We start from the raw sequence: 115343 nt of genomic DNA on the forward strand, positions 1-115343 counted from the left end.
ACTGAATCACTTGCACTAATGCTATCGCTGACGCTCGCCGAAGTACTCGCACTGATACTGTCGCTAACACTTACTGAATCACTTGCACTAATGCTATCACTAACGCTTGCCGAATCACTTGCACTAATACTATCGCTGACACTGGCCGAATCACTTGCACTAATACTATCGCTCACACTCGCTGAAGTACTTGCACTAATACTATCGCTCACACTTGCTGAATCACTTGCACTAATACTATCGCTGACACTGGCCGAATCGCTTGCACTAATACTGTCACTAACACTTGCTGAATCGCTCGCACTAATGCTGTCACTAACGCTGGCTGAATCACTTGCACTGATGCTATCGCTGACACTGGCTGAAGTACTTGCACTAATGCTGTCGCTGACACTGGCTGAGTTGCTCGCACTAATGCTGTCACTAACACTGGCGGAAGTACTTGCACTAATGCTATCACTAACGCTTGCGGAATCGCTCGCACTGATGCTATCGCTCACGCTTGCTGAGTTGCTTGCACTGATACTATCGCTCACGCTTGTGGAAGTACTTGTACTAATACTATCGCTGACACTTACAGAATCGCTTGCACTAATACTATCGCTGACACTGGCCGAATCGCTTGCACTGATACTGTCGCTGACACTTGCGGAATCGCTTGCACTAATGCTGTCACTAACACTGGCGGAAGTACTTGCACTAATGCTGTCGCTAACACTGGCGGAAGTACTTGCACTAATACTATCGCTCACACTTACGGAATCGCTCGCACTGATGCTATCGCTCACGCTTGTGGAAGTACTTGCACTAATGCTATCGCTCACACTTACAGAATCGCTTGCGCTGATGCTATCGCTCACGCTTGCTGAGTTGCTTGCACTAACGCTTGTTGAAGTACTTGCACTGATACTGTCGCTCACGCTTGTGGAAGTACTTGTACTAATACTATCACTGACACTTGCGGAATCGCTTGCACTAATACTATCGCTGATACTTGCTGAATCACTTGCACTAATGCTATCACTAACGCTTGCTAAAGTACTTGCACTGATGCTATCGCTCACGCTTGCTGAATTGCTCGCACTAATACTATCACTAACGCTGGCTGAAGTACTTGCACTAATACTATCGCTAACACTTACGGAATCGCTTGCACTAATACTATCGCTAACACTGGTGGAAGTACTTGCACTAATACTATCGCTCACACTCGCTGAAGTACTTGCACTAATACTGTCGCTCACACTTACAGAATCGCTCGCACTAATGCTGTCACTAACACTTGCGGAAGTACTTGCACTAATGCTGTCGCTAACACTGGCCGAAGTACTTGCACTAATACTATCGCTCACACTGATGCTATCGCTCACGCTTGCTGAGTTGCTTGCACTGATACTATCGCTCACACTTGTGGAAGTACTTGTACTAATACTATCGCTGACACTTACAGAATCGCTTGCACTAATGCTATCACTAACACTTGCAGAAGTACTTGCACTAATGCTATCGCTCACACTTACAGAATCGCTTGCGCTGATGCTATCGCTCACGCTTGCTGAGTTGCTTGCACTAACGCTTGTTGAAGTACTTGCACTGATACTGTCGCTCACGCTTGTGGAAGTACTTGTACTAATACTATCACTGACACTCGCTGATTCGCTTGCCGATTCGCTTACACTGATACTATCACTTACGCTTGCTGACTCACTTGCCGATTCGCTTACACTGATACTATCAATTACGCTTGCTGACTCGCTTGCCGATTCGCTTACACTAATACTATCACTTACGCTTGCTGACTCGCTTGCCGATTCGCTTACACTAATACTATCACTTACGCTTGCTGACTCGCTTGCCGATTCGCTTACACTAATACTATCACTTACGCTTGCTGACTCGCTTGCCGATTCGCTTACACTAATACTATCACTTACGCTTGCTGACTCACTTGCCGATTCGCTTACACTAATACTATCACTTACGCTTGCTGACTCACTTACCGATTCGCTTACACTAATGCTATCACTCACGCTTGCTGACTCGCTTGCCGATTCGCTTACACTAATACTATCACTTACGCTTGCTGACTCGCTTGCCGATTCGCTTACACTAATGCTATCACTTACGCTTGCTGACTCGCTTGCCGATTCGCTTACACTAATACTATCACTTACGCTTGCTGACTCACTTGCCGATTCGCTTACACTAATACTATCACTTACGCTTGCTGACTCACTTGCCGACTCGCTTACACTAATGCTATCACTTACGCTTGCTGACTCGCTTGCCGATTCGCTTACACTAATGCTATCACTTACGCTTGCTGACTCGCTTGCCGATTCGCTTACACTAATGCTATCACTCACGTTTGCTGACTCGCTTGCCGATTCGCTTACACTAATGCTATCACTCACGCTTGCTGACTCGCTTGCCGATTCGCTTACACTAATACTATCACTTACGCTTGCTGACTCACTTGCCGATTCGCTTACACTAATGCTATCACTCACGCTTGCTGACTCGCTTGCCGATTCGCTTACACTAATACTATCACTTACGCTTGCTGACTCGCTTGCCGATTCGCTTACACTAATGCTATCACTTACGCTTGCTGACTCGCTTGCCGATTCGCTTACACTAATACTATCACTGACGCTTGCTGACTCACTTGCCGATTCGCTTACACTAATACTATCACTTACGCTTGCTGACTCACTTGCCGACTCGCTTACACTAATGCTATCACTTACGCTTGCTGACTCGCTTGCTGACTCGCTTGCCGATTCGCTTACACTAATGCTATCACTTACGCTTGCTGACTCGCTTGCCGATTCGCTTACACTAATGCTATCACTCACGCTTGCTGACTCGCTTGCACTAATGCTTCCACTCTCGCTTGCTGAGGTACTCACGCTGATACTATCACTTACGCTTGCTGAGGTACTCACACTGATACTATCACTGACGCTTGCTGACTCGCTTGCCGATTCGCTTACACTAATGCTATCACTTACGCTTGCACTAATGCTTCCACTCTCGCTTGCTGAGGTACTCACGCTGATACTATCACTTACGCTTGCTGAGGTACTCACACTAATACTATCACTTACGCTTGCTGACTCACTTGCCGACTCGCTTACACTAATGCTATCACTTACGCTTGCTGACTCGCTTGCTGACTCGCTTGCCGATTCGCTTACACTAATGCTATCACTTACGCTTGCTGACTCGCTTGCCGATTCGCTTACACTAATGCTATCACTCACGCTTGCTGACTCGCTTGCACTAATGCTTCCACTCTCGCTTGCTGAGGTACTCACGCTGATACTATCACTTACGCTTGCTGAGGTACTCACACTGATACTATCACTGACGCTTGCTGACTCGCTTGCCGATTCGCTTACACTAATGCTATCACTTACGCTTGCACTAATGCTTCCACTCTCGCTTGCTGAGGTACTCACGCTGATACTATCACTTACGCTTGCTGAGGTACTCACACTGATACTATCACTGACGCTTGCTGACTCGCTTGCCGATTCGCTTACACTAATGCTATCACTTACGCTTGCACTAATGCTTCCGCTCTCGCTTGCTGAGGTACTCACACTGATACTATCACTCACGCTTGCTGACTCGCTTGCCGATTCGCTTACACTAATGCTATCACTTACGCTTGCTGACTCGCTTGCCGATTCGCTTACACTAATGCTATCACTCACGCTTGCTGACTCGCTTGCCGATTCGCTTACACTAATACTATCACTTACGCTTGCTGACTCGCTTGCCGATTCGCTTACACTAATGCTATCACTCACGCTTGCTGACTCGCTTGCCGATTCGCTTACACTAATACTATCACTTACGCTTGCTGACTCGCTTGCCGATTCGCTTACACTAATACTATCACTGACGCTTGCTGAATTACTTGCCGATTCGCTTACACTGATACTATCACTGACGCTTGCTGACTCACTTGCCGATTCGCTTACACTAATACTATCACTCACGCTTGCTGATTCGCTTGCACTAATACTTCCGCTCTCGCTTGCTGAGGTACTCACACTGATACTATCACTTACGCTCGCTGAATTACTTGCACTAATGCTATCACTGACACTCGCTGAATTACTTGCACTAATACTATCTCTAACACTTGCTGAGGTACTTGCACTGATACTGTCACTTACGCTCACCGAGGTACTTGCACTAATACTATCTCTCGCACTCGCTGAATTACTTGTACTAATGCTTCCACTCACACTCGCCGAATTGCTTGCACTGATACTAGCTGACGCAGAGTTCCTTGCACTCAAACTTGTACTTGTTGATGCAGATTGACTTGCAGATTGACTTGCACTAATACTAGCTGAATTTCTGGCACTAACACTATCCCTCAATGATACTGATGTACTTGTACTTTCTCTATAGCTTGCACTTTCACTTAAACTATCTCGATAACTTTGTGATAGGCTTTGGCTTTGACTTCTGCTTTCTGATGCCTTTCTACTTTCTGATGTGCTCGCCCTCTGAGACTCACTTTGACTTTGGCTTTGCCTTTCACTATTGATTCTATTGCTCGTTGATTGACTTATGCTCGTAGATACCTGTGGTGTACCACCTGTAACTTGGGCTAAAGAATTTAAAGTTGCTGTATAAATAGAATCCAAACCTCTCGAACTTGCCTGACTATAGTCAGGAGAATTTGTTCCTACTGTTTCGAGAACATGAACATAATTCCTTATATTACTAGGAGAGGCTAGAGAACCATCACCTGCAATACTTCCAAAGACAGTTCCTGCCGTGACATCTGTTTCATACCACCCCCATCTATTGGTCTGTGGGAGTATCTCAACAACAACATCAATTCTTGCACCAAGATTTAAAATTTTCTGTGCCTCTGGTTTAGCCTTTTCATAGATCTTCCCCTGATCTACCTCTGCCACCTTTAATGGTGCTTTACCTGTCAACAATAGCACTGATTTATTAGCTGCTGCATTTGTCTGGTTGCTCAATATCCTATTTGCTTCTGCCAAAGCATCTGGAAGTGCTGTTCTTCCTGTTACATCTTTTACTTCTTGTCCAGCATACAATTCATTATGAGGTGTTCCACCAGAGGCATGCGGGTTAGCTAATAATTGGTCAATTTCTCTAATGGCATCGGCCTTCTTTTTCTTTTCAAAATAAGACTTCGTTCCACTCTGATCTCCAGCACGCGTAGTTTTTTTATTATATCCAACTAAAGACACGACTACATTGTCATTATTAATTTTATTCAAATAATTTTTTATCTGCTTCAAATAATAATCATCTGTAAATGTCTTATATCTCTGTTTGTGATTTGTCTGTCCAGTATAATAGCCATATTCATTAGTATCTTCCACTAAAATAACAACTTCTGCTGATGTATCTACAGAATTCGCCTCTCTTAGCATCAAGGTATTCAGCAATCCATTTTGTGTTGGAACAGCTCTTAGTTGTGCATCAAGCCCTAAAAACATAGCATTTACATTATCGAGATTATTATCAAGTGAAAATACTACGCTGTCAAATTCAGATGTAGAAGCAGTAGCTATTTCTGACCCACTCTCTGAACCAGCACTAGAAAGACTTCCTGATACGCTTCCTGAAATACTTTCCGAAACAGAAGTGCTTTCTGAACCCAAATTCAATTCTGACCTTGTCCCACTCAATGATGAAGATCCCATTTCAGAATTATTATCACTACTGCTACCGTTGTTGCTATTTGGATCAGAGATGCTTTCACTATCAGAAATCATCTCTGACTGTGCATCCTCAGAGTCTGATTCTGATGTAGAACTTGCTCCAGTATTAGACACGGGTACAACTAATGAATCACTCGCCACATTTTCAAGGGCACTTGAAAGATTTTCATTTAATGACTCAATAGTCTCCGAGCGAACAACTGCTGCTGTGCTTGCACTCTGTGAATTTTCTTGTGAAACGGACTCACTGCTACTTAAAGAAATCGGTACTTGCTCTGATAAGCTGTGACTTGCTGATACACTTGCTTCTGCTAGTGCACTTCGCCTTTGACTCTCAGTGTTTTCGCTATTGACCTGTAAATGCATAGATGGTGTCATACTCTCAGAACCAATGCGTTCACTGACACTCATGCTTATACTGTGCATCGTGCTTTCGCTCTCACTTGTGCCCCCACTGCCTGTACTTGATGTACTTGCCGTGTTGGTTCCCTCTCCTGACATTCCTGACATCTGTAGATCAGATGTTGAATTCTGTGCCTGATTCAAAATTTGACTTGATATCTGTGTCAATAAATTTTCTTCATCGCCTGTGCTTTCACTACCTTGTGCTAATGTAGATATACTTTGATCGGCAATGTCTTCATTTCCTTCATTGGTCTCATCATCTGATATAACAAATCGACGAACACGCCTTAATACCTGCTGTATATCCATGGAATTGGAATCTTGTGCACTCTCACTAGAGGTAGAAAAATTACTACCAATATTTGAAGATATTGCAGATGTAGTGGAAGTACTTTGACTAGTACTGCCTGAATTTGTAATATTCTGGCTTGCACTGCTCTGGCTCATACTATTGCTTGTGGCACTCTGACTCATACTGCTCTGGCTATGGGAATTTACACTGGTAGCATCACTTGCATTTTCATTCCCACCCGTTGCCACTGACACACTACTTATATTTTCACTTTCCTGAGAAATTCCACTTGTTTGACTTGTACTTGTTTGACTTGTACTTGTTTGATACTCACTCGTTTGACTTGCACTTGCCTGAGTCGTACTGCCCTGACTTTCATTTACTTGACTTGTACTCTCATATGTATTTTTTTCTGACATAGAAACCCCTCTGACAGAGCTTTCGCTGTCAGTTCTGTCACTATGTCCCGTTCTCTCTGAACTCTCTGCACTAATGGTACTTTCCATTGTCTGCGTTCTTGCAACATCAGACAACTCTTCTCTTGCAGATGTTGTCCCCACCTCGCTTGTATGTGCCGCAACATTTTCAGATCCTCGTTCACTTGTCGCACCCGTTACTCTCTCAGAAATTCTTTCAGAAGCTCTCTCTGAGGCTCGTTCAGAACTTCTCTCACTCATTTTTTCCGAAGTTCTTTCACTGGCCTTTTCCGAAATTTTTTCACTGGCTCTTTCGCTTGCTCGCTCACTATCTCTTTCTCGCTCGCTTGCTCTTTCTTCATTTCTTCTTGTCTCAGACTCTACAGATCGAATAATTACAGATTCACTGTTGACGATATTTTCCTCTGTTGTCAACACTCGCTCTTCCTCTGTACCACCTGCAGCCAATACATCATTTTGTGCCAACGCAGCTCCACCCATCACTGTTCCAATAGCTGCAAAGCCTTTGAGTAAAGCCTTTTGTTGACTTTTCTTGCTCCGCCTTTTCCTTTTCTTATCACTCATCTATTCTCTAACCTCTCTTGTCCCCATTGCTCATCCCACTGCCTATTCTATGTCTATACCACCACTCACTTACAAAATTTATACATTCTCTATTCCTCAAAACGAAGTGCAAATATTGCATCAAGCAATAACTTTTTGGTAAAATACCCATCCTTAATTAAAAAATTAAAATGAAAAATATTTTCTACCATCTCATTATATTGCTGGGGAGTACAAGATTGTACTCGTTGAGAAGCCTCCTCCAAACAATCAACCACAAAACCAAGGTGATTCTTCTCAATTGCCTTGGCAGGAGCAATTCCTCGCTCCACAATAACCGGAATACCTGCAGCCAAGAAATTCCCAAGCTTATAAGGCATCACACAGTAATAATATTCCTTCGCCTTTTCAGAAGACCAGACAAGCCCAAATCCTCCCTGTGACATCTGTGACAACAACCCAAGTTCACTCTGATAACCATTGAGCTGAATATTTTTTCCCGTCACATCTAATTCCTCTCTTGTGTATAGAGAAAGTAATGTATCATATTTCCAATCATCAATGAATGTAAATCGACTTGGTGCACCTGTAAAAATCATTTTCTTTTGAAATTCTGGTTTATTCAAACTTCCAGACACTGGATAGTCAAACATCTTTTGCACCAAATATTTCTTAACCTTCAAACCATGTTCAACTAGCACATCATACATCGTCTGTGATGGAAGAATAATTAAATCGGACATATTATAGATATCAATGGTTCTTCGTAAATTTTCTTCTCCAGATTGAAATAACAATGGAATTACATCATGTACAAACATAATAATTTGAACATCTTTATATGCTCTTATTCTTTGTACTATGCGTTCATCATAGCGAAGAATATTCCAACTTGGAGACTGAATAATCACAATATCTCCAAATTTTAATCCTGCAACAATACCATCAAGCCTTGCAGAAAGCTGTTCATCAGTGTCTACATTGACATCATAGCAAAATAGAGGCATCTCAACAAAACCTAATGTACTTGCTACCTTCATCACATTTTGCTGTGCAATCACATGTGTCCCCATTTGATTGTAAATACTTGTAATATGTACTCTCATTATCTTCCTCCACTATAAACTAATCAAGAGGCGCAATATGCCCGAAACAACAAATGCAATAGCAATAATAACGGCCATAATATAGACACTGCGATTACTTCCCTTTGTCGATACCTCCCGACTCCTTCTTAGATTTTGAATATCAGCCAAGCGTCTTTCTATATCTCTGCCCAGCAAATCTTCTCCAATCCCTTCTATATCTCTCTTTTCTCTTTTCAATATCACTCACCTACTTCTTCTTAACTCTCTAACATTCTAATTCCCTAATATTCTAATTTCTTAACACTCTAATGCCATGTCGTCACTATCACCCAAAAAGTGTCGATATGACTCTGGTGTCTCCACCATTGCATGTTTCTTTTGTAAATCCAAAAAATATCTCATCATTTTCTTCTCTTCCAGCACTGCTTGGATGGCTCTGATCATATCAGCAACATTTTCTAACGAATAAATATTTTCTGGCAAAATCAAATTGCGTCTATGAGCGGTTTGCTGGAAAGCAAAAATCAATTGTTCATGAATAAAGGCCATTTGTAACGCATCTAAAATTTCATTTCCATAATTGATATCTAAATAAATGTCATTTTCTGCCATCAATTTCACACCCTGCTCTGGGGTAATCGCTGGCAAAAGACAAACATTATCATACTTATCCATACTTAATAACTTTGCCGACATTTCCGTCAATGCGGCAATAGTAAATTGCACCTGTGAAAGTTCTTCCACTAATATCGTCAGCTTCTCGATTTCATCCGAATTGGTCAAAATCAATGCCTTCTTCTGGTATTGATTTTCTCTGGCAAAAGTAATAATCATACCCAGCTTTTCAATCTTGTCTGAATCCACACCAAGCTTTAACAGCATATTGTAGGCTTCTAGGGATTGAATTGCAATCTTTTTGGTTCTGCGTTCTGGATGATCCAAAATAGATTGCATATTTCCTGGAATGTTCTGCCCAATTTCTTCCTCCCAGAATAAGATATCTTCTCCTTCAATTCCCATATCGCCCAAGCGATTTGAAACAAAAAATGGATAGGAAAGAGAATTATACAAAATTCGATCCAAAGAAAACGCTCGCTTTTGCAAAAAATAGATTACAAATTCAGGAAGATTGGCAAAAATTCTTGTTTTACCTTCCTCCTCAAGCAAAATATTCCCTGTAATATAATTCTCTGTAATCACTACTTGACCATTTGGTGAAAAATAGGTCTTTATCTGACGTCGTCCGTCTAAACTCCAAACGGTCTGGGCAAAGCGCATACCAAAGCGATTGTAGTGATCAGTCAAGCGCACTCTTTTCTGCCTATCCAACCAATCCACTGCCCGAATCAGGCGGCGATATACTGGTTCAGCATAAAAAATTCTTGCTCGAAGCTCATCATAATCCACCACTTCTCCCTGTGTACCTGTCGATTGAATCTCCCACAAATCAGGAACTTTTAGGCGATTAAAAAATCTTGCCCTCCCACGCAAATTGGGATTTTCAAACCCACAAAACCAACTAAATGGAGAAGTCACCTCCTGTGGGTGAAAGCCGTCAGTCACAATGCTCACTGCTGGCATATCATAGCCTGCTTCTCTCAATGAATACAGAAGCATTTGACTTTGCACTGTATAACTATCTAGTAAAACAATCATTGTTCTGCCTCTTTCTTAAAAACATTTTCTCCACAAGCATCGACCAAAAATCTTCTCCAGGTATCGACTAGTTCTTCTGTCATATATGGCTTAGCAAACATATACGATGCCCTAGAAAATGTTTTGATATCTACCTCGGTAAATAGACGAACCATTGCCTTGGCCAACCCATCGATCATTTCATTATTTCCATCTTCTTGCAATGGAATTAAAAATCCATTAATTTCATTGTGAATAAAGGTTGTATTCCCATAACGAACATCAATGCCAATCATTGGTAGACCTGCACTGATGGCTTCAAGTAAGGTCAATCCAAATCCTTCACTTGTCGATGCTGTGATATAGGCTTCATACTTTGGATAAACGGTAATCAAATCATAATGACCCATCAGACGAATATAGTCCTTTGCCCCATTCTCATCAATCAATTTTTCGAGCTCTATGGCATCTTTTCCGCTGCCATAGATATCCAATGTCAAGTCGGGCACAGATTTTTTTGCCTTCACTGCTGCAGTTACCAACCAATCAATATGTTTTTCTGGAGCAAGTCGAGAAGCCGTCATCAAAGAATATCTCTTTCTTTCTTTTGTTGGCTTTAGCAAAGTATCTACGCTGCCCACGGGAATCGTCACTACTTTTGGATGCATTCTCTGGTACCTCCGAAAATGCTTTTTCAACAGCTTTGTTTGAACCTCTGTGGAACAGATGTAATAGTCAATTTTATCTGCATTGCGAAATGTATATTCATAAAAATTATTCCAAAGAATGTTGTCTCTGGTCGTATTGTTCTCGCTAAAATGCTCGGCATGAACAACAACGGAAACCTTTGCCTTTCCCCGATTGGCCAATGCTCCCCTCGCAATATCTGTCGAACGATCAATAATGAGCATATCACTCTTATCTAGATGCAATTTCTTAAAGAAGTATCCAACAAAGGCCTCTTTTGAGTAGAGCAGCGCATCTCTCATCTTGTAGAGAATATCTTCCCCATCAATGATTTCCTCATACGCTGTGCTGCCATCGGTATTAAACCAACGCCTGAGTCTTAACTTTGCCCGTCCATTTTCTGGAGTAAAATACTCTGTGCAGTATTTGCCATAGGAATAATAGTCTCTTGTGAGCAAACACCCCTGAAAGACATCCTCCACTCTCTGAACAGCCTTTCCGTCCTTTGTCAAATATGCAGTGACAAAGTGCTTTCTATCTTTCTCATTATAGACAATGGTATCATTGATGGTGCTCTTTTCAAATTCACCATCTAACTTCTCTTCTAAGTCCTGTGGCGTAAATGTTGTTTTTGCCACTGAAAAATCAGTAAACCACAAATAGAGCCATATGACATCTTCATCTGCAAATCCAATATTCTTTGTCATATACTCTATATTATCTCGCTCAAAAAAATCAGTAAAAATAAATTTTGTTCGCACACCAAGTTGTGAAAAAATCTTGGATCTATAGGCCTGTGCGTATTCCACACCACTACTTGCCCAACCGATTCCTCGATTTACATTATACACTGTATTCATCCCAACAGTCCCCTTACTTTCAAGTCTCTTTTATGGAAAGTGTAAGACAAGATTTCCACTCTTATCTATCACCAGTTCTCCCAAAAGCAAATTCCTCATCATTCGTATCTTAATTTGCTTTTTCATCTTCAAAAAGGATTGATACGCCTCCACATGATAGTCACTCAATGCATTGTGCTGTGCCACTCTTCGACCACTGAGAGCATCTCTTAGCTGAGATAAGTAATCTGCCTGCTCAATCCATGAATCATCAATGGCACGCAAGGACATATATTGAAAAAATGTCCGCACACTATCATCACTTCCCAATAGTTGCAACTTTCTCTTTAATTGCAATTTCGCCAATTCTAAGAGATAATACTTTATCTGCTTCGCATCTTTTATCCCCTTGGGCAAACCTGCAAAGCGATACAAGATATTTTCCATCACAAATCGACTCACCGCATCTTCCGTCATCGGTTGATGTTCCCTCAAAAAACGATCAATAATTTCGCTCTCCATTTTCAAACAATCTCGAAGGGAGTAGGTCATTTTTGTAATAATCTCATTTCGCTTTTTATAGATATAATTTCTCTGTATCTGTATGGATAGACCAAAGTCCGTTGTCGTCATACGCACAGTCTTTGACTTTTCTTCAGCAATTCGTTGTGCATCTCGAATTGCTCTTCCTATTTTCTTTTTTACACTTTCACTTGCTGGTTGTTCTTTTCGTCGAAATTCCTCAAGCCAAGTAGCTCCATACTCTCGCACGACTTTGTCATCTGGACAGACATAAAAACAAGTTCTGCCAGGATCCCCCTGGCGACCTGACCGCCCTCTGGCCTGTCTTTCTAGGCGAATATTTTCCATAATTCCAATACCTAAAACAACCAAACCTCCAAGCTCTTTTGCCTTGGCATCTAATTGCACATCAATCCCTCTACCTGCAACCGAGGTCGCTACGGTCACACTGCCCGCTCGCCCAGCCTCAGCAATCACCTCTGCCTCTCTAGCGAGGCTATAGGCATTGAGTACATTGTGCGGAATATGCTCCCTAAGTAACACTCGAGAATAGAGTTCTGAAATGGCAATCGAAGGAGTGACCACCAATACAGGCTGCCGTTTCTCATAACACTGTTCTACGCGGCGCACCGACATGGTGATCTGCTCGTGCAAGGACACACATACCACATCTTCCTCGTCCACTCGCAAAATAGGAAAATGGGATGGAATTTTTACTGTTCTGATATTGTATACATCAGCAAATTCCTGTGCATTTTCCATGCATGTTCCTGTCATTCCTGCAAGCTTTGGAAACATATTATAGAAATCTTGGTAGGTAATAATCCCCATCGCACGATAATCATTGGTAATCTCTACTCCTTCTTTTGCCTCAATCGCTTGGTGCTGTCCTGCCCTTAGCTTTGTGCTCTCTAGCACTCGCCCACTTCTCTCCTCCAAAAGACAAACGGCACCATCTTGCACCACATACTCTTGATTTTGCTCAAAGAGTGTATGGGCACGAAGTGCGAGTTGCAAATGTCTGACCAGCTCAAAATGATGTTCATCAAACAGATTGTCAATAGAAAAAAAAGTTCTTGCCTTTTCAATTCCTCGATCTGTAAAATAAACCTGCTGGTCTTCAATGCGATAGTCCATATCTGGGTCAAGACATACGATAAATCTGTCTGCCATATTGTAGAGATTGGACTGGACTTTTGGTGCACCCGATATTACCAATGGCATAGATGCTGCATCTAATAATACCACATCTACTTCATCAATAATAACATAAAAAAACTCTCTTAAGAAACTTTGTTCTTCCGATACAGATAAATTTTGCATGAGATAATCAAAGCCCAATGTACTACTTGTCGTATATACAATATCTGCTGCATAAATTTCTCTTTTTTCCTTTGCCTCAGATTGTTCTCCCTCTACCTCAGCACTGCGCACTCGCACAGTCAAACCCAAAAATTCATACAGTGGACGCAAGAGCTCGGCATCCCTTTGTGCGAGGTAATCATTTTGTGTGACCAAAATGACACTCTTTCCACTCAGTGCTCGGACATAGAGTGGCATCGAGGCACACAATGTTTTTCCTGCACCTGTCATCATCTCTGCAAACATTCCCTTGTAGAGTGCAATCCCTCCAAGGACCTGCTCATCATAGGGAAAAAGCCCTATCGTTCTCTTTGCTGCCTCTCGAACAAGTGCAAAGGCCTCTGGCAAAATGTTCTCCTCTGATTTCCCCCTTCTCAGCATATTCTTAAATACACTTGTCATCTGTGTCAGCTCTTCATCGCTCTTTTCCCTCATCACATCCTGCAGTGCATTGACTTTGTTCAATATTCTATTTAATTGTCGTAGATATCTTGAATTTTTCACTGTCTATACTCATCCATCTTTCTGCAATTTTTTGTGATTTTGGCCCTGCTGTCAACAGCACAAAGGAAAATTCACTGCGATAACGCTTTTTTAACCTCTCCCTCGTCCACTCTTCGATCGAAAAATCTTGATATAGAAGGGCTTCTGGCGGAACAATCAAGAGATTTGCATACTTTTCACAGCGTTCTTTTCTTGGCAATCGAATCATTCGATGCCGAATCTCTGGAATCAAAATATGCACCTTTTCTCCCAATACAGGATTAGCAATCTCCTCAAAAATGGTTGTCTCACAGCCACGCAAAATTTCAAAATGACGAAAAAATAAATCCTTATTGCCATTTCGCACTAGCTGTGCAGAGTAACTGGAATACTCTTTTGGACAAACAAAGCTCTCTTTATCTCCAAAAATAAAATTCCCCACATTCTTTTTAAAGTTATCCATAAATTCAAAACGCAAAATCACCCCATCCAGTGAGGCATTTTCTGGAATCCGAATGCTATAGCGACTCCCCCCACTCAGTAGTGGAAGAGACCTCTCCTGACGCACAGCCTGATAATTGTAGGCATCTTTCCAAGTATGTACAATACTTCCTGGAGCAAGCATTTGATTTTGATAAAAAATACTTCGATCTATATCCTGTGTGACCACTGAGCCATACATCAGACTTTGATTATTCACATGATCCCATTGAACAATATAGATTACTCTTTCCATCTTTGAAACTCCTCTTTGAGAATTCGCTGATATTGTGTAACAAACCAAGTCACCACTGCATTCGTATTATCATTATGTCGGCCAATAATACCCTTTCCATAGACACGAAAATTTTTTCCTGTCCAGTGGCGAAGCATATCGGGATAAGCCATTGCATCATAATCATCCTGTTGCATATAGACTGCGGCAATCTCTGTTTGTGAGAAATCTGCAACATCTAACTCTTTCCAAATCCTTTGATTCAATCGCTTTGCTGCGGATATGGATACCTCTCCCTCCAACTTATATAACAAATCTAAGCTTGTCGGAAAGCCTTCTGGGCGCACGGTCTGCTCATTCATCGCAATGGTTCCGATATTGAGCAGAGGCTTTCCAAGAAAAATAGCCTTCGGTTCAATCTTTCTCCCATAATACACTGCTCCAAACGACCCCATAGAAATCCCAGACATCAGCACTTGAGAGCCATCAAAATGCAGATATTCCATTGCATCTCGAATCACTTTTTCAACATTTTCCTCATACTCTTTTGAGCCTAAGTAAAATGCACCTCCCTCAAGCCTTGGGTCAGAAATCAATAAGAATGGACAGCCCATATTTTTTAGCATCATATAACCTTCAAATCCCTCAGCCATTCGATAACCAGAAAAATAAATATTCAGCGGTGGCTTTAAATCCATTGGATTAAAATAGCTAAGAACCTCTTCCTTGAAAGCATCTTTTGTTGAAACTCCCCCTGCAAAGAATTCCCCCGATCCATTTCGACAAGTTCTCGCATGCAAAACTCCCATACGCAATGTTCCGCTTCCCTTGGCCTGTAAGGAGATATTCACCGTTCCTCCCCTCTCATCTCCACGAAATAACATAGGTTCCTTTGGATTGGTCGCCTCAACCGTCTGCATCACCTCATCTGTGGATCCCAGTCTGAATTTGCGAAAAATAAACTTAACCTCTACAGATCCTTCAGTGATATATTCTGCCCAAAAGGAAAGATCTCGATATTCTTGTGCTGGCATACCAAAGCGCCAAAACATCACTGGTGTGTATTTTTCTCCAAAATTATCTACAATTTCAATGGCATTGTTTCCACGCCACACCGCAATATTTTGATATTTCTTTGCCACTTCAATATGCTTTGTTTCAATACGCAAGCTATCCACTCGGTCAAAGAATCGCCTTGGAATGGAAGTAATAAAAGACTGTAATTCATTGTTTTGCAACGGATAGGCCATCTTTGATTTAAAGAAGTCCATCACCGCAACATTCTTTTGAATGTCAGACAATAGAAATACATTTTCTGTAAAAAACAATGTCCACGCCTCTACCTTCTCAATTAACAGTGAAAGATCCCTTGGTGTTATGAAATCTACAATTGTACATTGTATCTTCTTTACTTCCAAACTTTTCAATTTTTCTTTGGTCAACTGCCCACTCTGTATATAAACCCAGCGTACATTTCGAGGAATAATATAAACTTTGGAGAGATTTTTCATCCCCACCTGTAATACTGTTACTTCTTCCATTTCCTCTTATTTCCTCAATAGCGTTTCTATCTTTTTCACTAAACTTCCTCCAGTATATAAACGAATATCCTCCACCGCATGCACAAGAGCCTGATTCCAATTCGATAGACCATCAAGATAGTAGCAAAGTGTATCAAATAGCTCGTCTATACTGCCTAACAAAAATCCATTTTTCAAGTGACGAACATAGCGAGTTTGACTCAGATTAACTTGCGGAATGCCTGAACTAATTGCTGCAATCTGCAGATACAACTCCGGGCTATCTCGCAAATCGACAAGCAATCGAATGTCTTCTAGATGTTGAATAACATCTTGTTCTGTCAAATAGCGAACAACTTTTACTCGAGCTGGAACAACTTTTTCCTCATCCTGCTGTGCATTTTCTACAATGGGTGAATTTTTCGTTTCCAATGAAAAACTTGTAATATCAAGTTCTTCTAATAACTTCTTTATTTCCTCCTCAATCTTTTCTTGCCTTCCCCAACCTGGTTCACTAAAGGCAATCACCAATTCCGCATCCAAATTTTTCTCCATATATTGCGCAATGATTTTAATAATTTCTCTCTGATTATTTAGCCCCTGTATAGGCAAAAATATTTTCTTTGCGCGTATTCTTTGACTACTTCCCAATTTTAGACGCGTATCAAAGGGTGAAATTTCTTCAATTTTTATAAATCTTTCATTCTCAACAATCTTTTCTTTTAATTCCTTTGTGTCCACAAGCACTAGGGCTGGCGTCTTCTTATATTCCCCTTGAATGGCCATCTTAATTTGATAGATATCCGTTTGCTCCGTATTTCGCTCAGAATAACAAGAAAGTATCGTCACAATGTCCCCTGAGCCTTCCAAAAATAGTCGATTATGAAATGTGCTCGCCGAAAGCACAAGTACTCCACTGCTGCCACATTTTTTCTTTTGTTCCAGAAAATATCTCTCGATGCACTCTCTCACTAAATCTTCCATTTTCTCATATTTTTTTAATCCATCCCGCCCTTTAACGAGCACTGTTCCCTGAACCAGATCATAGGTGCAGGTCTTTCTTCCATAAGTATTGTAAAAAATCTGCTCCACTTCCCGGCCATCTCGATAGATAATCTCCGAAGACAAAAATCCTCGGTCGTCATAGATCTGTCTGCAAACTTTCTCCTTTTGTTCGAAGCGGTCGATCCAGAGCAAATAGGACTCTGGACCAAACTCAATATTGACCACATGCACTCCATCTTGATAACCCATAATCAAAAATTGAGTGTACACCCATTCCATATCTTCCGGCCAATCCAAATCTTCCCACATCAAAAGTCCAGGGGCATAGGAAAATACTCCCTGTATCTGGTCAAATAAAGAATAAATTCGAATTCCCGAAAGTCCCTGTCTATGCAGATAGTAGCGCAAATCAGGAATATAGCAGGACACAACCAAAGTCACCTCTTTTTCTGCGGCACGAAACATCTTAATTTGGCTGACAATGTCATCAAATTCTCGCATACTTCGATTGGCATACCAAACCCACGAATTTCCTCTCCATTTTCCTGTCTTTTGATAATATGAAGGTACAAAATAATACATTAGTCCTCTTTTCTATATCGATCAAATACATTTAACATTTTTACTTCTTCTAATAGCTGCCGAAATACTCCAACCAAAATCATCAATGACATTGGCAATCGAAAGATATCCTGTGGCAAGCCAAGTTGCATAGAGCTTTCAATAAAATTTCTCGCAAGCAATGGCAAACCACTGAGTAGAGCCATCATCAGTCCACTGATAAAACTCAACCGAAAAACTGTGGTCTTTAATGCCTTCTTGGTCTCTGTCCCCGGTCGATATCCTGTCAGATAGTCACCCGATTTTTGTAGTCCCTTGCTCAATTTCTCCGTATCCAGCATCACAAAGGAAAGGCTTATGCTCGTGAACAATAAAACGAACATAAAGCAAAGAATTCCGGCCACTTTTTCCAGATTAAAATACTGTGTCAATCTCAAAATCCACAGATTGTTGGGTGAAACTTTACTTAGCAGTTGTAAAATCATCAATGGCAACACATAAAATGACATACAATACATCAATGGCATTGTTCCCACCGGTTCAAACTTAATGGCGAGATAATCCCTACTGGCATTTTCGTTGTGAATCATCACATGGTTGATCGGATAGCGAACCTCTGCCATCTCTGCACAGAGTGTCCAAAGAATGATGCCCACACAAATCAAAGCGACTCCAAAGACAATCAATACAAAACGCAATGCCCCACTTTCATTCCACCAATATAGAATAAAGCGCCCATAAGTCGAGCGCAAACTATCAATCAAATTGATGAGCACAACAAAGGACATTCCCCCCACACCATATTCCTTATTCTTATAGGAGAGCCAAATGACAAAATTGCTGCCCGCCATCAAGGCAAGTATTGCAAGTACCGGATAAAGATATTCTCCCCCTTGCTCAAACTTCATGCTCTGTATACTAGAAATCGAACTAAAGAGTGCAATTCCCTGTGACAGCCATCCGGCCATCAACTGTGTTCTTCTCTGCGATGTTCTTCTTCCCTCTGGGTCAGCCACGGATTGCAAAATTTGTACCACAATGGAAGCTGTCATCCAAGGCATAATACTGAGCGTAAAGAGCGTCTGCTTTGCTTGAATACCTCCAAGGATATCACCCAAAAAGGTACGAAATCCCATACTCATCTCTCTGGTCTCATGTACTACAAATGGAATAGGAATATTCCTCCCCATAATATAGATCAACATCATCAAAAGCGTCCATAGAATGCGCCTTCTCAAAATCCCTCTCTTCATTCCTTCTTTCTTCCCCCAAGATAGAGCAAATTCTACACTCTATTTTCCCTTATTGTACCATCTTTACGCAAAAAAGTAAAAGAATGGAGCACACCCCACCCTTTTACTTTTTTTATAACTTTTTCTTTCTTATTTATTAATTTTTAGTACCATCTGGTCATTGGCAAGTCATTATTGACACCATTGGTAAATACGATCTGATGCAAATCAATAACACCATTCCAGAAAGTTGCTGCACAGCTGCAAAGATAAAGCTCCCACATTCTGGCAAATTTCTCATCAAACATTGCCACAACCTCATCTCTATGTGCCTGGAAATTTTTATTCCAACAAAGCAGTGTCTTGTTGTAATGTCTGCGTAAACTTTCCACATCCAAAGTATAGTAATTCTGCTCGCTGGCCTCTTGAATAATCTCTCGAAGACTTGGCACTACACCACCTGGGAAGATATACTTCTTAATCCATGCATCACCTGGATATTCCTTCAATGAACTAATAAAGTGTAATACAAAGATACCACCTGGAACAAGTACAGATTTTGCAGCCTTTAAGTACTCACCATAGTTTCCTCTTCCCACATGCTCAAGCATTCCAACACTGACAATGCGGTCAAACATCCTTCCTGTCTTTGGCAAATCTCTGTAATCTAAAAGCTGCACCTCAAGATAATCCTCAAGACCCTCTGCCTTAATTCTCTCCTCAAACTTTGCCTTTTGCTCATGGCTAAGTGTAATTCCCATTCCCTTAACCTTGTACTTCTTTGCGGCCTCAATCAACAAAAATCCCCATCCACAGCCGATATCCAATATGCTCATGCCCTCTTTTAAGTCCATCTTGTCTAAGATGCGATGCACCTTATTGCACTGAGCCTGATAGAGTGTATCTGTCTCATGAGCAAAATATCCACAAGAATAGCTCATCGTCTCGTCAAGCCACAATTTATAAAAATCATTTCCAATATCGTAGTGGGAAGATACTTCCTTTTGCTGATTTTTCTTTGACATCGAGGTAAAGATCAACTTCTTTAACTTATTTTGGTCTGTTGAGAATTTTCCCATCTGTCCAAGAAACATATTGAGCGCCTGATAGAGATCTCCCTGAATTTGAATATCTCCATTCATATAGGCCTCACCCAATGTAATGGATGTACTCGTTAGCATATCGACAACTGAAGGTACCTTATTCACAAGGATCGAAAATGTCGGATCTCCCTCACCAATCTTATGTACATTGCCATTGATAACCATTTCAAATGGATGTGCATCAAATTTTTGCATAAACTTAATAAATTCGTTTTCGATAAGTCCCATCTCTCACTTTCTCCTTTAACTTCTTTCAAATTTTAGTTCTATAATAAAAAAAAGACAATAATGGTAACCTCTCGTCGCTGAGTAGGACATCATTGCCTTCTTTCATATTACTATATTCATTATTTATACCATCTAAGGAAATCCTTAACGGATCGTATTTTATTTTAACAAAAGAATTAAAAAAGTCAATCCCTTAATTCAAAAAAATAGCCAAATTTTTATCCAAGTGCCACATCTAAAATCATCATCACTACAAATCCAATAGAAAAGGCCACTGTCCCCCTATTGGAGTGTTCTCCCTCTGACATCTCAGGAATTAATTCTTCCACAACGACATACATCATTGCACCTGCGGCAAAGCTGAGCATATATGGCATAATCGGAACAACAAATCCTGCCGCAAGCAAGGTGAAAAATCCTGCAATCGGCTCAACAATTCCCGAAAACATTCCCGCCAAAAAAGTCTGACTCTTTTTCATTCCCTCAGCACGAAGTGGCATGGAGACAATGGCTCCCTCAGGAAAGTTTTGAATGGCAATGCCAAGTGCAAGAGCAATGGCCGCCGCCGCAGTGATATTGCTTGTTCCATAGCGCCAACCGGCAAGTACAACACCAACCGCCATTCCCTCAGGAATATTGTGGATGGTCACTGCTAAAATTAACTTCGTTGTTCTCTTTAAACCTGTCTTTGGTCCCTCCTCTACCCTGTCCATATGCATATGTGGTGTAATTTTATCGATCAATAACAGCAATCCCACGCCAACCAAAAATCCAATACTTGCTGGAATAAATGATAATTTTCCCATCGCACTGGACTCTTCCAAAGCAGGAGAAAGTAAACTCCAAAAACTTGCCGCTACCATCACACCGGCAGCAAAGCCTGTTAAAACCTTTTGTAATTTTGGACTGATTTCATTTCTTAACAAAAAGACCATTGCTGCTCCTGCTGTTGTCCCAATAAATGGAATCAGTAGTCCCTGTATAATTGTTCCCATTCTCGTCTCCTTTCTAAGTTTATCATCACAATATAACATATATGAATATAGTTAGCAATACCTTACCAATGTTCTCTTTTCAAATTAATGGTTTTGCCTTATAATAGTATGCACAAATTGATAATAACAGTCAAAATAGAGAGGATATAAAAGAATGCGATTATTGCTATGTGAAGACGAAGAAGATATTCTCTATGCACTTGCCAAGGGATTAAAAAAACTCAACTACTACACTGATACTGCTACGGATGGCGAAGAAGCCCTACATCTATACTACGAGAATACCTATGACCTCATTGTTCTCGATGTAAATATGCCAAAACTGGACGGATTTGAAGTGCTCAAATTGATTCGAGAGGACAATCCAAATCAACGAGTCCTCATTTTATCCGCAAGGAGTTCTCTCGATGATAAAGTGAAAGGACTCAACTTAGGTGCCAACGATTACCTCACAAAGCCATTTCACTTTGCAGAGCTTGAAGCAAGAATTCGTGCTATTTTGCGTACCCCCTATATGCAAAACAGCGATGTCATCCGACTAACATCTTTTGACATCGCCCTCTATATTCAAAAAAAACAAGTATTCAAATCAAATGAAATGATTCCTCTCACCCCAAAAGAATATAGTATCTTTGAATATCTATGTTGTCACAAAAATACCTTTGTCTCAAGTTCTGAATTACTCGAGCACAATGTAGATATGAATGCCAATGATACCTCTCAAGTCATTAAAGTCCATATCGCATCCATCAGGAAAAAATTGGGCTCTGATGTAATCAAAACACATCGTGGAATGGGGTATTCTGTCACTGATTGATTCATTCTATCGATGTAGATATACAGTCAGTGACTGTACTTTTTATGGTCGAAGCTTTTTTGTCAACTGGTCATTTACCATTTTCGTAAAACCAGCCATATCTTTTCCGCCCAAATCCTTAGCCACAACATTTCCCTCCGAATCAACTAACAGTGTTGTTGGAAAAGCTTGAAGTGTCATCACAAAATCCTTTAATTTTCCTTCTGGAATTAAATTTGGATAGGTGACTTTGTTCTTTTCAATAACTTCCTTTACGGCATCAAGATCAGTATCTGCATCCTGTGCCACACCAATGACATTGACTCCCTGATCCTTCATACTCTCATAGAACTTTTGCAGCTCAGGAATTTCAGCCACACAAGGACCACACCAACTTCCCCAGACATTGACAACAGTAAGCTTACTACTTTTAAACACATCATTGGTTAGCTCATCTCCACTAACGGTCTTTGCCTTAAATTCTGTAAATTTTTCACTGCTTTCACTCTGTGTATCTACTGCATCCGTCTTTGATGGATCAGCCTTTGATTGATCAGCCTTTGTACTCGCTGCACTAGCTGTTGTCTCCTGACCTGCCTTTTTTTCACCTGAACAAGCAGTCACTCCTGCAGCTAAAGTAAACACAACTCCTAATAATAATAAATTCTTCTTCATATTCATCATCCTTTCTCTACAATATAATAATATCAATATAGTATTTGACTATATTATTTCTTAACCTATACCAATACATTCCAAACAGATATTAATGGCCTTTTTTAACACAACCAAATGTTCCTTTCGCATAAGTCCTAGGGAAATCATAACAACCGATAGCCCCAAAACAACATAGGGAACAAATTTATTTTTTTCAACTTTTTGTATCAACTCTCTCATCTTTGCCTCCACCAAAGCAAATCACAAACTCTGTAAATATTTTTTCGTGCCTATTCTCTTGACTTCGAGCAATAATTGAAAATCCATGTTCTTCTATAATTTCCCTTGTGATTGCAAGCCCAAGACCACTTCCTCCCAGCTTTTTTGATCTTGATTTATCCACACAATAAAATGGTTCAAAAATTTTTTCCAGATCTTCCGCTACAATGGCCACGCCATAATTTTTTACACTCAATTTATCCTTCTTTAGCACAATTTCCACAAGTTCCCCCTCATTGGAATAGCGCAAAGCATTGTGAATCACATTAGAAATTGCCTGTTTCATCAAAACCTTATCCGCAAGAACACAAAAATCTTGGTTTTCAAAGTAAATACGAACTTGTAATTTCTTTTCTCGAATTCGCTGGTCAAATTCACTCAATATTTCTGCTACTACTTTATACGGAAAAAACTCATCTAATTGCAAAGTTTCTCCACTACTTAGTAATCTTAGTTCCTGAACAATCAAGTTCATTCTCTCAATCTGCCTGTCCACTATGGCGACAAATTCCTTGTAGTCCTCTAAATTTGGCTCTTCTTCAAGACCGAGCACCTCCAAGTTGGTTTTGATTGCTGCCACTGGAGTCTTTAATTCATGTGCGGCATTTTGTGAAAATCGCTTTTGCTTATCATAGGATTCTCGAATATTTTTGAGCATAGAATGAAAGGCATATTGTAAATCTCCAACCTCATCCTGTGTATTTACTAATTGAATTTCTTGATCGTTCTTTTGGATGTCCAAATTCTTCATTGCACTACTCAATTTCTTCAAGGGACTCAATACTCTTCCACTCACCAACCACATAAAAAAAGTTCCTGCCATTGAAACAAAGAGCATAATATAAAAACTTTTGAGTTGAAAGATTTGCTGTGCATGAGCAAAATCAAATTTAATGGCACTATCTTGTCCTACTGGCAAATTGACATCCGATACAATAAAGACCGTGGCCGCATTTTCTATTGTTAAAATAAAAGATAGCACAGATATTCCACAGAGTACAAGACCTGTCAACAAAGTAATCTTGATTCGAATGGACAATTTATTCCACATTTTCCACGCCTCTTCCATCTAATTCACTTTTCTTTTTCTGAAGTCCCGCAAATCCTGCAAAGGAAGTGGTCAATGCCTCGTGTGAACAAGCCGATGTACATGCTCCACACCGTATACACTCCAACGAGTTTGGTGTCTTTCTCACATCAATATCCATCTTACAAGCCCTTTCACAGAGCTTGCATCCCACACATTTTTCATTGTGAAATTCCATCTTATAAAATCCAATTTTATTAAAAAAAGAATACAGTGCTCCCAGCGGACAAATATACTTGCAAAATGGACGATAAGTAAAAATAGAAAGAAGGACAATCACAATCAATATACTCAACTTCCAAAAGAACAATACTCCTATTGTGCTCCTCAATTCCCTATTTTTAATCAGCAAGGGGATGGCTCCCCCCAATGTCCCTGATGGGCAAATAAGTTTACAAAAATAAGGTGCTCCAAGACCAAATGGATTGGTCAAAAGCATGGGAAGTAAGATCACAAATACAATCAATATCAGATACTTTGCATATCTCAGCCCCCGATCTATCTTTCTTGGCACCTTTAATTTTTTGGTCGGTATCTTATACAATAAATCCTGAACAAATCCAAAGGGGCACATCAATCCACATACCAATCTTCCAAACAAAGCACCAATCAAGATAATCAGTCCAAATACATAGTAGGACATACTAAACTTCTTACTTCCGATCACTGCCTGAAGTGAACCAATGGGACAAGATCCAATCGCTCCTGGACAGGAATAGCAATTCAGTCCTGGAACACACACAGTCTTTATCTTGCCAGTAAAAATCTTTCCTGTCCAAAAACCCTTGATATTGGCATTGGTTATCAATGTGCTCACTGCCTGTAAAATATTCTTTTTTCTTTCCTGCTTCTTCGTACTTTGATTTTCAAAATACTTCACCTAACCTCCTCCTTTATTCCTGCCTGTAGTTATCCTTGTCATACTTTATTGCTCTGTATATATACTATATACCACAAAGAAGGTTAAGATAGGGTAAATATTTCAAAAGTCACAAGAATTTTAAAAGTAAATAATACAACAAGGTCCTACAAGCAGTTCATTTATACCACTTGCAAGACCTCATCTCCAAACATCTAAACGAAAACTATTAGTATAGATATTCTACTGTTTAACTTCCTCAAAAGCTGCCTTCAATTCCTTTGAAGCATTTAATAAATCTTGTGGTTTGTCTCCTTTAGACATTCTAAAAAAGTCATCAGCAACTATCCATCCCATAGTTTCTGTCAATGCAGCAGCTGTTGAAGCACTTATAGCTCCCCCAATAGCAGATCCCACACCGGGAAACATTTTTAATGCACTAGTAACAATCTTACGCCCTGTCTCTCTCGCCAAATTAACTCCTAATATAGATTTTGCAACAGACTGCGAAATCTCTACATCAAATACTTTCCCTAATTGTATAACCATCATAATCTGTGCCACTGTTATTGGTATTGTATCTGACATTGGAATAGGGATAGCTCCAGCCGCCGCTGCTGCTGTAGCTGTAGTATGAATCACCTTGGAACATTCTTTTTTCAAATCACTTGACATATTTACCTTACTTTTTGTCATATACAACCTCCCCTTTTCAAAAAACTTTTTTCAAATAGCATTCTCTCTAATTTCCTAAATAAACATCCATCAATAGCTTACTTGCTTTAACTTTTCCTTGATAATCCATCTTCTCAATAAGCTTCATTAGATTTCTATCTGTCATTTGTCGAGCTTTCTCTCTTAAAACTGTACCACAATTAACAAATTTCATTCCTGATGCTCTTTCCACCTCATAGCAAAGCTCTTCTATGCTAAGCTCCCTAAAATTATCTTGTTCTTCCTTCATATTACTAAGCGTTTCATTCAAAAATCCAAAAATACCCTCTAGTAATCCCATATCTTCCTCCAAAATCACTTTCTATTTTCTATACAAAAATTATCTAAATATTACAAACTCTTTCTTAAAAGTACTCCCAATATATAATATTTTTATACTTTTCAAAATTCGCTTCTTTTATTATATATATATATAGTCAATATTTTTTGATTTTTTTTTAAGATTCTTATATAATATTTATTCCTTCCAGTTTTGTAATTAAAAAAGAGCACCACTTCAAAGTGATACTCTCTTCAATTTCAAGATATTCTACATCTTATAGATAACTCACTGTCTCTGAAAGTTCTTTTCTCTTTTCGTGATTGGCCAATGGACCTGCTCCCTCTGCGGCATAGCCAAGATCCATTGCCATTAGAATTTCCTCGTTCTGTGGAAGTTCCAACGCCTTGGCTAACTCATCTGGATCAAGGCAATTGATCCAACAACTGTCCACGCCCTCATCCGCTGCTGCCAAAATCATATGGGTTGCAACAATGCTTGCATCCTCCACACCAGAATCTCGCTTCTCCCCAGGATAGAGATAGACATTGTTCTTATCAAAGGTAACAACAAGAACCGTTGGTGCACCATAGCGACAAGGAGAAACTTGGTCAAATTTGTCCAAAGCTTCAGCACTTTGAAGGACATAGATATGTTGCTCTTGAAGATTTTTTGCTGTTGGTGCGAGGCGTCCTGCATTTAAAATTGCCTCTAACTTTTCCTTTTCTACTTGACGATCGCTATACTTTTTACATGAGTAGCGATTTTTTATGACTTCTCTAAACTCCATAGTGTGCTTCCCTTTCTAAAAATTCCCAAACCGTCGAAATCCATTTTAATTTCAATAATTCCACTAACTCACTAACTCCAAATAGCTCTCATCAACACTGGATAACACTCGTCAAGAACATGCATCATCCGCATCAAAATCTCAACAACTTCTTGTCCCAAGGTATAATCACTGGCCTCAACAGGAAAATCATATTCAACACTAACATCATTGTCATCGTTCATTACAAACTTAAAGTATCGAAACTTTTGATTGCATTGATTGATCACTTTCATAATCTTTGGAATTCTTTCTTCTGCCACATTGTGGAGAATGCCATAGACACGAACAGCCACATCATTGTCATCATCTTGAGAAAATACCTTAATTGTAATTGTAGGACCATTCTCTATACCATAGCCTGCACTGAGAATATTGACATCCTCCATATCCTCGACATTATAGTGCATATTCACCTTGTCCATTTCTTGCATAATGAGTCGTATTGCCTTAAACATCACTGTTCCTCCTTATCTTTGCTTGCACAAACTCTACATCATATCCATTTATATTATACCATATTTTCGTCAAAATAGAAAAAGAAAGCTTAGATTAATCGCTCTCTAAGTAGAGTATTTCTCTTTGTTATAGTCACATTTTTTATTGCATAGCTCAATGCCTTTTTTGTCCCGACCATAACCAAAATCTTCTTTGCCCTTGTAATCCCCGTATAAACAAGATTTCTTTGTAACATAATAAAGTGGCTCATGGTCATTGGCATCACCACAATAGGATACTCTGAGCCCTGAGCCTTATGAATGGTTGTGGCATAGGCGTGGACAAGTTCCTCTAGTTCAGACGCTTCATAGCTTACGACTTTTCCATCAAAGCACACGCTCAATGTCCGATCACTCTCATTCACTGATACAATCGTTCCAATATCTCCATTAAAAACTTCTTTGTCATAATTGTTTTTTATTTGCATCACTTTGTCATCTATGCGAAAAGTATAGCCACTTCGATGTAGGCATGGCTTTGTTACCATTCGTTTTTCTCCCCTGACCACAATTTCTTGCTCAGGCGGATTGAGTGCTTCCTGTAAAGCTAGATTTAAATTTGTTGCTCCCACCACTCCCCTCTGCATAGGTGTAAGTACTTGAATTTGTCTTGGGGCAAGATGATAGTAATTGGGCAATTTTTCACTCACTAATTTTACAATCTGTGGCACAAAGCTTTCTATAGCTTCATTCTCCACGAAGAAAAAATCAGTATTGCCATTGCTGATATCAGGCATCCTTCCCTGATTGATGCGATGTGCATTCATAATAATTCGACTCGTCTGTGCCTGGCGAAAAATCCTTGTCAACCGCACCACCAAAAAGCTTTCCGAGTCAATGATGTCTCGCAATACATTTCCCGCCCCGACACTTGGCAGCTGGTCAATGTCTCCAATCAAAATCAGACGCATTGATGCGGGAATTGCCTTTAATAAGGAATTCATCAAGATCATATCAATCATCGAACATTCATCGACAATCAACACATCTCCCTCCAGTGGATGCTCCTCATTTCTTTGGTAACCATCGGGGGGCTTACATTCCAACAGTCGATGTATGGTCTTTGCTTCAAGTCCTGTGGTCTCTGTCATTCGCTTGGCGGCACGCCCTGTTGGGGCCGCCAAAAGAATCTTTAATCCATACGCTCGATACATCGAAATAATGCCATGCGTCGTCGTTGTCTTTCCCGTTCCTGGTCCTCCTGTCAATACCATCACCTTTGCTATAGCCGCCTGACGAATAGCTAGAGCTTGAATCTCATCATAGTTCATTTTGGCCTTTCTTTCGATAGCAGTGACATCGACCGAAAGTTCAACATTGCCTGTTTTTTTTCGCTCTTTGATTAGCTCTTGATAGAGTCGATCCTTTGCAGGAGAAGAAGCTAACTTCTTTAACTTTCCTGCAACTCCAATTTCTGCATAATAAAATGGTGGAAGATAAATGGCAACCTCCGACTTTTGATCTCTATTTTCTTCCTCACCTTCTTTTCTTTCTTTTCCTTCATCTTGAATCTCAAAATTTTTTTCAAGAATGAGTTCTTTTTTCTGAATCATATCGTCCATCGTCATCATCACGGTCTCTTGAGAAGCCTCTAAAAGTTGACTTGCCCGTTCTACAAGTTGTCCCTTTTTAGCAAAGACATGACCTTCATTTGAAAGATCGGAAAGTGTGTACATCAATCCACTTCGCAATCGCACATAGGATTCCTTCTCAAAGCCTAATTTCATTGCTATCTGGTCTGCAGTCTTAAATCCAATTCCCCAAATATCATCGGCCAATTGATAGGGATTTTTCTTCATCATGGCAATACTTTGATTTCCATAGTGGTGGTATATCTTAGCTGCATAAGAAGTGGACACTTGATGTTCTTGCAAAAAGAGCATAATATTTTTAACCTCTTTTTGCTTTTCCCAAGACTGAGCAATCATCTGCACACGCTTTTTTCCGATTCCCTCAATTTCTTCCAAAACTTCTACATTGGTCTCAATAATATCAAATGTCTTCTCCCCATACTTTTGAACAATCTTTTTGGCAAATTTTGGTCCCACTCCCTTAATCAGTCCAGAACCCAAGTATTTTTCCATGCCATAGACAGTGGCCGGAAGTGTCTCTTCCCAATTTTGTGTGACAAATTGGCGACCATACTTTGCATCTACCTTCCACTCTCCATCACACAAAAGAACCGAACCTACATTGGCATCGATCATATTTCCAATCACAGGAACTAATTCGCTGTAATCCTTCACTCTGCATTTCAAAACGGAGTATCCATTTTCTGGATTTTGATAAGTAATTCGCTCGACCACACAGCGAATTTTTTGCACAAAAATCACCTCCCAATCTTTCTAATAAATCTTTTGACATCCTCCTATATTTTTGTCCTAATTTACAATAAAATAATATTTTACTCTAAATTTTATTATAGAATTGAAATTTACTGCGGTCAAGCTTGTAAATTTATCGCAATTATGCTATTATTTGTGCAACTAATCACAGTAATTATATACAAACTATACAATAGCAAAGGAGGATCTATGAAAAAATCTGATTTTTTTAAACTTGCATTTCTCTATAGGAAAACGAAAGTTTGGAATTTTCTTTGGGATACAGAAATATTTGCCATAAAATTAGACGATGGGCAGATTGGATATGTCAGTATTACAGGAAGAGAGATTGATGACACCTGTACAAAAAGAGAAAACACAGACACCTTATTTTCCATTCTTTCTTCTTATTGCTGAGAGCGAAAGCCATTACCTTCTCCCTATTCCTACAGAATATTTCATCGATCAGGATCCATAAATTATATTACAGGGTGTTGTTGAAGGGTGGAAGGAGGAAAAACTTTGTCCTAAAAAGATTCGATGTCGAGATGAGAGAACCTTTGCTCTTCTCAAAGATTTTTGTGACAAAACAGGGATCAAGATCATTAAATATGATGGCTACATGTCCTCCCTACAAAATGCGGAAGAAAACCTGCTCGATATACAATCTTCAGATATTGATCCAAATTACTTAAAAAACTCGTACAATTAAATCCGATATAGATGATAAGGAGAGAGCACTCAGGTCATTTACCCGAATGCTCTCTCCATTGTGTATATGCAATCTGTCCTCTATCGTTCCAATTTCTTCAACAAAAATTGCTCTTCACTATTGGTAAGCCGTTCGCCCTTTACCATTTTCATCGCTACTTTTCTTTCCTCTTCTTGATGAGTAAAGGTCGGATAAAAGAAGTCTAGATTTTCTAGAATATCCAATATTTCTTGTTCCATTCTTTCATCAAGCTTAAAAATATTCTCTCTCTGGTCACTAATCCATCCCAGAGACAATACACAACAGATCAATGCTTTTTCTGAAAGCACACCTGCTCTGATAACTTTACAAAGCTGTTGGATAATTCTTTCTTCCTTCTGAAATGGCAATATAGGTTCACTCAATCCGTCCTTTTTCAATGCAGCACCGATGGCATAGGCACTGAATTGAATATTACTTTCCTTTCTTTCTAAAGTCTTCCTAACATCATGAAAAAACTCATCCTGCAACCACTGAATCTCTGTCCTTGTCTTCGCATGTGTATCCAGACAGACTTGGCGATACTTCACAATCGAATGTAATGGTGACAACCTGCTCAATTGTTCTGCATTGGCACAGATGCTCATTGCATAAATCGCTTCAATATTTGTATTGACTCTTGGTCCCTTTTCCATAGGAAATCCTGTAATATCTGCACTAATTTGACTCATACACAATCTTGCCAATCTCTTTTTCTCATCATTGCTCCAAAAATCTCCAATCTTCTTTGCAATAACAAAAAGTCTCAATTTGATTACTTCAGAAGTATTGTTCTCAAGTGCATCTAACACTGCTGGAGCAAATTCCTCCTTATTTCCAGCTTTACAGATACTGTCGATACAATTATAGATACGCATATTCATCATGCCATTTTTATCTTGGCCTTGACCGCCCCGAATTTTTTCCAAATTTTGGCAAAGTTGTACAAGATGATTAATCTCTGCCCTTGGCTGTAGGCGACTACCGCTTTGAGCGATCATCCTGCTCTTTTCCTTAGAAAATTCATTGGTTTCAATGGAAATTTCAGCAATGCCAGCCTCAATTTGATTATTTCCATCAACATCCCTGCTGGTCCAAGCCTTCATGGTAATTACCTTATTCTTACTCATATGAATCATAAAGGCCACATAGACACCATTAAAATATCTCTGTTTAAAGACCATATTTCCATTGGCAATCGTTCGATAGGATCCATCTAAATTTCGATTCTTAATTGGAATGGCAATCTTATTCTTCCCCGCTTCTATCCGAAAACCTGACATTACTTGTGAAGTATAGGGAAGCTCTGTTCCTGTAGGAATAATCTCATGGGTTGCCCCATTTTTGACTCCAAGATATAAACTATCATTTAAAATATTACCAGACCAATCAATGAGAATATCGGGAATTTTTCGCTTGTTTGAAGTATTTTTTGCCACCGTTCTATCTTCATCTTGATCTAAAAGACGCATATCATCTTGCATTTCATCATACTTACGCAAATAATAATGATATACTGCAGCTCCCCTGGCTACCGCCTGATCTGGATCCAAAGCTACAATAGGATCAAAACCAAAAAACTCCTTCAATCGATCTGTGACCATATAAAACTTTGACATTCCACCATTGACAATGACGGCATCCACCACCACATCTTCCGTTTCCAATTTATCTGAAGCCTTTTTTAACACATCGAGTATTGGATAAATAATATTTCTTATATTGGAAATATTTTCAAGATTCTTATAATCATCATATTTTAGTTCTGATGCCATAAAAACAGACAAAATATTTTCTACCTCTCCCTGTGTAAATGTGTCGTCATAGGAATAACCAATTCCTCCCATATTTCCACCAATAGAAAATCCTGTCTCTTCCTCTGTGTCATCCCATCCTGAATCATCCCATCCTGAGTCATAGTCATCTTGATTTCCACATCGATCATTAACTTCAAGTTTTAATCCTTCCGCCTGAACTCGAAGAAGAGCCATAATGGTATTTTCTTCCTTTCGAAGTTTTTTGACAACATCAGGATAGCGTTCATATTGTGCTAAGTATCTTTTATACATCGCCTTGGCAATTTCCTCATCAAAATCATCGCCACCAAGCAATGTATAGCGGTTGGTGGCAATTTCATCCACCTTTAATACTTCTTCATTGTCATCTCTGCGTTGAATTTGGTGCATTGTAATATCCAAAGTTCCACCACCAAGATCAAATACAAGCACCCTCTTCTTTTCACTCAAATCTAAAATTCGATCAGAAATCTCCCCATTATGAATTTGGTTAATTAAATCATAAATTACGGCGTTTGGCTCTGATAATAGAATTGGTCTCTCACTGCCATCATTATTCCTTACTTTGATGCCCGCCAATTCTGCTGCATCTCTTGTCGCCTTGCACATAATGGAATCAAAATTTGCAGGCACTGTGATGACCGCATCCTTAATTTCACTTCTACAGACTTTCGATGCCTCCCTGATCAAATGCTTCAATATTCTTGCCGAAATTTCTGCAGGCGTTTTGTCCGGAATATCTTCAGATAAACCCTCCACCTTGGCCTTTCCCATTTGGCTCTTCACTGACTTAGCAACCAAATGTGGACGCAATGGATATTGCATCTTGGCAAAATCACCCACCAGCGGTTCATAATTTTTTTCCTGTCGATAATAGACACAGGACGGGAGTGTAGGCTCCTTTTTCGTTGTCAATTTTGGTCCTGCAGAAACTGCATTGTACATATCCGTTGCTCTAGGAATCTCCAAAACCTTACTGATAATATCTCCATTTGGCTTTTCATTGATGATGGACAACACAGAATTGGTTGTCCCAAGATCAATGCCCACACATAAGCCATCTTGCTCTTGTGCTTTCATTATTTTTCCTCCTTTACTTTTGGTCTCGAAATCTGTAAATCCTTGTCCTTATACACCCATCCCGATGAAATCACCTTGATTTTCTTTTTCTCCTCTGGGCTTTCAAATGGTGAACCATCATAATTGCAATATTCTATATCTGATGCGACCACTTCACGGACAGAATTCACCTTCATTATTGGCTCAATATGACTATCTCGCACAAATTGAATCAACTTTTTCACCATGATGAGTAGACCATTGATTTCAATTGGCAACTCATAATTGCTCTTTCTCAGCCTATCTACCCCCTTGTTAACGACTAAAAGCTCGTCGAGAATGCAACCATATTTTTCTGAATTGAGCTTGGCAAAAAATTCTGCCAATTCCTTTGATTTGCTCTCTTCCAACTGAACATCAAATTCCTTTTGCAAATCTTGAAGCATAGCATCCGTTCTCTCCAAAGTGTTTTCTAATTGAACAACTTTTTTCAGAGCCTGCTCATGTGAAAGTTGTTTCTCTGCCTTCTCTATTTTCTTTTTTCCCTGATGATCCTGCTTATCTTTTTCCTTATCCTTATATAGTGGAAAATCATATACCTCACAGATAGCATCTGCAATATCAAAAAACAAGTACCTTGCAAGCGTATTTCCGAGTGACAGCAGACGCTCCATATCTTCAAATACATCAATCTCTGGATACTTTTCATAAATTATGATATTCGCTACACGTTCTTGAACACGCCTTTTTTCTCCATTAACTGCCGGTTCCTTGCGAATTTTGTCAAACTCTTCAAATGCTTTTTTATCGCCAAGAATTGCTTTTGAAAAGGAAGTGGCTACACGATCAGCCCACTTAAAGATTTCTTTTCGCTCACCTGGAATGCCCATCTTTGCCCCACGAAGGAGCTTGATCACCTCATCCACTGTGATGTCATATCCATAGCTCTCTTCCATACAATCCACAATTTTTCTTGGTCCCATATCAAAATCTTTGCAAATCACAGAAAAAATCTTTCCTTCAGTAAGAATTTCCTCGTTAAGCCTTCCACCCCTCTTTTCCTTTCGAATGATAGCCTCATGAATAATTTCTAATACCTCTTGTACTTTTGAATCCTTCACATTGATCATCTTCTGTATTCCTTTCTTCTATCTTCTCCTCTTACAATTGATAAATCTCATTTTCCTCTGCAAAAGTAAATTGTGTCCTGCACTCCCCGTCTCTCATCATTTCCTGCTCAATGGTCTCGTCAAACACTGATTTTTCCTTATCACAGTGAACCACCATTGCCTGCCTTGGATTGAGTAACTTTAAAAATTCTTTCATTTCTGAAAAGTCCTCGTGCAATGAAAAATTCGCATTCAATAGCTTATATGGCCCTACCCACCTTGTATTCCTATCTGATGTCAAATAGATATGAGCTTCTTTCGGTCTTCCCTTGTTCATATCCATCACTCGATTATATTGATTCAAAATCGGCACAGAAAGTTGTTCCATCTTATGAACAACATTCATTAAAGACTCATCAATATATATCGGTATTCCTGTTCGATTCCAATCATTGAGTTTCTTTAAAAATTCAATTCCCTTACTCAATTGTGGAACTTTACATAGAACCGATTGCCCCGTGTCATTGACCACATGAAGGGCATAGCCAATTTGTTGAAACATACGATCTGATTTTTTTACATAATCGGGATGCTTTGCGTGAAGTCCACATAAAATCACAGTGTCAATATCCATTCCCTTCGGAGGAATGCATTTCTGTGTAAGAACGGTATGATGAATAGAATAATCTCCTGTATATAGAATCTTTTTTCTCCCCACCTCAAACAAAACCATCATGGCCCCTGGAATATGCCCCGCTGGATAAAAAGTCACCCTATACTTTCCAAAATCCAAAGTCTTCATAAAACTTACAGGTGTAATTTTCTCCAAAAGCCCCTTTGTTGCTAGGCGTGTACGCTCATCTTTTTCTCTATTTCCAATAAAGAGCCGATCATAGAGCTGATACTGTGTCAGTGTCTTTGTAATTTCTGTCATATATACATTGGCATAATTTGCTTGATTCATCACCTTCAAAAGATCCCCTACATGATCCATATGAGCATGGGATATAAAAATCTGATTGATCTGCCCCATAGATTGCATAAATGGAGAGGTAAGCAAACAATGAAAATTCGGCTCAAATTCCATCCCCTGATCCACTCCAATCCCTGCATCAAGAAGAATATTGCTGTCGCCAATTTTTAAATAATAACAGCTAGCTCCCACTCTCTGCCCCCCTCCAAGAGGCATAAATATAATTTCTGGTCTCATCCTCCCCTCCTTCTCACTCTCTTCTCACTCTCCATATTTCCAAATGATTCATCCATTTGCTCCTTATATGTACAGTACGCTTTGAACTATAATTTGTCAATATTCGATTATTTACCAAAATATCACCAATTTTTTTTATATTTTGCAATGTTTTATTGAACTTTTTATCAATACGACGGATTCCTAATTTTTTGCTTTATTTTATTCCAATCATACGGTATACTGTTAACCCCTCAAAAATGCAACACATAAAATTTGCCCCTATGTTCTCCATTTTTGCAATTATTGTGTATAAATGACTGAAATCATACGCAAAAAAGCACACTTCCCCTGCCCCATAGAAATTCTTTTTTTGAATCTATGCGGCAGTTCTGTTTCTTGTCTTTTTTTTCTGATATTTATATAAATTATGGCCTATCGCCACGAGTAAAACTTCCAGTTTGACTGAATGAATACCTCTTCGGACAATTCTCTTGTACCAACGGTCGTTTTTCATAATTCTGAAAGTGCCTTCTGCTTGTATCGAACGGTTCATTCGTAATAACGCACCGTGGATACTTTCCAGGTTTTCGATTACTTCCTGATGCATGGAAGTTAGTTCCTGATTGATCTGAACGGTTCGATTCTTATCTGTCTTCTTACATTTCTTTGCATACGGACATCCGCTACAGTCTTCGCATTCATACAGTTCTTCCTTGAGCCTGTACTGATTTCCCCTCACATTTTTTCTGTATAAAAAAACGGAATGCTTTATCGTTAGGACATCTCATGACTCCTTGCTCATCAATTCTGAAATTAACTGCATGAAATGGATCTTCATGATATTTCCGATCCTTAGTTTCCTTTTTAAACATTGGAAATTTCATATACTTTTCAATTCCGTTCTGTTCACAGAAAATATAATTGTTGTATGAGGCATATCCGGCATCTGCCACAGGATATTTGGGATAGAATCCATAAGTTTGTTTGAAGTGCTCCATCAAAGGAACGAAGCAATCCATATCCGAACGATACCGGTTCACGTCAACAACTGTAATATATTCATCTGCTACACCAATCTGTACATTATATGCCGGCAGAAGCTGATCATTGCCCATGTAATCCGTTTTGATACGCATAAAGGTAGCGGAGGTATCTGTTTTAGAGTAACTGTTTCTGTCAGGACCACAGATTTCCATTTTTTGTATGTATTCTTGAAGTTTCTGACAGAAAGTAGTCAAGTGTTCATAATGACGCTGTTCTTTGGATTTTCGCTTTCCGCTTCCGTAAACAAATGTACTGGTATCCAGTTCCCATAAAAGTACCAGCTGCTCAACGATTTCATTCAGATAATCCGGTACATACTCCGGGTTTGTTGTGATCTGCACCCCACTCCATGCGATTTCTGTATTAATTTCCTCAATCTCCGTAGTGATTTTTTCGTAAAGCTTGTAACGGAACTTTTCGGTAGCCTTCTTCCATACCCAGGTATACTTGTTTGCGTTTGCTTCAAACTTGGAGCCGTCGATGTAGAGATGTTGAAGATCTACATACTCCTCGTTAAAGATAGCATGATTGATGTCGTTAAAAATGTTCTCAATCTTATCTTGAAGTATCTCATTGATGAAATATCCAAAGGTTCTGTATGACGGAGTTCAGTGATCCATGAGATACATGAACCTGATATTAACCTTGCAGTTGTCTTCCAGTTTTCTCAGAGAGCAGTAACCGCTAGTCATAAATCCGAAAAGTACTGTTTTTAACATGTTGACCGGATGATATCTGCGTCGTCTGGTTGTGTACTCCGGAATATCCGTCAGATACTTGTTTAAATCGATTCCTCCTATCAATCTGTCAAATGTTAAAACAGGATCCAGCAGATCCAAACAATCTGAAAAAACAGTGGTAAATATCCTTGTTTTGAATTACAATAAGTATTGTGTAAAGTTTTTTCATTGCAAGTTAATTTTACCACAAAAATAGGACCTTTCGCATGATGATATGTACCCAGAATCCTGGACACATGTTATGAACTAAGCGGAACACATGGATGTTATCCTGTACTTTACAGATGGCATCCATTTTGTTTTCCGTTGTATTCTTTCATTGTTGTAATAATTTATGTATTCATCTAGTATGATTCATATTCTTTTTCGTAGCCGTAGTACATTTCATTCTTTAGACGTCCAAAGAATATTTCTATAATGCAATTGTCTATGCAATTGCCACGCCTAGACATTGATTGGATAATTCCTCTGTTTTTTAGTTCTTGACGATAATAGTTATGTTGATATTGCCATCCTTGATCTGAATGAAATATTAATCCTGTAAGTGATTTGAACTTTTTAAACGCCGTCTCTAACATCCTCTTGATTTGATTTAGGTTTGGACTCATCGATAAATCATATGAAATAACTTCATTTGTGTACATGTCAATTATCGGAGATAAGATAACACTTTCCCCATGAAAAGTTAAACTGAGATACATCAGTTGTCCACTTCTGAAGTGGTGCTGTCGCTGTAAAGTCCCTATCTATTATGTTTGGTGCTACTTTGCCTACTTCGCCCTTGAATGAATGATATTTCTCTTTAGGCCTTTTGCCTTGCAATCCAAGTGAATGCATGATACGTTGTACTCTTTTGTGATTAACAATATTTCCACATCTTAAGAGTTCTCTATACACTCTTCTTACACCATATCTGCCTTTATGCTGATCAAATATTTTCTTGATTTCTTCAGTGAGTTCAGCATTTCTAAAGCCTACAGTATCAACTTTACTGATTTCGTAGTAGTAAGTTGATTTAGGCATATTTAAACCTTTTAATAGGTGCTTTAATTGGTATCCTTCTTCTCTGAGTGCTTTGATGATTGCTGCTTTTTCGCCTTGAGTTGCGCAGCCCATCTTTCTTGTCTCAAGGCGATCCTTTTTTTACCACTTCAATCTCAGCTTTCATTGCCGCAATTTCTGCTCTTAGTCTGATTAACTCTTCGCGTTCTGATTCAGTTAAAGGCTTGGGCTCAATCGTTTTCTTTTTCATATCAGGGTTCTTGCTCTTGCGACCTTTCTTTTTATTCACAAGACCATTGTAACCTAATTTTTTGTATTTGCGAACCCACATATATAGCATTCCATCGCTGATACCCGCAGAAATAGCAACTGAATTGTTGGATTGTCCTGCTAATACTTTAGCAACTAATTCATATTTCGCTTCAGGGGTCCACACTTTGTTATTACCTAAGTGCTTTAAAGCGTCTGGTCCATTTTGTTCTTCGATACGAACCCAGTATCGAATCATTTTACGAAATCTTGTTATTTTTATCCCTTCTGGTGTTTCAGGCCAGATTCCTTGTCGATATAACTCGATACACTCTAACTTATACTCATGACTGTAACGCATGAAAAATACCCTCCTTACTGGGTGTCCAGTAAAGAGGGTACATATCATCCGGACAGTTCATCTATATAAAATCCCTTTTCGTCCATCAACCAAAACATCTCTTCATCTCGAGAAACAAAAATATCTGTTGTTTCATCTTCATTATCAATGACAATATATGGATCTTCCCAAAACGTAACACTTTCTTTTATTTTTTCTATAAAAGCATCCTTGCTTTTATCTGTATATAAGATGTAGTCGATACCTGTAATCATTTTTCACCTGCTTATTCTAAACTTGTGACTGTCCCATTATTTAAATACACTAACTTATTACTCTAAACATCAACATTTCATCAATGCCTACTATTTCTATATCGCAACTACCTCTTCCATAAATAGTCACTTCCAGATGATAGAATATCAAACAATGTTTTATATACTGGAGTATTAGTGGTGACTTGCGCTTATATCCATATTTGTTTAGTAATTCTCTAAAACCTATGCATACAAATTTGATTCCGCCATATAATATTTTTATACGACAACTTTTAAAGAAAATATCAAAATCAGAAAAATAACCGCTTAACTGATCTAATTGCAATGTTCTGTCCGAATGCTTCAAATCCCTCTGTATGGCAACAAGTTCTTCATCAATTGCATCCTTATCCAATATATAATGACTCCATTGATATATATCCAGCAGAAATTTTCTCTTATTATCTCTGTACTGTTTGGAAAGTAAGCTCTTTTCATTTTCCCATATTGAATCAAGAATTTTACTTTCTTCTCTACAACCAAGTTTTAAATCCTGTAAGATAAATGCAATATCGATTGCCGAATAAAACAATCCATACATTATTTATCACTCTTCCTTGCATTACAACTGCAGCAAAGAATCTGTAAATTCTCCACAACAGATTTACCGCCATTATTCATAGCAATAATATGGTCTACTTGGAAAGGAACTCTGGATCTGTCTGTAAATCCACAGCAGGCACAACGATAATTACCGACTTCATCAGTATACTTTTTAAAAGTTTCATCTCTTAAATATTTTTCATAATCAGGATCAATCTCACGAATTCTATGGAGCGGTAAATTTTCCAGCTTCTTGACTCCATCAACCATAGTTGGTCCTTCTTTCCAACCATCTATACCTGGATTTGCTAATTTCATCAACTCAATATCAAGCTGCTTTAAAAAATATATTTTTCTGCCAAAGAACAAGCTAAGCATATTGTCGTCACCGGAATTCCATAGCTCATCAATGTATTCAGCCTTTTTACGTACCCCCATATCTTCATCCCAAATATGCCTTGCAATCTTTGATATATCCAGCTTATTTCTATCCACCTCTTCAAATGTATAGAATCTTGGTGCTTCCTCATATTGTGCATAGTATTTTATGATATTTATAACATCTCTGCTCTCATATGGCGGAATCATTTCACCACAGAAGAATGAATCCCTGCACTGTTCCTCCATTTCATCAAGCTGTTCTTTTGTCAGATACTCCTCTGTTACATCAAATGACTTGAACAACGAAGGAAGTGACTCCATAAGATTCTTATAAGCTTCCTGTGTGCTGTCATATACCATTACCTGATGTGAATGGTCTATTCTGTTTTCTTCCAGATAATTAAATGCGTACATTCCTATAGGAATTCTTTTTTCAAAAGCAACTCTTTCCAAATCTATTGTATCTACCGAATTATCAAGTATTCTTGCAAACTCCTCAATCTTTGAGATTGCAATCAGTTGAATATCTCTTTTGATGCACTCGGAATCATCACTATCCTGAAATTCATTATCTCCTGCAAATAAACTTTCCGGATTTACCCATGCAATATGCTCATTCCAATGATCTATAAATGAAACAATATATGCACTTGATTACCACCCGCTGCCATTCCTCGCAATGCTCTACCAACCATCTGTGTCATCAAAATAGATGAAACTGTAGGTCTTGCCAAAAATACTGTTTTTGTCTTTAGTAAATCAACACCCTCAGATATAACTATTATTTTAATACAAAATAACGGTGTACCTTGGTTAGGTCGAAAAGTGGGTGTAAATCTATTTAATGACAGAATTATGAATATCCGTCAAAGCGCGTACTGTTTCAAACATTCCTCTATTTTCATAATACTCTATCGCCTGCTTATACATGCCATTTTCATCCACAATAGTATCTTTGTGTTGATCAAATGATTTATCATACAAATCTTTTATCAACTCATAATCATTGAGTGTTTGTATTTTTTGAACATAAAATTTATGTGTTCTATAGCAATTATCATCTTCCCCATACCCTATCTGTGCATCCTCAATCCTTCTTCCATAAGAATCAACGAAACAAATGTTAAGTAAACTATCTCCAAAATGCTCCATTCCATTTCTCATCACTAATGAAAATACTACTTCATATTTAATAACATAGTATGTTCCCTGAGGATGCGAGTCTGTGTATATATCATTTCTATTGTACTGTTTAAAATCCTTACTGTCGCTTATATTAAATCCCATGTATAATGGTATCGTAATTTAAGACACTTCAAGAGACATTTCTTAATGAATCTGATATACTGTAAACACTACAGAAAGAAGGATTTTTATTATGTCTCGAACAAGAAGAAATTTCTCCGCCAAATTCAAATCAGAATTAGTGATTGAACTGCTCAAAGGAGAAAAAGACTTAAATACAATCGCAACCGAAAACAATATTCAGCCAAATCTTCTCCGCAACTGGAAGAAGGAGTTCCTCGATAAAGCATCCGTGGTTTTTGATGACACACGAGAGGATAATCTGAAAGAAAAACTCGCTTTAGAGCGCAAGGAAAAAGCTGAATATGCGAAAAAAGTTGGCCAGCTCACCATGCAGGTGGATTGGTTGAAAAAAAAATCTGAAGAAACACTTGGACCTGACTACGAGAGTAAATTTAGTCCAAAACCTTTTGAAGACTAAAGAACTTCCAGTTAAAACAGGAGCTGCGCTTCTTGATATCAACCGTACCAGTGTGTATTACAAGGGCACGCCCATATCTCAGGAGGAGTTAGATTGCAAATCGATCATAGATCGATTACACACAGATAACCCGGCCTGGGGAGCACGACAGCTGTCTGCTCAGCTGAAGAAGCGTGGGCATCAGGTTGGCCGCCGGAAAACGCGCCGTTATATGAATGAAATGGGGATGGATCCAATCTATCCAAAAATGAACCTTTCTAAACGTATGCAACAGGCTAAAGTCTGCCCGTATCTGCTACGAAACGCCGTTATCGACCGTCCTAATCAGGCATGGTCAATCGACATTACATACATCCCCATCAAGCACGGATTCCTGTATCTGACCGCTGTGATCGACTGGTACAGCCGCTGTATTGTTGGCTGGGAAGTCGATGATACTCTAGATACCAGAATGGTCATAACTGCGTTAAAAAAGGCGTTTATGGTAGCAAAACCTATTATCCTGAATTCGGATCAGGGCTGTCAGTTTACAAGCAATGAGTACATGAATTTCCTCAAAGAGAACCAGATCCGTCAAAGCATGGATGGTAAAAGCCGCTGGGCTGATAATATCATGATTGAACGATGGTTCCGGAGCTTCAAGTACGAGGAAGCATATCTGACCCAATACAACAATATCCGAGAAGCAAGGAAGGCTATTGGGAAATATGTGCATACATACAACTTTGAACGTTGTCATTCAGCACTCAATAATCAGACACCGGCATCCTGCTATTATCCAATCCTGTTACTGGATGATCATGCAGCCTGAGGGGGGAGTTTCTCCCCTACCCAGTTACATATATCAGTTCATTATAAAATGCTTAGATTTTTGTCTAGACAACTGAACCACTATAATGTAGCCGTTTAAATTACAATATGAAGTGACTTTAAGTTCACGTTTTCTTTCATAATGTTGCTTTATAGTTAAATTCACAAAATATTCACGACTTATATCATTATCAATTACATAGCATGTATCAGCTACATATACATACATTTCAGTAAAATCTTCATTAACACTAAAATTATATTTTACAAATACTTCATTACCAAGCTCAGGTAGTAATTTGTTAAAATCTTTTATATCCTCCGTTAATCTTACCTTGTGTTTATAATTCATTTAATTTAAGTCCTCCAAAAATAACTATTCCATAAATCTCTTTTCGCAGCGTTCTCTAATATCATTGAGCCATTCGCCCTTTTACTTGAAATAATGTGAGCCAGCAACTCCCCACTTAGTATTCGAGAGTTTTGTTGCCAATGCAGAAAGGGATCATACCTTTCCTTCGTACTGAACTTGCTTGTCAACAACAACACATACTTCTCCTGAAAACTCAGATGCAGTATTGTAGAACTCTATCTCTTCACCCTGCTAGATGTTACACATGGAAAATCTGAATGGTGCCTTAATCTCTCTAATAGAAGCCTAAATCATAGCCTTCAGCTCGCTCAAATTTGTATCCTTCTTGGCCATATCTACAAAGAAAACATGTACTTTTGTACCATCCCCACTATCAAAGTGCAGTGGTTCGTGCATCTCTTCTGTCTTAGGGTATAGTACCCATACTTCTGGCACCATATCTCCCTCGGTATACTTTTTAGAATATGCATACATCTGATACATATCACTTGAGCTTATTCCATAGTTTTTACTTCGATCAGGAATAAGGCGTTTCCATTTCGTATCCAATACAACTGTTACATCTCCTCTCCTAATGACAATATCTGGTCGTAGTCTGAAGATGTTTTTTTCTTTTCTTCATGGCCCTCCTGGAATAAGAAATATCCCTTATCCTGAGCAGATACCTTCCAACCATCTGGTGAGAAGATTTTTTTCATCTGTCGCGCCACATAGCTTTCATATACTTTTTCCATCGAAAAAAGTCTTCTTTATTAATCTTATCAAGTGCTTCCATAGCCTTTTTTTGATGCTCATAAGGGCTTCTTATATTTGTTCCGTTCTTAGGTAAAATATCACCGAAAGATTTCACTTCCACAAAAGTTTTTAAATCATTTACAGAGCCTGTTTCCATTCCCATTACCTCCATTATAAATTTATTAATTTAATCTTATTTATATATTAATTGACATACCTATCATACTTTATATATCTGAATTTCTCAACTGTAAACCTATACGTAATATGATATATATCCGGTATGTTTTAACAATGATGCTCCTACTCCGGCATCTCCAAAATATCCTCTATCTCTACTCCCTCACTTAATACAATAGTTTTATTATATCCCTCATCACATAATAAAACTTCCTTTTCATAAGGGAAGTAGCTTCTGAGCCATTTTATAAACTCTGCATAATCATAGAGCCTGTTCTTTGAGTTAAAGTAATTTATCATGAATACACTTCTATCCCTTAGCATCCAAAGTTCAAACTCATACTCATCCTCGTAGTCTTCCCAACAAATATTGTACCGACAGTCCTCATCATCCTTTACCGAAATACCGACTTTAGGAAATCTTTGTTTAATGTCATTATTAAACTATAGTGGTTCAGTTGTCTAGACAAAAATCTAAGCATTTTATAATGAACTGATATATGTAACTGGGTAGGGGAGAAACTCCCCCCTCAGGCTGCATGATCATCCAGTAACAGGATTGGATAATAGCAGGATGCCGGTGTCTGATTATTGAGTGCTGAATGACAACGTTCAAAGTTGTATGTATGCACATATTTCCCAATAGCCTTCCTTGCTTCTCGGATATTGTTGTATTGGGTCAGATATGCTTCCTCGTACTTGAAGCTCCGGAACCATCGTTCAATCATGATATTATCAGCCCAGCGGCTTTTACCATCCATGCTTTGACGGATCTGGTTCTCTTTGAGGAAATTCATGTACTCATTGCTTGTAAACTGACAGCCCTGATCCGAATTCAGGATAATAGGTTTTGCTACCATAAACGCCTTTTTTAACGCAGTTATGACCATTCTGGTATCTAGAGTATCATCGACTTCCCAGCCAACAATACAGCGGCTGTACCAGTCGATCACAGCGGTCAGATACAGGAATCCGTGCTTGATGGGGATGTATGTAATGTCGATTGACCATGCCTGATTAGGACGGTCGATAACGGCGTTTCGTAGCAGATACGGGCAGACTTTAGCCTGTTGCATACGTTTAGAAAGGTTCATTTTTGGATAGATTGGATCCATCCCCATTTCATTCATATAACGGCGCGTTTTCCGGCGGCCAACCTGATGCCCACGCTTCTTCAGCTGAGCAGACAGCTGTCGTGCTCCCCAGGCCGGGTTATCTGTGTGTAATCGATCTATGATCGATTTGCAATCTAACTCCTCCTGAGATATGGGCGTGCCCTTGTAATACACACTGGTACGGTTGATATCAAGAAGCGCAGCTCCTGTTTTAACTGGAAGTTCTTTAGTCTTCAAAAGGTTTTGGACTAAATTTACTCTCGTAGTCAGGTCCAAGTGTTTCTTCAGATTTTTTTTTCAACCAATCCACCTGCATGGTGAGCTGGCCAACTTTTTTCGCATATTCAGCTTTTTCCTTGCGCTCTAAAGCGAGTTTTTCTTTCAGATTATCCTCTCGTGTGTCATCAAAAACCACGGATGCTTTATCGAGGAACTCCTTCTTCCAGTTGCGGAGAAGATTTGGCTGAATATTGTTTTCGGTTGCGATTGTATTTAAGTCTTTTTCTCCTTTGAGCAGTTCAATCACTAATTCTGATTTGAATTTGGCGGAGAAATTTCTTCTTGTTCGAGACATAATAAAAATCCTTCTTTCTGTAGTGTTTACAGTATATCAGATTCATTAAGAAATGTCTCTTGAAGTGTCTTAAATTACGATACCATTATATAGCGCTCGGTATTCTTATATTGGTGCTTCTTATGTTTACAGTTTATATGTATGTAAAACTTGTAATAGCTGTGAGAACAAATACTGAAGTTCCAAATTGGATGTACAAGATTGGACAGGTATTTAAAAGTAAAATCAATATCAATTACGAGGATTTTACAGAACCTGCAGCATTGTGGGATACCAATTTTTTTATCCTTTGTTTTATTTTAGCCAATATTTTTTTCTATTTTGTAATGTATTATCAAACACAAAATTACAATAAAGCATTTTATATATGTGTAGGCTTGCAGGTAGTAGTTGTTTTGATAGCAATGCTATTCTACTTTATAGTAAAACTGATTTTATTTTTTGTATCTCATATATTGGGAATTTACAGGCCACTCTACTCACCGACAAACGCTGTAATGGCAGGTATATTTGTTACTGCACTTGTATATACTCTATGGATGCTTAGAGTGGGACTTCCTGAAAGACCTGTAAATATACAAATAGATAACAGCACTGTGGTTATAGGCAAAACAAAAGCCTCCTCTCTTTTAGCAGACGTCTTTACCTTTTACGGTAAAGATGCAGACAGTGAAATTGTAAATAAACGAAACAGCCAACTTCACTACGGTGAACTTGTAGAGTTGCTTCGTGACGGAAAATCTTATGGATTTATGAGTATTACTCCTACATTTAAAAATTCTGATAAACTCGAAAACTGTACCATAACATATTATGAAATAACGGGTGACAGTGAGGTTTTATCTCAGGTAAAATTTAATGACACAGCTCTATCAGGATTAAGTATTCAAGATTTTGAAGACAGCGATCTGGCTGATATCTTTTCACTAAAGCCTTATAATTATCATCAGTATAAACGCAGTCCTTTGTATACCTTAAAACTGCAAACTGTAGGGTACTCACTGTGGAAAAGTTATAGCATTGAGGCGGATTTTTTTGAAAACAACTCAGTACACCATTATGGTGTCAGGGCACAGCATACTATTTGGGAATAATGGGGGAATAAAATGGGATTTACTGTATTCGCATTAATTTTTGGTCTTTTGGTTTTACTATGCTTTATATTAACAATCTATATGTTTTTTAGGCTGGTAATTGCAGTAGCTGCCGGTAAGGATGTTCCAAAACGGATGTACAATATCGGACAGGGCTTTCAAGGTAGAATACATATAGACTATGATGATATTACCGAATCTGAGGCACTAAAAGCTGCATTATTATTTTTCTTCGTGTATGTTTTAGCAAATATCTCCTGCATAGGCATTATGTTTTACATGACAAATAATTTTACCTTGTCACTTTATAGATGTTTAAGATTTCAGCTTGGACTTGCAGTAATAAGCTTGGTATTTTATCATCTCATTCAGCTTATTTCAGAACTTATAAGCAATCATAAAAATAAAATATTTCGACTCTACTCAGCTTCAAATGCTGTTATAGCCGGACTGTTTATTTCACTTTTTACTCTTACTCTCTTTGTATCTATGATAGGTTTTCCCGAAAAGCCGGTCGTAGTACAAATAGATAAAAGCAATATAATTGTCGGCGAAACAAAGGCATCCACTCTTTTGTCTGACGGCTTTTACTTCTCGGAAAAGTCTGCAGACAGCGAAATAGTAAACAATCGTAATGACCACTTTTATTATGGTGAACTTTTGGAAATATTTCGTGATGATAAATCCTACGGTTTTGTAAGTGTTACTCCTACATTAAAAGATAGCGATAAACTAAAAAACTGTACAATAACTTATTACAGGATTCCGGCAAACAGTGAAGCTTTATCAGAAGTTAAATTTAATAATACCGACCTGTCTAAACTGAGTATAGATGACTTTAGAGAAAGAGATTTGACGGATATTTTTTCACTACATCCGATTGAATATGAAGAAGTAAAGAATGATATTTCATTTACTCTTAAAATTCAGCCATCCGACTATGTTATATGGAAAAGATACAGTGTGGAAGCTGATTTCGATTCACTTTATAAACCTGATAAATATGGTGTAAGAGCACAGCATACAATATGGGAATAGACATAAAAACTGTAGTAGAAGCTATACTTCCGCTACAGTTTTTTAATCCCCAAGTCCAATTCGTTCGAAGATTTCATTAACACATTTAGTGTAGTAAGCTGGGTTGAAGATTTCGTCAATTTCTTCTTGAGTGAGGCGATAGGTTACCTCTGGATCTGCTTCAAGAAGTGGTTTAAAGTCTACTTGATTATCCCATGATTGATCTGTCTTCAGTTGAACAAGGTCGTAAGCTTGCTCATGCGTCATGCCTTTTTCAATCAAAGTCAGCATAGCATGTTGACTAAAGATAAGACCAAATGTAGAGTTCATATTGCGTTTCATGTTTTCCGGGAAGACTGTCAAGTTCTTAACGATATTTCCAAAAAGGTTGAGCATGTAGTCAATCAAGATGGTTGTATCTGGTGTGATGATCCGCTCAGCTGATGAGTGAGAGATATCCCGTTCATACCAAAGTGACACACTGTTACCATATGACCACGGATGACACGAGCAAGACCTTTCATGTTTTCAGAACCGATAGGGTTCCGTTTGTGAGACATTGCTGAAGATCCTTTTTGACCTTTGGCAAAAAACTCTTCCACTTTACGTTGTTCTGATTTTTGAAGACCACAAATCTCCGTTGCCATACGCTCGATAGAAGTTGCGATGCTGGCAAGAACCGCAAAATACTCAGCATGAAGGTCACGAGGAAGCACCTGTGTAGAAATTTCTTGGGCACGGATACCCAATTTGTCGCAGACATATTTTTCAACGAATGGTGGGATGTTGGCAAAGTTACCAACCGCACCAGAAATCTTCCCAGCTTCCACACCAGCAGCTGCGTGCTCGAAACGCTCAATGTTACGTTTCATTTCGCTGTACCAAGTTGCCAATTTAAGCCCAAATGTTGTAGGCTCAGCATGCACACCGTGGGTACGACCCATCATGATTGTGAACTTGTGTACTTTCGCCTTATATGCCACGATTTTAGTAAAGTTTGCAAGGTTCTTACGGATAATTTCATTGGCTTGTTTGTAGAGGTAACCATAGTCAGTATCTACCACGTTAGTAGACGTCAAGCCATAGTGAACCCTCTTGCGCTCTTCACCAAGCGTCTCAGAAACAGCATGTGTGAAGGCCACTACATTATGACAAGTTTGCTGCTCAATTTCCAAAATACGGTCAATGTCAAAGTCCGCTTTCTCGCGAATCAAAGCTACATCTTCCTTAGGGATTTCCCCCAATTCAACCCATGCCTAGTAAGCCAAGATTTCCACAACAATCCAAGCACGGTATTTATTTTCTTCACTCCAAATGTTCGCCATCTTAGGGCGAGAGTAACGGTTGATCATGGTTAATTATTTTTCCTTTTCTTTTTTTGTATTAGTAATCGCCTCAAACAAATTTTCAATCTCATTAATTTTCAGGTTAAATGCCTCTTTTTTAAAAAGACAATATAAATAAGGTTTATTAGAAACGAACTTATTTGTGCAACCACTTGAAATAATCTCCCAATTTACTTTTTCAAAATCCATAAAAATTTGTATACCATCATTACTATTAATAATGCCCTCGACTTTAGGTGTTTTTAAGCTTTTGAAATCATCTTTAGTATGCTGAGTATTGTACTTGGGTTTCAAATATGTTATCAATGCAATTTCAGCCAAATCAACATACTCTTTTGGTTCAATATTATCATTCAATAATTTTTTTAGCTGCTTTGTAGCTTCTGATCCATATTGACTTATAAATAAATTTCCTTTTGGTCTCATATACAAAAACAGTAAAGCTACTTCTTTATTTGAAGGGACTGTAGATATTATTCTTTGAAGCTTTTCATGCCCCTCTCCTATCCTATCAAAAACATTTCGATTCCCGTCTTTCCCAAATGCCTGACCAATATAAAGATTTTCTAAAGCAAGTGTTTTAAAATCTTCATTTTCTATATAATCTAGGAATTTCTTATTTCCCAAAATGTCCCAAAGACGAATATTTAACAATTCAAATTCTAGTGAATCGTTTTTCTCTGATCTTTTTACAGTATAAATTCTATTATACACTTGCTCTAAATGTATATTAATATAGAAACTTCTTATCAACTCCTCTTCATTTTTTAGTAATACCTCTTCTTGACTTTGAATAAAAGCGCTAATGATTTTTTCTTGTATTTGAACATTGATATCTTTCTTATTAATTAATAATTTTAAAAATTCTGTTAGCAAACTAACACCAAATTTCCCACGCTCTGGGCAATATTTCATATTCTCTACAATTGAATATGTTGATTTAAACACTAATTCTTTATCTTGCTCTCGTATTTCTATATCATTATTAACATTGGAGAAACTATTAATAATGTAATTAACGTCACTCCAATTTTCAACATTATTAATGATTTGAACAAATTTTCTACCACAAGCAAACCAACTTTCGCAAAGTAACTCTTTTATAGCGTATTCAACATCAAGCTTATCATTCATAATAACAGTAAAATACTCTTTTAGGTCACCCGCAGCATAAATTACCAATTCTCTTTCTGAAGTTTCAACTCTTATATCACTGTCAACAATTTTTGATAATTCAAAAACATCTTTCTGATAAATTGTATTTTTTAACAGATATTCTCCAATATTCAATTTTGTATGAGTATTTTGAGTAATATTTTTTATCTCTACCGTAGTATTTGAACCATCCATCTTGCCGAATTCATACTTATCTATTAAATTAAAGCTATATAAAAATAATGGCAATTTATCCGATTCCCTAGATTGTAACTCATCAAAATATTCATAAAACTCCCTTACAGTTATGAGTTTTGTTCCAGTCATTATAATTTCTAAATATTTTATATTTTCCATAGCAATCCTCTAAAATTCATCCACACCATCCGGCGCATCACTAAACAAAGTCACATGCCCCATCTTGCGGTTGTGCTTTGCTTCTAGTTTACCATATAAGTGGAGGTGGGCGCTTGGATTTTCTGTCACATATGTTTCAGCCGCCTCGACATGTTGAACGAGTACATTGAGCATAACAGCTGGCACATGGAGGTGGATTACTGGAAGTGGCGCATAAGCCCCCATCCCACCAGTGTTAGGGCCCTTGTCACCATCATAAGCACGCTTGTGATCCTGAGCCATTGGCATGACGTAGAACCTGTCGCCATTGACAAAGGCAAAAAGTGAAAATTCCTCCCCGTCCAGGAATTCCTCAATGACCACACGCGCACCTGAGTCCTCGAATTTATTGTCCAAAAGCATCTCGTGAGCTGCTTCTACTGCTTGCTCAACTGTCTCCTCAACGACGACACCTTTCCCAAGGGCCAAGCCATCTGTCTTGACGACGATTGTAGCTCCTTGTTCCTCGATGTAAGCCTTGGTTTCCTCGAAATCTGAAAATGTGCCATAGGCTGCTGTCGGAACGTCGTATTTAACCATGATTTCCTTAGCAAAATCCTTAGACCACTCAAGCTCAGCCGCAGCCTTAGTCGGACCAAAAGCCTTGATACCAGCTGCATTGAAATCATCCACGATTCCAGCTGCAAGGGCATCATCCGGACCTATAAAAGTCCAAGCAATATCATTCGCTTTTGCGAAGTCAATCAACTTAGAATGTTCGGAAATAGAGATATTTACCAAATCAAGTCCATCCAAGGTCATCCCGTCATTCCCAGGAGCCACGAAAACTTGCTCAACGTCTTTAGACTCCAACAACTTTTTGGCAATCGCATGCTCACGACCACCTGAGCCGACAACTAACAGTTTCATCTCTTAACCTCTTTTGCGAATTATTTACTAACATTATATCATAAATGTTCGTTTTAATCTTGTTTCGTTAAGCTTTTTTAAGCAAAAAAGGAAAGAAACTGTTTTCTTCCCTTTACTTTTTAATGTCTAAAATGTCTAACTCCTGTAAAGACCATAGTCAAACCATGTTTATCAGCCACTTCGATTGACTCTTGGCTGCTCATTAACCAGTTATATCAGAAAGGTTAAAAAGTAGCTCTCATTTAATCGTTTTTCATTTCGCGTATTTTTCTAGATGTGTTTGAATTTTTGGCATGATGAGATGCATGATTTTAAGATTCGTAAAAGCTATTACCATGGCCAATAAAAGATAGACAACGACTGATAACAAAGAAATGTCAGAAGTCCAATAGTGTGAAATAATCATTAGAACCATTGGCCATTCTAGGGTTACCGTGACGACTCCAGGAACATAGCCCCTAAATTGCAGACACATGATATAATGGATTATGAAATGAGCTGTATAAGCTATTACAAAAGATAAATAGAATAAACTGTTGTCAGTTATTTGGCAGAATCCAGAAATAAACACCAGAATGATAAATTCCTCGAACACACCTACTGCAAAAGCGGAACCTTGCGTAACGGAACCAAAGAACGGTTTCTTAAAAGTTTCTAACTTTTGATGATGCCGTGTTTTCCACAAGGGCATAAAAATTATTTCTTCAAAATCATGTAAAATAAATAAAATAGGCAGCATCCAAACATTAAAAAGAATGCTCATATCTTTACCTCCTTAATAACAACTAACAATTGTACAATGTTAAGAATAAATGATAATCATATATCACTCGCAACACTTTTAGTATAATGATAAACTGTTAAAAAACAAGAGGTTAAGAGAAATTGGCACAGTTTGACCAAAAGTGTGACAGGAAAGGAAAAATACCATGGAATATCAAACGCAGCAATGGCTGGAAGAAGCCTTGTTCGATTTATTAGCAACTAAGAAGTCTCTCCAAAATATCAGCATTGCTGAACTCAGCGAGCATGCTCAGATTGCTAGACGAACGTTTTATCGTTATTACCATTCAAAAGAGGAAGTTCTTACGAATTATTTAGACCGCTTAATCCAAGACTATATTATCGAACTTCAAACAGAAAAACTGACTAATTTTGAAGATTTAGTGAACCTTTTCTTTCAGTATTGGAGCCAGTACACTGAGCCATTAAAAATTTTGCAAGACGCAAACTTACTCGTGCTTATCTTGCAAAGGTCTTATGATAGGCTTCCTACTGCTTATACCACTGTCATGGCACCTTGGCACATCACAAATAGTGATCAAAGACAAATCACTTATGATAGTAGATTCATTACCGGCGGTCTCTACAATATTTTTGATGAATGGTTAAAAGGAGATTATAAAGCCATGCCTGTTAACGAGCTAGTCACAACAACTTTAAACACCATAAAACGTATAAAAAATAGTTAAGTGAGAAACTGAGTTTTTCGAGATTAGTCATAAACAGCTCTAACAAATCATTTTAATAATTTCTAACACTAAAACGCTTATTGTTTGGCTCTATAATATTTGTAGTGGGTAAATCCCCTATAGATATTATGGAGCCTATTTTGTTGTAGAAAAAAGCCCCATATAATCTATAATGAAAAGCAACCAAACCATCATTAGAAAGATTCATATGGAACTATTACATTCTATCACAAAACTTCTTGACATTAAAGACCCTAATATCCAAATTATAGATATCATCAATAAGGATACACACAAAGAAATCATCGCTAAACTGGATTATGAGGCTCCATATTGTCCCGATTACGAAAGCCAAATGAAGAAATATGACTTTCAAAAACCTTCTAAGATTCCTTACCTCGAAACGACTGGTATGCCTACTGGAATCCTTTTGAAAAAGCGTCGTTTTAAGTGCTATCATTGCTCGAAAATGGCGGTCGCCGAGACCTCTCTCGTCAAGAAAAATCACCAAATCCCTCGTATCATCAAGCAAAAGATTGCTCAAAAGTTGATTGAAACGACTTCTATGACTGATATTGCTCATCAACTTTCTATTTCAACATCAACTGTTATTCGTAAGCTCAATGACTTTCACTTTGAGCATGATTTTTCGCGTCTTCCTGAGATTATGTCCTGGGATGAGTATGCCTTTACAAAGGGACAGATGAGTTTTATTGCGCAAGATTTTGACAAACTCAATATCATCACTGTTCTTGAGGGTAGAACACAAGCTCTCATTCGTTATCACTCTCTTAAATATGATAGAGCCGTCCGATGTCGAGTGAAAATCATTACTATGGATATGTTTAGTCCTTACTATGACTTAGCGAGGCAACTTTTTCCGAATGCAAAAATTGTACTTGATTGCTTTCACATTGTAAAACACTTAAGCCGGGCTATGAGTCGTGTGCGTGTTCAAATCATGAATCAACTTGATCGAAAGTCTCATGAATACAAGGCTATCAAGCGCTACTGGAAGCTCATCCAACAGGATAGTCGTAAACTGAGTGATAAGAGATTTTATCGCCCTACTTTTCGTATGCATTTAACCAATAAATAGATTCTTTATAAACTATTAAGCTATTCAGAAAACTTGAAAGACCACTATAATCTCTATCAACTCTTGCTTTTCCACTTTCAGAATAAGGAGCCCGAAAAATTCTTTGGACTCATTGAGGACAATATAAGGCAGGTTCATCCTCTTTTACAGACTGTCTTTAAAACCTTTCTAAAGAACAAAGAGAAGATTGTCAACGCTCTTCAATTACCCTATTCTAACGCCAAATTGGAAGCGACGAATAATCTCATCAAACTTATCAAACGAAATGCCTTTGGTTTTCGGAACTTTGACAACTTTAAGAAACGAATTTTCATCGCTCTGAACACCAAAAAAGAAAGGACCAAATTTGTCCTTTCTCGAGCTTAGCTTTTCTTCAACCCACTACAGTTGACAAAGAGCCGTTTTTATTTATAATTCTTCTTTACCATTGTATGTGATTACAGGCTTTCCGTCTTTATCCAGTAAAGCTGTCAGACCTCCTGCATATCCGTTTGCCTTAAACAAATAGTTTACACCTGTCTCCGTATCAACCCAAACTTCAAGTATTTCTAATACTCCCTGCCTGTAAACTTTCTTGAAACGATCCATAAAGCATCCTCCAATGTTTTCTTTGATTATATCATATATTAAACTACAGTTTTTAAAGTTTTGTTTAATAATAAATGATTCTATTACTTTCATTTTTGGATGCCGGGATCTTAAATTCCTCAAGGCAAAGTATACTGTCTGCGGTTTCATTCAAAAATTCATTGTCATGGGAAACAATAAATATAATATTATCTTTAGTACTCATCTCCTTTATCATCTTTGAAATTCTTATCATATTTTTATAATCCATACCGCTTGTGGGCTCATCAAAAAATATAAATCTTGAGTTTTTGCATAGAACTGAAGCAATGGCCACTCTTTGTTTTTGTCCACCTGAAAGGCTCATAGGATGTCGGTCCTTTAATTCTGTAAGTTCAAGACCAAATAGGACATTATCTAATCTATCCTGTGACAAATCCTTAACCCCAAGTTTTATTTCTTCCTCTACAGAATCTGTGAAAAGCTGATGATTTACATCCTGCATAACCAATGATGAATTTTTCAGTCTGTCTTTTTTGTTTAGGATTTTCCCGTTAAATGTTATCTCACTCTTTCCCTTACCATCAAGGCCTGTCATTACCCTCAGAAATGTGGATTTACCGCAGCCGTTTTTTCCGGTAATACCGTAAATATTTCCAAGACCAAATGAAATATCTTCTATCTTTAACCCCGAACCGTCTTTAAAGTTGTACTCGAGTTTTTTAATATTTAAATCATTTCCAAACAACTTACTTTGTTCTTTCAATACTGTTTTTATCGCAGAGCGAAGTCCAAGTTGTCTTTCAGAGTTTAAAAGTTCATCTTTTGTAAGCTCCTTAAAAAGCTCTCCCTTTCTGACGAGAATAATTCGATCTGCCAAATCCGTCAAATAATAGATTCTATGCTCTGCAATGATAAGTGTAATTCCCTTATTCTTTAGTATCTGCAGCATTTCCTTTAATATATCAATATATTTATCATCCAGATTTGATGAAGGTTCATCAAGTACTATTATCTTACAACCTGAAATATAGCAGGCCGCCACACAAAGTATCTGTTTTTCGCCACCTGAAAGATCAAATATGCTACGTCCGAGCAAATGCTTTATAGGAAAGAGCTTTAGCATATCTTCCATACGACTTTCCATTTCTTTTCTATCAAGACCTATGTTTTCAAGATAAAATAACAGTTCAAGTGTTGTATCCACATTAAAAAAATGTGTCTTTGGGTTTTGGAAAACGCTGGATATCATCAGAGATATTTCATAAAGCTCCATTCCCTTTAAGTCTTTATTGTCAACCTTTATGCTACCGCTAAATTTGGCATTTTCATATTCAAAGGCAAGTCCATTTATAGAATTTATAATAGAAGATTTTCCGCTTCCGCTCTCTCCGGTAAGAAGTACACATTCACCGTCCGCTACGATTAAGTTGATATCATCAAGTACTTTTTTATCCTGTTCGTAAAACAGTGACAGATTCTCTAACGTAAGCATATAAGACCTCCCACCACTATAATTGTCATTGTGAAAGCATAAATAAAATCGATCAAATGAATTTTTACTTTTATGTACCTTGTTTTCTTTACAGGATTTGCAATGCATTTTGTTTCCGCAGCCTTTGCAATATCATCTGCAATATTTGATGAAATAATAAGCAATGGTACTGCAATATATTCAAGGTATTTAACAGGATTTTTTGTTTCTATTCCCCTTATTCTCATTGCCATCATAATGTTATTTTTCTCCTCGGCAAATGAAGGGAAGAACCTGAACATTACGGCTATAGGTACAGAAACTTCCTTCGGTATTTTTAAAGCATCCATTGATGAGATAATACTTCCGACATCAGATGTTTTTATCATAAATTCACCTGCTGCAAATGGAAGATAGAACATACGAAATATAGCCGGTAATGAAAGCATCATCATTATAAATATGTGAAGCTTCGCCAAAGCACTAAAACTCGGTACAAAGAACAATACACCAAATACCAGTATATTTTTTATTGCTTCTCTTCTAAATCCATTAATAAGGTACATAATAGATATCACTAATACAGCAGCTATTTCCAAATAGTGATTTATAGAATGTACTACAGTAAACCCAAGTAACACTACAACAAAAAACTTGGTTATAGGATTTGGATTTAGTCTTTTGTCATTGATGTAATACATCAAACTATACCTGCCTTTATAAAATGCTTTTTCAGTAATATTCTTCCGATATTTGCTCCTATAAGTCCTCCGATTATAGCACCAAGATAAACCAATGCCATATGCTGATAAGTAATAAGTTTTATCAAAATATCTACATACTCCTTGCCCATCATCATAGATAACTCAATGTATTTCTCCCTTGCCCATAACATTTGCATAAGTGAACCGCAAATCCAAGTATTAAATATTGCGAATGAAAGCATATTGTATTTAAATGAATTATAATGACCGATTCTTCTTATCAACTCGGCTATAATCATTACTGCAAATGCATGAAGTACAATTACATAGGTATGGCCTCCCACAAGCATAATAAGAGGTGACAGCATTCCGAAAATAAACAATGCCCAAGGTTTTTGTACTTTAGCCATAAATAACATAACAACAGTTCCGCTAACAATTCCCAGTATTGTAGGATATATCAGGAATAAAATCGGAATAACTCCAATCATTCCAACGGCAAAAGTAACTACAAAATATATAACAGCAAATACACCTATAGTCACCAGATCCTTTATTTTCAGCTTTTTCTCTTTCATATCTTCCCCCTAATAATTAAATGCTTCCGCTAATTTTGTCTTTTCAATCAAGTTTTTATATACCTTTGAATCTTTTATAAGATCATCATGGTTTCCTGATGTCTCAACAACTCCCTCATCTATTACCACAATCTTATTCACATTTTCTATTGATTTTAATCTGTGAGAGATAATAATAACCGTTTTGTCCTTGATAAGCTTATTTAAACTGTCCTGTATCTTCTTTTCATTGTCCACATCAAGGCTTGCCGATATCTCATCCAATATCAAAACAGGTGCATCCTTTAGAAATGCTCTTGCAATAGAAATCCTCTGTCTTTCTCCACCTGATAATTCAGCACCGTTTTCTCCAATCAGAGTATTAAATCCATCCGGCAATTTTTCGATAAAGTCCGTACAGTTTGCAAGCACTGCCGCTTCCTTTACTTCCTCATCTGTTGCACTCTCCCTGCCCAAACGAATATTTTCCATAATGCTTGTATTAAACAAGGTCACATCCTGAAACACTATTGAGACATTCTTAAACAATGATTCTGTAGATATATTTTTGATATCCTTTCCGTCTATTAAGATACTTCCGGTATCATAGTCATACAGCCTTGATATAAGTCTTAGTACGGAAGTTTTACCGGAACCCGATATACCTACCAAAGCTGTAACCTCACCCTGCTTTGCCGTAAAACTCACATCTTTTAATACCTTTGCATCTTTATTATAAGCAAATGAAACGTTTTTAAATTCTATATCGTAGCTTGAAAGGTCTGTATCTTTACCCTCTTGAAGCGCTGCATTTTTTATCTCCTTTATTCTTACAATTGCAGGTTCAATATAGGACATTTCGGTCATTCCTTCCCTTGAAACATCAAAAAGTTCTTTAACCTTTATTGCTCCTATCAGGTATCCTATCAGATATAAGAGGCTGATCTCATTGTGAATAAGTAACTGTATTCCGACAGCCAATACTACCGCAAGGCTTATATATGAAAGTGATGAAGAAATTCCCACAGCCAACATCGGAAGAACCTCTACTTTAAGATGAATCCTCTCGCTCTCCTCCATCTTTTTATACAGGTTTTTCTTCACCTTGTCGGCTTGATTAAAGCTGCTTATCTCCTGTTGTAACTCTATTGTTTCTTGAAAAAGCTCTGAATTATCTCTTAGCACATTAAAGTACCTGCTGTATTCTGAAACTTCCTTCTGTTTTGCCAAAGGATTGATCATAAAACTTAAAAGAGTGGGAATAATTGCTGCAAGTCCAAGCTTCCAGTTTCCAATAAGCATAATAAGTCCCATCAGAGGAAAGAATAACCACATAGCCACAACCTTTGGTATAGAATGGCTCATAGAATGCTCTACCCTTTCCACATCGGACATTATCGTTTGTGAAAGGTCGGAGAGATCGTGCTTTGAAAAATAAGCCAGCGGAAGCTGTGCCAGATTCTCTGCTATTCCCTTTCTCAAATTTGCCGATTCTTTATAGGTGGAATTATAAAGGCTTACATATTCTTCTGATAATAAAGTATACATAAAAACAAGAGTAAGTATTGCCATAACAATATACTGCAAGGTGCTTGATACATTTCCCAAGACCAACTGATTAATAAGTCCCATTAAAATCATCATAGGACCAAGGTTGATACAATATGTCAAAAAACAATATATCGTTGCTTTTGTGAGATTTTTTGCCCCCTGTTCTGAGAGAGCATATCTTTTCTTATAGTAGTTTTTCATTTGACACCCTCCAATCATTTGCAGTTTCGTAAAGACTGAGGAGTCTGCTGTATAACCCTCCGGTTTTTACCAATGAATCATTATCTCCTCGCTCTATTACATTTCCCTTTTCCAAAACTATTATTTCATCTACATTTCTGATACTTGTCATCCTATGGGCAATCATTATAACAGTCTTATCCTGCATTAAATTTTTAAATGCTCTTTGTAATTCATATTCATTATCCGCATCAATTGCCGCACTCGCTTCATCCATAATTACAATAGGTGAATTTTTCAAAATAGCCCTTGCAATAGCGATTCTTTGTTTTTCACCTCCTGAAAGATACACCCCCTTTGAACCTATAATTGTATTTTCCCTGTCTTTAAACTTTTCAATAATTTCATCACAACCTGCAAGACTGAGAGCCTTCATTACTTTATCTCTACCTGCATTTTCATCAGCCAATGCTACATTATCATATATAGATTTTTTAAACAGTTTGCTGTCTTGGAATACAAACGAGATATTCCTTATGATTGCCTCCTTTGTATATTCCGAAAGAGGATATCCACCTATTTTTATTGCCCCCTTATCAACCTTATAAAATCCTGACAGAAGTTTTGCAACAGTTGACTTTCCTGAACCTGAATGCCCTACTAAGGCATAAGTTTTTTTCTCTTCTAATGAAAATGATAAGTTTTCCAGAACCTTTTTATCCCCATATGAAAAGCTCACATTTTCAAATTCAATATTGAAATTGTCAAAATGATCTCTGTTTCCATATGTGAGTTTATCCTCCTGCATCTTTTCATATAATTCTTCCAAACTGTCAATGGCAAAATTTGCATTATAGATATTCATGCTTGCCCACATTATTTTCATAAAAGAGACCATTATTACACCGCTTAAGAAAAATATCATAATAAGCTCTACAGCCATAAATTTAGGATCTTTTATACCGGTCAAAAAGAAGCTGAGCGGAATACTTATAATGGCAATCAATCCTAAAAATATCAGCTGATATATGACATATGGTGTTTTACAAGACAGAGAATAATCATAAGCGTATTTTGAATACTCCATAATAGAATCATGTAATGCCTTAAAAGATCTAAGTTTTGAACCGAATATCTTTATTACCTGTATGCCTCTGATATACTCCACAGTTTCAGAACTCAGTTTGTCAAGTGAAGTCTGATAAAGCTTCATAAAATCTTTATTGCCCATCATTCCCATCAATATAAGTCCGCTTATAACTGATAAAACTATAATAACGATTCCGACTCTAAGACTTATGGCAAATGCCAGTATAAATGCAAAAATCGGTACCAAAAATGCCTGTGAATTATCCGGCAACATATGAGCTACCGCCATATGTGTCTTTGCCGCATTGTCATCTATAGTTTTTCTTATATATCCTGAGGAATGTAGATCAAAAAATCGAAAGCTTGCATCTGTAAGTCCTTCAATTCCTCTTTTTCGTAGATTTGTTTCAAGTCTAAATGCCAGCTTATGTGAAACAATGCCGGATACCAAATACATTACTGCACTTATAGTTAAACAGATAACTATCCTTGTAGAATAATATCCTGCATTTTCATAATTTCCCTTTACTACCGCTTCTTTTAGAAGTAAAAACATGTAATAATATCCATAAACCACCAGGAATGCCGAAATACTTGATACTATGATTGTCATATATCCGATATATTTTTCATTCGGCACATATCTGAATAATTTCTTATAAACTCCCATCCATTTTCTCCTTTACTTGTTCAAATAAGTAAGTAAATATTGCTTCCAAATGCTGTCTGTTCTTTTTGAAATTTTCTCTTGCATCCAGTACATCCGAAGCCAGTATCAGAGCATTCATAAAATCGGTAACAAACTGAAAAATTTGAGGATCAAGCAACCATCCTGAGTCATTACTCCATATCTCTTTAAATCTTTCCTTTGTCTGTTCTTGAAGCTCTTCCATAATATTATTCAGTTCGGGATTTCTTTTTTTCTCTATCAAAAACTCAACATAAAGAGGCGTTAAAGGATTGTTGTCTATGACTTTATCAACCAACTGTTTTGCCATAAACTTAATCTCACCACCCTTTTCACATTCAACCAAATGCTCCTTAATGATATTGTTTCTGTAATCAATCCCGCTTATCATAATGTCTTTAAAGATTTCTGTTACGTTCCCATAGTAGTGATACACTCCTCCTTTTGATAAAGTTGTTCCCGCGATGATATCTTCCATAGTTGCCTTTCCTAAGCCCTTTGCGGCAATTACTTTTGTGGCTGAATTCATAATTTCTTTTTTTCTTTCAGCCTCACTAAGCCTCTTCGCAGCAGCCATATAGTACCTCCTCTTTACCGACGTTATCGTCGGTAAAATTATTATACCATAGTTAGGTTTTGCTAATAAGTGGTTATTTGAACTACTTCACAGTTACTTCAAAGTCAACTTCAATATCACTTCAAACAAACTTCAATTTACTTTGAAGTAATTTAAACTCAGCCCGACTTACTGTTATGCATAAAAAATCAGCCCGGGGAATTCACCTCGGACTGACTGTAAGTATATAAAAACTGATTTGATTTACTGTTCTTATGGTATCTCTTATAAAATTATTAAATTGTTTATGCAACTCTAAATTTATCTTCCTAGTTACAAATATGGAGTCATCCCCTGAATATCTTATCAAGTTCTATTGCAAAAGAGGCTTGATGGAAAACTTCATAAAGGAAAGAAAAACAGGTTTTGACTTTGCTTCTGTCAGCAGTCATGCAAGAATTGTAAATGCCAACAGGCTTCAAATACATGCACTTGCTTATAACATATTTAATTGGTTTAGGCGACCCGCATTATCTGCAAATATGAGAAAACAACGCATTGATACTGTCCGTCTAAAACTGCTTAAGGTTACTGCAAAAGTAATTCGTTCAGCAAGGTATATAACATTCAAGCTGTGTAGCAGTTGCCCATATAAGGATGAGTTTTATAATACCCTATCCAATATCAGTAAGCTATGTATACATCTTGAATAACAACTAATAATGAACCTTGACAGCTTGATAACTACCTGTAAACCTTATCTAGGGGAAGTCTGCCCATTTTTAGGTGTATTAAGTCAGTTATAGCGTCATGGGTTAAGTTTAAAGATTTATAGCACTGTACTTAATTTAATTATTGTACCGTGAATAATTCAGGTTTATTTTATCTGTTTTAGTTTTTAATATTGTGTATATATCATAAAAATCTCCATTCCGCGGGCAAGCCGCGGCACAAATAGTAATGAAAGTGTTTTACATCTCAACTCTGTGATTTAAAATATATAACAAGAAGCTATACTACAAAGCACGGGAGGTAAAGTTGTAAAAACTTTCTCTGTTTTAGACAGCATAAAAATCAGTGTAAGTTCTGTCTTTTCAAGCACAAATAAGTGGTATCATGAATCCGTACACTAAGAATTGTTAAAGCTCTTTGTTTTATTGTGTGGCAGTTCAGTCAATGGCTTCTTATCTTTTGCGAAAGGAGTTACACTATGAAAGTTACTTATCAAACCTGTTGTGGTGTCGATGTTCACAAATCTTTTCTTGTTGCCACAATCATCAAAACTACCGCCGGTATTGAACCTTCTTATCAAAAGAAGCGATTCTCTACCTTCAACAATTCTATTTTAGACTTTAAATCGTGGCTTCTTAAAAATGAATGCCATGATGTCTGTATGGAATCCACAGGTAAATACTGGGTTCCTGTCTTTAATCTTCTCGAAGATCAAATCAACGTTACCATTGCTAATCCCAAATGGGTTAAAGCTGTTAAGGGTAACAAGGACGATACCAAAGATTCTAAATGGATTGGAGACTTATTCCGACTGGGACTTGTGAAAAGCAGCTACATTCCTTGTAGGTTGATCCGTATTCTTAGAGAATACACAAGATATCGTTACAAGCTTGTTTCTTGCCGTTCAAGTGAAAAGAATAGATATCAGAATGCTCTTACTGTTTGTAATATCGCATTAGATTCTGTTGTATCCGATATCTTTGGGAAGTCATCCTCATCCATTATCGATTATCTGCTTGAACAATCAGGTACTACGATTAACCATGAAGAAATCTCTTCAAAACTTCTTAAGAGCCTCAAATCCAAAGAAGACGCTGTGATTGAATCTATCGAAGGATATCAGATGACTGATGCCCAGAAATATCGTATGCGCCTAATTCGCGCACATATGGATTATATCACAGCTGAAATCAATGATATAGATAAACAGATTGAATCTTTGATTTCTTCCGATCCTGATTATGATAAAGCTATTCGGTTACTAACTACCATTCCGGGTGTCAAACGTGATAGTGCAATTACTATCATCTCCGAAATTGGTATTGATATGTCTCAGTTTTGTAATTCTAAACGCTTATGTTGTTGGGCAGGTCTTACCCCCGGCAACAATGAATCTGCCGGTAAGAAGAAATCTGTCCGTATTACACGTGCCGGTGTCTACCTCAAACCTGCATTAGTACAGTGTGCTCATGCAGCCGTGAAATCTGACAAGTCTCCTTACTACAAAACGAAATATGAATCCCTTGTTAAACGCCGTGGCAAGAAAAGAGCTGTTATTGCCATTGCCCGTATGATTCTTATAGCCATCTACCGGATGCTGTCTACCGGAGAGGTATGGAATCCAAGCGATCTTTACAAAATCGATATGCCTGCACCTTTAGCTGAAAAACAGAAGGCTAAGGCTATCAAGCAAGCCAAAAAACTTTTACAAAAGGAAGGACTGCTTCCTCCTGATGAACCTTTAGCTTCTTGATCAATCTACTAAATCTATATCCTCAAATAAGTTGCCTACTTAAGACAGCTTATTTAAGTGCGCCGGTTTACGGCTTACCTCTACTTTCTTTCACACTAATCTTTACTTCTGCTATTGTTCTCAGCTCCGGTCAAAACCGTTTGAAGCTTTTCTGATATAACAGATTCCGGAGGATAACTAATAAAAAGTATGGATCTCAGCATTCCACATAGCAGTATATTTACCACCTAATGCCAGAAGTTTTTCATGGGTACCCGACTCTACTACCTTTCCATCAGCCACAACGAGAATCTGATCGGCATTTTTTGTAATAGACAATGTGTGGGCAATCATCACAACAGTCTTGTTTTCCTGCAGAAGATTTGAAATTGCCTGTTTTACGGCGAATTCATTCTCAATGTCCAAAGAAGATGTCGCCTCGTCAAGAAGCAGTATCGGACTGTCTTTCAATATAGCACGTGCTATAGAAAGCCGTTGCCTTTCACCACCTGAAAGCAAATTCCCATTTTCGCCTATAGATGTATCATAGCCTTCTTCCAATTTGTGGATAAACTGGTCACAGTTGGCCTTCTTGCAGGCATTCTCTATTTCTTCATCTGTAGATGACGGTTTTGCATAGCGTATGTTTTCCCGTACTGTATCATTAAACAAGAAAGTGTCCTGGTCTACCATTGATATTAGCGTAAGCACATCTTCTGCATTAGCATTACGGATAGATTGCCCTCCAATGCCGATTTCTCCGCTATCAGGATCATAATACTTTGCAATTAGATTCAGAATCGTTGATTTGCCCGAGCCTGAGTCACCCACGATTGCGGTTAGTCCGTGGTCAGGTATCGAAAAACTAATATTTTTTAGAACAGGTTCCTCCTGCACATATGAAAACGACACATTGCGAAACGATATGCCATGCTCTTTTGGTGAAAAGACCTCTGTACTTTTCGATTCTTCATTTTCTGCCAGCACATTTTTAATATTTGCCTTTGATATCAAGAGATTTCTGTAACTGAACATATCAACCGAAATCGATGCAGTAAGCTTTGCTAAGACCATAGGCAGCATACATAGAAACAGAAAGGTAATGGTACTAATACTGCCTGACTGCCATGGAATGTATCCAATCCACATAGCCAGTGGGACAGTGAGCCAATTTATAATATTAAAAGCAAAATTAACAGGTATGCCATGCGCCTCATATTGATAACTGACTGTGCTGAATTTTCGCAATGTTTCTGTTGTATTCCTATTTTTAGTACCACCCATTCCATATGAACGGAAGGTTTGAATTCCGTCAATGTACTCAACTATCTGTCCTACGGCTTTTGCTGTAACTAAATTCTTCTCCATACCGTATTTTTTCACAATTCGAAACGACAGCCACATTTCGGGTATTAGTATAAAAAGTGAAACCATAAGAATGACTGCAGCAGGAAAATATAGTACACTGACAAAAGCAAACACTATAACGGACAAAACCCCGTTTTTCACAAGGGCTGCAAGCTTGTGCGTAAGAATCTGCTCATAACTATTCACATCTGCAGTCATGATATTTATATATTGTCCTTCTCGTTTTTGGGTAAAACAGGACAATGGAACCTTCCTTAGTTTATCTCCAAGTCCCAGACGGATATTTTTAGATATCTCAGCGCCTCCTATTTGGCTCTGTGTATAGCCAATGCTATAAATGACAAGACGTATCACAAAAATTATTCCTACGAGGCAGGATATACTAAAGATGTTCTTAATATCACTAACTCTCTCATACAGTATTTTAAGCACCATGTAAATGACAATGTAGTTGCTTCCTGAAAGAAGTCCTTCCAAAACAGTCAATATCAGACCGCAGTAAAACCTAGAATTCTTATGGAAAAGATTTTTGTCTGTCATCTTCCTCTTCCTCCTTTCCCATAGGTGATATTTCTTGATAACTCATAGCTTTTCCAGCTTTTTTGATAATATATATTCCGCGAAATCAATTCGTCATGTGTTCCAATATCTGTAATCGTATTATTCTCTACTACCAACACCCTATCGCACATTCTGACCACACTTAGGCGATGTGCAATAATGATGACGGTTTTTCCTTTACAGAGGTTCTTGATTGCCTTGTCAATCTCCATCTGATTTTCCGGATCAGCGGCACTCGTTGCTTCGTCCAAAATAAGAATCGGTGCATTTTTTAAGATTGCCCTTGCAATGGCAATCCGCTGCTTTTCTCCCCCTGAAAATCGGGATCCATAACTTCCGACCTTTGTATCATATCCATCAGGAAGTGACATAATAAAATCATCAATCTGTGCTTTGCTTGCAGCCTCCCTCACCTGCGTAAGAGAAGCATTCGTTCCCATGCAGATATTGTCAAAGACTGAGTCCTGTGTAAGAAAGGTCTTCTGAAATACAATAGATATATTCTGAAGGAGAGTTTCATATCTAATGTTTTTGACATTTTTTCCTCCAATCATAACCTCTCCGCAGTCCACGTCGTAGAAGCGTGCAATAAGTGCTGCAATAGTGCTTTTACCCGCTCCGGATGCTCCCACAACAGCAACCTTTTCACCATCCCTTATGTATAGGCAGCAATTTTCAAGCACATTTGTTTTCCCATCATAAGAAAAGCGCACATCTTTAAGTTCGATATCGTATTTTTCCGGAAAATCGTCTCCACCTTCAAATATCGGAATTCCAAATATTTCTTTTGCTTTTGTAATACCGCTAAACGCCTGTGCGAAGTTTCCTGCAAGTTGCTGAAGCGGAAGTAATTCTGTCAAATATAATGAACCAATATAGGCAAACAGGAGAAATGCACTGGCTGAGATAGATCCCCGCAGAAAAAGTCTTCCTCCAATGGGAACAATTAACAAAAGCCCAGACTCCAACAACAGGATGAACACAGCATACAAAGGAGCAGTCTTTTCCGAAATCTTGTTCCACGCCCTGTTACCGTCAAAAATAGCTTCTGTAAATTTTTTAAATGATTTGCTGCCCATCCGGTATGCCTTAATCAGACGCATTCCGCGGACATATTCGACCATGACAGAATTGAAGCCTTCAAGCGATACGTTAGCCTCAGGCAGCATATCAGACATTTTCTTAAACACTGACATCATCACTGGAATATCCAAAACAAGAGGAATCAGGGAAATAAGTGCCAGTGTTGCATTCACCGTCATAAGATAGGCAAAAATTACGACAGGACCGGTAAGATAGCTGACAAGCTCAGGAATGTTATGTGCGAGACATAACTCTAACTTCTCAATGTTCTCATTCAAGATAGTTTTGATTTCACCTGTACTTCGCTCATTGATGTATCCAAGCGGAATCTTCGCCAGGTGATCTATAATCATACATCTAACCTTGAACAGGGTGTTATAGGCCCCTTTATGCGAGAGTACTCCTGACAGGCCAAGCAGTATCATGCGAAGAATTGTTGTGGTTGTTACCAAAACTATACAATCTGTCAATACTTTCCGTGTGAGCGTTCCAAGAAGGACGGCATCCATCAGGCGATATATGCCGATATATGCTCCGATTACAAACAGTCCACTTAAGAATGCACACAAGACAGAGGCTAATAAATACCATTTATCATTGCCCGCCCATTTAAGCAGTAATTTCACCGGTTTTTCCTGATCCTTATTCAAAAAAATCACCTCCAATATTTTCACCCGCAGCACGAAAGAATAACTGCCTAATCTCTTCCTTATTATCTGCACGGCATTTTAAATCGTTACTTATTTTTCCATCAGAAAATACAAGCATACGACTGCATGTCCTGCAAAAAAATTCATAATCATGTGTAACAACAAATATAATTTTCCTCTGTTCGGAGAGGTCACGCACAATTTTAGCAACTCTTGCCATGCTTTCATAATCCAGTCCACTTGTAGGTTCGTCAAAGATGATTAGTTCTTTTTTACAGACTTGACTCACAGCAACAGCCAATCGTTGCTTTTGTCCACCTGAAAGAGTACCGGGATGCCGTCTAGCAAAATGCGTCAGTCCTAGCACATCCATCACATCTGTGACTACATTTAAATCCGGATTCTTTATTCCAAAGGAACATTCTGCTTCCACACTCTCTGCAAAGAGCTCATAATTTACGTCTTGCATGACCATATAGGCGATCTTCTGCCGTTTTTTCTTCGATATGACTTTGCCATCCCAGAAATAATCCCCTTTTGTCTCTCTATGCAATCCGCAAAGAGACCGTGAAAATGTTGTTTTTCCTGTGCCATTTTCCCCAATAAGTGCTATTACCTCTCCCCTTGAAATTTTTACACTAATATTTTCTACCACGGATTTTTTCCTGTAGAACAGAGAGACATCTTCTAGCTCTAGTTTTACCTCCTGTTCTTTTTCTATGATTATCTCAGGAACCTCTCTTAGTAAGTCAATCGTTCGAAGGCCCATACACCTGCGCTCTTCATCTGTCAAAGCCTCGAACTCTTTGACAGAGTAAACCTTTTTTATCTGACCCTCATCAAGTACTATGACTCGGTCAGCGATACCCATCAGGTAATATAGCCTATGCTCGACAATTAAAACCGTCTTTCCCTGAGCCTTAAGCCTTTTAATATGCTCCCTTAAAGCAACCACTGATTCCATGTCCAGATTGGATGACGGTTCATCCAAGAGATAGACAGAAGGATTCATGGCATATACGGAGGCAAAAGCAATCTTCTGCTTTTCTCCTCCTGAAAGAGAGAAAATATTTCTTCCCCGTAGATTTTCAATCTCCAAATCCTTTGTGGCAGCCTCAACTTTTTCTTCAATCTGTTCCCTTGGTAACGCTAGATTTTCCACTCCAAAAGCAATTTCACTGTCTGTGTCTACATTAAAGAACTGTGTCCTTGGATTCTGAAATACCGAGCCGACCAGGGACGCAGTTTCATACATCGGCATTTTCGATATGTCCCTCCCGTCAAGCAGAACTTCTCCTGTCAGCTTACCGGGATAAAAATGTGGGATAAGCCCATTTACAAGGCGCGTCAACGTGGATTTTCCGCATCCGCTTTTCCCACAGAGAAGGACGCATTCCCCATCATTTACTGTCAAATTGATGTCATGCAAATTATCTATTTCCTGTGTATCTTCCTGCTCCATGTTTAAGTCATACGAGAAAGATACATGCTTAAACTCAATCATACGCTACACTATCCTTTCCCAAGCAAAACCCAAAGCAAGTACGCAGACCGCAAGAACCATAACTGCCCAGTCTCTTCCCCGCAAGTATATCCGAAGAAGGCAGGTACGTGGTCTTGGGTTCTCTATCCCGCGTGTGAGTGCTGCAGCAGATAATTCATCTGCTGCATTTGAAGCCGTCATCAGCAATGGAACATACAGACATTCAACTGTCATTGCAGGTTTTTTAAGGAATCCAAGAACTGAAGGAGTTACATCCCTAAGCCTCATGGCGTCTTTGATATAACCCCAGTCTTCACGAACCGTGGGAATATATCTAAGCATAACCGCCAAAGGAATAACCACCTTATTAGGAATATGCGCCTTATTCATTGCGGTTAAAAACTCACTCACCTTTGTTGTGGAAAGAATAATGCCTGCTAAGAAAACACAGGGGTAGACTGCATAAAACAAGCCTAGCCATGATGTAAACACAGTGTAAAGCACCCCTTTTTCAAGTGACATAATAAACAGCGTCAACATGCAAAAGGCACCATAAAATGCCGCGCATAAAAGTGACCTGAGAACTTTCCCACTTGCACATCCAAATACTACAATTGCAAAAACAAGCACACTCTCGTACAGAAGCGACGGAGCAATTGTTGCTGAAATTACGCATAAAATCAGCAAAATGATTTTTGTGCGTGGGTCAAACTGTATCCCGGTACTGTTTCTAGTGTATTCTCTTAAAATCATGCAGTTATTCCCGCTTTTTCAAATTGTTTCTTCAATAGTTTACTTCCGACAAAACCACTGAAAAGAGCCACTAAAACTGTACCTGCAAACATAGTTATCAAAATAAAATTGTTAACTGAAGCTGCCATTGTATCCAGATACTCATGAGGTGTACCTTTCTCCAGCATCCTACTCACCCAAGCCTTAGGATTGATGAAATATGCAATATATGACCCAGTTCCTCCGAGGCAGAAAACAATGTAGGAAAGAATGTTGATTTTTATGTTCCTATAGCGTCCTGTCCCTGCCACAAATTCCGCCAGTACGCTTCCGGCCAGATATCCGATAGTCATGCCTATATGCATACCGGTCACATAACAAAATATTGCCATCAACAGTCCTGCGGTAAAGATTGGTCCGGGTTTTGGTACTTTCGCAATCAGCAAAAGATGCACAGGTCCTGCAAGAAAAGCACCACCTACCGGATAATAAAAGGTTAAGGCCGGAAACATTGCAAATGGCCCTCCGCTCAAAGAGATGCATATAAAAATAATTGCAGAAAAAATACCTACCGTAATAAGTTCCTTAATCGTAAGTTTCTGTTTCTTGATGTTTGTTTCATTTGTCATAACTAATGACCCCCTTTATGCTAGTGTATTGATATTTTATAGATACTGTGGTAATATTCAGTTAAATATAACTAATAGTGTAAATAGTATAGAATAACAAGGAAAGCAATACAATATGACCAAGAGTTATTTGCCTGATATGTATGAAATAATGTCCGATATGTATGATTTTGATGTGATTATATGGAAATAAACGAATTTTATAAAGAATGGCTTACCCACAGCGGATTTGTTGAAGTAGAGTCATCTCCTGACTTTAGCCCTGCAGGAAAATTGTATCTCGCTCCGAAGGAAGTTGCCTGTGGATATTACTGGGTCTATGGAGAAAAAGATTTGTTTGATATTAAAATCCATGATTTCTATTTTTTTGAAGATAGCTTTGTATCTCTTAATACCCCAGAATGTCTAAGCATTACCTACTATGATTCTGTGTCCGGAGAGGAGTTAACTCCTTACCGCCGCTTAACCGCAGGATGTGTAAAAACCTTTTACGGAGGGCATGATGAATATAAATCCATTATGCATAAAAATATCCCGATTCGTTCTGTGGGAATAGAGGTATTTCCTGCATATTATGAAAAATATCTGAAAGAAAGCTATCCCGATGACTACCTGTCTCCGCATGAGGCTTTTATCCGCGTTGGACAGACACTTGACTTCCTGGAAATGTCACATCTTTTGCGTCAGGTTTGGGATTATAAGGGAAACGGCATACCGGCCAAGTTGTTCTATGAGGCCAAGGTCGCTGAAGCTGTCTCTCTTGTTTATGAACGCGGAAAGAAAAGTAAAAATGATCCTTGTGTACGAATTTCTAGGCAGGACATTGATGCATTGAACAATGTTGCCTCATATATCAATGACCATTTCAACTCGGACCTTCCACTTGATATGCTCGCACGAATAGCCTGTATGGGTACAACAAAGTTGAAGAACTCTTTTAAGCACATATATAGCTGCACAATTTCTGAATACATCAGACAGCGACGTATGAGCCATGCGGAAATGCTCTTAACGTCTACAGACCTTACAATCGAACAGGTTGCCTTGGCTGTGGGATATTCTAATGCAGGAAGATTTGCGGCAAATTTTAAAAACAATACAGGGCTGTTTCCATCTGAATACCGCAAAATGGCGCTAAGGAAATAATAACGAACGGATTCAGACATTAAACTTACTGGTAACTTGTGTCAGCTCACCATACAGAGAACTTCGTTATACTCGTTCTCCAACCGGCAGCCCTTGCAATCATAAATTTGATAAGCTAACACATCAGCCACATGTGGGCAGGGGGGCTGTCTTTAATTTGGTATTCGGGTTGTTATTTGCATAAATTTAAGGTATCAGCTACGAATGATAAATTCTAAGCGAGCGCATTAGGCGGAGCGAAGCAGATGCCGGAGCGAGTATGAAATGTTATCATTCGTAGCGTCACTTAGGCTAGCTTATATAACCCTGCAAATTTCTGTGCCTCATCTAAATGACTTAAATCTCCGTTAATGCTTTTTACAATAAGCTTTTTATTTCTTGCCAGACTATCTGCTTCTAAAGTCAATCTATTATTTTCTGCGTGAAAAACCTCTGGCTCAATATAACCAGAACTCATCAGGCTTGTTAGAACTGTTGCCTGTTCCGCATTTTTTTCGATCTGCTCTTCCAAGGTTAATACCTGTTTTAGTCTTTGCTTATTGTTTGTTCCTTTAAGACCCATAACAAAAGGTTTCAGAACTTGGTCATGTGCAGTCTGCAGTTTACGAATCATTCTAAGAAATGCAGTCTTTATATCCTCATCACGAATATACATCATTGAACAAGCATTTTTATCTGTAATATGTCCATTACAGCACCAAGCCACGTAATCTCCACTTGGTTTGTAGTGCTGTCTCCTCTTGAAGGTCGCTCCACATTCACCACAGTAGATTTTTCCTGAAAATACATATTTACTTTGGTATTTCCCTGTACCTTTTTCAATGCTTTTTTCTCTTCCTCTTTAATATTGAATTTACAATCTAAGTGTAACAAATGAATAATGACTCATTGTTTCCGGTAAAATGGTGTTTGCTAAAACATCCAAATACCAGGAAGCACAATGAGTCATTACAAACATATTACACCATAGAAGCGTGAAAAGATACTACTTCTCCATTCACAAAATTGTACAATTACATATATTGCTGACAGCATTGGTAGAGATAAGTCAACAATCTCTCGTGAGTTATCTCGTAATACTGTGGATAATAAGTATATGTATAATCTTTTGTAGCTCTCTGTTTTTGGATTATCGTTACATTTTCATCTATATCTTTTCTTCCGTTCATAGATATTCTCCAAAAATATTTTAGTATAATTATCCTTTAGCCTGAATTATTCACGGTACAATAATTAAATTAAGTACCGTGCTATAAATCTTTAAACTTAACCCATGACGCTATAACTGACTTAATACACCTAAAAATAGGCAGACTTCCCCTGTGTAGAGTTTACAAGTAGTTATCAAGCTGTCAAGGTTCATTATTAGTTGTTACTCAAGCTGTATACATAGCTTACTAGGTGAAAGCAATATTTTGTTAAAATATAGTAATTATGTGGCTTTAAGCCACTTTCATGGAGTTACCATGAATAATCTAGGCTTATATATCAAAATGAATAAAAAAATCAGCCCGTAGCTATCCCGGACTGACTTTCAATAAATAATCTTATATTAAACTACATCATTCAATACTTACCATGCTATGATTTGTCTTATAAAACGCCGCTCTTGATAACTTACTCTTTTCTAAATACCCGTTTTTTTCAAGATTAGCCAAAACTTTCTTTCTAAAATATGTTGAATCACTGATTTCCAAGTATTCCACTATCTCAGAGACCTTATGTGCTCTATGATAACAAAATGACAGTACCTTTTTATCAAGCTCCGTCCCTTGTGGAACAGGCTGAAAGCTAATATTTGGTACATCATTATTTTCAATACCTCTATCATATGTCAGATCCGGCAATACCAATGTAAAGTGGTCGGACTTTGAATAAATATATGGCTTATGTACTTCATCCGCCGACTTATACTCCTCTACTATCTTATCAAAGCCTGTACCTGCCGCCTCCATTACATTACATAAAACTAAAACTCCTGATATTATTTCATTTCTTCTCTTTGAAATAATTGTAGATAAATCATATGTTTTGCCAAGTTTCTCACCTCTGTAAAAACCTCCGGGTGATGATATTTCCAATCTGTCCTTAAACATATCGACTTGAATTTGTGTTCCGTCCAGATAATAATCTCTATGAGCAATTGCATTTATTACACCTTCAAATAGGGCCCTTGCCGGATATGAATCAATATCTACTCTACCTTCATCCAGCTTTATAATACTATGATTCATTCTTTGATTTACAAAGTCAATAATATAACTTATACTCGCTATTACATTCCCTTTAAAGCGATTAATAGTAACGACTCTGTCGCTCCCCTTATTTGATCCGGAAAATACGGAGCACTGTACATCGGTTTTGTTACCCTTATAATCATCTTGAAATAAAACTGCACCGTTAGACAAATAACCTTCTTCATTAAAAAATCCTAATGACTGTAATGCCTTATCTTTCAAAGTCTTACCATTATTATATTTCTTATAGAACTCTCTAAGCATTGAAAAATTTTCAGGATTATATTTAATGTCAGATATTAAGATATCATATTGTGTATTTTTACTTCTTACACTCATATCTATGATTTCTTCATAAGTTGCTCCATTTGTAAATCCGTCACGCCTCATAAAAATAGCCGGAATATTTTTATATTTTAGAATTACGGGCTTTATAGTAGATTCTTCTATACTCACCTTTATTATAAATCGTTCATTTCCACGCATCTCATAACTTAAAAACGAAATTTTCATTTGTGGTCTTGGTGTCAAATGCTCATTTACCTGATTATTAAAATAATTTCTTTCATTATCAGCTGCTTTCCTGTCAAAACCTATCAGTTTATTAGTCTTATCCTCAACTCCGATATAGAAATCTCCACCTGATGTATTTGCAAATCCGGCAATACTTTTAAGCCAACCAACGACATCTTCTCTGTTTAAAACTGCTTTACACTCAAGCTTATCACTTTCCGGCCTTATATCACCTGTTATCTCCTCCAAAAACATATTCTACACTCCTTGTTTGAACTACTTCAATGTTACTTCATTATAACTTCAAAGTCAACTTCAATATCACTTCAAACAAACTTCAATTTACATTGAAGTAATTTAAACTTAGCCCGACTTACTGTTATGCATAAAAAATCAGCCCGGGGAATCACCCCGGACTGACTGTAAGTATATATCTCTATTAATCATCTACCTCTACACTGCTGGAGACTATAGCTTCGTTTGAAACATTGATATCATATTCATATTCCAAGTTTCCAACTTTGAACTCGATCTCATAAACTTTAACACCATTTTCATAATCAAGTTTAGCCTTTTTAAATCTTGCCGATCCGACTCCTGCGTGTGAAAGTGCTATCTGCTTTGCTCTTTCTACCGAAATCTCTGAAGTTTGAGTATTAGCCGCTGCTGTACTTGGCTGTGTAGGAATAACATAGTTCTCAAGCTCAAGTTCCACTTTAACAAAAGTCACGTCCTTTTCCGCCAATTTTGCGTGTGCAAGCGCAATTCTTTTAGCCTCATCAGCTGTTATTTTCTTTGTTGCTTTATATGATTTGGATACTTTTGACTTGGCAACAAAGCTGCTTCTATAATATGGAACACCTGTCATTCCTGCTACAAATAACATGCAAGTTACTGTAGCCGCACCTATAAAACCTTTACTTAATTTATTAAACTTTTTCATATTTTCCATCCTTTCCGTGTATAGTGAAAATAATTTTACCAATCTGTTAATACAAGCGTTTTTTCAAAAGGTCATGAGTTCTTAGTAAATTTATCATCCACCGTCGACGTTTATATGGATAATACTGTCTTTTTTAAGTTCTCTTATTTACCCTTTCACTATATTAATGCACGAGGATAGCATTTTATTGCATTGTTTTTAAATTTTTTTATTTTTTCAATATTATAGCTTTTATCCCCCCTCATAAGATATTACATAATGCATATTTTCAGGTGTTGTAATTTTAATATCTTCTACTTCAAATTTCCCGGTTAATCCGTCTGCCATAGCTGTTTGATGGAAATGCGATAAAGCTATACCAAGATCCAAATGTTTTATCTTTCTCATATCTTCATTTATATTGTTCTTATAATCGCAAAAGAAGTGGAATTTGTTTCCTTCCTTTACTACAGCCCAAGGTTGAGCATTTGTAGAGCTTGGTGCCAATCTTAGCATTTCAAGTGACTGTTCATATGTTCCTGCATCATCCTTTGATAAGGGATGAGCAAAATCATTTAAGAAAAAGATTTTCTCCCAAGCCTTTCTGTTTTTTGAACCAAGCCCTACTCTTGTAAGTTTTTCTACAAGTGATTTCTTTTCGGAAGGATATCCTATCGGGCTGATGCATGGAAACAGATCATCTGAAGAAATTTCCATTACCTTTTCAAAGTTCTTTCTGCTGAAAGTCGCAGCAAGCCAGACTGTTCCAAGTCCCATCTGTGTAGCATTCAGTACCAAATTTTCAAATTGATATCCTACCGCCTCCATTGCAAATGGTTCATCTTTTACTGTTATAGCAAGGTAATCTTTGGCGCCTTTAATAGTTCCATAAGTACCAAGCTGAACACCGTCAGCACCTGAATCCTTGCTGATATACTGTACTTTGACATTGACATCAAAAGGATTTGTTAACCCATTATTTATCTCCAAAAGTCTGTTCTTGTCGTCTTTACTCAATGACTTATCTTCAAAACTTCTTGTACTTACACGCTTTTTCACAGCTTCCTTTACATCTATATCTAATTTATCCACTTCTTTAAATTGCATCTTATCTCCTTACATAGTAATAACTGTTTTACCCTTGGAACGACCATTTGCTACCCTATTTAATGCCGAGTTCACTTCTTTCAAAGTATATACTGTATCTATAGACGGCTTTATCTTTAACTTTTCAAATAAGTCAGCTACTTCCTGTAACTGTTTTCCGTTTGATTCAACAAAAATGAAGTCATAGGAAATCCCGTATTTTCCTGCCAATTTATCAAACTTACTTCCCGCAAAGCCAAGAATTATCTGCTTCCACATCGGTAATCTCATTCTCTTAGCAAAGTCTCCATTTGGCATTGCTCTAAGAGAAACCATCTTCCCTCCTTTTTTGAGAATCTGCATCTGTTTCTCGGTTTCATTTCCACCAAGAGTATCCAGTACATAATCAATATTTGATAAAGACTTACTGTAATCTTCTGTTTTATAATCAATAAATCTGCTTGCACCAAGTTCTAAAACTCTGTCTTTATTTTCTGCACTTCCGTTTGTAATAACCTCAAGTCCCTTTGCTTTAGCAATAGGGATAGCCATTGCACCGACACTTCCTGTACCTCCTGAAATAAAGATAGTTTTTCCTTTTTCCGCTTTCATAAGCTCCAATGCTTGCATTATAGTAAGTGCTGTCAATGGTACTGCCGACGCCTCTACATCTGAAAGATACTCCGGTACCTTTGCAAGTGCATTCTCATTTACAGCCACATATTCTGCAAATGCTCCAATTTTATCAAGTGGCAGCCTTGCAAAAACACGATCATTAACTTTGAATTTAGATACCTTTGCTCCCACTTTTTCAACTACACCTACAAATTCATTACCTGCAACTATAGGTAGTTTATATGGAACTATCATTTTTACTTCTCCACGAGAGATCATATTATCAAGCGGATTTACACCTGCTGCAGATACTCTTACAAGTACATCTCTCTCTCCTATAATCGGTATATCTAAACTAACCATTTTTACTGAAATATTATTTTTATTATATTGTTCTACCTGTGCCGCTCTCATTTTTCACCTCTACTTATTCTTCTTATTATAATTCTCATACATATCTTCAATTAATGCCTTGAGTGTTTTGTTCTTTAAATTTAAAAGTAATTGTTTCTCTGACTCTTCAAATATTAGAAGTAAAGCTTCCTTGATATTTGCTCCAACAGGACATTCTTTATTTGCTGTATCATGAATATGCAACAGATCTTTCTCCGGATAAACTGCTGAATATACTATGTCTAATGTAAGCTTATCCGATTTTACTTTTAAGCTCATTCCCTTTTTTCCCTGCCGACTCTCTATAATGTTCGCATCCTTTAGTAATGTAATTATTTTCCTAATGTGACTGGCATTTGTTCCCACACTCTTTGCCAAAAGCTCTGAGGTAACAACATTTTCAGTCTCCTCTATATATACCAATATATGTAATGCTATTGAAAATTTAGTATCCATATCTTTCCCTTTCTTAAATTTATTTTAGTAGTATAACTTGTACTTGTATCTGCGTCAAGTATAAATCGAATTGCAATCCTACATCTACACACTATAAAAAGGGGATGTGAAAAACTCTATTGAGTTTTTTCGCATCCCCTTTTTGCAATTATTGTGTATAAATGACTGAAATTATACACAAAAAAAGTGCACTCCCCCTACCCCATAGAAATTCTTTTTTTGAATCTATGCGGCAGTTCTGTTTCTTGTCTTTTTTTTCTGATATTTATATAAATTATGGCCTATCGCCACGAGTAAAACTTCCAGTTTGACTGAATGAATACCTCTTCTGACAATTCTCTTGTACCAACGGTCGTTTTTCATAATTCCGAAAGTACCTTCTGCTTGTATCGAACGGTTCATTCTTAATAACGCACCGTGGATACTTTCCAGGTTTTCGATTACTTCCTGATGCATGGAAGTTAGTTCCTGATTGATCTGAACGGTTCGATTCTTATCTGTCTTCTTACATTTCTTTGCATACGGACATCCGCTACAGTCTTCGCATTCATACAGTTCTTCCTTGAGCCTGTACTGATTTCCCCTCACATTTTTTCTGTATAAAAAAACGGAATGCTTTATCGTTAGGACATCTCATGACTCCTTGCTCATCAATTCTGAAATTAACTGCATGAAATGGATCTTCATGATATTTCCGATCCTTAGTTTCCTTTTTAAACATTGGAAATTTCATATACTTTTCAATTCCGTTCTGTTCACAGAAAATATAATTGTTGTATGAGGCATATCCGGCATCTGCCACAGGATATTTGGGATAGAATCCATAAGTTTGTTTGAAGTGCTCCATCAAAGGAACGAAGCAATCCATATCCGAACGATACCGGTTCACGTCAACAACTGTAATATATTCATCTGCTACACCAATCTGTACATTATATGCCGGCAGAAGCTGATCATTGCCCATGTAATCCGTTTTGATACGCATAAAGGTAGCGGAGGTATCTGTTTTAGAGTAACTGTTTCTGTCAGGACCACAGATTTCCATTTTTTGTATGTATTCTTGAAGTTTCTGACAGAAAGTAGTCAAGTGTTCATAATGACGCTGTTCTTTGGATTTTCGCTTTCCGCTTCCGTAAACAAATGTACTGGTATCCAGTTCCCATAAAAGTACCAGCTGCTCAACGATTTCATTCAGATAATCCGGTACATACTCCGGGTTTGTTGTGATCTGCACCCCACTCCATGCGATTTCTGTATTAATTTCCTCAATCTCCGCAGTGATTTTTTCGTAAAGCTTGTAACGAAACTTTTCGGTAGTCTTCTTCCATACCCAGGTATACTTGTTTGCGTTTGCTTCAAACTTGGAGCCGTCAATGTAGAGATGTTGCAGATCTACATGCTCCTCGTTAAAGATAGCATGATTGATATCGTTAAAAATATTTTCAATCTTATCTTTAAGTATTTTATTGATGAAATATCCAAAGGTTCTGTATGATGGAGTCCGGTGATCCATGAGATACATGAACCTGATATTAACTTTGCAGTTGTCTTCCAGTTTTCTCAGAGAGCAGTAACCGCTAGTCATAAATCCGAAAAGTACTGTTTTTAACATATTGACCGGATGATATCTGCGTCGTCCGGTTGTGTACTCCGGAATATCCGTCAGATACTTGTTTAAATCGATTCCTCCTATCAATCTGTCAAATGTTAAAACAGGATCCAGCAGATCCAAACAATCTGAAAAAAACAGTGGTAAATATCCTTGTTTTGAATTACAATAAGTATTGTGTAAAGTTTTTTCATTGCAAGTTAATTTTACCACAAAAATAGGACCTTTCGCATGATGATATGTACCCTCTTTACTGGACACCCAGTAAGGAGGGTATTTTTCATGCGTTACAGTCATGAGTATAAGTTAGAGTGTATCGAGCTATATCGACAAGGAATCTGGCCTGAAACACCAGAAGGGATAAAAATAACAAGATTTCGTAAAATGATTCGATACTGGGTTCGTATCGAAGAACAAAATGGTCCAGATGCTTTAAAGCACTTAGGTAATAACAAAGTGTGGACCCCTGAAGCAAAATATGAATTAGTTGCTAAAGTATTAGCAGGACAATCCAACAATTCAGTTGCTATTTCTGCGGGTATCGGCGATGGAATGCTATATATGTGGGTTCGCAAATACAAAGAATTAGGTTACAATGGTCTTGTGAATAAAAAGAAAGGTCGCAAGAGCAAGAACCCTGATATGAAAAAGAAAACGATTGAGCCCAAGCCTTTAACTGAATCAGAACGTGAAGAGTTAATCAGACTAAGAGCAGAAATTGCGGCAATGAAAGCTGATATTGAAGTAGTAAAAAAAAGGATCGCCTTGAGACAAGAAAGATGGGCTGCGCAACTCAAGGCGAAAAAGCAGCAATCATCAAAGCACTCAGAGAAGAAGGATACCAATTAAAGCACCTATTAAAAGGTTTAAATATGCCTAAATCAACTTACTACTACGAAATCAGTAAAGTTGATACTGTAGGCTTTAGAAATGCTGAACTCACTGAAGAAATCAAGAAAATATTTGATCAGCATAAAGACAGATATGGTGTAAGAAGAGTGTATAGAGAACTCTTAAGATGTGGAAATATTGTTAATCACAAAAGAGTACAACGCATCATGCATTCACTTGGATTGTAAGGCAAAAGGCCTAAAGAGAAATATCATTCATTCAAGGGCGAAGTAGGCAAAGTAGCACCAAACATAATAGATAGGGACTTTACAGCGACAGCACCACTTCAGAAGTGGACAACTGATGTATCTCAGTTTAACTTTTCATGGGGAAAGTGTTATCTTTCTCCGATAATTGACATGTACACAAATGAAGTTATTTCATATGATTTATCGATGAGTCCAAACCTAAATCAAATCAAGAGAATGTTAGAGACGACGTTTAAAAAGTTCAAATCACTTACAGGATTAATATTTCATTCAGATATTTGAGAGTTTCTCAAAAGCACTAGATGAATACATAAATTATTACAACAATGAAAGAATACAACGGAAAACAAAATGGATGCCACCTGTAAAGTACAGGATAACATCCATGTGTTCCGCTTAGTTCATAACATGTGTCCAGGATTCTGGGTACATATCATGAACGAATGGTCCTATTTCTTTTAGGGACTTATTTCACAGCCCCTTTTTTCTTACCTTGGTCTTTTATTGAGAGCATATCCAATAACCGCACCAACAATTCCTCCAACAATATGAGCCATATTAGAAATATTGTCATTCACCGTGATTCCTTGAAAAATCTGCTGCCCAATATAAATCACCGCAACCAAAATAAAGGTAAGCGGAATCTCTCCCTCCCGAAATCCTGTAAACGAAGACAAAAGAATAAAAGAAAATACAACACCACTGGCTCCACATAGTGCAACACTCGGGAAAAAAATATAATTCACAATCCCCGTTACTAGGGCCGTCATAAGAATAATCTCAACAATCGTTTTTGAACCATACTTTTCTTCCAACATCGGCCCAAGGAGCAATAAATAAGACGCATTGCCAATCAAATGTTCCCATCCACTGTGCCCAAGGACATGGGTAAAAAATCGAAGATAGGTCAAAGGACTAAACAAAGAAGAATGATAGGTCATAAATAACAAGGTCGTACTTCTTCTGTGCGTTCCAATACTCATGAGTAAAACCAGTAGACAAAGCAATACAAAGGTAAGTACTACAGGTGAATTATATGAAATTTTGAATCTCGTCTTCATCTAAACTCCCCTCCTCTATAGACTCAACAATATCGAACATCTCATCCAATAAATTATTTTCATCTATAAAAATTCTTCTATTTTCTCTCAAATTTTTTCCAAGAATTTCTCTCTTTCCAAATGCAAAATCGGCATTTTCCATCATTGGCAAATCCATTTCACTATCTCCTGCTGCAACAACATAGTTTGGCAAAAACCTTTCCTTCAACCTGCACAATGCTTCTCCTTTATTAAACTCTGGGGGCAAAAAGTAGATTTTTCTCCCCGACGAAACAACATGAAGTATGGTCCTCTCTCTATACCTCTCCACCTTCTTTGCAATATCCACACCATCCTTGCAATACAAAAAAACATACATCCCATCGACAAATTTGCAGCGAATATACTCCTCTTCTTTCTCAAGAAATTCTAATACTCTATTTAATTCGCCTTGATACTTTCTAACTATTCTTGTGCTCTCCTGTAACCACACATCATCCTTTACTCCATTTTTCAAAAGAATGGCTCCATTGGTCGTCAGGGCATATTCTGGCACAACCATCTTCTCCCACTGTATTCTTTGATATTGCTCTATGGATCTCGTTGTAATTGGAATAAATTCCACCTTGTCGTTTAAAAGCACCAGTTTTTTTACTGCATCCTTACAAATAAATCCCTGCTCTCTGCCTTTAAATATCTCCACACAAATATCATCCTCTCTTCTATATTTGTACGAATGAATCAGTGTATTATCTAAGTCGCAGGCTACCAAAATTTTTTTCATCTATGTATCGGCAAGTGATCGAATAAGTCCACAAGCTCTGTAGTGTTTCAAAGGATACTCTACCACTTCCACTCCCTTCTCTCTTGCTAGTTGGTACAAATGTCCTAGGTGCTCCTCATCATCTAAGCTATGCACTAAGATCTTCCACGGAAGCCGTCGAAGCAATACTCTTGTCGCTTCCCCAATACTTGGCTTAATAAGATTGATATCCCTTATTTGAAATTGCTCTGCAATCTCTCTTACTTCCTCAAGAGCGGATTGATCACATTTTTCTTCTCGTTGACTTCGGTTGTCATCGCCAATATCTTTCATTACAAAATGACTTTGAATGGACTCGATGAAGTGGTAAGTAACATCCCTTTCTTCCAATTCCTGATAAAAAACAGCACCGTGATAGTCATTGGGTCCGATAATATCGGATCTCAAAAAAGTACGGCTCAAAAGCCCAGAGACGGTTGAATTGAGGCACGAACTTGCAATCAAAAAATCATCCTGTGTTCCCGATACTTGAGCTATATTGGCAGGATCTGACAAAACAGCAAGTCCTGAATCAAGACCTGGAAATTCAGCCATGGCATGAATTAATTCTCTCTGTATTGCTCCCTTTCCAGTCCAGCCATCAACAAATTGAATATCCTTGCTAGCATGCCTAGAAAGAATATAATTTAAGGCATTTTTATCAATTCCTCTTCCTCGAATGATAGAAAGGGTATAATGATCAATCTCCACACCATATTTTTGTTTGATATAGCGTTTAATCAAAATTCCCACTGGCGTTCCTGCTCTTGCAAGCGAAACAACAGCGACCTCTTTTCCCCTCTTCTTCCATATTTTTTGTGCAACAGAAGCTACTGCATCCGCAGTAATTTGACCATACCGAGTTAAGGCATCCTCAAATGCATCTTGATAGTCCTTTGATGGTTCATATTCAATGGGCAACATTTCACAATAATGTCGCCCACCTTGAATAGCTCTTTCCCTTTCCTGCGTACTCTGCGGTCTAACTAGACCTGTGATATCTTTTAGCAAAAGAATAACATCCTCATCCTTATATGTACTAAACAATGCCCTACCCCCTGACCAAAAGTATATGATGATTTCCACTAAGTTTTAATGCCAAAATCATCGATTCCAGCGAAGAATCTGCAATCTCTCTACTGTCAGTAACGATAATCACCTGATCATACTTTCTCAAATTATAAATATAAGTTATGCGATTGCTGTCATAAAGGCTCTTTAACTTATATCCATTTTGAATTGGATACTCCTGATCTTTTGCAATTCCAATAGGACTTCTGGTCGTAGAATGTGTAAACACCTTCACACCAGAATAATGATTGCTATTTTCTATTTCTCGTCCTAAAATCATCGCAGGATACATACACTCTTCTGTGCCCAGCACAAGAATCGATCGATTATCCAAGTCAAATTTTACTTCATCCAAAATGCTTCTGGCAAAACCAACACAATGGTGAGAATACTCTCTGGCTCTCACACCCTTTCTTGGATCAAGTAGTTTCCTCTTTGCCTGCAACTGTTCAAAACAAAGCCCTGTATCCTTTGTGTCCTCTGCATCAATGTAACTTTCTGGCTCCTTCGCCTCTTCTATATTGTACTTTTTTACAAGATTTTCATAGTCCATGCATTCCAGATTCAATATGGATACACACTCTATTTTCTGTTGTGCCATATTGAACTGATTTTCTTTGGAGAGGCGTTGAATAATGGAAGCGGCCACAAGATTTTTACCCGCCAATGTCGGATGCTTTATCCTTAATTGCTGAACAAAATTAAGGATGGTCTTTCCTGTAGATATTTCATCATCCACAAAGACAATGGTGTCGGTTTTCCTGATCCACCTGCCCAAATTTGACGCATCCAATTTTTGTTCAACTGCATGACTATGTTCTTCACGAAATTCAATCCATGACAAAACCTCTGATAACTCTTCTCTTGTCGTATGAATATAGATACAATCACAAGAATCTTGAATTTTAGCAACTTCCTCTGCCACACCCATTCCGACGGCTGTGGCCGTCTCTGCAAATCCAATGACAAGTTTTACACCCCCAAAGACTTGACTCACCTTTTTCCCCAGTGCATGAAATAAATCTATTGCCTCGCTTGGATGAACACTTAAATGCTTTCCCTGCAAGGGATCCACTAGCAAATACGATCGCTTTGTATTGTGAAATCTCTTTGCAAGTCGCAACACATCTGCCTCTGTGTATTCTCTTTCCTTTTCTTCTGCTTTGATTCCATAAATATTTCCAAGCATCACCATCTTCTTCGCCCATTTTCCATGAACCTTGACTTCATTCATCCGACTTCCATCTTCACTCTTTTCCACGCCAAGGCAACGATTATCCCACGACAATATCTTCATCGCATCATCATAATCTGACCTTTTTACCTTCATACTCTCATAAATCATAGGAAGTTGCGTCGGATAAATCGCTGTCTTTCCAATAAAACCATTGAGTTGATCCAATACAAGTTCCCTCTCTAGCCCTACATCCCATTTTCCATCTCTTTCCATGCCAAAATACTCCCACACAGGAGCAGAAACAACATAGTCAGATGAAAAAATGTTAATGATGTCAACAAAGATATCTCTAATCACACCAATGTCATAGATACTCTGATTCACTGAACGCCTCAATCCATACAGATTGCAAAAATCATTTCCCCCGACTCTCACATTCAACACATATTCCTGGATGGTATCTAGAGCTTCCTTTATTCTCAGTAAAGCTTTGACTCTTGTTCCCACTTCAGCCACCATTCGACTTTCAAGAATAGGCATAATATATATCTTTTTTACTACACTCTTTGGATTGGTGGCATTGATTTCCTTTGTTATGGCCAGATACTCATCCATATTGGATAAATCAAATTTTGGTAAAATATACCCCGTAATAATATCTTGATATGAAGCATATAATTTTAAAATATGTTTCATATGTTTTGGATTTCTTATCCTAATAAAAATCAAAGGAAGTGAATCTTTGTCACCTCCCTTTTCAAATTCAACTAACTCAGCTAAAATATCCCCTAAGTTTTTCTCAGCCTCATCCAAAAAATCATCTTGAATAGCATCTTCCAAACAAAAAGCCAAAGAAGTTAAATGTGAAAATGCCCTATCTTTTATTTTTTGAATGATATTCTTATTCACCGATGGCAAATACAATAGACCACCTAAAGAATATTGCATACGCATTTTCTCGTCGTTCACCTTGTCACTCCTATTCACTTTTTCTTATTTTGTTTGCCCCCTCGGTCCAATATCCATGACAACCTTATTCCCTCTGTATCCGATTCTATTCTCAGAATTTGGTGCACTGTACATTTCCAGTGCAGATACTTCAAATGTATTTCTCATCTCTCCATACACTATCTCTCCAAAGCAGAGCGTATAACTTCTGTCATTTGCACTTGTGTCCTCGGCGGGTATTTCAATGACCTGATCGCCATTTTTGATTCGGACATACACTCCATATCGATGAAATGAACCCGTGCCATTTTCCAATGCAGAATACGAACTCACCGCCACAGATGCAATATCAGGATGCCAAGTAATGTCGATATGCTCCAATTTTCCAGGGCATGTCACATCCCCACCATGCCTTACTGCTCCATCGGGTGTCTGCAGCGATTCATCGGCATTGGCCGCCCCAATATAGATCAACTTGCCATTTCGATATCGCACCAATGCCTTTAGATCATAATCCTTTCCCTTTGCCTTCCAGCCATTTTCAATGATAATCGGCACTCCAGCATTCTTTTCAAGGCTAACTTTTTCTCCCTTTTTCAAGGATATTTTTTGTGGCTTTGATTTTTCCTCAACCACTTGTTGACTTTGTTGACTGACTGGTTGAATCGCTTGTTGACTTACCTGTTGACTTACTTGTTGACTTTGCTGTGACTGTTCCGAAGTCATTTCTGTTCCACCATAAAAAGCAAGCAAGGCAGAAATACCACCATTAAATCCACTGGCCACAGCCGAAATACGCCACTCACCTTTTCTGTACACTTCAACGACAATAATCGCTTTCTCTGACTGAAAATCATTCCCTGACATCTGCAGGTCAATGCCCTCATGGCCGCTTTGCCTCATCTGAAAAGAACATTCTTTAATGTCCTTCATTGTCCCATTTCCGTCAATACTTGCTGTAAAAACTAACTTATCTATTGTCTGAGGCAATTGACTCAAATTTAATTGAAATCTCACTTCCTTGCCTGTCACTTGATATCGAATCTCACCTTGAGGAGATGCCGTCTGATTATAAAAAACCATATATCGGTCATCCGATAACTTTCCATCTTTATCTACCCCAAAACAACAATAGTCATAAACTGAATTTCCATCAATCCTCATGCGAACTTCGATATCACTTGTCGGATTCAAATACTTTGCGATCTTATCTCGCATCCCCCTTGAAAAAATCATCTACAGCTCACCTCCAACCTATAGACCATGAACGAACGATAAAAACAAACGATGAACGAACCGTAAATACCAAACGAAATCATCAATTATCATCAATTAACTAGATATATATATAAATCACTCTATATCTTCAACTGATCCATCGTCTCGAACAAGTGAAAATTTGCAATCAAACCCATAAGCTGCCAACATTGCTGGAATAATTGCCCATGGTGCAAATGAAGCTCCCACAATCCCACCAACGATTCCGACATTGACTGGAATGGACAAGATGATTTTTCCTTCCCTCTTCATTTGAATCTTGGTCACATTTCCCTCTTTGAAGGCCTTTTTTATTTTCTCAACAATCTCCTTCGCCACTTCGCTGTTCTTTTCTGTCGTCTTTGCATTCTTCTCCTCTAACGCTACAATGGCATCCACAACATTTCCATCAGCCTCCTCCAATGCCATCTTTGCCTCAGCATAGGATACTCCTGTGCGTTCTCTCACCTGATCCAAATCTTCCAACTTAATTTCCATAGAAAACCTCCCATAATCTTTTAATCTACATTCTGCGTTTTTGTTGACTTTAATACTTTTTCATCATATAGAGATATCTATATTTTACAATGTGCACAAAGGCATTGCAAGCTTTTCTTCTAATATAAGTCTGTAAGTCTCTTTCTAAATATATTTCTCATACCTACATTGTTCGACTACCTCTTTTCCCAAAAGAGTAATCGCCTTCTTAGGACAAGTACTTATACACCTGTAACACATGGTGCACTTGCCAAAATTGACTGCTTTTCCATTTTGTATACTCAAATTTCCCATAGGACAGTTTGATGCACATACTCCGCATCCAATACAGGAATCACTAATCTTAAGTTTCTTGTTGTAATCTGCTGTTTTTTTATAAAACCATAATCTCTGCCCAAATAATCCTGCCATGTGAGCAAAAAAACTCAAGCCCTCCTTGGGATATTTGCCATCTCGTTTGATATCACTTGTTGCTTTATCTATTTTTTCATCTGCTTCATGAACGATTCTTCTGTTTTCTTCCAAAGACTTTTTCAGCAATTTGCTATCACAAACCGCATCAGGCATACGAATCTGCATACCTCCAAGAATTATCGCTCCATATCTTTTTAGAACTCTCGCCAGACACCCTGTTCCATCACCAGAAAAAGCACCCATAGTGGTAATTAAAAAAATCTTTTTCCCTTCCCATAAATCTTTATTCCTAATGACAAAATCCTTCACCATAAATGGCACATTAGAAAACTGTGTCGGGTACGCTAGAACAATATCACCGTTATTTCGAATTGTATCTATGGATTCCTTATCTTCAATTGGAACGCACTTTGCATCAGAATCTAATGCAGAAAGAAATTTTTGAACACAATGTTTTGTATTTCCCGTACCACTTAGATAGATTCCTACCATTTTCATCCCCTATATTATCCCCTATACATTGATTGAGCTAAGAATCAATTCAACTTCATCCTCAAGATGATCTGTATCTACAACACCTTTAACCGTCACTACAGAAGAAAGACCGTGAACCAAGGACCAGAGAGCAATTACCTTTGCATGAATAATAGAATTATTCATTTTATTAGCTCTACTACCTTTATTACCTAATAATCCTTTCAACACTTTCTCCGCTGTAGTTCTAAATAAGCGAAATGGCGGATAGTCATCGATATCAATATCACCAATAGAAAATAAAAGCTGGTAATACAAGGGGTTCTCATAAAAAAAGAGTACATAACTTTTACCTAATTCCAAAAGAATCCGTGAAAGATTGGAACAATTGTCCGTTATCTCTGTCAATGACGAATAAAATCGCTCTGTTATATAGTTGCGTACTTCGGATAAAAAAGCTTCCTTGTTTTTGAAATGTGCATATGGTGCAGCAGGACTGACTCCTATAGAATCCGCCAGCTTACGCATAGAGAGTGCCTCCATGCCATATTTATCTATATACTCTAACCCTTTTTCTATTAACTCTTCTTTTAAATTGCCATGATGATATGTATCTAATGTGAACTACCCATAGTCTAAAGCCTATGGGCTTCCTGCTTCGCTGACCTCGCAACCTACTATCTCCACAGGCGTTAATTCGGGCAGTCCCTGCCCTATTGTTTTTTCTTATACTACTTGTCTTAATCCTTCTGCCAATATATTTTTTGCCGCATTGATATCTCTATCGTGTTTTGTATTGCAGAAAGGACACATCCAATCTCTTACTTTTAGATCTTTTACATTTGTATTTTTATATCCACAACTAAAACATAGCTGGCTACTTGCATAAAATGTATCTATCTTAATATAATTTCTACCATTCCATTTTGACTTATATTCCAGTTGTCTTGTCAGCTCATACCACGATACATCGCTTATAGTTTTCGCTAAATTATGATTTTTCACCATATTTTTTATCTGTAAGTTTTCCGAAACTATCACTTGGTTTTCGTTTATAATTTCGCTTGAAATCTTATGCAGATAATCTTTTCTTGTATTAGCTATTTTCTCATGGCATAGTGCTATTTGTTTCCTTTTTTTCTGATAGTTCCTACTCCCCTTTGTTTTATTTGCTAATTGTCTTTGTAATCTTGTAAGCTTTTTCTCATATTTTTTAATTGTCTTCGGATTTTCATATTTCTTCCCATCTGATGTGATACATAAATCTTTTATTCCTAAATCCAATCCTATTTGTCCGTTTGTCTTTACAAGTGGACTATGTTCAGTTTCTACAAGAACAGACACATAGTACTTGCCGCTTGGTACCTTAGATATAGTTGCTGTTTTTATCCGACCTGAAAATTTTCTATGTAATTTTATTTTTACCCTTTTTAATTTTGGCAGCTTTATTCTTCCTCTATCAAAATCTACAGTTATATTCCCATTTGTAAAATTGGTTGTATATGATTTACGATTACTGTGCTTACTCTTAAACTTTGGATAACCTGCATGTTCTTTGAAAAACTTTTGATAAGCACTGTCCATATTATAAATTGCATTTGTTAAAGCAAATTTATCTACTTCTTTTAGCCATTCATAAGCTTTTTTCAGCTCTCTATTGCAATAATTATTACAATCTGTTTTACTGACAGACTTTTTTTCTTTTTCATAAGCATCTTTTCTGTACGCAAGGGTTTGATTATATACAAAACGACAACAGCCAAATGTCTTTGCTAACTGTATTTCTTGCTCTTTGTTTGGATAAATCCGATATCTATATGCCTTTAACATTAAGCTTACCCGCCTTTCTACCCTTGATTTTCTATATATTGCTTTAACATTTCTTCAGAAACATTGCCTACGCTACAAGCAAAATATCCATCCGTCCAAAATGTATGTTCTTTCCAAAAATGATTCTTAAGATATTCTGTATGCTTTTTCCATATATGATATGTTGTATAGCTCTTAATTAGATTAACCACTTTACTTATGGATATTGTAGGCTCAGTTTCTATCATATAGTGTATATGGTCTTTGTCTGTTTCCATATATTTATGATTATATTACTCTTTGTGCATATCTCATAAGAAAATTGTTTTATATAATCTGATATTTCTTTTGATACTAAAAGCTTTTTTCTATACTTACATACAAAAATAATATGATACTGTAATAAATATTTGTGTCTATTCTTTGATTTCCATACCCCCATAACGCTAGTTATTGCATCACAAATATCTATTTTTTGCTACCTTAACCCACCATCTAAAGCCAGTGGGATTGCAGTAGCATTATTTCAACTTACTCCTCTTCACTCACAGCTGCTCCTAAACCTATCCTTATCTCTCATAAGTCGGCTGCCAATTGGCAAATTGAGCAAGTTGCTCATCTGTGTGTGCCATCTCAAAATAATCTGTGCAGATGATTTTCCATACTTTTCTCCCAATTTTGTAAAGACAGGTTCGTTAATAAGAGCTTTGTCGCCATGGCCTAATGGATACCAAGCCATAATTTTAATTCCATATTTGTCCAAGATCTTTCTAAGCTCCTTTTGTGTAAAATATGGATGTGCCTCTACTTGAATAAATTGAGGAACTACTTCCCATTTTTGTTCAAGTTCAACAAGATACTTTCCCTCAAAATTAGAAATTCCAATTGCCTTGGCTTTTCCCGCTCTATAAGCTTTTTCAAGCTGCCTATATCCAGCAAGCCAATCACCTACTGGCTGATGAATATAGAGAAGATCAACATAATCAACTCTATTCTGTAGGCCAAAGTTTTGTTGAAAGAAAAACATCTTCTCTCTTCGTGCTTGACTCTTTTATTCCTCTTCCTACAGCTCGCTCATTCACATAGGCATTTGCTGTATCTACGAGAGAATAGCCCATGTTTATTTTTTCACCCTTACCACTCCTTATTTCGCTCTACAATTTTCTCAGCAAAATTCATTTGAATTTCTCCCGAGTAAAGGGTTTCCAAGTGTACCTTCATCTCCTTTACTTCCTGCTCTGTGACATTAATAAGCTTGCTATTGGTGCAATATGGCTTTCTGCACAGGGCTTGTACATCTTTTTTTGTTAGCTGTGTAATTGGCTGTTTCATCTCGAATTCCTCCAGTCCACAAGAATTTTTCTAATCTGCACAAGTTTTTTGCTTTCCTTGTCCATCAGCATCATTTCTGTAAAGATCTTTGCCATTTCTGGTAAGTCAACTTCTGCGTCTCTGACACCATCAGATTTAATACTGACTAATGCCTGCTTTAGGACTTCAATATAATTAGCCTGTAACAGTTGTAATAGGTACTGAGTCTGCAACACCTTTAGGGTATCAATTTGCCCAAGAATATCTTTCTTCACCTGTTCAAGTTTTGCCGCAGTTATTTCATCATAGCGAGCCTGAAAGCTTGTAAATATAGGAGTGTCTTCACTCTTTTTAACATTGCTAAGTAGCACCTGTATTTCCTTCCAATTAAAGATATTCTGTGCTGCATCAACCATCCGAACAAAGACCGCAGATCTTGACATATCCTGTGCAGAATCCAATCTTTTTATTTCATATTCCTGTGCAGCATGCTTCCAATTACATTTCACATTAAATAATAAATCTTCCATATTTCTATTGCCTTTCTAAATATTTATTAGGCATTTAAAAACCACCTATATACTACTATATGCTTCCAAAAATATTTTGTCAATACCTAATTAACACTTTAAAGGTGTTGAAAAAAATATCTTATGGTGTACGAAACTTTAAATATTCTAGAAACAGAATTTTAATGGCAATGGCTTAAAAAGAAGTAGGGACGAGTTTTTTGTGGTACAAAAATATCCCTAACCCAAACAGATATAGGGTATTCTATAGACCTGTTCAGTTTCATTCTACAAATCCGACAGTGAAATTCTCTGTGTTTTTATCAACTGTAGTTTGGTCTAAGCCCGGAATAAAATTCCACACTGGTTCTGCTAAGATAGGAACAGTATGCGATAAAACTATATCAACACTCCAATCAACCTTTTCAAGTTGTTTCTCGACATATTGCTTGATGGTTTCATCCGGTTGTTCTGTATCAAACCACATAAGCCCATTATTAAGACGGTAATACTTATCTACAGAATATGCCCCGCCAATTACAATGACACTCCTGTCATTGAAATAATAGATTTCCCCATCTTTGGCAAAAAGAAGATTAGGATACTGCTCTTCGACATATGCAATGCCGCCATTCCATTCCTTTTCATCGTAATCCCCTGCTTCCCAGGGTCTGGCCTCATGATTGCCATGAATGCAGAATAATGTGATATCCAGTTGAGATAGTTCTTCCTTCAATTCATTGTCCCTACTATCGAGGTGATAGTTGATTCCGGCATCGCCAAGAATGATCATGACATCTTCCACAGTTGTATCATTCTCAAGGCAGAACTGCTCGATTCTCCTGAAATCTCCATGTGTGTCGCCTGTTATATAAAAATGCACTAAACTTCTTCCTCCTCAACATAAAATTCCTTCATGTCATCAAGGCGCAAGCAGCCAAGCCTTCCATAAGGCATACCGCAGCCGCAATCGACGACAATGTTGTTGTGTGATTTATAGATAAATCCCTTTCTGGGATTCTCCTCTATAAACAGTGTCGGTGTATGGCCTGACACGATAAATTTATCTTCAAAATATTTCTTCTCATAATCCGGCCTCTTCCACACCAGCTCATCCAGCTCATATTCCCAGATTCCTTTATCCGGTTCAATATTTCCAAGGCCGGCATAGACCAGAAGGAATTCTCCCATTGCTGTTTGTACTTCTTCATAGACCTCAAACTCAGAAACAAAATCAGCAATTTCATTCCGCTCACTCCTGGATAATTTATGAAATTCATCTATCGTGGTTACAGATCCGTTCTGCTGCCAGTTAATCAGCTTCTCTATTTCTTCTTCATCGATGTCTGCAATACTCTCCTCTGTAATTTCCTGCAGAAGTGTCTTCATGCATTCGCAGAACATGACCTCATGGTTGCCGGCGATACAGCAGACATTGGGCCTCTTCATCAGATCCTGCAGTATCTTAACAGGATGCGGCCCTCTATCCACCACATCACCTAAGATATAAAGCATATCCGAATCTGAGAAGTCGATTTTCTCCAGCATCTTCCGGTAATAATCATAATGTCCGTGAATGTCACTTATCACATAATTGGCCAACTACGGCACCTCCTAATAGTCCTCCGGAAGAAGGAAAATGACTCTCTGTCTTCCCTCAGTCTTTACCCAGAATTTTTTTCCATTTCGGAAAAACACTTGCAGATCTCCGGCCTCATCATTTTCATCGCAGCAAGCCAAAATACAGTTTAGGCAATAATACGCAGCCCACAAAGTCTCAATCGGCCACGGATCATCCTCAGAAGTCTTAAACATATCGACAAAAGAGCCCGTAAAATTAAGGTCATTGACTGTTTCTTTCCAGTTTTCAAATGCGCATTCTTCTTTTGAAACCTGCGGCTTAAAATCAATAGCTGCAATCATTTTGTCATAAGCTTCCCTTGATTCCGGTTCAATCGAGTCCACCATGATATCGTACATATCACAGGCCATCAGAAGGGGCATATCCTTCATTTGATAAATTATTCGTACTGCCATAACACACCTCAACAATAATCATAATCATACACTCTATTATTAAGCATAAGTCTGAAAATCCCTTTTTCTTTCTGTAAATTTTATATAATGCCGTCAAATGCACCTGACTGAAGCCCATGCTAGGTGCATCCTGAAAGCACATCCTTCTATTATTCCTTTGAGATTTCTATGCCGACATAATGACTAGCAGGCAGTGATCAGAGATTTCATCAATAAGGTCTCCATCCAAAGCAAATCCTGCAGGTTTGAATTCGTCCCATGCTCTGGCGCTGAGAAGGATATGATCAATGTTCTTCTCAGCAAAGAAATCATTTCTGACAGTCGGAAGTCCTGCCGTAGCTTCCTTGTACCCCAGTTCCTTTAATTCCTTGATATGGCTGGAATCCGATGATTCCTGAAAGTCACCCAGTGTAATGATTCTGCTGTCCTTCTGCTTGGCAAGCTCTTCCATCACCTCGCTCCAGAGCATCTCCTTCTGTTCCTTACGCTGGGCAATAAACCAGTCTGCTTTTCCAGAAAAATTTGCTGTCTGAACCATATAGCAGTTCATGATATACCAAGGCTCTCCATCTATATATGCCCTCAGATAAGAGGTTCTGTTCGGAAGGCAATGGCCAATATCGATCACCTCATATGTCTCAACTATGCTCTTCTTTAAGAGGGTTACGGTTACAAGGCTGCGCTTGTGGGTCCTGTAATCAAAAGAAGGCGGGGTAATCACGTAATATTTCTTGCCAAATGCCTCATACAGTTCATCAAGGTACTTGCCACCTCCGGTAATAAATTCCTGGATACCAATACAGATTGGCTCTCCATACTTATCAAAAACGTAATCTGAGAATTCCGTAATCTTTACACTGTGCTTAACCTTCGCTATAGGCTTAAAAGAATTGAAATTAAAGCTGATAAACTTGTTCATCATATTAAAATCCTCCATTATGTTAATTTTTCTAAAAGTTCCATGCGCTGCTTGATCTGCATCTGCAGCGAAAATACAATCATATCCTTGCTGGTTTCTGCCTGATTACCGTAGCTTAAGATACGGCTGAATATTTTTACAATCACATCTTCCCTGACATAGAAGCGCTCACCGAGTAGGAAACTGACCTGTCTGTTAATCTCCTGGCGATCTGCCTTGGGGAGATTTCTGAGACACTGCCTTATAGCTATCTTCAGGCCCTCAGGAATATTTGCATCCTCAGCAGCATAATCACAGCAAGGGGTCTTGCTGCTTGCGAATGTGTTCCATCCATAACAGCAACTGTAATCCAAAATGAATCTGATAGCTTCTTCAAGCTGTGTGCGATCATCATACCAATTGTTTTCTTTCATAATACTTATTCCTTTCCTAATTCATTTGTCACTTAGTCTGGATCATATGAATCCATAAAATCATCCAAAGAATAGTTCTCGTCACAGCCCAGAATCTCTTCAATGAACTCCTCTTCTGTCTCATATCCCATTTCTCTTAGTTCCTTAATCTCTTTCTTTGTCATATACTTACCCCACTTAATATTGGCTTGTTTTTTACTATACTAACAGCACTTCTCTTATTTGTCAACAATATTAGCTTGTTTTTTACTATATTCTGATTTATACTTTGTTTAGAACATTCTTAAGGAGGATTCAAATGTTTATTTATAATTTGGAATTGGTCCCATCAAAAAAATACGTTTCGTTGGATTACACTAAGTACAAAGACATTTTTTCTGAATCTTGCACTTATATAAATAGAGGACTTGCTTTTACACGAGATCAAAAGGCATTAAAGATACTATCTATAGAAAAGGAGAAAATAACAGTTCAGTTAGAGTCTGCTAATCCACTTCAAAATCCTACTCGTAGCCTTAGTGCGCTAACTAGATTTCTCACCTCAAACTACTCTGGTATATTTGAAGAATATGTGTATAATAAAACGCTGTTCAACATGTCCTTAATTAGCACTATTTCAGATGATTCTGATGCAGATATAACTATTTCAGATGCTGAAATGCTCAAGATAATAGTTGATCTTACAGTTGGTTTTACATCTAAATCAGAATCAGAAACATCTAAACGAAAAAAAACACTTGATCAAATCAAAGAGTTAATAAAGCCATATATTCAGAAATAATTTCAAGGGCCAATCAGTGTGTGATATGTACCCTCTTTACTGGACACCCAGTAAGGAGGGTATTTTTCATGCGTTACAGTCATGAGTATAAGTTAGAGTGTATCGAGCTATATCGACAAGGAATCTAGCCTGAAACACCAGAAGGGATAAAAATAACAAGATTTCGTAAAATGATTCGATACTGGGTTCGTATCGAAGAACAAAATGGACCAGATGCTTTAAAGCACTTAGGTAATAACAAAGTGTGGACCCCTGAAGCAAAATATGAATTAGTTGCTAAAGTATTAGCAGGACAATCCAACAATTCAGTTGCTATTTCTGCGGGTATCAGCGATGGAATGCTATATATGTGGGTTCGCAAATACAAAGAATTAGGTTACAATGGTCTTGTGAATAAAAAGAAAGGTCGTAAGAGCAAGAACCCTGATATGAAAAAGAAAACGATTGAACCCAAGCCTTTAACTGAATCAGAACGCGAAGAGTTAATCAGACTAAGAGCAGAAATTGCGGCAATGAAAGCTGAGATTGAAGTAGTAAAAGATTGAAGTAGTAAAAAAAGGATCGCCTTGAGACAAGAAAGATGGGCTGCGCAACTCAAGGCGAAAAAGCAGCAATCATCAAAGCACTCAGAGAAGAAGGATACCAATTAAAGAACCTACTAAAAGGTTTAAATATGCCTAAATCAACTTACTACTACGAAATCAGTAAAGTTGATACTGTAGGCTTTAGAAATGCTGAACTCACTGAAGAAATCAAGAAAATATTTGATCAGCATAAAGGCAGATATGGTGTAAGAAGAGTGTATAGAGAACTCTTAAGACATGGAAATATTGTTAATCACAAAAGAGTACAACGCATCATGCATTCACTTGGATTGCAAGGCAAAAGGCCTAAAGAGAAATATCATTCATTCAAGGGCGAAGTAGGCAAAGTAGTACCAAACATAATAGATAGGGACTTTACAGAGACAGCACCACTTCAGAAGTGGACAACTGATGTATCTCAGTTTAACTTTTCATGGGGAAAGTGTTATCTTTCTCCAATAATTGACATGTACACAAATGAAGTTATTTCATATGATTTATCGATGAGTCCAAACCTAAATCAAATCAAGAGAATGTTAGAGACAGCGTTTAAAAAGTTCAAATCACTTACAGGATTAATATTTCATTCAGATCAAGGATGGCAATATCAACATAACTACTATCGTCAAGAACTAAAAAACAGAGGAATTATCCAATCAATGTCTAGGCGTGGCAATTGCATAGACAATTGCATTATGGAAACATTCTTTGGACATCTAAAGAATGAAATGTACTACGGCTACGAAAAAGAATATGAATCATTTGAGAGTTTCTCAAAAGCACTAGATGAATACATAAATTATTACAACAATGAAAGAATACAACGGAAAACAAAATGGATGCCACCTGTAAAGTACAGGATAACATCCATGTGTTCCGCTTAGTTCATAACATGTGTCCAGGATTTTGGGTACATATCAGTTTGCCCTAGACCCTGAAGGCTGGTCACTACAATGTGAAACAGGATTATTTAATCTGAATAACCTAGATGAACAAACAGACTATAATAAAGTCTTTTATAAGGAAAGATGGATTAAAGAAGATTTATCCAATAAAAAGGTCAAAGAAGGTGATAAAGCGTTAGAGCAACATCTTATTGTATCATTCTCCTTAAAGTACAAAAAATATCACCGGAAAATCAGGCAAAGCCAGATTGACCGTGCTAATAAGCTTATTGAAAAAGGGGAATATAAAAGAAATCAAAAAACCAAAATGATCCACGCCGTTTGTACTAATCTGGAGACAACCGGGGCGGAAGAAATCGTTCGTATAAACAAGAAGAGATGGGAAATTGAAGAATGTTTCAGAATCATGAAAACTGAGTTCAGTGCACGCCCTATTTATCTTCAAAGAGAGGATCGCATAAAGGCACATTTCATAACTTGTTTTGTTTCATTGGTAGTATTTAGGATACTTGAGAAAAAACTTGGCGAACAATATACATGCGATGAGATTATTAACGTATTACGCTCTATGATGATGTATCGTCCAGGAGAAAAGTTAGGATATCTACCCACTTACACAAGAACAGCTATAACAGATGCACTTCATGAAGCATTTGGATTTCGTACCGATTATGGAATCTTAACCGATTTGAGTATGAAGAAAGCCTTTCGAGACAGCAAAAAAAGTAAGTAGTCCCAGCTACACTTTTGTGAATTAAAAAAGGTCTGAAACCCTTGATATATACGGAGTTCAGACCTTTTAGCTGTCAAAGACAGCACAATAACTCACTCTCGTCAAGTACTATTTTTCTTGTCAATTTTGTAAATATGTTATAAATTCAGCTTGACAAACTACTTTAAAGTTTTAGAATTGTACTGAAAGTAAACATAATTTAATGGAGGCGTTCATTATGGAAAAGCTAAAGTTATTTCTTAAGCGAAAGGATATCATTATTTCTGCAAAAAGATATGGTATAGACGCTTTGGGAGCTATGGCACAGGGACTGTTTTGTTCACTTTTAATAGGTACTATTATCAATACTGTCGGAAAGCAGTTTAATATCGGTTTTCTTACAAGCACTGTAGCCACCATTGCAGGAGTTGACTATACTGTAGGTTCTCTTGCAAGTGCCATGAGCGGACCTGCAATGGCTGTGGCAATAGGCTATGCACTTGCCACTCCGCCGCTTGTACTGTTTTCACTGATTACGGTGGGTTTTGCATCCAATGCACTTGGAGGTGCAGGAGGACCGCTTGCCGTACTTTTTGTAGCAATAATAGCTTCTGAAGCAGGTAAGATGGTGTCAAAAGAAACCAAAATAGATATACTGGTCACTCCGCTTGTCACTATCTCGGTCGGAATACTTTTATCCGTACTGCTTGCACCTACTCTCGGAAAGGCTGCTATGAAGCTCGGTACTGTTATCATGTGGGCTACAAGCCTCCAACCTTTCCTTATGGGAATTCTTGTCTCACTTCTTGTAGGTGTGGCGCTTACACTTCCTATTTCATCTGCTGCCATTTGTGCCGCACTCGGACTTACAGGACTTGCAGGCGGTGCCGCACTGGCAGGTTGCTGTGCCCAGATGGTAGGCTTTGCAGTTATCTCATTCCCTGAAAACAAGTGGGGAGGACTTATCTCACAAGGTATCGGTACATCCATGCTTCAGATGGGCAATATTGTAAAGAATCCGAGAGTTTGGATAGCTCCATGTATTACATCCATGATTACTGGACCTATTGCAACCTGTATATTCAAGTTGCAAATGAATGGTGCCGCAGTATCATCCGGTATGGGTACCTGCGGTCTTGTAGGCCAAATCGGAGTGTATACAGGTTGGGTGAATGATGTAACAAGCGGTGCCAAATCCGCCATCACTTCATTTGATTGGTTTGGACTTATAATGATATCCTTTATTCTACCTGCCGTAATGACACCTGTTATCCATATGTTCATAAGAAAAGCGGGACTTGTAAAGGACGGAGATTTAAAACTTTAAACAAAAAAGGCGGCTTAATGATTATGATATGTACCCAGAATCCTGGACACATGTTATGAACTAAGCGGAACACATGGATGTTATCCTGTACTTTACAGGTGGCATCCATTTTGTTTTCCGTTGTATTCTTTCATTGTTGTAATAATTTATGTATTCATCTAGTGCTTTTGAGAAACTCTCAAATGATTCATATTCTTTTTCGTAGCCGTAGTACATTTCATTCTTTAGACGTCCAAAGAATGTTTCTATAATGCAATTGTCTATGCAATTGCCACGCCTAGACATTGATTGGATAATTCCTCTGTTTTTTAGTAAGAGAAATATCATTCATTCAAGGGCGAAGTAGGCAAAGTAGCACCAAACATAATAGATAGGGACTTTACAGCGACAGCACCACTTCAGAAGTGGACAACTGATGTATCTCAGTTTAACTTTTCATGGGGAAAGTGTTATCTTATCTCCGATAATTGACATGTACACAAATGAAGTTATTTCATATGATTTATCGATGAGTCCAAACCTAAATCAAATCAAGAGAATGTTAGAGACGGCGTTTAAAAAGTTCAAATCACTTACAGGATTAATATTTCATTCAGATCAAGGATGGCAATATCAACATAACTATTATCGTCAAGAACTAAAAAACAGAGGAATTATCCAATCAATGTCTAGGCGTGGCAATTGCATAGACAATTGCATTATAGAAACATTCTTTGGACGTCTAAAGAATGAAATGTACTACGGCTACGAAAAAGAATATGAATCATTTGAGAGTTTCTCAAAAGCACTAGATGAATACATAAATTATTACAACAATGAAAGAATACAACGGAAAACAAAATGGATGCCACCTGTAAAGTACAGGATAACATCCATGTGTTTCGCTTAGTTCATAACATATGTCCAGGATTCTGGGTACATATCAATGAACGAATGGTCCTATTTCTTTTAGGGACTTATTTCACATCCCCTTACATAAAAATTAATTTTTCTATTATTATTATAAAAACAAAATCCTCGCATCATTTATCGAGTCCCATAAATCAGACAAACATTTTTACTATCCAAAGTGCAGTCACAATTCAAAGTATTTTTATTATTGCAACAGGCACTCTGTTTCCATAATGTGCTTCTTTGTTTTAACTCACAATATCATAAACAACAGTTCACATTCTTTACATTGACAACTAGCTCTTAACTGGTTACTATAATTTTAACCACTCCCCCAGGCCTCTGTACTCTGTACATGCACACTTGGGGGCGTTTTGTTCTGGAGAATAAATCACTTCTAAGAAATTCCTACGGATTCCTTCCATTTTTTCTTCAGGGCATACACTCGACAATTCTTCTCATCATACTCCACTGTAACATCTTCATCAGAGGCTTTTACAATATTCATTTTTGATGTATCAAACTTTTTATCACTTCTTACTACATTAGCCACTGATGCATAGATATCATCTACAAATTCCAAAGACAAAATCCCATTTTCAGCTAAATCATTGCTCTGACAAATTTTGCCATTATAAGTTGCATAAAAAATCACTTCATAACTAGAATCTGTAACAAGAGCCAACAGTTCAATATTTTGAAGACCTTTGGCTTCTATTCTCAATACCTCTTCATGGATTTGCTTATTCATTGCTCTCCCTCTTTTCTAAACATTAAATGTCTTATATGATTTTTCTCCTGCGGTTTCATTTCTAACTCCAACAGTCACAGAAACTAAATTTCCACTGGCATCATACTTCTTCGTAACAGATGTAATAGAAATCTTATTTCCATCTGCTTCCATATCTGCAATTTCATCATTTAAGCTGTCCCGATCTTCATCAGAAATTACTCCATCCAGATCATCAAGCAATTCTTTTGAACCTTCTCTATTGTCTACCGTCAATTCTGTTTTCTTTCCATCAATAACAACGGTTCTTTCAATTTTTGCTGGGCGAGTAGAATCTCCCTCATAAATGACTCTACCACTATCTTGTACATCCTTTCCCTGCTTTTTCGCCTCAATCATCTCATTTTCTACCTTCTTGTAATCACCACGATTGATGGTATCTCTCATCGGAACGATATTCTCGTTTCCAGCTGATCCTCCAAGAACTCGAGCAACTAAATGTCCTCCATCATCTCCATCTTGTCGATCTTCTCCGCCGGCCTCTGTTTGAGCAACTGTATCGCGCTCATTTTCTGGAGTATACTTTGGATCTCCATTCCAACTAATAAGGCGTCCCTTTTCATCCGTTTTATAGCAATTTCCATTGATTTCATACGAAGTATTTGGCAGTAAACCACCATTTTTCTTATACGGAACACCAAGATCATCTGTCTCATAGGTATCGCCATCAATGTTATATGTAGAATTTGGGCTGAAGTCTTTTTCTTCAATTGTTGAGCAACTATATGTAACACAATCTATTTGTTTTGCAATAGGAAGGTCAAGTTCCGAAAGATCTGTGATCTTCTCCATATTTTCGGCTTCTTCTAAGAGCTCAGAATTGACATCATTGAACAACTCACCAAGTTCAAACAATTGGATATTCATCTATATTTCTCCCTTATTTTTCAACATTGTTATCCATCCAGAATAAATTTTTCCATAGTTATCTGACTTTTTTATCTCTGCCCTCAACACACATTGTGCCGATGCAACAAGATACTCCAAAGAAAGTCCTCTTACCTGCTTTTTAATTTCACAAATCATTTGGTCTGTCAATACATCAAATCTTGAAACTGTGCCCATTACAGATTTTAACCAAATTTCTCCCTCTAAAATACTACTGACAATTTTAGACAGTCTTTCAAAATTTTCTTCTTTCCAAAGTGAAATTTCTTGAAAATTTGTGTATTGATCAATGATTTTCTTTATCATCAACTTACTCTTAGTAGAAATCTCAGCTGTAAATAGATCTTCCTTTATTGCATCAATGTTAATATCTACAGGATTTTTTACTCTTGTTTTCAAAAGTAATTCCAGGAGATGCCTTTTTAGTCTGTCAGTTGATTGATGCAAATTTCTCTCTGGTTTATATTGATATTGTTGCTCTTCCCCCTTGTACTTTTGAACTTGGCATAGCACAGGCTCGACCCAATCATTTTGATAAACAACGGCCACTCCTTTAGGAAGCTTTGCAATTTCATCCAATTGACTATCTCTTAATCCAGCAGATTTTCCAGCCAGTCTCCTATCGCTCTCATCTGGAAGTCGCATAATAATTTTCGTATTTGTATTTCGGATAGCTGAACTATCTACCGCACTTGGCGATTGATCTACAATAACAAATCCTTCTCCATAAGTTCTCATTTCAGCAATCGCATTCGAAATCATTTCTACTGACTTTCCTGCTAAACTTGGACTTTCGGAATTTTGTTCTGAAGATGTCCTCTTTAGAATATGATGTGCTTCTTCCAAAATGGTCATATGCTTTAGCGGAACATTCATAGCATCGGCTGAGGACATTCTATACTCACTTAATTGCATAATCAAAAGGCCCATAATCAATGACTTTGTCTCCAAAGATCCAATTCGGCTCAAATCAACGATGACATTGCTGTCAAATAATACCTCACCCGGAATTTCTCCAGAAGTAAAAATCTGTCCATTGAGCCCATTGGTCAATGACTTTACTCTTGTCATCAATGACCCCTTATAATTGCTCTTTACTTCTTCTGAATAGGCCGAACTATGAATGACTTCTTCCAAGCTCTCTTGAAGATCTATAAATGTAGGATATAACTGAACCCCATAAATATTGTTTGAAGATGATAAATCCCATCCACAATCTTCATACGACTTAAGAATTGCATCTTTTAATACTGCTGGCATAGCTGCATACATAGGCCAACACACATTAAAAATTTCCACCAATCGATCCACATGCTCTAGTATATGAATTTTTGAAGCAAACTTAAATGGATTAATCTTAAGTAATTCCGCAGATTCAGGATTTGTACCATAGACTTGAACATCTGTATAATGGCCAAAAACATTCTTATACTCACCTTTTGCCGGCTCAATCACCATAAACTTGATCCCTAGATTATTTGTCTGTCGAATCAACTCATAAGTTGTATTGCTCTTTCCTGATCCTGTGGAGCCTGTCACAAATGTGTGCATCGAAAGGCTTGACTTATCAAGTCTTACATTATTCAGGCAACTTCTACCCATATTAAATACTTTACCTAAATTAATCCCTGATTGGAAAGATTCCTGATCATATCGCACGACTTCTTTTCCAAAATCTGCATGCTCAATGACCGGCAATCCACATACAGACTTTCGAGGAAGCCCCATATGAATTGCCAATTCACTTCCACTGACCATTGCACTTGGAGTCACTTCAATATCCCCAACTGATCCAGAATACTCAAAGACAGGATGTATAAAATTTTTGACATATTGCTCAATCAGTGCCGTCTTTCTCTTTTCACAACTTCCCCAAGAATTAATTGCTGCACTTTCTACTCCAGAGTTTTCTCCCCTCATTATTGCCTTATAAGTTGTTGCTGCAATATCTGCTGCATATTGATTCTCTGACAAAAAGTAAGCCGCACATTCATACATACCCAAAGTTTCAAACTCATCTATACGCTTTAATTGCTTATCAATTCGACTAAGCATATTTTCAATCGTCTTATTATGAGCCGTCAATGTGATTGCATTAGATAACCCCTTCGTCATGCTTGTTCCCGTAGTATTGGTACTGGTCAAGCCTTCAGATTCCGATGTGCTCTCTCCATAGGTCTTTGAATTACTAGTCGATTTCGAACTTGTCACTGTATTTGATGTAGAAGAACCAGTTGTAGAACCCATCAGTCCAAGTCCGCCTGATATAAGACCACCAATCCCACCCGTTATTCCTGCCGTAAATGGTGATAAGGCTGCACCTACAATTCCCGCTGTAGAAATTAAATTTTTGATCAATTTCGAAGAAGACCCTCCCTTAGATGTTGAGCTTCCTTTTGATGTTGAATATGAATTTGTTGTCGAATTTGTCTCCGACTCATTGATCGTCTTTGTTGTTGTTCTCGTTCTAGCCTCGCTCTTACTTTCACTCTTTCCAGCCGATGCATTTTGACCATAATTAACCTGGGTTGTTGCAAATGGAGATAACTGGCTATATATACTCTCATAACATCTTCTGAGCTCTCTCAACTGAGTCTGATCTGTCGCATTTGCAATAATAATTCCTGTATATTTCTGTCCTCTCATAGAAAGAACTAATTTCTCTAAACCCTGTACGAAGTTTTGATTATGTTTAATATCCTCTTCACGACCATTTGCAACACAAGACACCGCAGCAATGCTATTTCCCTTGATTCCAGCCATAATTTTTTTCATTTCATCCAAATCATAGTTCTTGGTCTTTATGCCTGGAAATTGACCACTCATAGCATTCTCAAGTGTATTTCGAATCGAACTGGTGGTTTTCTCATTATCTAAGGAGCGAATTCCCATATAGAAATCTGTTTTTTCCCCATCACTATCCATAATAACGAAAATCCCTGCATTGGAAGAGGCAAGTGTGTTAAACACACTTGCAAATTTATATGGTGCAAACTCTTCTTTCTCATAGACCATCTCTGTAATCTTAAAAAACAAAACATTTTCTTCAAGATTGGTATCCAACACGCTCTGGCTCAGCGGAACAATATCCAAATCTGACAAACCTGAGATATAACTTTTCAAAACGACATCCTCTACAAGCTGTAGAGCTGACTGGTATCCTGCCGCCATATTGTCGTACTTAGGTACTGGTGCATTTTCTGTTTTTGGTAATAAATCATTTGCCATATAGCTAACTCCTTATTATGAATCCCTTATTATAAATCTTTTCCAGCAAAATACAGTGCACCACCAGCAACAATGGCAACTCCACCCACAATAGGCACAGCCATTGATGTCTTTAATGCAATTCCTGCGACAATGGCAACTGCTCCCACTCCTGCCACCGCCACACCTGTCTTTTGCATTGAAGATAATCCATCTTCCCTATCCTCTTTTGTATGCTCTGTATGTGATGTTGACTGCTGTGGCTCATACAGCTTAAAAACCATATTTTGTAATAATTCAATTCTATCCTCAGAAAAATTATTTACCACTGCGACCATTTGCTCATTGAGGTAGGTCTCATCCCACTGATCTGCTGTTTTGAATACTTCTCCATTATGTTCATCCATAAGGGATGGCATTTGAACCTTTGTATAGTCAAGCATCTGTTGAAAATCATCTCCACTTGGATCAATCAAAAGACTATCTTTCAACATAATTCTAACGCGTACTTTATTTTGATTTTGCACTGCGTCCTTAAACTCTGATGTAAGTGCCATATTTGCTCCTCTTTTCATTATATGTCCTCGCAAGCCTCTAGAAATTTCTCAGCAACCTCTATAAATCGGCGGGATTCCTCACAACTCCACCTCTTTTTTCTTCTAATATCCCTAATTTTTCTCTCCATCTTTTTCATCATCTTCTCCCTTTCCTCGGGAGTATCAACAAGAGATATTTCTTCTTGGGTCACTTCTCCATAGATATTTATAATAATGTCCTTCACATATTGAATATGTTCCTCCGTAAAATCACCCACTAAACTAGTCAGCTCAGAATTCATCACCTCTACTGTCCAAGGTCCATCAACTCTTTCAAGTGAATCTCTAGCATCCATCAATACCTTTACTCCCTGTTCCTCCGTATGCTCCAACAATTTTTTGAACATCGAAAAACTTCTATCTATAAGCAAACTGTCCTTAAGCATTATCCTTATTCTAAGTATATTCTTCTCTTTTACTGCATTTTGAAATTCCCTTGAAATCGCCATTTTTCCTCCTAAAAATTAAATATCCAAAATTGTATCTACCTTTTTTTGAATGTCATTGAGCCAATCCAAACGCCTTTGTGCCTCTTCCAATTTCTTTTGTGCCTCCTTTTCATCACTGGCACATTCTTTCAACTCATTAAGTTTTTCCTTTAATATCTCATCCAATTCGTCAAACTTACCTGCAAAATCTCTCTTGATTCTTTTGGTTGCTTCCTTTGCATAGTTCTGAGCTGCAGCACTATTCTCATAGAGATTCTCCTGAATTGGTGCAAAAAACTTTTGAGACAATTCTTCTCTATCAACATATTCCACATCCTTATATACGGTTTTCCAATGACCAGATTTTTGAAACCAAGTCCAAGGTTTGTACCAAGCTTTATCTGTGTTTTCAACCCACTGTTCCCCATCCTTTACTTTCTTTATTTTTGTCAAGTTTTCAACCATTAATGAGTTATCCGAAATCTCTCCCTCCATCATTTCAAATGGACTAAATGCAATATTGCCAACATCAATATCCTCCACTAAGTCTGCCAATCTTCTCTTATATTGATCAAGCAAATCTTCCGCACTCTTTTGAACATTATTGCTGATAAGATTTTCCAACTCCACCTTAACCTCTGCTTGAAGATTTTCTGCAAACTTAGTAAATTGCAAAAAAACATCCGCAGCCTTCGTTACTGAAAGCTCCCTCTTTTGTTTTGCTTGAAAAGGATTCCCACAATATTGAGAAGGAGCCAAATATTTCGTAATCTTTTCCTGAGCTTTCTTAATAACATCATTGGCCACCCTTACCATTTCCTTGTCATAATTAATGGCCGCAATTTGATCCTTAAACTTCTTTGCTTCCTCTCCACTCTGAAGCTTTGCCTCAATCCTATTAATTTGTTCTACAATGGCATCTTTTTCTTCTTGCTTTGAAGCGATTTCCTTCTTTGTATTCTCAAAAGACTGAGCACTTTCAAGCTTTTTAAGGAAGGTATCCACAATATTTTTGATCTTTGCTGTCTTGGCATACTTGACAACATACATCTTGATGGCTTCTTCGATTGGAACAATTCCAGAATGAATCAATGCCTGCTCATTTGTATTTTCTTTGCTTATGGCATCTGCCAATCTATTTTCCACAATTTTTTTGGATGATCCTGACAATGGTGCATACTTTTCAAAGTGCATTTCTTCATTTCTGTTAAACTTACGCACCTTACCTTTTGCATCATAAACTTCATCGTCATCTTCATCATTGCTCTGTGCTAAGATGGTTCGAATATTTAATGCTGTAAGTGCTGATGCAGGATAGATATTTGGATTTTCAATGCCATTGTCTGCAAGATACTCCCTTACTTTTTTAATCGCACTCTCAACGCTATCCTCACCCTTTTTGAAGTCGTCCAACTTGTTCAACACAAAGATAAAACGATCTCTTGACTGCTTTCCTCCGACCTTCATGCTCTCAGCGACATGACTAAGCAAATTGTTGTCATCATCGACAGCCAACTGAGTTGCATTCATAATGTAGAGGACCAATGTCTTTGATGACTCAGAAAGCATATGGAAGGTCGCTACTCTGTGCTCTGGATCACGGGCATTGTTTGGTCCCGGAGTGTCCACAAGTACCAAAGCAACATCGTCTTTTGCTTTGACAAATGGAATATCTCCTTCGATGTGAATTCTTGCAACATCTGGATTGGCATTCAAACGCTCCATCACAGCATAGGTAAGATTAAACTGTTGTTCAATCTGATTTCCATCCTTATCAAATACCTGTGCATTAAAACTCTCCTCATCATTATCCTTAATTTCTGTAATGGTTGCCGTACAAGCCTCTTGCCTGGCTGGCATCAATTTCTGTCCCAGTAAGGAATTGATCAAGGTTGACTTTCCAGCACTCATTGTTGCAACGACATTCACTTCAAAATCACTGCTCTTTGCTAACCTAAATGCCCTGTCAAGATCAGGATCTCTAAACTCTTCAAATGGTCCTTTCTTAATTTCCTCAAAAATTCCGTCAATGACTTTTTCTTTATCCTTCGCCTCTTTTGCCGGAATATGCTTTACGCTAATTTCAATATCCTGCTTTTTTGCTTCCTGTGCAGCAGCAAGAACATCTTCATAGTCTAAAGTAGTGCCCTGAAACTCAATCTCAAACTTCCTAGTACCACACTCCTCACAAAGAATTTCTGGTAAATGATCAACCCATTCCTGAAGGCGCTGGTCTGGTCGATTTAATTGGCTATTGTTTTTAATTTTCTTTCCATCAATCAATATCTCGGTTGTCACTCGATATGGATTGTACTTAATAAATACTTTTTTCATTATGAACATTCCCCCTCTAATTAAAAATAATATCTTCAAGCAATAATATGCCAGAGTGAACTAATACATCTGCAAACTCATTATCTTTCTTGTCGGAAATATCGACCTCATTGGGATAATAAGTCGGATAAGAGAATTCTTCCCTACTCAATTTTCTCTTTAGAAATTCCAACTCCTCTTGCTCATCTTCATTTAATTTTTCCCCATACATACTCATCTTCGCCAAATATGCTGCATATGTGGAAATTGGATAAACCTTTGGATCAGGAAAACCAAGCTTTTCTAAATCCTTTCTTACTGTCTTCATTGTCCCTGCTACAGAGTCTGCTCCCTTCTTGAACCGATCCATTCGATTGACAAGGAAAATAATATTTCCATTGTAATTTTCCTTCACAAAGCTCAAATGCCGCATATCATCGTCAGATCCAATGTTCTCTCCATTAAACAGATACAAAAGCAAATCACATTTTATAGTTTTAATTGTCTCATGAGACATCTCCTTGTGATCGCTTTCCATTGATGAATTCACCCCTGGAGTATCAATAAAGCACACTCTTGTATCCACATCCCAAAGAGAACGAAATCTCGCACCTACATGAATTTCATTGCTGTCATTTGCTTCATTGTCCTCCATCAAAATTTCCTCTGTGGCATCCAATTCAAGATCATGATCCCACTCATAAATAAGTCCATCCTCTCCAGCTTTATTATGAAGATAATGAATTTTAGCTGTACAGGTTGTATTTTGCATCTTATTTACTTTTTTCCCTGAAAGTGCATTCAACAAGGTAGATTTTCCAGCACTCATATTTGCTGTAACCATAATTCTCTTTTCTGTTCTTCCCAAAAATTCTCGATTTTTCCAAATCACTTCATACATTGGCTTGAGAACAGGAATTTTTTCAATTATTGTTTGATTTCCAGTATGATAAAATGCAAGAAACAACGCCAATAGTTTGTTCTTGTATTTCTCTCCATAGAGCTGAATCACACCTTTCAAAACCTGATCGCCTTTTTTTCTGTCATTCAATGCGGTAATAAACAAACAATCTGTGAGCAAAAAATACCGAAAATAATGATAATTAAAACAATTTTTAAATAACTCATAAAAATTAAAGCCTTTGTCTTCCTGACTGCCATCACATAACTTTAAAGAATAGAGCTGAATCATCGATTCAACCCATAAATCTTTACTTCCCATTTCAGCAATTAATTGCTTTAATAAATTTATATACTTCGTCTTTAACTGCAAATTCATTTTGGCTACTGGATGTAAATCTAAATATTGTTGTATCTCCAACATTGATGCCCTCATCGGTCATACCTCACTTTATTTCAATATTTTTTATCATCTCACCTTGGCTTCTAAGCCACATTTCTATACCCTTCCCAAAGACTTCAGCTGTTATGGTGTAGATTCCTTCTTTCTCACTTTCAATCTTTGCTGTTGGCAGTCTATCAAGAATTGCTTCAACAGAATGTCCGGAATAAGTAAATCTAACCCTCTGCAATTTTCCTCCATACATAAATTGAATTCTCTTTCTAAATTCCCCTTCTTCAAATCGATTTGCGTATGGAATATGGAATTTTTCAGACATAACTTGATACTCCTTGATCCGATCAATTCGATAAATCGTTGGATATGAATCATTAAAAATATCAAATTTTTCTCTAACTTTTTCATCATCTATAAATGCTGTGATATAAAAATAGTATTCAGAAAACATAATCGAAACTGGTTGAATTCGCCTCTTGACGATTGCCCGATCCTTTGTTCGTTGATAATCAATACTTACATAGTGATGTTCTCTGATTGCCTTTCCAATATCCCACATCTTTTGAATAAATTCAGATCTATGTTGCAACTCAATATAGTGATATTGCTCATTCTGAATAAGTTCTGTAATTTCTCTTCGATTAGCTTTTGGAACACAACATTTCAGAAGTCTTGAAATAAGACTATTCATTTCTCTCTTCGTAAATGCTCGGCTATCTAATAGAATTTTGCAAATAGCTAAAATCTCACCATTTTTTAGCTTCATATCATAAATTTTCTCTAAGCGATATCCCTTTGCATCTCGATCATAAATTACTGTATTGATAACACCTTTTTCTACAGATGCCATATCCATATATTCTCGAATATCTTCAATATCTCTTTGAATACTTCGCTCATTTACACTGTAATTCTGAGCTTCTACTGCTTTGTCAATGGTATAACCATTCATTAGTTTCGAGTAAATTCCCAAAACTCTTTTTACTTTGTCTTTTCCCTCTTCCTTCATACGATCCTCATATAGTATAAAATTTTAGGATGACAATATCTGTCCTTCTACATTTTTTCTTTTATATTTTTGAATCCAATGCTGTGTATAACTTGTTTATATTAACTTAATTATTACATTTTTCTATATTTTTATCAAAATCCTTCTAATATTATATATATATATATGCATTGTCAATAAAGTATTACACATCTTAATAACCTTATACAAATCTCTAAACAATTATTCTCAGTACAAAATAATTTAGTTTATCAACTACTGTGCTCCTTTCTATGCTCTTCCGCTTAATATAATAAAATTTCACTTTCACTCAAGTATATTTTTGAAAAATATCATAATCAACTTATATGCTGACTCATTGATCACAATCTACTTTCGTGCCTCTCCAAGGATCTAAAATTGATATCTCCCCCTCACAACCTGTATATTTTAAGGTATTCTCGCACCTTTTCCCAAATCTGACTCTGATGTGAAAATTTTATTTTGCACTTCCAAATAATATTTTTAGATTTCCTTTTAGGTTTATATAGATATCTATTCTGAATTTTGCTATAATGTATATTGTAGGTTTGTAGGTATTATCACATATTACTTCTTAAGGAGTGTTTTGACATGAATCTTGCTAAATTCAGCTTTCCTGCTGTAAAAGGGATACAAGCGAATATGGAATACTATGTTACTATGGTTCCCCTTGGTTGTATTCCCAAGCTATTTACATTCAGTGATGAGAATATGCCACCGGAAGTGCGATCACAGAGAACACTGAATAAATCTCGTATTCCAGAAATGTGCAACTACATTCTTCAGAATCCAACTTCTTATGTTTTTTCAGCATTAACTGCATCCATAGATGGGGAATTATGCTTCGATCCAGCTAGCCCTGATAATTCCACTGTTGGAACTTTATCAATTGATATGTCTGCAAAGCTACTTATTAATGATGGTCAACATAGGAAGGCTGCTATAGCGGCTGCATTAAAAAAGAATCCAAACCTTAAATATGAACACATTTCCATGGTTCTTTATCATGACATAGGATTAAAGCGATCTCAGCAGATGTTTTCTGATTTAAATAGGTTCGCTATTAGACCTACTCAATCCCTGAATATCTTGTATGACACACGTGGAAAGACCTCTATCCTCGTTAAGGAAGTTATTGATGCAATCCCAGGCTTCAATACATTAGTAGATAAAGAACACACTTCCGTCCCAAATAGATCTGTAGCATTATTCACACTTAGTGCATTCTATCGTGGAACCACTGCTCTTTTAAAGAATTTAGAACTATCCCTGGAGGAGCAACGTAACTTTGCAATAAAATACTGGACTACGGTATATGAAAATATGCCTGAATGGCAAAGGGTTAATATCGGCGAAGTGAAATCCTCTGTTGTCCGCAAAGAATCCCTTTCTCCACTAAGCATCACAATAAAGGCACTTGGAGAAATCGGAAATTCATTCTATACAAAGTATCCCCAATCTTGGGACACAAAATTAAAAAAACTAAAAAATGTTGATTGGAGTAAAAAGAACAAAAGCTGGGCTGATGGAATAATCGTTAACGGGAGCGTTCAATTATCCCGTGCCACTCAACAGGAAATGATTAATAAAATAGAAAAAAAACTAACGGAGTGATAAACATGGCAACTGTATTAACGAAGAAGCTTTTGCAAGAGACAATCAAAACTATTCAACAGGTTTATATGGAAGACAACATTCCATGGATTTGTGGATATAGTGGTGGTAAGGACTCTTCTGCTGTTGTCCAATTAGTTTGGATGGCATTGCAACAGCTTCCTAAAGAAAAAAGGACAAAAACGGTGCACATTATTAGCACAGACACTTTAGTAGAATCTCCTGTTGTGGCATTGTGGGCCAGCGAGTCTCTAAAAAAAATGAAGATAGCTGCTGATAAAGAGCATGATTATCTTCCACTTATACCACATCGTCTTACACCTCAAATACAGAATACTTTTTGGGTAAACCTTATCGGTCGTGGTTATCCCACTCCACGTGTAAACTTCAGATGGTGTACTGACCGTTTGAAAATTGACGCATCAAACCAATTCATCAAGAGCATTCTTGCTGCTGAAAGCGAAGCCATCTTAGTACTTGGTTCTAGAAAAGCTGAAAGTGCAACACGCCGAAAGGTTATGGAAGAATACGAAGAAAAAAGATATCGAGAGCACCTAAGTCCAAACGGTTCCTACCCTAATACTTATGTATTCACACCTATCGAGAACTGGGAAGACTCAATGGTCTGGCAATTCCTTATGCAGCACGATAATCCGTGGGGACACTCAAACAAAGATCTTCTTGCAATGTATAGAGGTGCATCCACTGATAACGAATGTCCGCTTGTGGTTGAAAGTGGCACTCCATCTTGTGGTGGTAGCCGAATGGGATGTTGGGTCTGCACAATGGTCACTGAAGACAAATCCCTGTCTGCAATGATTCAGAATGATGAAGAAAAAGCCTGGATGCTTCCTTTACTTGACTTCCGTAACTACATAGCAGGTTACAAGCAAGACAGCGAACTCACTCAAAACGAAATAGACAGAAGAAGAAGAGATTTCCGACGAATGGCTGGTAATCTCACCTGGCATAATAACCGCCTTGTTCACGGTCCTTACATAAAAAATGTTCGTGAGGATTTTCTAAGACGGCTTTTAAAATTACAACTGTTTATTCAAAAAAACGGTCCAAAAGAGGTGAAAAAAATTGAATTGATAACCATGGACGAACTGCGGTTCATTCGCAAAATATGGCTGAATGAAAAGCACGAGTTTGATGATACTCTTCCCATAATTTATAAGGAAGTAATGGGTAAAGACTTTGAAGATAACAGCATAATCAAAAATAAGTACTTTGGAAAAGATGAGTGGGATATACTCTCCGATGTATGTCAGGAACTATATCCCGATCATAAACTTCTTCTTGAATTAGGTAGTAGTTTACTCGATATGGAAGCAAAAAACTCTGCTATAAGTGCACGCCGAAATGTTGTAAAGAATATTGAAACAAAAATAAAGCACGCTTATTTTAAGAATGAAGAAGACGCAGAGGAAATGTTACATATGCGTAGAAAAAGACAAGGCCTAGTTGATGATAGTATTTATGCCAACGAAGAGTATTCAGATACTGATGAACCAATAAATACTTCTCCAACTGCTTTAAAAGGGGAGGATTGCTAAATGTACTTTTCAGAAATCGAATTATACAACTTTGGCATTTACAAAGGTCAACAGAATATTGAACTGATTGATCAGCAAAAGAAACAGAATATAACACTTGTTGGAGGAATGAATGGTCGTGGAAAAACAACTATTCTTGATGCTATATTCCTGTGCCTATATGGACGTAAAGCCATCGAATATATCGTAGGTAAAAAAGAAGCCTATAACAAAGTGCTTAAAAACAGGATAAACAAATCTGCTGTTGATAAAACAACCCATGTAAAGGTTACAATGGTCATGGATAATGATGAAAATACCATCATCTCTATAACCAGAATATGGTCTCAAACAGATAGTAAGATTGCAACAGATCTGATCGTAGAAAAAAACGGCATTAAAGATAGCTATCTCTCAGAAAACTGGGAATATTATGTGGAAGAACTTATCCCCTATGGTATCGCTAAATTTTTCTTTTTCGACAATGAAAAAATAAGCCAAATTGCTGACGATGATGCGTTTGATAAAATAAAGGATTCCATCAAATCTGTTATGGGTGTTACAACCGTTGAAACCCTTTGTGCACATATCGAGAAAATACGAAAAGAAAAAAATGCCAGCCTGAAAAAATCATCGACTTCTGCATTGACAAAAGAATCCGAAGAGTTATCAACAACTATAGAACAATGTGAAACAAAAATACGGAATCTTTATGCTCAGCGTGCCGGCCTATTTCCTGAACTTGAAAAAACAGTTAATAAGTTGGAAGAAACCGAACAGTCTTTCTGGAAAAAAGGCGGAAATCTTGGATTAAACCACGATGACATAATCAGAGATCAACATGAATTAAAAGACAGAGAAAGCACACTTAAAGGACAAGCTATAGCTTTGGCTTCCAATCCCGCTACTCCTATATGTCTGTGCAAGGAACTTGCTGTAACAACATACAACAGGATTATGTCCAGTGAAGAATCCCGTGCTGTTAAGTATTCATATCCGATTGTATCAAAGCTATATAAAGTGCTACTCGAAGAGTTTAAGAGCAGCTTTCCTGCTTCAACAGACTCATACAAAACTCTTTCAATGCTTGTAAATACTCAACTCAAAAAGCTTGAAGACGAGATCGAAACAGAAGCTGTTAATATTATTACGCCTTTAGCCAAATCTCTTGTGGAAAAATTCATAA

At 37.7% G+C, this 115343-nt stretch carries 96 protein-coding genes and 16 pseudogenes (1 of these 112 running past the window's edge); 24 read left to right on the forward strand and 88 right to left on the reverse strand.

Annotated features, from left to right (window positions below):
• From J5A74_00005 to J5A74_00060, 12 genes are all read right to left on the reverse strand, one after another.
• Positions 1-7424 (reverse strand): hypothetical protein (locus tag J5A74_00005; protein ID QUI95813.1); only part of this gene is annotated, 7424 nt, incomplete at its 3' end.
• 89 nt (positions 7425-7513) lie between these two features.
• Positions 7514-8509 carry a sugar transferase gene (locus J5A74_00010; protein ID QUI95814.1) on the reverse strand — a complete coding sequence of 332 codons (996 nt, stop codon included), beginning with the start codon at positions 8507-8509 and terminating at the stop codon, positions 7514-7516.
• A 12-nt stretch (positions 8510-8521) separates the two neighbouring features.
• The gene (locus J5A74_00015) at positions 8522-8728 is read right to left on the reverse strand and encodes a hypothetical protein (GenBank protein QUI95815.1); all 207 of its coding nucleotides are present in this window, start codon (positions 8726-8728) and stop codon (positions 8522-8524) included.
• A gap of 60 nt (positions 8729-8788) precedes the next feature.
• Positions 8789-10147 carry an accessory Sec system glycosylation chaperone GtfB gene (gene gtfB / locus J5A74_00020; protein QUI95816.1) on the reverse strand — a complete coding sequence of 453 codons (1359 nt, stop codon included), beginning with the start codon at positions 10145-10147 and terminating at the stop codon, positions 8789-8791.
• Positions 10144-11673 carry an accessory Sec system glycosyltransferase GtfA gene (gene gtfA / locus J5A74_00025; protein ID QUI95817.1) on the reverse strand — a complete coding sequence of 510 codons (1530 nt, stop codon included), beginning with the start codon at positions 11671-11673 and terminating at the stop codon, positions 10144-10146. Before gtfA ends, gtfB begins: the two co-directional genes overlap by 4 nt.
• Positions 11674-11703: 30 nt before the next feature.
• The gene (gene secA / locus J5A74_00030; protein QUI95818.1) at positions 11704-14040 is read right to left on the reverse strand and encodes a preprotein translocase subunit SecA; all 2337 of its coding nucleotides are present in this window, start codon (positions 14038-14040) and stop codon (positions 11704-11706) included.
• Positions 14006-14755, reverse strand: a complete 750-nt coding sequence (gene asp3 / locus J5A74_00035) for an accessory Sec system protein Asp3 (protein QUI95819.1) — start codon at positions 14753-14755, stop codon at positions 14006-14008. Before asp3 ends, secA begins: the two co-directional genes overlap by 35 nt.
• Entirely contained in the window at positions 14743-16275 is a 1533-nt protein-coding gene (asp2, locus tag J5A74_00040) for an accessory Sec system protein Asp2 (protein ID QUI95820.1), read from the reverse strand. The genes asp3 and asp2 overlap by 13 nt, the downstream gene beginning before the upstream one ends.
• 6 nt (positions 16276-16281) lie before the next feature.
• Entirely contained in the window at positions 16282-17841 is a 1560-nt protein-coding gene (gene asp1, locus J5A74_00045; GenBank protein QUI95821.1) for an accessory Sec system protein Asp1, read from the reverse strand.
• A complete protein-coding gene (locus J5A74_00050) occupies positions 17841-19073 on the reverse strand; it encodes a hypothetical protein (GenBank protein QUI95822.1) in 1233 nt (410 codons plus the stop codon). Before J5A74_00050 ends, asp1 begins: the two co-directional genes overlap by 1 nt.
• A 143-nt stretch (positions 19074-19216) precedes the next feature.
• The gene (locus tag J5A74_00055) at positions 19217-20383 is read right to left on the reverse strand and encodes a class I SAM-dependent methyltransferase (GenBank protein QUI95823.1); all 1167 of its coding nucleotides are present in this window, start codon (positions 20381-20383) and stop codon (positions 19217-19219) included.
• Positions 20384-20601: 218 nt separating this feature from the next.
• Complete coding sequence (locus J5A74_00060; GenBank protein QUI96763.1) at positions 20602-21318, reverse strand: ZIP family metal transporter; 717 nt, start codon at positions 21316-21318, stop codon at positions 20602-20604.
• A 214-nt stretch (positions 21319-21532) separates the two neighbouring features.
• Here J5A74_00060 and J5A74_00065 point away from each other — a divergent pair, with 214 nt between their 5' ends.
• Positions 21533-22195, forward strand: coding sequence for a response regulator transcription factor (locus J5A74_00065; protein ID QUI95824.1), 663 nt, complete (start codon positions 21533-21535; stop codon positions 22193-22195).
• Positions 22196-22237: 42 nt separating this feature from the next.
• Here J5A74_00065 and J5A74_00070 read toward each other — a convergent pair whose 3' ends face one another.
• From J5A74_00070 to J5A74_00110, 9 genes are all read right to left on the reverse strand, one after another.
• Complete coding sequence (locus J5A74_00070) at positions 22238-22849, reverse strand: TlpA family protein disulfide reductase (protein ID QUI95825.1); 612 nt, start codon at positions 22847-22849, stop codon at positions 22238-22240.
• Positions 22850-22909: 60 nt separating this feature from the next.
• The gene (locus tag J5A74_00075) at positions 22910-23071 is read right to left on the reverse strand and encodes a hypothetical protein (GenBank protein ID QUI95826.1); all 162 of its coding nucleotides are present in this window, start codon (positions 23069-23071) and stop codon (positions 22910-22912) included.
• Entirely contained in the window at positions 23046-24161 is a 1116-nt protein-coding gene (locus tag J5A74_00080; GenBank protein ID QUI95827.1) for a HAMP domain-containing histidine kinase, read from the reverse strand. Before J5A74_00080 ends, J5A74_00075 begins: the two co-directional genes overlap by 26 nt.
• Complete coding sequence (locus J5A74_00085; GenBank protein ID QUI95828.1) at positions 24151-25077, reverse strand: 4Fe-4S binding protein; 927 nt, start codon at positions 25075-25077, stop codon at positions 24151-24153. The genes J5A74_00080 and J5A74_00085 overlap by 11 nt, the downstream gene beginning before the upstream one ends.
• A 222-nt stretch (positions 25078-25299) precedes the next feature.
• Positions 25300-25752, reverse strand: a complete 453-nt coding sequence (locus J5A74_00090) for a DUF697 domain-containing protein (protein ID QUI95829.1) — start codon at positions 25750-25752, stop codon at positions 25300-25302.
• Positions 25753-25798: 46 nt separating this feature from the next.
• Complete coding sequence (locus J5A74_00095; GenBank protein ID QUI95830.1) at positions 25799-26071, reverse strand: hypothetical protein; 273 nt, start codon at positions 26069-26071, stop codon at positions 25799-25801.
• A gap of 256 nt (positions 26072-26327) precedes the next feature.
• Positions 26328-26840, reverse strand: a complete 513-nt coding sequence (locus J5A74_00100) for a nitroreductase family protein (protein ID QUI95831.1) — start codon at positions 26838-26840, stop codon at positions 26328-26330.
• Between the two features lie 71 nt (positions 26841-26911).
• On the reverse strand, positions 26912-27337 hold the full coding sequence (locus tag J5A74_00105; GenBank protein ID QUI95832.1) for a YbjN domain-containing protein: 426 nt from the start codon (positions 27335-27337) through the stop codon (positions 26912-26914).
• Positions 27338-27426: 89 nt separating this feature from the next.
• Positions 27427-29700, reverse strand: coding sequence for an ATP-dependent RecD-like DNA helicase (locus J5A74_00110; protein ID QUI95833.1), 2274 nt, complete (start codon positions 29698-29700; stop codon positions 27427-27429).
• 210 nt (positions 29701-29910) lie between these two features.
• On the opposite strand from J5A74_00110, the gene J5A74_00115 reads away from it, so the two are divergent.
• Positions 29911-30117 carry a hypothetical protein gene (locus J5A74_00115; GenBank protein ID QUI95834.1) on the forward strand — a complete coding sequence of 69 codons (207 nt, stop codon included), beginning with the start codon at positions 29911-29913 and terminating at the stop codon, positions 30115-30117.
• Positions 30118-30492: 375 nt separating this feature from the next.
• On the opposite strand, the gene J5A74_00120 is transcribed toward J5A74_00115, so the two are convergent.
• The 12 genes and pseudogenes from J5A74_00120 to J5A74_00175 form a co-directional block, all read right to left on the reverse strand.
• On the reverse strand, positions 30493-33306 hold the full coding sequence (locus J5A74_00120) for an Hsp70 family protein (GenBank protein QUI95835.1): 2814 nt from the start codon (positions 33304-33306) through the stop codon (positions 30493-30495).
• Positions 33306-34415, reverse strand: coding sequence for a hypothetical protein (locus J5A74_00125; GenBank protein ID QUI95836.1), 1110 nt, complete (start codon positions 34413-34415; stop codon positions 33306-33308). Before J5A74_00125 ends, J5A74_00120 begins: the two co-directional genes overlap by 1 nt.
• Before the next feature lie 31 nt (positions 34416-34446).
• On the reverse strand, positions 34447-35604 hold the full coding sequence (locus J5A74_00130; GenBank protein ID QUI95837.1) for an MBL fold metallo-hydrolase: 1158 nt from the start codon (positions 35602-35604) through the stop codon (positions 34447-34449).
• A 358-nt stretch (positions 35605-35962) separates the two neighbouring features.
• Positions 35963-37558 (reverse strand): annotated as a pseudogene (locus J5A74_00135) (transposase).
• A gap of 58 nt (positions 37559-37616) precedes the next feature.
• Positions 37617-37724: an IS3 family transposase gene (locus J5A74_00140; GenBank protein QUI96764.1), complete on the reverse strand. Its 108-nt coding sequence runs from the start codon at positions 37722-37724 to the stop codon at positions 37617-37619.
• Positions 37715-38014, reverse strand: a complete 300-nt coding sequence (locus J5A74_00145) for a transposase family protein (protein ID QUI95838.1) — start codon at positions 38012-38014, stop codon at positions 37715-37717. The genes J5A74_00140 and J5A74_00145 overlap by 10 nt, the downstream gene beginning before the upstream one ends.
• 1 nt (position 38015) lies before the next feature.
• Complete coding sequence (locus J5A74_00150; protein QUI95839.1) at positions 38016-38486, reverse strand: IS3 family transposase; 471 nt, start codon at positions 38484-38486, stop codon at positions 38016-38018.
• Positions 38417-38982, reverse strand: a pseudogene (locus tag J5A74_00155) (helix-turn-helix domain-containing protein). Before J5A74_00155 ends, J5A74_00150 begins: the two are co-directional and overlap by 70 nt.
• Positions 38983-39029: 47 nt before the next feature.
• Positions 39030-39236: pseudogene (locus J5A74_00160) on the reverse strand (hypothetical protein).
• A 49-nt stretch (positions 39237-39285) separates the two neighbouring features.
• Positions 39286-39819 carry a hypothetical protein gene (locus tag J5A74_00165; GenBank protein QUI95840.1) on the reverse strand — a complete coding sequence of 178 codons (534 nt, stop codon included), beginning with the start codon at positions 39817-39819 and terminating at the stop codon, positions 39286-39288.
• A pseudogene (locus J5A74_00170) lies at positions 39819-40981 on the reverse strand (HNH endonuclease). Before J5A74_00170 ends, J5A74_00165 begins: the two are co-directional and overlap by 1 nt.
• A gap of 58 nt (positions 40982-41039) precedes the next feature.
• A complete protein-coding gene (locus J5A74_00175) occupies positions 41040-41489 on the reverse strand; it encodes a hypothetical protein (protein QUI95841.1) in 450 nt (149 codons plus the stop codon).
• Between the two features lie 91 nt (positions 41490-41580).
• On the opposite strand from J5A74_00175, the pseudogene J5A74_00180 reads away from it, so the two are divergent.
• Positions 41581-42739: pseudogene (locus J5A74_00180) on the forward strand (IS3 family transposase).
• Between the two features lie 33 nt (positions 42740-42772).
• Here the strand turns inward: J5A74_00180 and J5A74_00185 are convergent.
• The 5 genes and pseudogenes from J5A74_00185 to J5A74_00205 form a co-directional block, all read right to left on the reverse strand.
• The gene (locus tag J5A74_00185) at positions 42773-43090 is read right to left on the reverse strand and encodes a hypothetical protein (GenBank protein QUI95842.1); all 318 of its coding nucleotides are present in this window, start codon (positions 43088-43090) and stop codon (positions 42773-42775) included.
• A 306-nt stretch (positions 43091-43396) separates the two neighbouring features.
• Positions 43397-43845: pseudogene (locus tag J5A74_00190) on the reverse strand (hypothetical protein).
• Positions 43806-44003 (reverse strand): hypothetical protein, encoded by a 198-nt coding sequence (locus J5A74_00195; protein QUI96899.1) that lies wholly within the window; start codon positions 44001-44003, stop codon positions 43806-43808. The pseudogene J5A74_00190 and the gene J5A74_00195 overlap by 40 nt, the downstream one beginning before the upstream one ends.
• Before the next feature lie 146 nt (positions 44004-44149).
• A pseudogene (locus J5A74_00200) lies at positions 44150-44470 on the reverse strand (hypothetical protein).
• A gap of 86 nt (positions 44471-44556) precedes the next feature.
• Positions 44557-45715 (reverse strand): annotated as a pseudogene (locus J5A74_00205) (IS3 family transposase).
• A gap of 122 nt (positions 45716-45837) precedes the next feature.
• Here J5A74_00205 and J5A74_00210 point away from each other — a divergent pair.
• Positions 45838-46809 carry a hypothetical protein gene (locus tag J5A74_00210; protein QUI95843.1) on the forward strand — a complete coding sequence of 324 codons (972 nt, stop codon included), beginning with the start codon at positions 45838-45840 and terminating at the stop codon, positions 46807-46809.
• A 12-nt stretch (positions 46810-46821) separates the two neighbouring features.
• Positions 46822-47847, forward strand: coding sequence for a hypothetical protein (locus J5A74_00215; GenBank protein ID QUI95844.1), 1026 nt, complete (start codon positions 46822-46824; stop codon positions 47845-47847).
• A 42-nt stretch (positions 47848-47889) separates the two neighbouring features.
• On the opposite strand, the pseudogene purB reads toward J5A74_00215, so the two are convergent.
• The 4 genes and pseudogenes from purB to J5A74_00235 form a co-directional block, all read right to left on the reverse strand.
• A pseudogene (gene purB / locus J5A74_00220) lies at positions 47890-49178 on the reverse strand (adenylosuccinate lyase).
• Between the two features lie 6 nt (positions 49179-49184).
• Positions 49185-50684 (reverse strand): hypothetical protein, encoded by a 1500-nt coding sequence (locus J5A74_00225; GenBank protein ID QUI95845.1) that lies wholly within the window; start codon positions 50682-50684, stop codon positions 49185-49187.
• 9 nt (positions 50685-50693) lie between these two features.
• Positions 50694-51593 (reverse strand): phosphoribosylamine--glycine ligase, encoded by a 900-nt coding sequence (gene purD, locus J5A74_00230; GenBank protein QUI95846.1) that lies wholly within the window; start codon positions 51591-51593, stop codon positions 50694-50696.
• A gap of 253 nt (positions 51594-51846) precedes the next feature.
• Positions 51847-52356 carry an HXXEE domain-containing protein gene (locus tag J5A74_00235; GenBank protein ID QUI95847.1) on the reverse strand — a complete coding sequence of 170 codons (510 nt, stop codon included), beginning with the start codon at positions 52354-52356 and terminating at the stop codon, positions 51847-51849.
• 166 nt (positions 52357-52522) lie between these two features.
• Here J5A74_00235 and J5A74_00240 point away from each other — a divergent pair, with 166 nt between their 5' ends.
• The gene (locus J5A74_00240) at positions 52523-53065 is read left to right on the forward strand and encodes a TetR/AcrR family transcriptional regulator (protein QUI95848.1); all 543 of its coding nucleotides are present in this window, start codon (positions 52523-52525) and stop codon (positions 53063-53065) included.
• Between the two features lie 208 nt (positions 53066-53273).
• A pseudogene (locus tag J5A74_00245) lies at positions 53274-54530 on the forward strand (ISL3 family transposase).
• 42 nt (positions 54531-54572) lie between these two features.
• Here the strand turns inward: J5A74_00245 and J5A74_00250 are convergent.
• The 7 genes from J5A74_00250 to J5A74_00280 all read right to left on the reverse strand — a co-directional run bounded on the left by J5A74_00250 (position 54573) and on the right by J5A74_00280 (position 61551).
• A complete protein-coding gene (locus tag J5A74_00250) occupies positions 54573-54752 on the reverse strand; it encodes a xylan 1,4-beta-xylosidase (protein ID QUI95849.1) in 180 nt (59 codons plus the stop codon).
• A gap of 64 nt (positions 54753-54816) precedes the next feature.
• Positions 54817-56226, reverse strand: coding sequence for an ATP-binding cassette domain-containing protein (locus J5A74_00255; protein QUI95850.1), 1410 nt, complete (start codon positions 56224-56226; stop codon positions 54817-54819).
• Positions 56214-56906: an energy-coupling factor transporter transmembrane protein EcfT gene (locus J5A74_00260; protein QUI95851.1), complete on the reverse strand. Its 693-nt coding sequence runs from the start codon at positions 56904-56906 to the stop codon at positions 56214-56216. Before J5A74_00260 ends, J5A74_00255 begins: the two co-directional genes overlap by 13 nt.
• Entirely contained in the window at positions 56906-57487 is a 582-nt protein-coding gene (locus J5A74_00265) for an MptD family putative ECF transporter S component (protein ID QUI95852.1), read from the reverse strand. The genes J5A74_00260 and J5A74_00265 overlap by 1 nt, the downstream gene beginning before the upstream one ends.
• 9 nt (positions 57488-57496) lie before the next feature.
• A complete protein-coding gene (locus tag J5A74_00270; GenBank protein QUI95853.1) occupies positions 57497-59218 on the reverse strand; it encodes an ABC transporter ATP-binding protein in 1722 nt (573 codons plus the stop codon).
• On the reverse strand, positions 59202-60956 hold the full coding sequence (locus J5A74_00275; GenBank protein QUI95854.1) for an ABC transporter ATP-binding protein: 1755 nt from the start codon (positions 60954-60956) through the stop codon (positions 59202-59204). The genes J5A74_00270 and J5A74_00275 overlap by 17 nt, the downstream gene beginning before the upstream one ends.
• Positions 60943-61551 carry a TetR/AcrR family transcriptional regulator gene (locus J5A74_00280; GenBank protein QUI95855.1) on the reverse strand — a complete coding sequence of 203 codons (609 nt, stop codon included), beginning with the start codon at positions 61549-61551 and terminating at the stop codon, positions 60943-60945. Before J5A74_00280 ends, J5A74_00275 begins: the two co-directional genes overlap by 14 nt.
• Positions 61552-61856: 305 nt before the next feature.
• On the opposite strand from J5A74_00280, the pseudogene J5A74_00285 reads away from it, so the two are divergent.
• Together J5A74_00285 and J5A74_00290 are read left to right on the forward strand one after the other, a co-directional pair.
• Positions 61857-62243 (forward strand): annotated as a pseudogene (locus J5A74_00285) (transposase).
• A gap of 497 nt (positions 62244-62740) precedes the next feature.
• Complete coding sequence (locus tag J5A74_00290) at positions 62741-64015, forward strand: IS110 family transposase (GenBank protein QUI95856.1); 1275 nt, start codon at positions 62741-62743, stop codon at positions 64013-64015.
• Between the two features lie 177 nt (positions 64016-64192).
• On the opposite strand, the gene J5A74_00295 is transcribed toward J5A74_00290, so the two are convergent.
• From J5A74_00295 to J5A74_00315, 5 genes are read right to left on the reverse strand one after another with little or no spacing between them, the layout of a single operon-like run.
• A complete protein-coding gene (locus J5A74_00295; GenBank protein QUI95857.1) occupies positions 64193-65902 on the reverse strand; it encodes an ABC transporter ATP-binding protein in 1710 nt (569 codons plus the stop codon).
• Positions 65899-67656 (reverse strand): ABC transporter ATP-binding protein, encoded by a 1758-nt coding sequence (locus tag J5A74_00300; protein ID QUI95858.1) that lies wholly within the window; start codon positions 67654-67656, stop codon positions 65899-65901. Before J5A74_00300 ends, J5A74_00295 begins: the two co-directional genes overlap by 4 nt.
• The gene (locus J5A74_00305; protein QUI95859.1) at positions 67649-69160 is read right to left on the reverse strand and encodes an energy-coupling factor ABC transporter ATP-binding protein; all 1512 of its coding nucleotides are present in this window, start codon (positions 69158-69160) and stop codon (positions 67649-67651) included. The genes J5A74_00300 and J5A74_00305 overlap by 8 nt, the downstream gene beginning before the upstream one ends.
• A gap of 3 nt (positions 69161-69163) precedes the next feature.
• Complete coding sequence (locus J5A74_00310) at positions 69164-69892, reverse strand: energy-coupling factor transporter transmembrane protein EcfT (GenBank protein QUI95860.1); 729 nt, start codon at positions 69890-69892, stop codon at positions 69164-69166.
• Positions 69889-70500, reverse strand: coding sequence for an MptD family putative ECF transporter S component (locus tag J5A74_00315; protein ID QUI95861.1), 612 nt, complete (start codon positions 70498-70500; stop codon positions 69889-69891). The genes J5A74_00310 and J5A74_00315 overlap by 4 nt, the downstream gene beginning before the upstream one ends.
• Before the next feature lie 183 nt (positions 70501-70683).
• On the opposite strand from J5A74_00315, the gene J5A74_00320 reads away from it, so the two are divergent.
• Positions 70684-71646 carry an AraC family transcriptional regulator gene (locus J5A74_00320; protein QUI95862.1) on the forward strand — a complete coding sequence of 321 codons (963 nt, stop codon included), beginning with the start codon at positions 70684-70686 and terminating at the stop codon, positions 71644-71646.
• A gap of 286 nt (positions 71647-71932) precedes the next feature.
• On the opposite strand, the gene J5A74_00325 is transcribed toward J5A74_00320, so the two are convergent.
• Positions 71933-72469: a zinc ribbon domain-containing protein gene (locus J5A74_00325; protein QUI96765.1), complete on the reverse strand. Its 537-nt coding sequence runs from the start codon at positions 72467-72469 to the stop codon at positions 71933-71935.
• A 159-nt stretch (positions 72470-72628) separates the two neighbouring features.
• Here J5A74_00325 and J5A74_00330 point away from each other — a divergent pair, with 159 nt between their 5' ends.
• A complete protein-coding gene (locus J5A74_00330) occupies positions 72629-72760 on the forward strand; it encodes a helix-turn-helix domain-containing protein (protein QUI96766.1) in 132 nt (43 codons plus the stop codon).
• A gap of 448 nt (positions 72761-73208) precedes the next feature.
• Here the strand turns inward: J5A74_00330 and J5A74_00335 are convergent, their stop codons facing one another.
• The 6 genes and pseudogenes from J5A74_00335 to J5A74_00360 form a co-directional block, all read right to left on the reverse strand.
• Complete coding sequence (locus tag J5A74_00335) at positions 73209-74651, reverse strand: putative DNA binding domain-containing protein (protein QUI95863.1); 1443 nt, start codon at positions 74649-74651, stop codon at positions 73209-73211.
• A gap of 184 nt (positions 74652-74835) precedes the next feature.
• On the reverse strand, positions 74836-75339 hold the full coding sequence (locus J5A74_00340) for a PepSY domain-containing protein (protein QUI96767.1): 504 nt from the start codon (positions 75337-75339) through the stop codon (positions 74836-74838).
• Positions 75340-75570: 231 nt separating this feature from the next.
• Positions 75571-76425, reverse strand: a complete 855-nt coding sequence (locus J5A74_00345; protein ID QUI95864.1) for a nitroreductase — start codon at positions 76423-76425, stop codon at positions 75571-75573.
• Positions 76426-76434: 9 nt separating this feature from the next.
• On the reverse strand, positions 76435-77433 hold the full coding sequence (locus J5A74_00350; protein QUI95865.1) for an NADP-dependent oxidoreductase: 999 nt from the start codon (positions 77431-77433) through the stop codon (positions 76435-76437).
• A 9-nt stretch (positions 77434-77442) separates the two neighbouring features.
• Positions 77443-77868 (reverse strand): Rrf2 family transcriptional regulator, encoded by a 426-nt coding sequence (locus J5A74_00355; protein QUI95866.1) that lies wholly within the window; start codon positions 77866-77868, stop codon positions 77443-77445.
• Between the two features lie 225 nt (positions 77869-78093).
• Positions 78094-79618: pseudogene (locus tag J5A74_00360) on the reverse strand (IS1182 family transposase).
• A gap of 141 nt (positions 79619-79759) precedes the next feature.
• On the opposite strand from J5A74_00360, the gene J5A74_00365 reads away from it, so the two are divergent.
• From J5A74_00365 to J5A74_00380, 4 genes are all read left to right on the forward strand, one after another.
• Positions 79760-80326, forward strand: a complete 567-nt coding sequence (locus J5A74_00365) for a helix-turn-helix domain-containing protein (GenBank protein QUI95867.1) — start codon at positions 79760-79762, stop codon at positions 80324-80326.
• Between the two features lie 23 nt (positions 80327-80349).
• The gene (locus tag J5A74_00370; protein QUI95868.1) at positions 80350-80556 is read left to right on the forward strand and encodes a transposase; all 207 of its coding nucleotides are present in this window, start codon (positions 80350-80352) and stop codon (positions 80554-80556) included.
• A 63-nt stretch (positions 80557-80619) separates the two neighbouring features.
• Positions 80620-80859 (forward strand): DDE-type integrase/transposase/recombinase, encoded by a 240-nt coding sequence (locus tag J5A74_00375; protein ID QUI96768.1) that lies wholly within the window; start codon positions 80620-80622, stop codon positions 80857-80859.
• Positions 80846-80977, forward strand: a complete 132-nt coding sequence (locus tag J5A74_00380; GenBank protein ID QUI96769.1) for an IS3 family transposase — start codon at positions 80846-80848, stop codon at positions 80975-80977. Before J5A74_00375 ends, J5A74_00380 begins: the two co-directional genes overlap by 14 nt.
• An 88-nt stretch (positions 80978-81065) precedes the next feature.
• On the opposite strand, the gene J5A74_00385 is transcribed toward J5A74_00380, so the two are convergent.
• The 18 genes and pseudogenes from J5A74_00385 to J5A74_00470 all read right to left on the reverse strand — a co-directional run bounded on the left by J5A74_00385 (position 81066) and on the right by J5A74_00470 (position 95256).
• Positions 81066-81638: a rhomboid family intramembrane serine protease gene (locus tag J5A74_00385; protein QUI95869.1), complete on the reverse strand. Its 573-nt coding sequence runs from the start codon at positions 81636-81638 to the stop codon at positions 81066-81068.
• Positions 81610-82401: an HAD hydrolase family protein gene (locus J5A74_00390; GenBank protein ID QUI95870.1), complete on the reverse strand. Its 792-nt coding sequence runs from the start codon at positions 82399-82401 to the stop codon at positions 81610-81612. The genes J5A74_00385 and J5A74_00390 overlap by 29 nt, the downstream gene beginning before the upstream one ends.
• The gene (locus J5A74_00395; protein ID QUI95871.1) at positions 82402-83466 is read right to left on the reverse strand and encodes a cysteine protease StiP family protein; all 1065 of its coding nucleotides are present in this window, start codon (positions 83464-83466) and stop codon (positions 82402-82404) included.
• A gap of 4 nt (positions 83467-83470) precedes the next feature.
• Positions 83471-85636, reverse strand: coding sequence for a phosphoribosyltransferase domain-containing protein (locus J5A74_00400; GenBank protein QUI95872.1), 2166 nt, complete (start codon positions 85634-85636; stop codon positions 83471-83473).
• A 24-nt stretch (positions 85637-85660) separates the two neighbouring features.
• Complete coding sequence (locus tag J5A74_00405) at positions 85661-86851, reverse strand: TerD family protein (protein ID QUI95873.1); 1191 nt, start codon at positions 86849-86851, stop codon at positions 85661-85663.
• A gap of 117 nt (positions 86852-86968) precedes the next feature.
• Positions 86969-87370, reverse strand: coding sequence for a DUF4342 domain-containing protein (locus J5A74_00410; GenBank protein ID QUI95874.1), 402 nt, complete (start codon positions 87368-87370; stop codon positions 86969-86971).
• 144 nt (positions 87371-87514) lie between these two features.
• Positions 87515-88276, reverse strand: a complete 762-nt coding sequence (locus J5A74_00415; GenBank protein ID QUI95875.1) for an EFR1 family ferrodoxin — start codon at positions 88274-88276, stop codon at positions 87515-87517.
• 21 nt (positions 88277-88297) lie between these two features.
• A complete protein-coding gene (locus tag J5A74_00420; protein ID QUI95876.1) occupies positions 88298-88801 on the reverse strand; it encodes a TetR/AcrR family transcriptional regulator in 504 nt (167 codons plus the stop codon).
• A 183-nt stretch (positions 88802-88984) separates the two neighbouring features.
• The gene (tnpB, locus tag J5A74_00425) at positions 88985-90088 is read right to left on the reverse strand and encodes an IS200/IS605 family element transposase accessory protein TnpB (GenBank protein ID QUI95877.1); all 1104 of its coding nucleotides are present in this window, start codon (positions 90086-90088) and stop codon (positions 88985-88987) included.
• Between the two features lie 17 nt (positions 90089-90105).
• A pseudogene (tnpA, locus tag J5A74_00430) lies at positions 90106-90509 on the reverse strand (IS200/IS605 family transposase).
• A gap of 99 nt (positions 90510-90608) precedes the next feature.
• Positions 90609-91185: pseudogene (locus tag J5A74_00435) on the reverse strand (aldo/keto reductase).
• Between the two features lie 16 nt (positions 91186-91201).
• Positions 91202-91399, reverse strand: coding sequence for a hypothetical protein (locus J5A74_00440; GenBank protein ID QUI95878.1), 198 nt, complete (start codon positions 91397-91399; stop codon positions 91202-91204).
• Positions 91396-91908: a hypothetical protein gene (locus tag J5A74_00445; GenBank protein QUI95879.1), complete on the reverse strand. Its 513-nt coding sequence runs from the start codon at positions 91906-91908 to the stop codon at positions 91396-91398. The genes J5A74_00440 and J5A74_00445 overlap by 4 nt, the downstream gene beginning before the upstream one ends.
• A gap of 262 nt (positions 91909-92170) precedes the next feature.
• Positions 92171-92770 (reverse strand): metallophosphoesterase, encoded by a 600-nt coding sequence (locus J5A74_00450; GenBank protein QUI95880.1) that lies wholly within the window; start codon positions 92768-92770, stop codon positions 92171-92173.
• On the reverse strand, positions 92770-93489 hold the full coding sequence (locus J5A74_00455) for a serine/threonine protein phosphatase (protein QUI95881.1): 720 nt from the start codon (positions 93487-93489) through the stop codon (positions 92770-92772). Before J5A74_00455 ends, J5A74_00450 begins: the two co-directional genes overlap by 1 nt.
• Positions 93490-93501: 12 nt before the next feature.
• Positions 93502-93924: a hypothetical protein gene (locus J5A74_00460; protein ID QUI95882.1), complete on the reverse strand. Its 423-nt coding sequence runs from the start codon at positions 93922-93924 to the stop codon at positions 93502-93504.
• 166 nt (positions 93925-94090) lie between these two features.
• Positions 94091-94846, reverse strand: coding sequence for a hypothetical protein (locus J5A74_00465; protein QUI95883.1), 756 nt, complete (start codon positions 94844-94846; stop codon positions 94091-94093).
• A 14-nt stretch (positions 94847-94860) separates the two neighbouring features.
• Entirely contained in the window at positions 94861-95256 is a 396-nt protein-coding gene (locus J5A74_00470) for a hypothetical protein (GenBank protein QUI95884.1), read from the reverse strand.
• 298 nt (positions 95257-95554) lie between these two features.
• Between J5A74_00470 and J5A74_00475 the strand changes: the two genes are divergently transcribed.
• The 5 genes and pseudogenes from J5A74_00475 to J5A74_00495 all read left to right on the forward strand — a co-directional run bounded on the left by J5A74_00475 (position 95555) and on the right by J5A74_00495 (position 99565).
• Positions 95555-96037, forward strand: coding sequence for a hypothetical protein (locus J5A74_00475; protein QUI95885.1), 483 nt, complete (start codon positions 95555-95557; stop codon positions 96035-96037).
• 68 nt (positions 96038-96105) lie between these two features.
• Positions 96106-96687, forward strand: a pseudogene (locus J5A74_00480) (helix-turn-helix domain-containing protein).
• Complete coding sequence (locus tag J5A74_00485; GenBank protein QUI95886.1) at positions 96618-97505, forward strand: IS3 family transposase; 888 nt, start codon at positions 96618-96620, stop codon at positions 97503-97505. Before J5A74_00480 ends, J5A74_00485 begins: the two are co-directional and overlap by 70 nt.
• 34 nt (positions 97506-97539) lie before the next feature.
• Positions 97540-98259, forward strand: a pseudogene (locus tag J5A74_00490) (transposase).
• A gap of 217 nt (positions 98260-98476) precedes the next feature.
• Positions 98477-99565, forward strand: coding sequence for a PTS sugar transporter subunit IIC (locus J5A74_00495; protein ID QUI95887.1), 1089 nt, complete (start codon positions 98477-98479; stop codon positions 99563-99565).
• 60 nt (positions 99566-99625) lie between these two features.
• Here J5A74_00495 and J5A74_00500 read toward each other — a convergent pair whose 3' ends face one another.
• Positions 99626-99850, reverse strand: coding sequence for an IS3 family transposase (locus J5A74_00500; GenBank protein ID QUI95888.1), 225 nt, complete (start codon positions 99848-99850; stop codon positions 99626-99628).
• A gap of 187 nt (positions 99851-100037) precedes the next feature.
• On the opposite strand from J5A74_00500, the gene J5A74_00505 reads away from it, so the two are divergent.
• Complete coding sequence (locus J5A74_00505) at positions 100038-100454, forward strand: IS3 family transposase (GenBank protein QUI95889.1); 417 nt, start codon at positions 100038-100040, stop codon at positions 100452-100454.
• A gap of 399 nt (positions 100455-100853) precedes the next feature.
• On the opposite strand, the gene J5A74_00510 is transcribed toward J5A74_00505, so the two are convergent.
• The 8 genes from J5A74_00510 to J5A74_00545 are packed head-to-tail and all read right to left on the reverse strand — an operon-like array spanning position 100854 to position 110984.
• Positions 100854-101207, reverse strand: a complete 354-nt coding sequence (locus tag J5A74_00510; GenBank protein ID QUI95890.1) for a hypothetical protein — start codon at positions 101205-101207, stop codon at positions 100854-100856.
• A gap of 15 nt (positions 101208-101222) precedes the next feature.
• Positions 101223-102113: a DNA/RNA non-specific endonuclease gene (locus J5A74_00515; GenBank protein QUI95891.1), complete on the reverse strand. Its 891-nt coding sequence runs from the start codon at positions 102111-102113 to the stop codon at positions 101223-101225.
• Positions 102114-105362, reverse strand: a complete 3249-nt coding sequence (locus J5A74_00520) for an ATP-binding protein (GenBank protein QUI95892.1) — start codon at positions 105360-105362, stop codon at positions 102114-102116. It lies immediately after the preceding gene.
• Between the two features lie 29 nt (positions 105363-105391).
• Complete coding sequence (locus J5A74_00525) at positions 105392-105916, reverse strand: hypothetical protein (protein QUI95893.1); 525 nt, start codon at positions 105914-105916, stop codon at positions 105392-105394.
• Positions 105916-106386 carry a hypothetical protein gene (locus tag J5A74_00530; protein QUI95894.1) on the reverse strand — a complete coding sequence of 157 codons (471 nt, stop codon included), beginning with the start codon at positions 106384-106386 and terminating at the stop codon, positions 105916-105918. The genes J5A74_00525 and J5A74_00530 overlap by 1 nt, the downstream gene beginning before the upstream one ends.
• 15 nt (positions 106387-106401) lie before the next feature.
• A complete protein-coding gene (locus tag J5A74_00535; protein QUI95895.1) occupies positions 106402-108699 on the reverse strand; it encodes a dynamin family protein in 2298 nt (765 codons plus the stop codon).
• A gap of 16 nt (positions 108700-108715) precedes the next feature.
• Complete coding sequence (locus J5A74_00540) at positions 108716-110002, reverse strand: dynamin family protein (GenBank protein ID QUI95896.1); 1287 nt, start codon at positions 110000-110002, stop codon at positions 108716-108718.
• Positions 110003-110024: 22 nt separating this feature from the next.
• Positions 110025-110984, reverse strand: coding sequence for a WYL domain-containing protein (locus J5A74_00545; GenBank protein ID QUI95897.1), 960 nt, complete (start codon positions 110982-110984; stop codon positions 110025-110027).
• Between the two features lie 612 nt (positions 110985-111596).
• Between J5A74_00545 and dndB the strand changes: the two genes are divergently transcribed.
• The 3 genes in view from dndB to dndD are tightly spaced (at most 5 nt apart) and all read left to right on the forward strand, a layout consistent with a single transcriptional unit that may run on beyond the window.
• A complete protein-coding gene (gene dndB, locus J5A74_00550) occupies positions 111597-112619 on the forward strand; it encodes a DNA sulfur modification protein DndB (GenBank protein QUI95898.1) in 1023 nt (340 codons plus the stop codon).
• Between the two features lie 5 nt (positions 112620-112624).
• A complete protein-coding gene (dndC, locus tag J5A74_00555; GenBank protein ID QUI95899.1) occupies positions 112625-114178 on the forward strand; it encodes a DNA phosphorothioation system sulfurtransferase DndC in 1554 nt (517 codons plus the stop codon).
• Positions 114179-115343 carry the 5' portion of a DNA sulfur modification protein DndD gene (dndD, locus tag J5A74_00560; protein QUI95900.1) on the forward strand. It continues 839 nt past the right edge of the window, so 1165 of the gene's 2004 nt are visible here — the first part of the coding sequence; its start codon is at positions 114179-114181; the stop codon falls past the right edge of the window.

Source organism: Lachnospiraceae bacterium oral taxon 096 (genome assembly GCA_018141845.1).
GTDB lineage: Bacteria > Bacillota > Clostridia > Lachnospirales > Lachnospiraceae > F0428.

What these genes read in the sequence shown, in the direction of transcription:
- J5A74_00010 (QUI95814.1), bottom strand. Translation starts at nt 8,509, where the DNA reads ATGAGAGTACATATTACAAGTATTTACAATCAAATGGGGACACATGTG.
- gtfB (QUI95816.1), bottom strand. Translation starts at nt 10,147, where the DNA reads ATGATTGTTTTACTAGATAGTTATACAGTGCAAAGTCAAATGCTTCTG.
- gtfA (QUI95817.1), bottom strand. Translation starts at nt 11,673, where the DNA reads ATGAATACAGTGTATAATGTAAATCGAGGAATCGGTTGGGCAAGTAGT.
- asp3 (QUI95819.1), bottom strand. Translation starts at nt 14,755, where the DNA reads ATGGAAAGAGTAATCTATATTGTTCAATGGGATCATGTGAATAATCAA.
- asp2 (QUI95820.1), bottom strand. Translation starts at nt 16,275, where the DNA reads ATGGAAGAAGTAACAGTATTACAGGTGGGGATGAAAAATCTCTCCAAA.
- asp1 (QUI95821.1), bottom strand. Translation starts at nt 17,841, where the DNA reads ATGTATTATTTTGTACCTTCATATTATCAAAAGACAGGAAAATGGAGA.
- J5A74_00050 (QUI95822.1), bottom strand. Translation starts at nt 19,073, where the DNA reads ATGAAGAGAGGGATTTTGAGAAGGCGCATTCTATGGACGCTTTTGATG.
- J5A74_00055 (QUI95823.1), bottom strand. Translation starts at nt 20,383, where the DNA reads ATGGGACTTATCGAAAACGAATTTATTAAGTTTATGCAAAAATTTGAT.
- J5A74_00060 (QUI96763.1), bottom strand. Translation starts at nt 21,318, where the DNA reads ATGGTCTTTTTGTTAAGAAATGAAATCAGTCCAAAATTACAAAAGGTT.
- J5A74_00065 (QUI95824.1), top strand. Translation starts at nt 21,533, where the DNA reads ATGCGATTATTGCTATGTGAAGACGAAGAAGATATTCTCTATGCACTT.
- J5A74_00070 (QUI95825.1), bottom strand. Translation starts at nt 22,849, where the DNA reads ATGAAGAAGAATTTATTATTATTAGGAGTTGTGTTTACTTTAGCTGCA.
- J5A74_00075 (QUI95826.1), bottom strand. Translation starts at nt 23,071, where the DNA reads ATGAGAGAGTTGATACAAAAAGTTGAAAAAAATAAATTTGTTCCCTAT.
- J5A74_00080 (QUI95827.1), bottom strand. Translation starts at nt 24,161, where the DNA reads ATGTGGAATAAATTGTCCATTCGAATCAAGATTACTTTGTTGACAGGT.
- J5A74_00090 (QUI95829.1), bottom strand. Translation starts at nt 25,752, where the DNA reads ATGACAAAAAGTAAGGTAAATATGTCAAGTGATTTGAAAAAAGAATGT.
- J5A74_00095 (QUI95830.1), bottom strand. Translation starts at nt 26,071, where the DNA reads ATGGGATTACTAGAGGGTATTTTTGGATTTTTGAATGAAACGCTTAGT.
- J5A74_00100 (QUI95831.1), bottom strand. Translation starts at nt 26,840, where the DNA reads ATGGAGTTTAGAGAAGTCATAAAAAATCGCTACTCATGTAAAAAGTAT.
- J5A74_00105 (QUI95832.1), bottom strand. Translation starts at nt 27,337, where the DNA reads ATGTTTAAGGCAATACGACTCATTATGCAAGAAATGGACAAGGTGAAT.
- J5A74_00115 (QUI95834.1), top strand. Translation starts at nt 29,911, where the DNA reads ATGAAAAAATCTGATTTTTTTAAACTTGCATTTCTCTATAGGAAAACG.
- J5A74_00120 (QUI95835.1), bottom strand. Translation starts at nt 33,306, where the DNA reads ATGAAAGCACAAGAGCAAGATGGCTTATGTGTGGGCATTGATCTTGGG.
- J5A74_00125 (QUI95836.1), bottom strand. Translation starts at nt 34,415, where the DNA reads ATGATCAATGTGAAGGATTCAAAAGTACAAGAGGTATTAGAAATTATT.
- J5A74_00130 (QUI95837.1), bottom strand. Translation starts at nt 35,604, where the DNA reads ATGAGACCAGAAATTATATTTATGCCTCTTGGAGGGGGGCAGAGAGTG.
- J5A74_00145 (QUI95838.1), bottom strand. Translation starts at nt 38,014, where the DNA reads ATGTACACAAATGAAGTTATTTCATATGATTTATCGATGAGTCCAAAC.
- J5A74_00150 (QUI95839.1), bottom strand. Translation starts at nt 38,486, where the DNA reads ATGGGCTGCGCAACTCAAGGCGAAAAAGCAGCAATCATCAAAGCACTC.
- J5A74_00165 (QUI95840.1), bottom strand. Translation starts at nt 39,819, where the DNA reads ATGTATGGATTGTTTTATTCGGCAATCGATATTGCATTTATCTTACAG.
- J5A74_00175 (QUI95841.1), bottom strand. Translation starts at nt 41,489, where the DNA reads ATGGGATTTAATATAAGCGACAGTAAGGATTTTAAACAGTACAATAGA.
- J5A74_00185 (QUI95842.1), bottom strand. Translation starts at nt 43,090, where the DNA reads ATGAATTATAAACACAAGGTAAGATTAACGGAGGATATAAAAGATTTT.
- J5A74_00195 (QUI96899.1), bottom strand. Translation starts at nt 44,003, where the DNA reads ATGGAAACAGGCTCTGTAAATGATTTAAAAACTTTTGTGGAAGTGAAA.
- J5A74_00210 (QUI95843.1), top strand. Translation starts at nt 45,838, where the DNA reads ATGTTTACAGTTTATATGTATGTAAAACTTGTAATAGCTGTGAGAACA.
- J5A74_00215 (QUI95844.1), top strand. Translation starts at nt 46,822, where the DNA reads ATGGGATTTACTGTATTCGCATTAATTTTTGGTCTTTTGGTTTTACTA.
- J5A74_00225 (QUI95845.1), bottom strand. Translation starts at nt 50,684, where the DNA reads ATGGAAAATATAAAATATTTAGAAATTATAATGACTGGAACAAAACTC.
- purD (QUI95846.1), bottom strand. Translation starts at nt 51,593, where the DNA reads ATGAAACTGTTAGTTGTCGGCTCAGGTGGTCGTGAGCATGCGATTGCC.
- J5A74_00235 (QUI95847.1), bottom strand. Translation starts at nt 52,356, where the DNA reads ATGAGCATTCTTTTTAATGTTTGGATGCTGCCTATTTTATTTATTTTA.
- J5A74_00240 (QUI95848.1), top strand. Translation starts at nt 52,523, where the DNA reads ATGGAATATCAAACGCAGCAATGGCTGGAAGAAGCCTTGTTCGATTTA.
- J5A74_00250 (QUI95849.1), bottom strand. Translation starts at nt 54,752, where the DNA reads ATGGATCGTTTCAAGAAAGTTTACAGGCAGGGAGTATTAGAAATACTT.
- J5A74_00255 (QUI95850.1), bottom strand. Translation starts at nt 56,226, where the DNA reads ATGCTTACGTTAGAGAATCTGTCACTGTTTTACGAACAGGATAAAAAA.
- J5A74_00260 (QUI95851.1), bottom strand. Translation starts at nt 56,906, where the DNA reads ATGTATTACATCAATGACAAAAGACTAAATCCAAATCCTATAACCAAG.
- J5A74_00265 (QUI95852.1), bottom strand. Translation starts at nt 57,487, where the DNA reads ATGAAAGAGAAAAAGCTGAAAATAAAGGATCTGGTGACTATAGGTGTA.
- J5A74_00270 (QUI95853.1), bottom strand. Translation starts at nt 59,218, where the DNA reads ATGAAAAACTACTATAAGAAAAGATATGCTCTCTCAGAACAGGGGGCA.
- J5A74_00275 (QUI95854.1), bottom strand. Translation starts at nt 60,956, where the DNA reads ATGGGAGTTTATAAGAAATTATTCAGATATGTGCCGAATGAAAAATAT.
- J5A74_00280 (QUI95855.1), bottom strand. Translation starts at nt 61,551, where the DNA reads ATGGCTGCTGCGAAGAGGCTTAGTGAGGCTGAAAGAAAAAAAGAAATT.
- J5A74_00290 (QUI95856.1), top strand. Translation starts at nt 62,741, where the DNA reads ATGAAAGTTACTTATCAAACCTGTTGTGGTGTCGATGTTCACAAATCT.
- J5A74_00295 (QUI95857.1), bottom strand. Translation starts at nt 65,902, where the DNA reads ATGACAGACAAAAATCTTTTCCATAAGAATTCTAGGTTTTACTGCGGT.
- J5A74_00305 (QUI95859.1), bottom strand. Translation starts at nt 69,160, where the DNA reads ATGATTGAGTTTAAGCATGTATCTTTCTCGTATGACTTAAACATGGAG.
- J5A74_00310 (QUI95860.1), bottom strand. Translation starts at nt 69,892, where the DNA reads ATGATTTTAAGAGAATACACTAGAAACAGTACCGGGATACAGTTTGAC.
- J5A74_00315 (QUI95861.1), bottom strand. Translation starts at nt 70,500, where the DNA reads ATGACAAATGAAACAAACATCAAGAAACAGAAACTTACGATTAAGGAA.
- J5A74_00320 (QUI95862.1), top strand. Translation starts at nt 70,684, where the DNA reads ATGGAAATAAACGAATTTTATAAAGAATGGCTTACCCACAGCGGATTT.
- J5A74_00335 (QUI95863.1), bottom strand. Translation starts at nt 74,651, where the DNA reads ATGTTTTTGGAGGAGATAACAGGTGATATAAGGCCGGAAAGTGATAAG.
- J5A74_00340 (QUI96767.1), bottom strand. Translation starts at nt 75,339, where the DNA reads ATGAAAAAGTTTAATAAATTAAGTAAAGGTTTTATAGGTGCGGCTACA.
- J5A74_00345 (QUI95864.1), bottom strand. Translation starts at nt 76,425, where the DNA reads ATGCAATTTAAAGAAGTGGATAAATTAGATATAGATGTAAAGGAAGCT.
- J5A74_00350 (QUI95865.1), bottom strand. Translation starts at nt 77,433, where the DNA reads ATGAGAGCGGCACAGGTAGAACAATATAATAAAAATAATATTTCAGTA.
- J5A74_00355 (QUI95866.1), bottom strand. Translation starts at nt 77,868, where the DNA reads ATGGATACTAAATTTTCAATAGCATTACATATATTGGTATATATAGAG.
- J5A74_00365 (QUI95867.1), top strand. Translation starts at nt 79,760, where the DNA reads ATGCGTTACAGTCATGAGTATAAGTTAGAGTGTATCGAGCTATATCGA.
- J5A74_00370 (QUI95868.1), top strand. Translation starts at nt 80,350, where the DNA reads ATGCCTAAATCAACTTACTACTACGAAATCAGTAAAGTTGATACTGTA.
- J5A74_00385 (QUI95869.1), bottom strand. Translation starts at nt 81,638, where the DNA reads ATGAAGACGAGATTCAAAATTTCATATAATTCACCTGTAGTACTTACC.
- J5A74_00390 (QUI95870.1), bottom strand. Translation starts at nt 82,401, where the DNA reads ATGAAAAAAATTTTGGTAGCCTGCGACTTAGATAATACACTGATTCAT.
- J5A74_00405 (QUI95873.1), bottom strand. Translation starts at nt 86,851, where the DNA reads ATGATTTTTTCAAGGGGGATGCGAGATAAGATCGCAAAGTATTTGAAT.
- J5A74_00410 (QUI95874.1), bottom strand. Translation starts at nt 87,370, where the DNA reads ATGGAAATTAAGTTGGAAGATTTGGATCAGGTGAGAGAACGCACAGGA.
- J5A74_00415 (QUI95875.1), bottom strand. Translation starts at nt 88,276, where the DNA reads ATGGTAGGAATCTATCTAAGTGGTACGGGAAATACAAAACATTGTGTT.
- J5A74_00420 (QUI95876.1), bottom strand. Translation starts at nt 88,801, where the DNA reads ATGGAGGCACTCTCTATGCGTAAGCTGGCGGATTCTATAGGAGTCAGT.
- tnpB (QUI95877.1), bottom strand. Translation starts at nt 90,088, where the DNA reads ATGTTAAAGGCATATAGATATCGGATTTATCCAAACAAAGAGCAAGAA.
- J5A74_00440 (QUI95878.1), bottom strand. Translation starts at nt 91,399, where the DNA reads ATGAAACAGCCAATTACACAGCTAACAAAAAAAGATGTACAAGCCCTG.
- J5A74_00445 (QUI95879.1), bottom strand. Translation starts at nt 91,908, where the DNA reads ATGGAAGATTTATTATTTAATGTGAAATGTAATTGGAAGCATGCTGCA.
- J5A74_00460 (QUI95882.1), bottom strand. Translation starts at nt 93,924, where the DNA reads ATGGCAGTACGAATAATTTATCAAATGAAGGATATGCCCCTTCTGATG.
- J5A74_00465 (QUI95883.1), bottom strand. Translation starts at nt 94,846, where the DNA reads ATGATGAACAAGTTTATCAGCTTTAATTTCAATTCTTTTAAGCCTATA.
- J5A74_00470 (QUI95884.1), bottom strand. Translation starts at nt 95,256, where the DNA reads ATGAAAGAAAACAATTGGTATGATGATCGCACACAGCTTGAAGAAGCT.
- J5A74_00475 (QUI95885.1), top strand. Translation starts at nt 95,555, where the DNA reads ATGTTTATTTATAATTTGGAATTGGTCCCATCAAAAAAATACGTTTCG.
- J5A74_00485 (QUI95886.1), top strand. Translation starts at nt 96,618, where the DNA reads ATGGGCTGCGCAACTCAAGGCGAAAAAGCAGCAATCATCAAAGCACTC.
- J5A74_00495 (QUI95887.1), top strand. Translation starts at nt 98,477, where the DNA reads ATGGAAAAGCTAAAGTTATTTCTTAAGCGAAAGGATATCATTATTTCT.
- J5A74_00500 (QUI95888.1), bottom strand. Translation starts at nt 99,850, where the DNA reads ATGTCTAGGCGTGGCAATTGCATAGACAATTGCATTATAGAAACATTC.
- J5A74_00505 (QUI95889.1), top strand. Translation starts at nt 100,038, where the DNA reads ATGTACACAAATGAAGTTATTTCATATGATTTATCGATGAGTCCAAAC.
- J5A74_00510 (QUI95890.1), bottom strand. Translation starts at nt 101,207, where the DNA reads ATGAATAAGCAAATCCATGAAGAGGTATTGAGAATAGAAGCCAAAGGT.
- J5A74_00515 (QUI95891.1), bottom strand. Translation starts at nt 102,113, where the DNA reads ATGAATATCCAATTGTTTGAACTTGGTGAGTTGTTCAATGATGTCAAT.
- J5A74_00520 (QUI95892.1), bottom strand. Translation starts at nt 105,362, where the DNA reads ATGGCAAATGATTTATTACCAAAAACAGAAAATGCACCAGTACCTAAG.
- J5A74_00525 (QUI95893.1), bottom strand. Translation starts at nt 105,916, where the DNA reads ATGAAAAGAGGAGCAAATATGGCACTTACATCAGAGTTTAAGGACGCA.
- J5A74_00530 (QUI95894.1), bottom strand. Translation starts at nt 106,386, where the DNA reads ATGGCGATTTCAAGGGAATTTCAAAATGCAGTAAAAGAGAAGAATATA.
- J5A74_00535 (QUI95895.1), bottom strand. Translation starts at nt 108,699, where the DNA reads ATGAAAAAAGTATTTATTAAGTACAATCCATATCGAGTGACAACCGAG.
- J5A74_00540 (QUI95896.1), bottom strand. Translation starts at nt 110,002, where the DNA reads ATGTTGGAGATACAACAATATTTAGATTTACATCCAGTAGCCAAAATG.
- J5A74_00545 (QUI95897.1), bottom strand. Translation starts at nt 110,984, where the DNA reads ATGAAGGAAGAGGGAAAAGACAAAGTAAAAAGAGTTTTGGGAATTTAC.
- dndB (QUI95898.1), top strand. Translation starts at nt 111,597, where the DNA reads ATGAATCTTGCTAAATTCAGCTTTCCTGCTGTAAAAGGGATACAAGCG.
- dndC (QUI95899.1), top strand. Translation starts at nt 112,625, where the DNA reads ATGGCAACTGTATTAACGAAGAAGCTTTTGCAAGAGACAATCAAAACT.